At 60.5% G+C, this 90,982-nt stretch carries 91 protein-coding genes; 50 read left to right on the top strand and 41 right to left on the bottom strand.

Annotation, left to right across the window (positions count from 1 at the left end; all coding sequences use genetic code 11):
- Nucleotides 1–370: 370 nt before the first annotated feature.
- Both CXQ93_RS18245 and CXQ93_RS18240 read left to right on the top strand, forming a co-directional pair.
- Nucleotides 371–2,314 carry a penicillin-binding transpeptidase domain-containing protein gene (locus CXQ93_RS18245; RefSeq protein WP_104111835.1) on the top strand — a complete coding sequence of 648 codons (1,944 nt, stop codon included), beginning with the start codon at nucleotides 371–373 and terminating at the stop codon, nucleotides 2,312–2,314.
- A 51-nt stretch (nucleotides 2,315–2,365) separates the two neighbouring features.
- The gene (locus CXQ93_RS18240) at nucleotides 2,366–2,647 is read left to right on the top strand and encodes a DivIVA domain-containing protein (RefSeq protein ID WP_104111834.1); all 282 of its coding nucleotides are present in this window, start codon (nucleotides 2,366–2,368) and stop codon (nucleotides 2,645–2,647) included.
- Between the two features lie 63 nt (nucleotides 2,648–2,710).
- On the opposite strand, the gene CXQ93_RS18235 is transcribed toward CXQ93_RS18240, so the two are convergent.
- From CXQ93_RS18235 to CXQ93_RS18225, 3 genes are read right to left on the bottom strand one after another with little or no spacing between them, the layout of a single operon-like run.
- The gene (locus CXQ93_RS18235; protein ID WP_104111833.1) at nucleotides 2,711–4,348 is read right to left on the bottom strand and encodes an ABC transporter permease; all 1,638 of its coding nucleotides are present in this window, start codon (nucleotides 4,346–4,348) and stop codon (nucleotides 2,711–2,713) included.
- Nucleotides 4,345–5,307, bottom strand: a complete 963-nt coding sequence (locus tag CXQ93_RS18230; RefSeq protein WP_104111832.1) for an ABC transporter ATP-binding protein — start codon at nucleotides 5,305–5,307, stop codon at nucleotides 4,345–4,347. The genes CXQ93_RS18235 and CXQ93_RS18230 overlap by 4 nt, the downstream gene beginning before the upstream one ends.
- Before the next feature lie 11 nt (nucleotides 5,308–5,318).
- A complete protein-coding gene (locus CXQ93_RS18225; RefSeq protein ID WP_104111831.1) occupies nucleotides 5,319–5,993 on the bottom strand; it encodes a TetR/AcrR family transcriptional regulator in 675 nt (224 codons plus the stop codon).
- A gap of 70 nt (nucleotides 5,994–6,063) precedes the next feature.
- Between CXQ93_RS18225 and CXQ93_RS18220 the strand changes: the two genes are divergently transcribed.
- Together CXQ93_RS18220 and CXQ93_RS18215 are read left to right on the top strand one after the other, a co-directional pair.
- Complete coding sequence (locus CXQ93_RS18220; protein ID WP_104111830.1) at nucleotides 6,064–6,774, top strand: NUDIX hydrolase; 711 nt, start codon at nucleotides 6,064–6,066, stop codon at nucleotides 6,772–6,774.
- Between the two features lie 77 nt (nucleotides 6,775–6,851).
- Nucleotides 6,852–7,070: a PLDc N-terminal domain-containing protein gene (locus tag CXQ93_RS18215; RefSeq protein ID WP_104111829.1), complete on the top strand. Its 219-nt coding sequence runs from the start codon at nucleotides 6,852–6,854 to the stop codon at nucleotides 7,068–7,070.
- Here the strand turns inward: CXQ93_RS18215 and CXQ93_RS18210 are convergent.
- Nucleotides 7,067–8,062 carry a malate dehydrogenase gene (locus tag CXQ93_RS18210; protein WP_104111828.1) on the bottom strand — a complete coding sequence of 332 codons (996 nt, stop codon included), beginning with the start codon at nucleotides 8,060–8,062 and terminating at the stop codon, nucleotides 7,067–7,069. The genes CXQ93_RS18215 and CXQ93_RS18210 overlap by 4 nt on opposite strands.
- A 304-nt stretch (nucleotides 8,063–8,366) precedes the next feature.
- Between CXQ93_RS18210 and CXQ93_RS18205 the strand changes: the two genes are divergently transcribed.
- Nucleotides 8,367–8,639 (top strand): DUF308 domain-containing protein, encoded by a 273-nt coding sequence (locus CXQ93_RS18205; protein WP_181036211.1) that lies wholly within the window; start codon nucleotides 8,367–8,369, stop codon nucleotides 8,637–8,639.
- A gap of 161 nt (nucleotides 8,640–8,800) precedes the next feature.
- Here CXQ93_RS18205 and CXQ93_RS18200 read toward each other — a convergent pair whose 3' ends face one another.
- On the bottom strand, nucleotides 8,801–9,430 hold the full coding sequence (locus CXQ93_RS18200; protein ID WP_104111826.1) for a malonic semialdehyde reductase: 630 nt from the start codon (nucleotides 9,428–9,430) through the stop codon (nucleotides 8,801–8,803).
- Between the two features lie 140 nt (nucleotides 9,431–9,570).
- On the opposite strand from CXQ93_RS18200, the gene CXQ93_RS18195 reads away from it, so the two are divergent.
- A complete protein-coding gene (locus CXQ93_RS18195) occupies nucleotides 9,571–10,890 on the top strand; it encodes an ATP-binding protein (protein ID WP_104111825.1) in 1,320 nt (439 codons plus the stop codon).
- A gap of 12 nt (nucleotides 10,891–10,902) precedes the next feature.
- Here CXQ93_RS18195 and corA read toward each other — a convergent pair whose 3' ends face one another.
- The 3 genes from corA to CXQ93_RS18180 form a co-directional block, all read right to left on the bottom strand.
- Entirely contained in the window at nucleotides 10,903–11,898 is a 996-nt protein-coding gene (gene corA / locus CXQ93_RS18190; RefSeq protein WP_104111824.1) for a magnesium/cobalt transporter CorA, read from the bottom strand.
- Nucleotides 11,899–11,940: 42 nt separating this feature from the next.
- On the bottom strand, nucleotides 11,941–12,456 hold the full coding sequence (locus CXQ93_RS18185) for an Lrp/AsnC family transcriptional regulator (RefSeq protein WP_104111823.1): 516 nt from the start codon (nucleotides 12,454–12,456) through the stop codon (nucleotides 11,941–11,943).
- A 153-nt stretch (nucleotides 12,457–12,609) separates the two neighbouring features.
- Complete coding sequence (locus CXQ93_RS18180; RefSeq protein ID WP_104111822.1) at nucleotides 12,610–13,644, bottom strand: nitronate monooxygenase; 1,035 nt, start codon at nucleotides 13,642–13,644, stop codon at nucleotides 12,610–12,612.
- Between the two features lie 17 nt (nucleotides 13,645–13,661).
- Between CXQ93_RS18180 and CXQ93_RS18175 the strand changes: the two genes are divergently transcribed.
- Nucleotides 13,662–14,576, top strand: a complete 915-nt coding sequence (locus CXQ93_RS18175; protein WP_258069102.1) for an N-acetylglucosamine kinase — start codon at nucleotides 13,662–13,664, stop codon at nucleotides 14,574–14,576.
- 26 nt (nucleotides 14,577–14,602) lie between these two features.
- Here the strand turns inward: CXQ93_RS18175 and CXQ93_RS18170 are convergent, their stop codons facing one another.
- The gene (locus CXQ93_RS18170) at nucleotides 14,603–15,622 is read right to left on the bottom strand and encodes a LacI family DNA-binding transcriptional regulator (RefSeq protein ID WP_104111821.1); all 1,020 of its coding nucleotides are present in this window, start codon (nucleotides 15,620–15,622) and stop codon (nucleotides 14,603–14,605) included.
- Between the two features lie 202 nt (nucleotides 15,623–15,824).
- Here CXQ93_RS18170 and CXQ93_RS18165 point away from each other — a divergent pair, with 202 nt between their 5' ends.
- The 4 genes from CXQ93_RS18165 (at nucleotide 15,825) to CXQ93_RS18150 (ending at nucleotide 20,933) form a co-directional block, all read left to right on the top strand.
- Nucleotides 15,825–17,735, top strand: coding sequence for a beta-galactosidase family protein (locus CXQ93_RS18165; protein WP_258069101.1), 1,911 nt, complete (start codon nucleotides 15,825–15,827; stop codon nucleotides 17,733–17,735).
- A gap of 66 nt (nucleotides 17,736–17,801) precedes the next feature.
- Nucleotides 17,802–18,761 (top strand): ABC transporter substrate-binding protein, encoded by a 960-nt coding sequence (locus CXQ93_RS18160; protein WP_104111820.1) that lies wholly within the window; start codon nucleotides 17,802–17,804, stop codon nucleotides 18,759–18,761.
- Nucleotides 18,762–18,848: 87 nt separating this feature from the next.
- Nucleotides 18,849–20,066, top strand: coding sequence for a pyridoxal phosphate-dependent aminotransferase (locus CXQ93_RS18155; protein WP_104111819.1), 1,218 nt, complete (start codon nucleotides 18,849–18,851; stop codon nucleotides 20,064–20,066).
- Between the two features lie 12 nt (nucleotides 20,067–20,078).
- Nucleotides 20,079–20,933 (top strand): polyphosphate kinase 2 family protein, encoded by an 855-nt coding sequence (locus CXQ93_RS18150; protein ID WP_104111818.1) that lies wholly within the window; start codon nucleotides 20,079–20,081, stop codon nucleotides 20,931–20,933.
- Nucleotides 20,934–20,957: 24 nt separating this feature from the next.
- Here the strand turns inward: CXQ93_RS18150 and CXQ93_RS18145 are convergent, their stop codons facing one another.
- Entirely contained in the window at nucleotides 20,958–21,185 is a 228-nt protein-coding gene (locus tag CXQ93_RS18145) for an exodeoxyribonuclease VII small subunit (protein WP_104111817.1), read from the bottom strand.
- Entirely contained in the window at nucleotides 21,182–22,492 is a 1,311-nt protein-coding gene (xseA, locus tag CXQ93_RS18140) for an exodeoxyribonuclease VII large subunit (protein ID WP_104111816.1), read from the bottom strand. Before xseA ends, CXQ93_RS18145 begins: the two co-directional genes overlap by 4 nt.
- Nucleotides 22,493–22,666: 174 nt before the next feature.
- On the opposite strand from xseA, the gene CXQ93_RS18135 reads away from it, so the two are divergent.
- Nucleotides 22,667–23,500, top strand: coding sequence for a hypothetical protein (locus CXQ93_RS18135; RefSeq protein WP_104111815.1), 834 nt, complete (start codon nucleotides 22,667–22,669; stop codon nucleotides 23,498–23,500).
- A gap of 10 nt (nucleotides 23,501–23,510) precedes the next feature.
- Entirely contained in the window at nucleotides 23,511–24,590 is a 1,080-nt protein-coding gene (locus tag CXQ93_RS18130; protein WP_104111845.1) for a 4-hydroxy-3-methylbut-2-enyl diphosphate reductase, read from the top strand.
- A gap of 95 nt (nucleotides 24,591–24,685) precedes the next feature.
- On the opposite strand, the gene CXQ93_RS18125 is transcribed toward CXQ93_RS18130, so the two are convergent.
- Nucleotides 24,686–25,894 carry a DNA recombination protein RmuC gene (locus CXQ93_RS18125; RefSeq protein ID WP_104111814.1) on the bottom strand — a complete coding sequence of 403 codons (1,209 nt, stop codon included), beginning with the start codon at nucleotides 25,892–25,894 and terminating at the stop codon, nucleotides 24,686–24,688.
- 150 nt (nucleotides 25,895–26,044) lie between these two features.
- Here CXQ93_RS18125 and ychF point away from each other — a divergent pair, with 150 nt between their 5' ends.
- The 3 genes from ychF to CXQ93_RS18110 all read left to right on the top strand — a co-directional run bounded on the left by ychF (nucleotide 26,045) and on the right by CXQ93_RS18110 (nucleotide 28,383).
- Nucleotides 26,045–27,130 carry a redox-regulated ATPase YchF gene (ychF, locus tag CXQ93_RS18120; RefSeq protein ID WP_104111813.1) on the top strand — a complete coding sequence of 362 codons (1,086 nt, stop codon included), beginning with the start codon at nucleotides 26,045–26,047 and terminating at the stop codon, nucleotides 27,128–27,130.
- Nucleotides 27,131–27,273: 143 nt separating this feature from the next.
- Nucleotides 27,274–27,693, top strand: a complete 420-nt coding sequence (locus tag CXQ93_RS18115; protein ID WP_146073258.1) for a hypothetical protein — start codon at nucleotides 27,274–27,276, stop codon at nucleotides 27,691–27,693.
- A gap of 204 nt (nucleotides 27,694–27,897) precedes the next feature.
- Nucleotides 27,898–28,383, top strand: a complete 486-nt coding sequence (locus tag CXQ93_RS18110) for a peptide-methionine (S)-S-oxide reductase (protein ID WP_104111811.1) — start codon at nucleotides 27,898–27,900, stop codon at nucleotides 28,381–28,383.
- Between the two features lie 119 nt (nucleotides 28,384–28,502).
- Here the strand turns inward: CXQ93_RS18110 and CXQ93_RS18105 are convergent, their stop codons facing one another.
- From CXQ93_RS18105 to CXQ93_RS18095, 3 genes are read right to left on the bottom strand one after another with little or no spacing between them, the layout of a single operon-like run.
- Nucleotides 28,503–29,270 carry an SCO1664 family protein gene (locus CXQ93_RS18105; protein WP_104111810.1) on the bottom strand — a complete coding sequence of 256 codons (768 nt, stop codon included), beginning with the start codon at nucleotides 29,268–29,270 and terminating at the stop codon, nucleotides 28,503–28,505.
- Nucleotides 29,270–29,836, bottom strand: a complete 567-nt coding sequence (locus CXQ93_RS18100; protein ID WP_104111809.1) for a DUF3090 domain-containing protein — start codon at nucleotides 29,834–29,836, stop codon at nucleotides 29,270–29,272. Before CXQ93_RS18100 ends, CXQ93_RS18105 begins: the two co-directional genes overlap by 1 nt.
- A gap of 24 nt (nucleotides 29,837–29,860) precedes the next feature.
- Nucleotides 29,861–30,553 (bottom strand): histidine phosphatase family protein, encoded by a 693-nt coding sequence (locus tag CXQ93_RS18095; protein ID WP_104111808.1) that lies wholly within the window; start codon nucleotides 30,551–30,553, stop codon nucleotides 29,861–29,863.
- Between the two features lie 194 nt (nucleotides 30,554–30,747).
- Here CXQ93_RS18095 and CXQ93_RS18090 point away from each other — a divergent pair, with 194 nt between their 5' ends.
- The 3 genes from CXQ93_RS18090 (at nucleotide 30,748) to CXQ93_RS18080 (ending at nucleotide 33,091) form a co-directional block, all read left to right on the top strand.
- Nucleotides 30,748–31,659, top strand: coding sequence for an alpha/beta fold hydrolase (locus CXQ93_RS18090; RefSeq protein ID WP_219817386.1), 912 nt, complete (start codon nucleotides 30,748–30,750; stop codon nucleotides 31,657–31,659).
- A complete protein-coding gene (locus CXQ93_RS18085; RefSeq protein ID WP_104111806.1) occupies nucleotides 31,652–32,317 on the top strand; it encodes a class I SAM-dependent methyltransferase in 666 nt (221 codons plus the stop codon). Before CXQ93_RS18090 ends, CXQ93_RS18085 begins: the two co-directional genes overlap by 8 nt.
- A gap of 129 nt (nucleotides 32,318–32,446) precedes the next feature.
- Nucleotides 32,447–33,091, top strand: coding sequence for a dihydrofolate reductase family protein (locus tag CXQ93_RS18080; protein WP_104111805.1), 645 nt, complete (start codon nucleotides 32,447–32,449; stop codon nucleotides 33,089–33,091).
- 13 nt (nucleotides 33,092–33,104) lie between these two features.
- Here the strand turns inward: CXQ93_RS18080 and CXQ93_RS18075 are convergent, their stop codons facing one another.
- Nucleotides 33,105–33,980 carry an SDR family NAD(P)-dependent oxidoreductase gene (locus CXQ93_RS18075; protein WP_104111804.1) on the bottom strand — a complete coding sequence of 292 codons (876 nt, stop codon included), beginning with the start codon at nucleotides 33,978–33,980 and terminating at the stop codon, nucleotides 33,105–33,107.
- Between the two features lie 198 nt (nucleotides 33,981–34,178).
- Nucleotides 34,179–34,568, bottom strand: a complete 390-nt coding sequence (locus tag CXQ93_RS18070) for a ribonuclease inhibitor (RefSeq protein ID WP_104111803.1) — start codon at nucleotides 34,566–34,568, stop codon at nucleotides 34,179–34,181.
- Between the two features lie 115 nt (nucleotides 34,569–34,683).
- On the opposite strand from CXQ93_RS18070, the gene CXQ93_RS18065 reads away from it, so the two are divergent.
- On the top strand, nucleotides 34,684–35,760 hold the full coding sequence (locus CXQ93_RS18065; protein WP_258069100.1) for an alpha/beta hydrolase: 1,077 nt from the start codon (nucleotides 34,684–34,686) through the stop codon (nucleotides 35,758–35,760).
- A 22-nt stretch (nucleotides 35,761–35,782) separates the two neighbouring features.
- Here the strand turns inward: CXQ93_RS18065 and CXQ93_RS18060 are convergent, their stop codons facing one another.
- The 5 genes from CXQ93_RS18060 to CXQ93_RS18040 all read right to left on the bottom strand — a co-directional run bounded on the left by CXQ93_RS18060 (nucleotide 35,783) and on the right by CXQ93_RS18040 (nucleotide 41,016).
- A complete protein-coding gene (locus CXQ93_RS18060; protein ID WP_104111802.1) occupies nucleotides 35,783–36,820 on the bottom strand; it encodes an LLM class flavin-dependent oxidoreductase in 1,038 nt (345 codons plus the stop codon).
- Between the two features lie 140 nt (nucleotides 36,821–36,960).
- The gene (locus tag CXQ93_RS18055; protein ID WP_104111801.1) at nucleotides 36,961–37,545 is read right to left on the bottom strand and encodes a DapH/DapD/GlmU-related protein; all 585 of its coding nucleotides are present in this window, start codon (nucleotides 37,543–37,545) and stop codon (nucleotides 36,961–36,963) included.
- Nucleotides 37,546–37,669: 124 nt separating this feature from the next.
- Nucleotides 37,670–39,781, bottom strand: coding sequence for an FAD-dependent oxidoreductase (locus CXQ93_RS18050; protein WP_219817385.1), 2,112 nt, complete (start codon nucleotides 39,779–39,781; stop codon nucleotides 37,670–37,672).
- Between the two features lie 123 nt (nucleotides 39,782–39,904).
- A complete protein-coding gene (locus CXQ93_RS18045) occupies nucleotides 39,905–40,516 on the bottom strand; it encodes an NAD(P)-dependent oxidoreductase (protein WP_181036210.1) in 612 nt (203 codons plus the stop codon).
- 110 nt (nucleotides 40,517–40,626) lie between these two features.
- Complete coding sequence (locus CXQ93_RS18040; protein ID WP_104111798.1) at nucleotides 40,627–41,016, bottom strand: VOC family protein; 390 nt, start codon at nucleotides 41,014–41,016, stop codon at nucleotides 40,627–40,629.
- Nucleotides 41,017–41,069: 53 nt separating this feature from the next.
- On the opposite strand from CXQ93_RS18040, the gene CXQ93_RS18035 reads away from it, so the two are divergent.
- The 9 genes from CXQ93_RS18035 (at nucleotide 41,070) to CXQ93_RS17995 (ending at nucleotide 53,312) form a co-directional block, all read left to right on the top strand.
- A complete protein-coding gene (locus CXQ93_RS18035; RefSeq protein ID WP_258069099.1) occupies nucleotides 41,070–41,615 on the top strand; it encodes a DinB family protein in 546 nt (181 codons plus the stop codon).
- A gap of 195 nt (nucleotides 41,616–41,810) precedes the next feature.
- On the top strand, nucleotides 41,811–43,616 hold the full coding sequence (locus CXQ93_RS18030) for an ABC transporter substrate-binding protein (RefSeq protein WP_104111797.1): 1,806 nt from the start codon (nucleotides 41,811–41,813) through the stop codon (nucleotides 43,614–43,616).
- A gap of 368 nt (nucleotides 43,617–43,984) precedes the next feature.
- Nucleotides 43,985–45,901, top strand: coding sequence for a translational GTPase TypA (gene typA / locus CXQ93_RS18025; protein ID WP_104111796.1), 1,917 nt, complete (start codon nucleotides 43,985–43,987; stop codon nucleotides 45,899–45,901).
- A 240-nt stretch (nucleotides 45,902–46,141) separates the two neighbouring features.
- Nucleotides 46,142–47,776 carry an ABC transporter substrate-binding protein gene (locus CXQ93_RS18020; RefSeq protein ID WP_104111795.1) on the top strand — a complete coding sequence of 545 codons (1,635 nt, stop codon included), beginning with the start codon at nucleotides 46,142–46,144 and terminating at the stop codon, nucleotides 47,774–47,776.
- A gap of 221 nt (nucleotides 47,777–47,997) precedes the next feature.
- The gene (locus CXQ93_RS18015; RefSeq protein WP_104111794.1) at nucleotides 47,998–48,924 is read left to right on the top strand and encodes an ABC transporter permease; all 927 of its coding nucleotides are present in this window, start codon (nucleotides 47,998–48,000) and stop codon (nucleotides 48,922–48,924) included.
- Nucleotides 48,917–49,924, top strand: coding sequence for an ABC transporter permease (locus tag CXQ93_RS18010; RefSeq protein WP_104111793.1), 1,008 nt, complete (start codon nucleotides 48,917–48,919; stop codon nucleotides 49,922–49,924). The genes CXQ93_RS18015 and CXQ93_RS18010 overlap by 8 nt, the downstream gene beginning before the upstream one ends.
- 32 nt (nucleotides 49,925–49,956) lie before the next feature.
- Nucleotides 49,957–51,735: an ABC transporter ATP-binding protein gene (locus CXQ93_RS18005; protein WP_104111792.1), complete on the top strand. Its 1,779-nt coding sequence runs from the start codon at nucleotides 49,957–49,959 to the stop codon at nucleotides 51,733–51,735.
- Nucleotides 51,736–51,879: 144 nt separating this feature from the next.
- Nucleotides 51,880–52,824, top strand: coding sequence for a PIG-L family deacetylase (locus CXQ93_RS18000; protein WP_104111791.1), 945 nt, complete (start codon nucleotides 51,880–51,882; stop codon nucleotides 52,822–52,824).
- Nucleotides 52,821–53,312: a hypothetical protein gene (locus CXQ93_RS17995; RefSeq protein WP_104111790.1), complete on the top strand. Its 492-nt coding sequence runs from the start codon at nucleotides 52,821–52,823 to the stop codon at nucleotides 53,310–53,312. The genes CXQ93_RS18000 and CXQ93_RS17995 overlap by 4 nt, the downstream gene beginning before the upstream one ends.
- A gap of 146 nt (nucleotides 53,313–53,458) precedes the next feature.
- On the opposite strand, the gene CXQ93_RS17990 is transcribed toward CXQ93_RS17995, so the two are convergent.
- The gene (locus CXQ93_RS17990; RefSeq protein WP_104111789.1) at nucleotides 53,459–53,692 is read right to left on the bottom strand and encodes a ferrous iron transport protein A; all 234 of its coding nucleotides are present in this window, start codon (nucleotides 53,690–53,692) and stop codon (nucleotides 53,459–53,461) included.
- A 109-nt stretch (nucleotides 53,693–53,801) separates the two neighbouring features.
- On the opposite strand from CXQ93_RS17990, the gene fdxA reads away from it, so the two are divergent.
- The 6 genes from fdxA (at nucleotide 53,802) to CXQ93_RS17960 (ending at nucleotide 58,625) form a co-directional block, all read left to right on the top strand.
- Nucleotides 53,802–54,125 carry a ferredoxin gene (fdxA, locus tag CXQ93_RS17985; RefSeq protein WP_104111788.1) on the top strand — a complete coding sequence of 108 codons (324 nt, stop codon included), beginning with the start codon at nucleotides 53,802–53,804 and terminating at the stop codon, nucleotides 54,123–54,125.
- A gap of 10 nt (nucleotides 54,126–54,135) precedes the next feature.
- Nucleotides 54,136–55,290, top strand: coding sequence for a succinyldiaminopimelate transaminase (gene dapC / locus CXQ93_RS17980; RefSeq protein ID WP_104111787.1), 1,155 nt, complete (start codon nucleotides 54,136–54,138; stop codon nucleotides 55,288–55,290).
- Nucleotides 55,291–55,503: 213 nt separating this feature from the next.
- Nucleotides 55,504–56,787 carry a citrate synthase gene (locus CXQ93_RS17975; protein WP_104111786.1) on the top strand — a complete coding sequence of 428 codons (1,284 nt, stop codon included), beginning with the start codon at nucleotides 55,504–55,506 and terminating at the stop codon, nucleotides 56,785–56,787.
- Nucleotides 56,788–56,878: 91 nt separating this feature from the next.
- The gene (locus tag CXQ93_RS17970) at nucleotides 56,879–57,070 is read left to right on the top strand and encodes a hypothetical protein (RefSeq protein ID WP_146073256.1); all 192 of its coding nucleotides are present in this window, start codon (nucleotides 56,879–56,881) and stop codon (nucleotides 57,068–57,070) included.
- Between the two features lie 129 nt (nucleotides 57,071–57,199).
- On the top strand, nucleotides 57,200–57,823 hold the full coding sequence (locus tag CXQ93_RS17965; RefSeq protein WP_104111784.1) for a TetR/AcrR family transcriptional regulator: 624 nt from the start codon (nucleotides 57,200–57,202) through the stop codon (nucleotides 57,821–57,823).
- Nucleotides 57,824–58,013: 190 nt separating this feature from the next.
- Entirely contained in the window at nucleotides 58,014–58,625 is a 612-nt protein-coding gene (locus tag CXQ93_RS17960) for a hypothetical protein (RefSeq protein ID WP_104111842.1), read from the top strand.
- On the opposite strand, the gene CXQ93_RS17955 is transcribed toward CXQ93_RS17960, so the two are convergent.
- The 6 genes from CXQ93_RS17955 to CXQ93_RS17930 form a co-directional block, all read right to left on the bottom strand.
- On the bottom strand, nucleotides 58,622–59,509 hold the full coding sequence (locus CXQ93_RS17955) for a hypothetical protein (protein WP_104111783.1): 888 nt from the start codon (nucleotides 59,507–59,509) through the stop codon (nucleotides 58,622–58,624). The two genes, CXQ93_RS17960 and CXQ93_RS17955, sit on opposite strands and share 4 nt — an antisense overlap.
- A gap of 39 nt (nucleotides 59,510–59,548) precedes the next feature.
- Nucleotides 59,549–60,538 (bottom strand): 2,3,4,5-tetrahydropyridine-2,6-dicarboxylate N-succinyltransferase, encoded by a 990-nt coding sequence (dapD, locus tag CXQ93_RS17950; protein ID WP_104111782.1) that lies wholly within the window; start codon nucleotides 60,536–60,538, stop codon nucleotides 59,549–59,551.
- An 84-nt stretch (nucleotides 60,539–60,622) separates the two neighbouring features.
- Entirely contained in the window at nucleotides 60,623–62,206 is a 1,584-nt protein-coding gene (locus CXQ93_RS17945) for a molybdopterin-dependent oxidoreductase (RefSeq protein WP_104111781.1), read from the bottom strand.
- 110 nt (nucleotides 62,207–62,316) lie between these two features.
- On the bottom strand, nucleotides 62,317–63,099 hold the full coding sequence (locus tag CXQ93_RS17940; protein WP_104111780.1) for an anti-sigma factor domain-containing protein: 783 nt from the start codon (nucleotides 63,097–63,099) through the stop codon (nucleotides 62,317–62,319).
- On the bottom strand, nucleotides 63,099–63,680 hold the full coding sequence (gene sigK, locus CXQ93_RS17935; protein ID WP_104111841.1) for an ECF RNA polymerase sigma factor SigK: 582 nt from the start codon (nucleotides 63,678–63,680) through the stop codon (nucleotides 63,099–63,101). The genes CXQ93_RS17940 and sigK overlap by 1 nt, the downstream gene beginning before the upstream one ends.
- Before the next feature lie 79 nt (nucleotides 63,681–63,759).
- On the bottom strand, nucleotides 63,760–64,446 hold the full coding sequence (locus CXQ93_RS17930; protein WP_256939575.1) for a fasciclin domain-containing protein: 687 nt from the start codon (nucleotides 64,444–64,446) through the stop codon (nucleotides 63,760–63,762).
- 182 nt (nucleotides 64,447–64,628) lie between these two features.
- Between CXQ93_RS17930 and dapE the strand changes: the two genes are divergently transcribed.
- Entirely contained in the window at nucleotides 64,629–65,786 is a 1,158-nt protein-coding gene (gene dapE / locus CXQ93_RS17925; protein ID WP_104111779.1) for a succinyl-diaminopimelate desuccinylase, read from the top strand.
- A 298-nt stretch (nucleotides 65,787–66,084) separates the two neighbouring features.
- On the opposite strand, the gene CXQ93_RS17920 is transcribed toward dapE, so the two are convergent.
- From CXQ93_RS17920 to CXQ93_RS17905, 4 genes are all read right to left on the bottom strand, one after another.
- Nucleotides 66,085–66,927: an amino acid ABC transporter permease gene (locus CXQ93_RS17920; protein ID WP_104111778.1), complete on the bottom strand. Its 843-nt coding sequence runs from the start codon at nucleotides 66,925–66,927 to the stop codon at nucleotides 66,085–66,087.
- Nucleotides 66,924–67,574 (bottom strand): amino acid ABC transporter permease, encoded by a 651-nt coding sequence (locus CXQ93_RS17915; RefSeq protein WP_104111777.1) that lies wholly within the window; start codon nucleotides 67,572–67,574, stop codon nucleotides 66,924–66,926. Before CXQ93_RS17915 ends, CXQ93_RS17920 begins: the two co-directional genes overlap by 4 nt.
- An 85-nt stretch (nucleotides 67,575–67,659) precedes the next feature.
- Nucleotides 67,660–68,508 (bottom strand): glutamate ABC transporter substrate-binding protein, encoded by an 849-nt coding sequence (locus CXQ93_RS17910; RefSeq protein WP_104111839.1) that lies wholly within the window; start codon nucleotides 68,506–68,508, stop codon nucleotides 67,660–67,662.
- 142 nt (nucleotides 68,509–68,650) lie between these two features.
- Nucleotides 68,651–69,409: an amino acid ABC transporter ATP-binding protein gene (locus CXQ93_RS17905; RefSeq protein ID WP_104111776.1), complete on the bottom strand. Its 759-nt coding sequence runs from the start codon at nucleotides 69,407–69,409 to the stop codon at nucleotides 68,651–68,653.
- 121 nt (nucleotides 69,410–69,530) lie between these two features.
- On the opposite strand from CXQ93_RS17905, the gene CXQ93_RS17900 reads away from it, so the two are divergent.
- The 5 genes from CXQ93_RS17900 (at nucleotide 69,531) to CXQ93_RS17880 (ending at nucleotide 73,052) form a co-directional block, all read left to right on the top strand.
- On the top strand, nucleotides 69,531–70,304 hold the full coding sequence (locus CXQ93_RS17900) for a TIGR00730 family Rossman fold protein (protein WP_104111775.1): 774 nt from the start codon (nucleotides 69,531–69,533) through the stop codon (nucleotides 70,302–70,304).
- Between the two features lie 57 nt (nucleotides 70,305–70,361).
- Nucleotides 70,362–70,844, top strand: coding sequence for a DivIVA domain-containing protein (locus tag CXQ93_RS21300; RefSeq protein WP_308470640.1), 483 nt, complete (start codon nucleotides 70,362–70,364; stop codon nucleotides 70,842–70,844).
- Between the two features lie 16 nt (nucleotides 70,845–70,860).
- Nucleotides 70,861–71,496, top strand: a complete 636-nt coding sequence (locus tag CXQ93_RS17890; protein ID WP_104111774.1) for a DNA-3-methyladenine glycosylase I — start codon at nucleotides 70,861–70,863, stop codon at nucleotides 71,494–71,496.
- A gap of 13 nt (nucleotides 71,497–71,509) precedes the next feature.
- Entirely contained in the window at nucleotides 71,510–72,733 is a 1,224-nt protein-coding gene (locus CXQ93_RS17885) for a hypothetical protein (protein WP_258069098.1), read from the top strand.
- Between the two features lie 151 nt (nucleotides 72,734–72,884).
- Complete coding sequence (locus tag CXQ93_RS17880; RefSeq protein WP_082634113.1) at nucleotides 72,885–73,052, top strand: DUF3117 domain-containing protein; 168 nt, start codon at nucleotides 72,885–72,887, stop codon at nucleotides 73,050–73,052.
- Nucleotides 73,053–73,193: 141 nt separating this feature from the next.
- On the opposite strand, the gene CXQ93_RS17875 is transcribed toward CXQ93_RS17880, so the two are convergent.
- Nucleotides 73,194–73,826, bottom strand: a complete 633-nt coding sequence (locus CXQ93_RS17875; protein ID WP_104111773.1) for an O-methyltransferase — start codon at nucleotides 73,824–73,826, stop codon at nucleotides 73,194–73,196.
- Nucleotides 73,827–74,017: 191 nt separating this feature from the next.
- On the opposite strand from CXQ93_RS17875, the gene sigE reads away from it, so the two are divergent.
- Nucleotides 74,018–74,665 carry an RNA polymerase sigma factor SigE gene (gene sigE, locus CXQ93_RS17870; RefSeq protein WP_104111772.1) on the top strand — a complete coding sequence of 216 codons (648 nt, stop codon included), beginning with the start codon at nucleotides 74,018–74,020 and terminating at the stop codon, nucleotides 74,663–74,665.
- 113 nt (nucleotides 74,666–74,778) lie between these two features.
- Complete coding sequence (locus CXQ93_RS17865; protein WP_104111771.1) at nucleotides 74,779–75,210, top strand: Sec-independent protein translocase TatB; 432 nt, start codon at nucleotides 74,779–74,781, stop codon at nucleotides 75,208–75,210.
- 117 nt (nucleotides 75,211–75,327) lie between these two features.
- Here CXQ93_RS17865 and CXQ93_RS17860 read toward each other — a convergent pair whose 3' ends face one another.
- The 4 genes from CXQ93_RS17860 to CXQ93_RS17845 all read right to left on the bottom strand — a co-directional run bounded on the left by CXQ93_RS17860 (nucleotide 75,328) and on the right by CXQ93_RS17845 (nucleotide 79,555).
- A complete protein-coding gene (locus CXQ93_RS17860; RefSeq protein WP_104111770.1) occupies nucleotides 75,328–76,278 on the bottom strand; it encodes a hypothetical protein in 951 nt (316 codons plus the stop codon).
- A 215-nt stretch (nucleotides 76,279–76,493) separates the two neighbouring features.
- Nucleotides 76,494–77,621, bottom strand: coding sequence for an Mrp/NBP35 family ATP-binding protein (locus CXQ93_RS17855; protein ID WP_104111769.1), 1,128 nt, complete (start codon nucleotides 77,619–77,621; stop codon nucleotides 76,494–76,496).
- Nucleotides 77,622–77,634: 13 nt separating this feature from the next.
- Nucleotides 77,635–78,279 carry a DUF1003 domain-containing protein gene (locus CXQ93_RS17850; RefSeq protein WP_374953424.1) on the bottom strand — a complete coding sequence of 215 codons (645 nt, stop codon included), beginning with the start codon at nucleotides 78,277–78,279 and terminating at the stop codon, nucleotides 77,635–77,637.
- Entirely contained in the window at nucleotides 78,272–79,555 is a 1,284-nt protein-coding gene (locus CXQ93_RS17845) for a magnesium transporter MgtE N-terminal domain-containing protein (RefSeq protein ID WP_104111768.1), read from the bottom strand. Before CXQ93_RS17845 ends, CXQ93_RS17850 begins: the two co-directional genes overlap by 8 nt.
- 191 nt (nucleotides 79,556–79,746) lie before the next feature.
- On the opposite strand from CXQ93_RS17845, the gene CXQ93_RS17840 reads away from it, so the two are divergent.
- The 3 genes from CXQ93_RS17840 to CXQ93_RS17830 all read left to right on the top strand — a co-directional run bounded on the left by CXQ93_RS17840 (nucleotide 79,747) and on the right by CXQ93_RS17830 (nucleotide 81,557).
- A complete protein-coding gene (locus tag CXQ93_RS17840) occupies nucleotides 79,747–80,643 on the top strand; it encodes a general stress protein (protein WP_181036208.1) in 897 nt (298 codons plus the stop codon).
- Between the two features lie 141 nt (nucleotides 80,644–80,784).
- On the top strand, nucleotides 80,785–81,249 hold the full coding sequence (locus tag CXQ93_RS17835; protein WP_104111767.1) for a hypothetical protein: 465 nt from the start codon (nucleotides 80,785–80,787) through the stop codon (nucleotides 81,247–81,249).
- Nucleotides 81,246–81,557, top strand: coding sequence for a transcriptional regulator (locus tag CXQ93_RS17830; protein WP_104111766.1), 312 nt, complete (start codon nucleotides 81,246–81,248; stop codon nucleotides 81,555–81,557). Before CXQ93_RS17835 ends, CXQ93_RS17830 begins: the two co-directional genes overlap by 4 nt.
- A 90-nt stretch (nucleotides 81,558–81,647) precedes the next feature.
- Here the strand turns inward: CXQ93_RS17830 and CXQ93_RS17825 are convergent, their stop codons facing one another.
- The gene (locus CXQ93_RS17825) at nucleotides 81,648–83,222 is read right to left on the bottom strand and encodes an aminopeptidase P family protein (protein ID WP_104111765.1); all 1,575 of its coding nucleotides are present in this window, start codon (nucleotides 83,220–83,222) and stop codon (nucleotides 81,648–81,650) included.
- Nucleotides 83,223–83,305: 83 nt separating this feature from the next.
- Between CXQ93_RS17825 and CXQ93_RS17820 the strand changes: the two genes are divergently transcribed.
- The 3 genes from CXQ93_RS17820 to CXQ93_RS20895 all read left to right on the top strand — a co-directional run bounded on the left by CXQ93_RS17820 (nucleotide 83,306) and on the right by CXQ93_RS20895 (nucleotide 86,351).
- Entirely contained in the window at nucleotides 83,306–84,154 is an 849-nt protein-coding gene (locus CXQ93_RS17820; protein ID WP_104111764.1) for a PHP domain-containing protein, read from the top strand.
- A 364-nt stretch (nucleotides 84,155–84,518) separates the two neighbouring features.
- Nucleotides 84,519–86,210 (top strand): sodium:solute symporter family protein, encoded by a 1,692-nt coding sequence (locus CXQ93_RS17815; RefSeq protein ID WP_104111763.1) that lies wholly within the window; start codon nucleotides 84,519–84,521, stop codon nucleotides 86,208–86,210.
- A 9-nt stretch (nucleotides 86,211–86,219) separates the two neighbouring features.
- A complete protein-coding gene (locus CXQ93_RS20895) occupies nucleotides 86,220–86,351 on the top strand; it encodes a putative transporter small subunit (RefSeq protein WP_219817384.1) in 132 nt (43 codons plus the stop codon).
- 73 nt (nucleotides 86,352–86,424) lie between these two features.
- On the opposite strand, the gene CXQ93_RS17810 is transcribed toward CXQ93_RS20895, so the two are convergent.
- Together CXQ93_RS17810 and CXQ93_RS17805 are read right to left on the bottom strand one after the other, a co-directional pair.
- Entirely contained in the window at nucleotides 86,425–88,128 is a 1,704-nt protein-coding gene (locus tag CXQ93_RS17810) for a DEAD/DEAH box helicase (RefSeq protein WP_374953425.1), read from the bottom strand.
- A gap of 266 nt (nucleotides 88,129–88,394) precedes the next feature.
- Nucleotides 88,395–89,867 (bottom strand): RNB domain-containing ribonuclease, encoded by a 1,473-nt coding sequence (locus CXQ93_RS17805; RefSeq protein ID WP_104111761.1) that lies wholly within the window; start codon nucleotides 89,865–89,867, stop codon nucleotides 88,395–88,397.
- 65 nt (nucleotides 89,868–89,932) lie between these two features.
- On the opposite strand from CXQ93_RS17805, the gene CXQ93_RS17800 reads away from it, so the two are divergent.
- The gene (locus tag CXQ93_RS17800) at nucleotides 89,933–90,637 is read left to right on the top strand and encodes a ferritin-like fold-containing protein (RefSeq protein WP_104111760.1); all 705 of its coding nucleotides are present in this window, start codon (nucleotides 89,933–89,935) and stop codon (nucleotides 90,635–90,637) included.
- Nucleotides 90,638–90,982 lie beyond the last annotated feature (345 nt).

The following is a 90,982-nucleotide window of genomic DNA, read 5'->3' as shown; positions in this document are numbered from 1 at the left end:
GCCACCACTAAATACCGAACCCGCCCGGCCCGAATACCCCAAATGGCTCAAAAACCTCATCACCAAAACCACCAAAACCACCAAAAAACCAGCCAACTAAACCAGCCACACCAGCCGGACCACGCACCTAAAGCACCCTGACCGCGCAGCTAAACCAGCCAGACCAGCCTGACCAATCCGTAGCCGGATGGTCACCCACAACTTACTGTGAGGCCCGACTTACGGTGTGGCCGCGGACTTCCGTTCGCCGCATGCAGGCTATACCAGACGCCCTATCCATAAGGACTAGCTATTTGTTCGCCCCAGGTGGCGACTACGGCGGTCGCCGCAGGGAGCTGTAGGCTGAAACACAAACTACGTCAGGGAGCTCATGTTTCGTCGCATCACAGTTTTGCTGCTCGCACTCAGCCTCGTTGTCGGGGGGACTTCGTGTTCAGCACCTGATGATGGCACATCCACTGCCGATGCCCTCGCCAAGGCACTCACGTCTCACACCGTAGGTGATTTGAGTTTCGACAAACCATCCGCGGATGTGCAAAAAGAGCTCACCGAGATTTCCAAAGGCATCGACCCGGTCTGGCCGACGGCCGCTGTGAGCGGGGTGGTGATCACCGATGACACCGCCCGCGTTTCACTGAATTACACGTGGAAACTGCCGGATGTCGACAAGGCCTGGACCTATGCCACCGGCGCCGACATGAAGCGTGACGGTAAAAACTGGGTCATCACGTGGTCTTCCGAAATGCTCCAGCCCGAGCTCAAACCGGGCGAACGCCTCGCCATCAGCACCACCAACGGCAAGCGAGCGGGAATTCTATCCGCGGATGGCCAAGCCATCGTGAAAGACCGGATGGTGCAAATTGTCGGCATCAACAAGGACGGCCTGACCGATGCACAAGCCGCAGCCTCGGCGAAGGCTTTGGCTGCCGTGCTGGAAATTGACCCTGCGGCCTATGCTGCGAAGGTCAAAGCCTACGGAGCCGTCGCATTCGTTGACGCCATCACCTTGCGTGAGGAAGCCTTCAACGCGCTGGACAAAGACAAACTCAACGCAGTTGAAGGCATCCTCGTCACGCGCGACACCATGCCTTTGGCACCGTCGCGCACCTTTGCATCAGCCATTCTGGGGTCCGTCCATGAGGCAACAGCAGAGGACATCGAAAAGTCTAAGGGCAAGATTGTTGCCGGTCAGATCATTGGCTCCGGAGGCTTGCAAGCCGCCTTTGACGCTCAGCTAGCTGGTACTCCGGGGATTACCGTGAGCGCTGTTCCTGCCGCGACCGCAGATACGGCCACTGCCAGCGCTGAGGCAACGGGCGACGCAGGGACCTCGACCACCGATGCTGAGGCACCTCCCCGTCCCCTCTTCATCGTCGAGCCGGTGGATGGTAAAGATGTGAAAACAACTTTGGTCCCCGGGATCCAAACCGCTGCCGAATCTGCGCTGGATGACGTGAAGACCCCAAGCTCCATTGTGGTGATGCGTCCATCCACGGGAGCCATTCTGGCCTCCGCTAACGGCCCCGATAGTGCCGGTTACAACACAGCTTTCCTTGGACAGTACGCGCCAGGTTCAACCTTCAAAATGGCCACCTCGCTTGCCCTGCTACGAACAGGCATGGGGCCGACGTCGACGGTTAGCTGCACACCAGAATTCACGGCTGACGGTAAGAAGTTCCTCAACGCTCCCGGCTACGCGCCTGAGGCGACAGGTGAGGTTTCCTTGACTACCGCCGTCGCCCATTCCTGCAATACGGCCTTCGTTTCGCAATTTGAAAAGCTCTCGCAGGACAATCTGGCTGATGCTGCCGGCGCCTTGGGGATCGGGATGGAGAACGATCTGGGTCTGGACGCCTATATGGGCAATGTACCGCGTGATTCCAAGGGAACTGAGCATGCGGCATCACTGATTGGGCAGGGCAAGGTACAGGTTTCACCGCTGGCCATGGCTACCATGATGTCCTCCATGGTCAAGGGAACTGCTGTTACACCGGTGTTGGTGGACGGGCATGACGGTAAAGCTAAGCTAGCCGCCGGTGCAGCCCTGACCACCAAGGAAGCTGGCGATCTGCGTATCCTGATGCGGGCCGTTGTCACCGATGGTTATTTGTCCACCTTGGCAGATCTGCCTGGGTCCGAGGCGATCGGGAAAACGGGAACGGCGGAATTCGGCACCGAAACACCGCCGCGCACTCACTCTTGGGTCATTGCCGCTCAAGGTGACATTGCCGTGGCAGTGTTTGTGGAAGATGGGGATTTAGGTGCCATTACAGGTGGCCCGCTGGCCAAAGCGGCATTGTTGGCGGCAAAATAGCGGCCAGACCGAGTCAACAAACAACGCCATCTCTAAGCACTCAGGAGAAGTATGCACAGCAACGAACTGCCCAAGGTCAAGTTCTCCCTCACTCGTTTTCGCGAGGGCTACGATCTAGCTGACGTGGACGCATTCCTTGAGCGTCTGCGCGACACCCTGGTCCAGTGGGAATCCGGACGCCCAGGACTTATCTTGTCCGGCGAAGTGGTGGAGACGCGATTTGCTGTGACGAAGTTCCGCAATGGCTATGATCAGGATCAAGTAGACAATTTTCTGGACGAGGCCACCATCACATTAGCGGGCTATGAAAAGGGCCAAACGCCCGGATACTGACGCTTCTGCGCTGAGCGCGGGCCCCGCCGCACGGCAGCATTGGTGGGCGGGCCTGCGCTCAGGCTACGCCCCCGTGAGGTCGCGGTTGCGGAAACGCCAGATTCCCAGTGCCCCAAGAACCACGGCGAGCAGGCTCAACACCGCGAGCGGCAGCAGGGCGAAGCTCTCCGCGGGCATGCGGGGGACGGCACCGAACGGGGTCATCTTAATGGCGCCCTGGGACAGCGAGAACAAGGGCCCGAACATGGCCACTAGCACGGAGACGCCGTACACGGCCCAGCTCAGACTCACGCTCAGCCGGGGCAGGAAGCCGTGCAGGAACAGCAGCACACCCATCATCAGCAGCACGGCCGGCCAGTAGGCAAAGCTTGCCCCGGCTAGGGCGGAGCCGGTCGCGGCACCGTTGGAGGATATCCCGGTGAGCCAGCCGCCCATCAGCAGCATCACGGCGGAACCTGCCGCGGCTACGGCTATGTGCGCGGCGAGCCAGCGCGTGCGGGCGAGTGAGCCGGCTAGCTGGGACTCGAGCCGTCCCTCGGATTCCTCGGCGCGTGCCCCCGAAAGGCTCTGTAGCGCATACGCCCCGGCCAACATGGCGTTGAACAATACGAAAGTTCCCATGATGCCGTTGAGCATGTTCTGGGTGCCGCCCAGAAATGCCTGGGCATAAGGGTTTGACGGGTCCAGCACCGAGGTCATGGCCTTCGCCACACTGCCGAAGAAGAGCCCTGCGACGACCGCGCCTAGCAACCAAGAAACGAGAGTGGCACGTTGCAGGCGCAGGGCCAGCCCAATGGGCGAGGCCAGCAAAGCTGTGGCGTGCCCCGGGCCTCGGCGGTCAGGCAGCAGACCCAGCCCCAAGTCCCGGCGGGATTCAACGCGCAGTGCCAGTGCGCAGCAGGCGACAGCAAAGACCAGCAGGGCCAAGAACGGCCACCACGTATCCTGCGAGAACGGACGCATGTTTTGGCCCCAGCCAATCGGCGAGAACCAGCTCAAGGCGGTGACCTTGGTGTCCGGGGCATTCACGTCTGCAACGGCCCGGACAAGATAGAAGACTGCCAGCACTGCCACGCCGAGGGAGTTCGCGCCCCGGCTGGTGGAACTCAGCTGGCCGCACAGTGCCGAGATGCCTACGAAGGCCAACCCGACGCCGGCTATGGAACCGCCGAGCACCAATGAACCTGCGATTGGTAGATTCTCGGCCAGGGCCAGCAGAGTGATCAGCAGGCCCGTGACAATGCTGAGTCCGCCCACCACGGTGTAGTTGGCCAGGCTGAAGGCATGCCGCCCGAGTGCAGAGCCGCGCAGCAGTTCGGTGCGTCCGGCCTCCTCATCGGCGCGACCGTTGCGGGTCACCAAGAAGATGGCAGCAAAGCCCAGGGCGACGGCGAGGGTCATCCAAATTTTTATCACGAGGATACCGCCCAGGCTGCCGGCCGCGTAGGGCAGCCCTGTCATGGCGGCAATGGCCGGGGTGTTGGCCACGCTGGCATACGCATCCCTGGCCGCCTGTGTGGGAAAGGCTTCGTGCTGCGAGGAATAGACGACGGGGATCATGACCGCCAGCACCAGGGCCCAGATCAGCAGACGCAGCCAATTGCGGCGCAAGATGAACCGCACGGACAGGCCGAATCCGGCAAAGGTGCCTGATGAGGACCCCGCCGCAGCAGCGTGCAGATGCGGAGCCGCGATACTCATCGCGCACCTGCTGCCTGCGCTGCGGCCGTTCCGGTCTCGGTCACAGCCGTCGTCCCGCTTGCCGGCGCAACGCCGCCATAGTGGCGCAGGAACAGGTCCTCCAAAGATGGTGGGCTTGAGACAAGCTGGCGCGGGTTGAACGAGGATAGGGCCGAAAGCACTCCACCCAGTTCCGCCTCGCCCACAGTGAACGTGGCATGATTTCCATCGGCTACGAGTTCGTTCACGCCCGGAACGCCCAAAAGCACGGAGGCGTCACGGTCCAGCAGTACGCTCACAACGGTGCGGTGCAGATGCCGGAGCTCGTCGAGCCGCCCGGCCTCCACTGTCCTGCCTTCGCGAATGATGGTGACGGTGTCGCACAGCTTCTCGACCTCGGCAAAGATGTGGCTGGACAGCAGCACGCTGCGACCGTCCGCCTTCACTTCCCGGATGTACTCCGTGAACACCTGCTCCATGAGTGGATCTAGGCCTGACGTGGGCTCATCGAGAATCAGCAGCTCCGCGTTGGAGGCCAGCCCGGCAACGAGGGCAACCTTTTGCCTGTTCCCCTTGGAATAGCTGCGCGCCTTCTTGGTGGGGTCCAGCTCAAACCGCTCCAGCAGAGCGTTGCGCTTTGCATGGTCCACGCCGCCGCGCAGCTTGGAGAGGATGTCTATGGCTTGACCGCCGGTCAGGTTGGGCCACAGGCTGACATCGCCGGGGACGTAGGCAATGCGGCGGTGAAGTTCGACGGCGTCACGCCAAGGATCGCCGCCCAGCAGCCTTGCGGTGCCGCCGTCGGACCTTACAAGGCCCAACAGGATACGGATGGTGGTGGACTTCCCGGAGCCGTTCGGCCCGAGGAATCCTGCCACAGTGCCTTCATCCACCCGCAGGTTCAGCCCTGCCAGGGCGCTGGATTTCCCAAAACGCTTGTGTAGCCCTGCTATCTCGACTGCCGGAACGGTGGTGGACATGGTGCTTCCTTTTAACTCATTGCAGCTTCTCCCGCGAGACCCGCGGGCGGGTTGGTCTTGGCGGCCAGATAAGCAAGATACTCGTCAAGGTAGGTGCGGTCGGCAAACACGCCTTCCGTGTATACCTCCAATGTGGGGAGCATAGCCTGGGCCATGTACTGGTCCATGACGTTCGCGAAATCATCGAGTCGGACTTCCGGGCGCATGGCCAGGTTCACGAGCATGCTGCCAATGGACTGCTGCACCATGAACCGCGCCCGGGCCTCCTCGTTGCGGCTGGGCACAACAAGCCCGCGGGCCACGGCATCAGTGGTGAAGGCCAGGGCCTCAGCCACCATGTTGTCCACAAAGGTGCGCCCCGCCGGGCTGCCGTCCTGGACGCTGCGCAGGATGTACACCATGAGCACTCCACCGTCGCGAGATGCTGGCAACTGTGCAAAAAGGCGAGTTGGCGGGGTGTTCATGCTGTCAACCTTGAGTACGCGATAACGCTTCAGAACGGTGGCGTCGCACTCGGCGCGCAGTTCCTCCTTGGAACCAAAGTGGTGGCGGACCAGTCCGGCGCTGACCCCTGCCCGCGTGGCGATGGCACGAAGGGATTCACCGAACCCTCGTGCAGCGAAGCACTCGATGGCGGCATCGCGCAACCGAGCGCGGCCGGTCAAATCCTCATGAGTTGTACTCATGTACAGCAGACTACTCGCATGTATAGTCCGCGGCAATGGATATTGCAGATCATGGGGTTAGGCTGGCTCCATGGAGACAGTTGCGCAGCTTGCGCCGTTGGAAGATGCCTGCACCGTGGTCATTGTGCGCGATGGCGAAGCTGGTCTAGAGACGTTGATGCTGGAGCGCCCTGCCACCAGCAGATCCTTTGGCGGTGTGTGGGTATTTCCGGGTGGGAAAGTGGATCCCGAGGATCGCCTTGATGCTGCCGGTACCGCCGTGGATGATCTGGCCGCGGCGCGCGCGGCCGGACTGCGTGAACTGGCCGAGGAAACTGGGCAGGCGCTCGGTGTCGAAGAGCTGGTCTGGCTGTCGCAGTGGACGCCCAGGCAAGCAATCCCGCGCCGGTTCCGGACCTGGTTCATGCTGGCACCTGCCAGCCCGGAGCCGATAGTGCTCAACCCGGACGAACACGAACGCTTCACCTGGCTGGCCCCATCGCGGGTACTCGAGCTCCACGCCAAGGGTGACATGAAGCTGGTGCCGCCCACCTGGGTCACTTTGCATAACCTCGACGGGGCCGCCTCCGTGGAGCAGGCGATCTCCGACGCGAAAGCTCGTGCAGTCTTTGCCTACAACACACATTTACTGGTGCCCAGTGGAGGGAACCAGCCTGACGGGGTGCTTTGGGCAGGCGATGAAGCGTACCCGGACCAAGCCGGTGGCGGCACGGTTCCCGGCGCTCGGCATAGGCTGACCACTAAGTCGCTGCCCTGGGTTTTTGAACGTACTGAGCATTGAACGCGCTGGGATTGAACCTACTGGGACGTAAACAGCACGGGCCGGGATAAGAAATTACACAGGATAAGGATGCAGCAATGAAGAAGCACTGGAGTGAACTAAGTACGGGGCGGCGCTGCACCGTAGTGGTGGTGGGAATCGCTCAGCTGATACTGCAGGGAGTAGCCCTGCGGGACATCGCTAAGCGAACCCCAGCGCAGGTCAATGGTCCCAAGGCAGGGTGGGTAGCGGCGTCGTTCATTAACTTCTTTGGGCCTCTGGCCTACTTCGCCATGGGCCGGAAGAAGTCAGATTAGAGCAAGCCGAGCTCGGCCACGGCGTCACGTTCGGCCTGTAGCTCGGCCACGGATGCGTCAATGCGGGCGCGGGAGAACTTGCTGATCTCCAACCCCTGCACAATGCTGTATTCGCCGCCGGCAGTGGTCACTGGAAATGAACTGACAAGCCCCTCGGGCACGCCGTAGGAGCCGTCCGAGGGGATTGCCATGCTGGTCCAATCGCCCTCGGGGGTGCCGTGGACCCACAACCTCATATGTTCGACGGCGGCATTGGCAGCTGAAGCGGCCGAGGAACCTCCCCGCACGGAGATGATTTCGGCCCCGCGCTTGGCCACTCGAGGGATGAACTCCTCGGCAATCCACCGCTGCTCTACCAAGGAAATTGCCGGCACTCCGCCCACTGTGGCGTGGCTGATGTCCGGGTATTGGGTAGCCGAATGGTTGCCCCAGATGGCCAGGTGCTTGATGCGCGAAACCTGGGAGTTGGTATTGGCGGCTAGCTGTGCCACTGCTCTGTCGTGGTCCAGGCGGGTTAGTGCCGTGAAGCGCGAGGCCGGAATGTCCTGCGCGTGGGAAGCGGCAATCAAGGCGTTGGTGTTGGCAGGGTTGCCCACCACGACTACCTTGAGATCGGGTGCCGCACCGGCATTCAGTGCTCTACCTTGGACGGAGAAGATGCCGCCATTGGCGCTGAGAAGATCGGCCCGCTCCATCCCCGGCCCACGAGGGCGTGCGCCCACCAGCATGGCGATGTTGGTGCCGTTGAACGCTTGAGTTGGGTCGTCAAAGACCTCTAGCCCCGCGAGTAGCGGAAACGCGCAGTTCATGAGTTCCAGAGCCGTGCCCTCTGCAGCCTTGGTGGCTTGCGGGACCTCCAACAAGTTCAGCCTGACCGGCACATCCGGGCCCAACATGGCCCCCGATGCAATCCGGAAAAGCAACGCATAACCGATCTGGCCAGCGGCGCCAGTGACAGTGACTGTGACGGGAGCGGGAGCATGTGCGTTCATGGCGCCAGTCTAGCCCCGGTAGCGCCACTTTTTGGGCGGGTTGCCCACCGCATTGCAGCAGCGTGCACCGGCAGAGTTGGCTACCTCTGCCCGGGATGGACAGACACTACGGGAGGGGGGATGGACGCCGCAAGGCGATGGGGAACAAACAGCACAGGATCAGCCGCCGCAGGAACGCGCACCGCAAGGGCTGACGCAGCCGGATGCGTCGGCAGACTGGTTTGGTGATCGGGCCGGTGCCTTGCCAGCTTTGCCAGCCTTGCCAGCCTTGCTTGCCCGGGCGCCTTGGTAGCTGACACTCGTTGTGGGAGTCCTGTGCGTATGGCTGGGATTCACACTCGCCACTAGGCCGCTGGCTTCCTTGGGTGCATTGACCCTCTATGTGGGGGCAGGCTTCATTATCTCGGGTATCGCGGACCTCATTCTTGGTGTCGCCGCGTTAGCCTGGCCGGATGCGACCCTGCTGCTTGTGGCAATGCAGTTCGGTGCACGCACACTACTCTTTGGAATGGGCCGAATCCTAGACCTCTCTGGCTCCAGCTGTCACGCGAATCCAGCACACCGCTGCAGAAAGTAACTGCAGAACCAGCTAATGGCAACGGCAGGCCGCCCAACGGGAGCCTCAGCCCCAGGTGTGGGCGGGCAACAAAAAAGCGCGCCGTCCCACGTGAAAATTCCGGGGACGGCGCGCTGGGTGTGAACTTATCTCACAATAGCCAGTAGGGCTGGGACAACTTCTTACAAAGTTACGGTGGCCAGATCGAATTCGAGGCGCTGGAGGCGCTCGCGGTCGGCTACACCGTTGGGCTTGCCCAAGTTGACCACCATGAAGGAGTTGTACGGGGTACCAGCGTTGAACTCGGCATCCATGCCGGCTGCGTCGAAGCCAGTCATGGGGCCCGCGGCCAGTCCTGCTGAACGGGCAGCGAGGATGAAGTACCCGGCCTGCAGGTGGGCGTTGTTCGCAGCCATGGTCTTACGCAGGTCAGCGTTGCCTTCAAACATGGGGATCATCTTGGCCATGTGCGGAGCCGTGGTGGTCAGCAGATCGTGCCACTCGTTCGTGAAGCTCAGCAGTGCCACCACGGGTGCCGTGAGGGTTTTGGCCTTGTTGCCGTCGCTCATGTGCTCAACCAAGCGAGCGCGAGCCTCTTCTGAGCGGACCCAGGTGATGCGCAGCGGCTGGATGTTCATGGCGGTCGGGCCCATTTTGGTCAGGGCGTAAACGGCCTGCAGCGTTTCATCGCTGATTTCTTCATCCGACCAGCTGTTGGCGGTGCGGGCTTCCAGGAACAATGCCGCCGCGGCATCGCCGTCCAGAATGAGTTCCTTGTGGAGGTCGGTTTCGGTGGCAATGTCGATGCTCATGAGCCCAGCTTTCAATAAATAGGTTTCAGCGTTCGTCTTAATCAGCGTCAACAGATAATGATTTTGTTTCTCGTTTTGCTATGACATGACTCACAGTGTCAAGATGGCGGGACTGGCCAACGCAAAGGAGCGGCAGATTCATGAGCCCATGGACTATCCGGGATTTCCATTCACAAGATGTTGAGGGCATTCTGGCGCTCTGGCAGACATTGCGGGACAACGGAGTGCAGCCGGTGTACGACCTGTCCGAGGTGCTGGCCTCCTGCGAAAAGGACCATGCCGTTGTCGCCGTTCAGGGTGAGAACATAGTTGGCGCAGCTGTGGGCCGCGCCGCTCATGATCAGGGTTGGATCGTTTTCCTGGCTACCTTGCCCAGTTTCCGTGGGCGAGGCATTGGCACGCTGCTGCTTGCCGCCGTCGAGAACCGCATGGCCGCTCATGGACTGAACAAGCTATCGGCTCTGATGCCGGAGACCGAAACCCGGGTGGAGGCCTTCACCAACAGGGGTTTTGTGGTCAAGAAGAACCTGCGGTACTTTGAACGGCACATCCCCGTCCAACGTGCCGAACTCGGTGTCCTGGAGGAACTAGGGGGCCGGGTATTGCCGCGGGATCTCTGGGATCGCGTGGCGGGCATGACGGCCGAGAAGGAACTGCTTGAGCGCCGGCTGGTGCTGCCGTTGGCGGAGTCGGAACTGGCGGAAGAATTCGGGGTGGTGCCGCCGCGCGCCGTCGTGCTTTTTGGTCCTCCTGGGACAGGGAAAACCACCTTTGCCAAGGCTATTGCGTCGCGGTTGGAATGGCCCTTTGTGGAAGTGTTCCCGTCGCGGTTGGCGGGGGAGCCGGGCGGTTTGGCCGGGGCGCTGCGCCAGACCTTCCTGGACATCGCCGAGCTGGAGCATGCAGTGGTGTTTATCGACGAGGTTGAGGAGATAGCCTCGCAGCGATCGGGGGAGCCGCCGTCGCCCATGCAAGGGGTCACGAACGAACTGCTGAAGATCATTCCGGCGTTCCGTGATCAACCCGGCCGCCTGCTGGTGTGCGCCACGAACTTCATCCGGTCCCTGGATTCGGCGTTCCTGCGCCACGGGCGATTCGACTATGTGATCCCGATTGGGCTGCCCGACTCTCAGGCCCGCACCGCCATGTGGAACCGCTTCATCCCCGCCCATGTTGTGGCCAGCATTGACGTCGAGGCGCTCGTGGCGGCCAGCGTCGGATTCTCGCCAGCGGACATAGAATTCGCCGCCCGCAGCGCCTCCCAGCGTGCTCTGGAAAAGGCCATGTTCGACGGCGGTTCCGCCTCAGGTGGGCCGGGTACCTCCGAAGGTGAGAGCTCACAAGCTCGTGGCCCGGTGACGGCCGACTACCTCGAGACCATTGCCGAAACCAAGGCCACCGTCAGCGATGCAGTCGCCGCCGACTTCCTGGAGGACATCGCAGCCCTCGCCAGGACGTGAGCGCAGCTGTAGCTACAGCCAGGTCTTCTTTTTGAAGATGATGTACATGCCGAAGCCCACCAGGAACATCAGGATTAAGGCAAAGGGGTAGCCAAAAGCCCAGTGCAGTTCCGGCATGTTCTCAAAGTTCATGCCGTAAATGGAACCGACAAACGAGGGTGCGAACAAGATGGCGGCCCAGGAAGAGATCTTCTTCATCTGCTCGCTCTCCGCCGCGTTAGCCTCATTCTGACGGTTGGCTGTCAGCGTGCCATCCACAGTCAGAGCGTTTTGCAGCAGCTGCCGGAACGAGTCCGCCCGCGCCGTGACTGACTCAACATGGTCTTCAACATCGCGCAGATAGCGCTGAAGTTCAACATTCACGTGGTACTTGTCAAAACCGCCCTTGAGTCGAACTAGCATGTCGCGCAGCGGGTGGATGGCACGCTGGAACTGAATGACCTCGCGGGAGAGCTGGTAGATTCGCCGAGACACGGTGGGATCTCCGGCGAAGAGCTGGTCTTCAATCTCGTCGATGTCATTTTCCAGACCGTTGACCACGGGCTGGTAATCGTCCACTACCTGGTCCATGATCGCGTACAGAACAGCCTCCGGACCCATGGCCAGAAGCGCGGGATCGGCCTCAAGCCGGGTGCGAGTGGAGGCCAGGCCGGGGGTTTCCGCGTGGCGGATGGTGACCACAAAGTCCTTGCCGGTAAAGACATGTAGCTCGCCAAACTCCACTGATTCATTCTCATCGATGTATCTGGCGGGACGAAGTACTGTGAAGAGAACGTCGTCGTACCTCTCCAGCTTGGGGCGCTGGTGGGCCATGATGGTGTCTTCCACAGCAAGTTCATGCAGCGAAAACTCGGCGGCAAGAGAGGTCATTTCCGCCTCATCGGGGCGGAACATGCCAATCCAGGCCATGCCCCCGCAGGCGTCCATGACCTCGTAGGTCTGCTCGAGGCTGATGGGATCGGCGAAGCGCAAGCCGTTCACGTATACGGCGTTGTCAATGATGGTCACTTGCCCATTATGGGTCAGGCACGTGAGATTTGTGTGCCGCTACTAATCTAACGGGCCCGTGTGCCCCGGAATGTGCTTGAAGACCAAGGTTGTCTCGGTGTGTCCCACCGCGGGATCGGTGGTCAGATTGTCAAGAACCCAGTCGCGCAGGGCGTCGGTATCGCGGACGGCAATGTGCAGCAGGTAGTCCACGGATCCGGAGGTATGGAACGTGGAAAGCACCTCGGGCAGCAGCGGAACCCGTCCAGTGAAGGTGTCGATCTCGACCCTGTCATGAGCCCGTAGCCGCACCGCGATGAGAGCCTGCACGGCGCGGCCGATCGAGGCGAGGTTCAGTTTGGCTTCAAACCCCTCAATGGCGCCGCGTTCCATGAGGGCGCGGGTGCGCATCAGGGCAGTAGACGGAGCAATGCCCACAGCGTCGGCAAGATCGCGGTTGGTGATCCGGGCATCAGCCACCAGAGTGTCAATGATCTGGCGGTCGACGGCGTCCAGCGGCTCGGCGTGGAGGCCAGGCTGGGAGTTATCGCGCCGAACGTTCTTCGCTGGTGATGCCAAGGGATCCTCCAAGGTGGGCGTAGTGTGCCGAGACGAACGTGTATGTAACGTGCGTTAGTTCGCCATCCTAGCAAATTTCCGAACAATTGCCCGAACACCATCGAGGTGGCTGAATTGTGAGGTCCGCAGCCTGTCACTCGCGTGGTGGATACCCTAGAGTTCGTGCAGGAATTCCGCAATGACGGCCGCTGCCGGACCAGCTTGCGCACTCTTCCATCCTGTCCCGGCCCACAGGTTCACCGCCCGCGGATCATTCGCTGCTGCCGCGGCCGCCCGCAGCGGAGCTGTCAGGAAATGAACCTCGGGATAGGCGTCAGGGGCGGTTGCCGAGTGATCGCGGACAAAATCATTGACAAGAGCACGGGCCGGCTTACCGGTAAAGGCCCGGGTCATGGCCGTGTGCGTGTAAGCGGGGTCCGCCAGGGCATTCTTGTGAAGCGCCCGGGCGCCGCTCTCATCGGTACGGATCAGGGCAGTTCCGAGGGCCACCGCAATGACACCGGCAGCCAGGGCGGCCTTGGCCTCGTCCGGAGAACTGACGCCGCCGGCACCCACCAGGGGCAGGCTCACGGCTGAGCGGACCTCGGTCAGCAGCTGCGGCAGCGTTGCGTGTGCGCCGCTTGTGCCCCCACTGGGCAGGAACGCTGCAGTGTGTCCGCCAGCGTTGGCGTGTTGGACCATCAGCGCATCGACTCCCGTGGCCGCTGCCGCCGCGGCTTCTTGTGCCGACGTCACGGATGCCACCACCCGGGTACCAACCTTGTGCAGCTTGGCAACCACGTCGGCGGAGGCAAGGCCAAAGGTAAAACTGACCACGGGAACAGGGTCCGCCAGCAGCAAGGCAAGCTTTTCGTCCCAGAAATCCTGCACTCGTGGATCCTGTTGGGGCGGCGCCGCGAGGGGTACCTCGGCGCCATACCGAGAAGCCGTGTCAAGTAGCTCTGATCGGTAGGCGGCGAGCTCGGCCGCGGCGCTGGCAGCCAGAGGCGTTGACCGCGGAACGAACAGATTCACGCCAAAATCAACCCCTGTGGCACGCAATGGTGCAATGTGGTCGGCGAGTTGCTCAGCGGTCTTGTAGCCACCGGCGGCGAAGGCAAAGGCGCCGGCGCCCTGAGCCGCCAAGGCGAGTGCCGCCGTCGTCGTTCCGCCAGCCATGGGTGCGGCAATCAAGGGTGTGATGAACATGGCATTAGTCTAGAGGTGTGAACAAAAACACCTTGAACTCTCCCTCTGCTCCGTCGCGCTTTGTGGGCTTGGATATTGGCGGCTCGAAGACGCGCGGGATCGTCTGGACGGACGGCGCAGTCACCAGCGACGCCAGCGTGGGCAGCACCAATGTGCAGAACGTCAACCCCGAAACGGCCGTGCAGAACATGGCAGCACTCTTCGCGAAGCTCGATGTTGCCGGCGCCACGCATGTGCTGGCTGGCGCCGGCGGCGTGGATACGGACGACGACGCCTCCGCACTGATGAGCTTGATCGCACCTTTTGTGCCGGGTGCGCAGGTTCAGGTGGTGCATGACACGCGCTTATTGCTTGCCGCGGCGGGTGCAACCTCGGGAGTGGCAGTGATCGCCGGAACGGGCTCCGCAGCCTGGGGTATCAACGAATCAGGCGAGCAGGCTCGAGCCGGTGGCTGGGGCTATTTGCTCGGCGATGAGGGCAGCGGGTACTGGTTGGCGCGCGAAACCGTACGCTACAGCCTGCGGCGGATGGATGCCGGGGAGCCCATTGACGCCCTGACATCCGTATTGCTTGATTACTGCGGGCTGAGCGAACCGCAGTCCCTGATTGCCCATTTCCATCAAGGCACGTCACGGCGCTACTGGGCTGCGGCTTCACCGGTGATTTTCGCTGCTGCCGAAAAGGGCCACGAGCATGCGCTCATGCTCGTGGACCGCGCGGGGGCAGATTTGGCCCAGATGGCAGCAGAAGTTGCCGGCCAGCTCAAGATCGCCGGTCCCGTGGTACTGGGAAGTGGCATGGGCAGCAATGTCCCGGCGCTCCAGGACGCGTTCAGCTCCCATTTGGCTCAACGCGGGCTCCACGACGTGCAGATCCTGCGTCAGGACCCCATTTTTGGCATTCCGCTCCTGGTGGCACCGGCTCTGGTCTAAGCAATGCAGCTTGATCCAGAGCTGCTTTAGGGAGCTGGCGGGGGAGCGGTGCTCGCCCGCACCATGAGGCTCGGGGCTACTAGATCCGGAGGCGTACTGATGTCCGGATTGTTGATTTGGGCGACCAGACGCTGAACTGCACGGCGGCCGGTGTCCTCGAAAGACTGGCGGACGGTTGTCAATGGCGGGTTGGAATATGCTGCCAGATCAATGTCATCGATCCCCACCACGGAAACATCTTCGGGGACGCGTCGGCCCAGCTCGGTGAGGGCGCGAATGACACCGAAGGCCATCTCATCACTGGCCACGAAGATAGCAGTTACCTCGGGCATCCGGCCCAAGATCAAGCCATTGTGGTAACCGGATTCCGGGCTCCAGTCACCGTGTAGTTCCGGTGGAACCTCGCAGCCGGCCTCTTGCAAGGTGCGCCTCCAGCTGTTCAAACGGCTCGAAGCGTCAGACCATTCAAGGGGGCCTGCAAGATGCCACACGGTCTTGTGGCCAAGGTCCAGAAGGTGTTTGGTGGCCACAACGGCTGCCAAGTCCTGGTCCACACCCACCATGCGAGCACCCATGCCTGAAGAACCGTCAGTGTTGACAGTGGGTATACGTGCTGTGATCTTGGCAACCTGCTCCACGGCTTCCTGCAGCGGGGCAGCAATGATGATGCCGTCCACCCCCTGGAAGACCAGGCGACTCACGGCGTCGACCACGCTTTGTGTGCTCAGGCTGGAGGTCACGGAATTCACTGTGTAGCCAGCCTCGCGGGCGCCCAATTCAACACCCAGAGCCAACGATGAACGCGAGTAGTTATTGGTGGCTAACGTCAGGACGCCAATGGTCTTGGATCGTCCTGTCACCAGCGCCCTGGCCGTGTTGTTGCGTCGGTAGCCCAGCTCGTCAATGACGGCCTGCACCCGTCGGCGCGTGCTGTCCTGGACATTGGGGTGCTCGTTGAGTACTCGCGAGACCGTTTGCGCGGAGACACCCGCCGCAGCCGCGACGTCCCGCATTGCTGGACCGCGGTCATATTGCTGCGTGCTCATGTTCTTCCTTGGGGTGGGCGGGCCGTGGCCGGGTAAAACAGGGAGGCTAACTATTGGGCCAAGTCTAGTTGTTAGCATGTAACATGCCGCGAATTCGCCTGAAATTGGCGGTTCATGTTCCCTTTTCTAGCATTCGGCAGCTACGATTGTTATCCATAACAGATTTGCCGCTTTTTACCTCTACCGTGTGCCAGGAGTTTAGTTGTCAACGTTCGTGACCTCGTCAGGTACTGCCCGCACTAGTAGTGCATCCGGTTCAGCAGACTCGGCCGCTCCTGCCCCGGCCTATGCACAGGCACTGAGCTACTCGGATCGTTTGCTCTTCAAGAACGGACATCCGCACCGCATCATTGCCGGCGCCATTCACTACTTAAGGGTTCACCCACAGCAGTGGCAGGACCGGATCGACCGTCTAGTGGCCTTAGGCGTCAACACACTTGACACGTACGTGGCCTGGAACTTCCATCAGCCGTATGCCGATGTGGCCCCCGACTTCACCGGCTGGAAGGACCTGGCCAAGTTCATCACTCTGGCGGGGGACGCTGGGTTGGATGTCATTGTGCGCCCTGGGCCCTACATTTGCGCCGAATGGGACAACGGAGGCTTCCCCTCCTGGGCCATTTCCGATCCCGAGATGGTGCTGCGATCTTCTGATCCGTTATTCACCAACGCGGTGGAACGCTGGTTTGACCAGTTGCTGCCCGTCATTGCGCCGTTGCAGGCCTGCCATGGCGGCCCCGTGATTGCCGTCCAAATTGAAAATGAGTATGGCAGCTACGGCGACGACCAGAAATACTTGCGCTGGAACCGTAAAGCCCTGCTGGATCGCGGTATTACCGAGATGCTCTTCACGGCCGACGGCGGCACCGACTACTTCCTCGATGGCGGCGCCTTGCCTGATACCTGGGCTGCGGCAACGCTCGGCTCCAGAGGCGAGGAAGCAGATGCCATCTGGGAACGCCGTCGCCCGGGTGAACCGTTCTTCACCGTGGAGTTCTGGAACGGTTGGTTTGACCACTGGGGCGAAGACCACCACACCCGCGCCGGTGTCGAAGCGGCTTCCGAGGCCAAGAAGATCCTTGATGTTGACGGATCCATTTGCCTCTATATGGCCCACGGTGGCACCAACTTTGGTCTGAGCTCCGGGGCCAACCACGACGGCGCCATTCAACCCACCATCACCAGTTACGACTCCGATGCTCCCATTGCCGAAGACGGCCGCCTGACCGAAAAATTCCATGCCATGCGGGAAGCATTCTTTGCAGCATCGGGACGCGAACTCACCCCCATCCCCGAGCATTTGGAACGGCCAGCACTTGTCATCCCGGCCTGTTCCTTTGAGCTGAGCCGTGGCGTGGCCCTGCTGGACTTTATCCGCGCCATTAAGCCGGTGTCCAGCGTCAAGCCGCTGTCCTTTGAAAAGCTTGGACTTGACCGTGGCTTGGTCCATTACAGCGCCTCGGCTGTTCTACCCGCAGGTGAAGCCACCATCAAGATCCGTGGGCTGCATGACCGCGCCTATCTTTGGGTGGACGGGAGCTACGCGGGTGTGCTGACTGACGCCAACGGCGGGACCGGGGTGAGCGTGACTACTGGTGGGGGTCTGGCCGCGCTGGAAATTCTCGTGGAGAACCAGGGGCGCATCAATTACGGTCCCTTCTTTGGTCAAGGCAAGGGCATTTTGGATGGCGTCTTGATCAACCAGCGCTACGTCTTCCACTGGGATCAGCGCCCCGTCAACTTGGAAAGGCCACTGGCGGAGCTGCTCAACGTGGCTGCCGATTCCGTGGCATCTACCGGGTCAGCTGCAACTGAGTCAGACCCGGCTGGCGCAGGGTACTTCCACGGTGAACTGCACATTGGTGAACCCGCCGATACTTACCTTGCCCTGCCCGGCTTTGGTAAAGGCGTGGTCTGGGTCAACGGGTTCTTGCTGGGCCGGTTCTGGGAAGTGGGACCGCAGGTGACACTGTATATTCCTGCTCCGTTGCTGACGGTCGGCGTAAACAAGATCACGGTGCTTGAGTTGGAACATGGCGGGACGCACGGTGAACTTCTCGAAGAAGCCCATTTGGGTCTTGTCGGGGTAACGTATGTTGAGGATTTGGGGTAGCTGCAGTTAGCTAGCCAAGCAGTCAAGAATTCAGTCAAGATAGCAGTCAACGTCAGGGAGTAACAGGTGCGCAAGAGGCTAGCTGCCGCACTCAGTGCGTGCCTGGTGCTGGGTACGCTCACCGCCTGCACTCCCGAACCGATCGTGAGCATTCCCAGCAGCTCACTGTCTGAAGAGGCGCCGGTGCTGACGATTTCCGCACCGGTGTCTCCCTTCGGTGCCAGCGCCCAAGAAGGCATCCTGGTGTCACAGGTGTATGCGGCCGCAATCAAGGCAGCCGGTATCCAAGCCGTGGTGGAAGCTGCCCAGGCAACTGCCAAGGATCAAATCTCCAGTTTGAAAACCGGCAGCAGTGACATTGCTCCCGCCTACTCACGGGAATTATTGGAGTCTTTGGAGCCGAGCGTTGAGGCGGAGTCTGCGGCCGACGTCGTCAATGCCTTGAAGAAAGCTCTGCCCGAAGGCATCAGCATGCTCGACGCCGCGAAAGCCCAGGACAGCGACAACCTGGTGGTGACGGCGGCAACGGCGGAAAAGTACCAGCTCAAATCCATTGAGGATCTCGCCAAGGTGTGCAAAACGTTGGTGCTGGGCGGCCCAGCCGGTTTCCAGCTCAGCAGCAGAGGGCTGGCAGGGTTGGGCAGTGACTACAACTGTGTGCCGAAGAAGTATGTGGCCCTGGAACCGCTGTTTGACGGCAGCAAAGAGGATGTCTTGTGGGCGCTCTTGCGTGATGAGATTCAAGTTGCCGACATCCACAGTTCAGCTCCGTCGATCGTCGACAATGCGCTGGTGCCATTGACAGACACCAAGCAGCTATTCCCGGCTCAGAATGTGGTCCCGCTGGTGGACAGCAAAACGGTGCCACCGGAGGTCCAAAAAATTATCAACAAGGTCAGCGCAGCCCTGACCACCGAGGAATTAGCCAATCTGAGTAGGCTGGCCCAGGACCGGCACTTCGGTGACGTCTCAGAGGTAGCAACGGCCTGGCTCAGCCAGGTAGGGCTGGTCAAAGCCGGTTCCTAGCCCCACCAAGCCACTTGATTGGCATTGGCACGGACACCGTGCCGGTTCAAACCCAAAATCGGGGCCGGGGTGTGCCATATTTGTTAAATGGCAGAATTCACCCAGTCCACCAAGCTTCATAACGTCCTCTATGACATCCGCGGGCCCCTGTTGCGAAAAGCGCAGCAGATGGAGGCCGAGGGGCATCGGATTCTGAAGTTGAACATCGGCAATCCAGCCCCGTTTGGCTTTGAAGCGCCTGACGCGATTTTGGTGGACATGATCCGCCATCTCCCGCACGCCCAGGGTTACTCGGATTCCCGGGGAATTTTCTCCGCCCGCACAGCAGTGGTGCAGTACTACCAGACGCGCGGTATCCAGAACATCCATGTCGATGATGTTTACTTAGGAAACGGGGTCAGCGAACTGATCACGCTGTCCCTTATGGCGCTGCTGAACAATGGCGACGAAGTGCTGATCCCGGCACCGGACTACCCCTTGTGGACGGCCTCTGTGAGCCTTGCTGGCGGCCGGCCTGTGCACTATCTGTGCGATGAAGACAATGAGTGGTGGCCGGATCTGGAGGATCTGGAGGCAAAGATTACGCCCAAGACCAAGGGTCTTGTCATCATCAACCCCAACAACCCCACAGGTGCTGTGTACCCGGAGCACATCCTGACGGGCATGATTAATCTGGCCCGCAAACACAATTTGGTGGTGTTCTCGGACGAAATTTACGAGAAGATCCTGTACGAGGACGCTGTTCATATCAACACCGCCAGCCTCACTGGCGAGGACGTGTTGTGCATGACCTTCAGCGGGCTGTCCAAGGCCTACCGCATTTGTGGCTTCAGGTCCGGATGGCTGGCCATTTCAGGTCCCAAGGCTGCTGCCGCGGACTACCTGGAAGGCATCAACCTGCTGGCCAATATGCGCCTATGCGCTAACGTGCCTGGACAGCATGCCATCCAGACCGCGTTGGGCGGACACCAGAGCATTAAGGATTTGATCCTGCCCGGCGGGCGGCTGCTGGAGCAGCGAGATCTGGCCTACCGCATGCTCAATGACATTCCGGGGGTCTCGGTCAACCAGGCCAAGGGCGCACTGTATTTGTTCCCCAAGCTTGACCCGGAGATGTACCCCATCAAGAATGATGAGAAGTTCGCCCTGGAGCTGTTGGATTCACAGAAGATTCTGGTGTCCCATGGCCGGGCATTCAACTGGCATCAGCCAGACCATTTCCGCCTCGTCACCTTGCCCAATGTCGTCGACCTTGAAGAGGCCATTGGACGAATTGGCGAGTTCCTGAGCACGTACAAACCCTAGGAAAGGCCCATCGTGTCCCTGCCGCTTGGTTTTACAGATCAACCTTCCGAGCTCCTGCGTGTGGAGCCGGGCTTTTCCTTAGCGAAACAGCCCACCAACGTGTCCCCGGGCTACACCGGAAAGAAGTCCGACGGCGTCGCAACGTTGACCGAGCGGGCGCCGGTGCTGGCCCAACTGCAGGAACAGTTGTTTGCTGAAAGCCGCTTCGGCGGGAAGAAATCGGCTTTGCTCATTTTGCAGGCCATGGACACGGCCGGCAAGGGTGGCATTGTTGGCCGTGTGGTGGGTGCTGTAGACCCCCAAGGGGTCAAGCTCACCACGTTCAAGGCGCCAACGGATGAAGAAAAGGCCCACGATTTCCTGTGGAGGGTGCGACCAGCCGCGCCCGGCCCGGGAATGTTGGGCGTTTTTGACCGGTCCCACTATGAGGACGTGCTGATTCACCGGGTCCACGGCTGGGCTGATGAGGCTGAGTTGGAACGGCGCTACAGTGCCATCAATGATTTTGAAGCAGAACTGGCGGCATCAGGGACCACCGTTGTGAAGATCATGCTGAATATTAGCCCGGAGGAGCAGTTGGAACGGCTCTCTGCACGGCTGCACGATCCCACGAAGTACTGGAAGTACAGCCCCACAGATTTGGACGAGCGCGCCCATTGGCCTGCCTACATGGACGCCTATCAGAAGGTGTTTGAGAAGACGAGCACTAAAACTGCACCTTGGTACGTGGTCCCGGCTGACAAAAAGTGGTATGCCCGCATGTCCGTCCAAGAGATTCTCATCAAGGCGCTGGGCGGACTGAACCTGCAGTGGCCGGCCGGTGATTTCGATTTGGACAAAGAACGCGCCAGGCTGGACGAGGCTTAGCCAGGCGGTTCAGGACCTGCTCGCCTATTCGGTGTCGGCGCGGGCCGCGTCGAGACGTGCCTTGGCACCCTCGAGCCATTCTTCACAGCGCTTTGCCAGAGCTTCGCCGCGCTCCCACAACGCGAGGGAGTCTTCAAGGCTGGAACTGCCCGCTTCGAGCTGATTGACCACGCCCATCAGCTGCTCGCGGGCCTGCTCGTAGCTAAGTGCTGCGATGTCTGAGTTCGGGGTGGTTGCTGTTGCGGGGCTCATGCGGGATCCTTTGTTGCTGTGGGGGTGGGTGCTGTGGCGTCGGTATTTTCTGAGATGACTGGGGTGTTGGAGTCCGTGGCTGCGGCTGTGAAGTCGCCGCCAGCTACCCGGATCCTCAATGGGGTGCCCGTAGGCACTTGCTCAGGCGAGCGGACAATTGACCGGTCACCAAGTTGGACCACGGCGTACCCTCGGTCAAGTGTTTTCTGAGGTGAGAGGGCCCGGACCTGAGCTCGAAGATGTACCAGTTGATCAGCATGCCTGCCAACTTGGGTGCGCACCGCTGTCAGAGCGCGGGTGCTCAAGGCGGCGACGTCGTCGTGCCTGGCAGTGAGCATAGACTGCGGGTTCGCCAAAACCGGGCGGGTCCGTAGGTAGGCCAGCCGTTCCCCTTCTCGCTCCAGCATCTCCTTGATGCGGCGGTTGAGCTGGGTCCGGGCCTGATCCACCCGGCGTAACTCCTCACCAACGTCGGGCACAATGCGCTTGGCGGCATCGGTGGGCGTGGAGGCTCGGAGGTCGGCAACCTCGTCAAGGAGGGGGCGGTCGGCTTCGTGGCCAATGGCACTGACCACGGGAGTGTGCGCCGCGGCTACGGCGCGAACCAGTGACTCATGGCTAAACGGCAGAAGATCTTCCAATGAACCGCCGCCTCGGGCGATGACAATGACATCGATGCGGGAATCAGCATCGAGCTCCTCCAAAGCGCCGATGACACCGCTGACGGCGTTGACGCCCTGGACGGGCACCTCACGCACCTCAAACTCCACTGCGGGCCAACGCAGCGCGGCATTGCGCAGCACATCCTTCATGGCGTCTGAATTGCGCCCGGTGATCAAGCCGATTCGGTGGGGAAGCAGGGGGAGCGGTTTCTTGCGACGAGGGTCGAAGAGTCCCTCGGCGGCCAGCGCTTGGCGCAGCTTCTCGATTCTGGCCAGCAGATCGCCCAGACCAACGGGCCGGATGTCCTGCCCTTGCATGGACAGGCGGCCGGTCTTGAGCCAAAAATCAGGCTTGAGCTGAGCTACTACGCGAGAACCGCGCTCTAGAGGTGCCTCTAGCCTGCTCAAAACCGAACCCCATACGGTGACGCTCAGCGACACTTCGGCGTCTATGTCGCGCAACGTCAGGTAGCTGACATTTGCGCGCTTGTTCAGCTCGATGACCTGGGCCTCAACCCACGCAGGCGGGGCCTTTTCAATGTGGGTCTTGAGCTTCTGGCTGAGCATTTGAAGTGGCCACGGGTTGTCGGCGGTGGTCTCCGCTGCAGTGGCTGCAAGGACCTTCCGCTCCGGGGTATCCGTCATGAAAGTATCGCCGTCCTTCTGTTCCGGGTTGCCGGTTTGCCTAGTGTGGTGCTGGGTTTGCTGCCTGAGAACAACTCTATCTTCACGCACTGACACCCAAGCGCGGCTGTCCACAGGCTTGAACTACTATGGGGAACCACTGTCGGCTTTTTATTGTGATTTTAGGGATATCTCATGCGCACTGCGGGTTCGGCACTTCTTGTCATTCTGGGACTGCTGCTTGCCGCAGTTGCCGGTCCCGCTCTTTGGCTAGAACGCAATGTTGTGGATGGCGCTGGCTTTGCGCAACTGGCCGGCCCGCTGGGCACCAACAGCGAGTTCCAAGAAGGTCTCTCCGCCCTGGCCGCCGATCAAGCCACCGCGTCCCTGAACCTGCCGCCCCAGCTGAATGAGCTGGCCGGGGCCCTCATCACCTCTGCGGCCCGGTCCATTTACACTAATCCCGGCTATGAAGCGGCTTGGACCCAGACCCTGCAACGCAGCCACAAATTGACCTTTGACGCCGCAGGAAATCAGGAGATACAAGGAGACCTGAAACTCGACATTGCCCCACTGGTTGAATTGGTGGCAGCCAAAGTCACCCAGGACTTGGGTGTTCCGCTGCCCACTCCCAAAGAAGTGGTGGTCAGTTTGGAACAGCCGCAGGTTGCCAAGGTGCTGCCTTTGGCGAGCGCGCTGGGCGGAGCATCGGGCTGGATGGCGTTCATCGCCGTCGACCTTTTAGCTTTGGGTGTCATTGTGGCCAAACGGCGTGCACTCACGCTGATCTTGGGCGGCGCAGGGCTTGCCGCAGTGGCGCTGCTGTGGCAGCTTGGTTCGGGCTTTGTCGAAAGCGCCCTAGCCGGACTGGTCGTGGGGACGGAAGTAGCTCAGCAATTCGGCATCCAGCTGGGGGCTCTGGCTCGGGCCAGCTGGCAAGGTGGAATTACCGCAACGTTTCTCATTGCTGGTGTGATGGCTGCCGCCGGTGTTGTAGCTCTCATCGTGAAGGGCCGGCGCACCACGTAAGATGGTGGCTATGAGCACCACTGCCGTTTCCTTGTCCATGCCCGCCGTTCCGCGTCGTCGCAGGTCGCCCCAAGAGGTGGCTGCGGCCGCACCGGTGACCGGGGAAAAGCGGGTTCTGCTGGCGGCCCCGCGCGGCTATTGCGCCGGCGTAGACCGGGCCGTCATCGCCGTTGAAAAGGCGCTGGAACACTACGGTGCACCCGTTTACGTGCGCAAGCAGATTGTGCACAACGTCCATGTGGTCTCCTCGCTGGAAGCCCAGGGTGTCATCTTCGTCGAGGAAAATGAAGAGGTTCCCGAAGGCGAATTGGTGGTCTTTTCCGCTCATGGAGTCTCCCCGGCCGTGGTTCAATCGGCTGCCGACCGCGACCTGCGCACCATTGATGCCACCTGCCCGCTGGTGACCAAGGTCCACAAGGAGGCTGTGCGTTTTTCTAGGGAAGACAAGCACATCCTGCTGATCGGCCACGAGGGTCACGAGGAAGTGGAAGGCACGTACGGCGAGGCGCCCGAAAGCACCACCATTGTGAACAACCCTGAAGAAGCGCGCACGGTCCAGGTTGCGGATCCCGAGAACCTGATTTGGTTGTCCCAGACCACGCTCTCCGTCGATGAAGCCATGGAGATTGTGGAGATTCTGCGCGAGCGGTTCCCCAAACTGCAGGACCCGCCCAGCGACGACATTTGCTACGCCACCACCAACCGCCAGGGCGCCATCAAGGAGATCGCCCCGCAGGCAGATCTGGTCATCGTGGTGGGATCGTCCAACTCGTCCAACTCGGTGCGGCTCATGGAGGTGGCGCTTGAATACGGTGCCAAGGCCTCGCACCGCGTTGACTTTGCCAATGAAGTTGACGAGGCCTGGTTTGAGGGTGCTGCCACGGTCGGCGTGACCAGCGGAGCCTCCGTGCCGGACATCCTGGTCCAGGACGTGCTGCGCCTGCTGGCCGACTACGGCTACCGGTCGGTGGAAGAAGTGGTCACCGCTAAGGAAGACATCCTGTTCTCCCTTCCCAAGGAACTGCGGGCCACCATGAAGGCCGCAGGCGATCCTGACTACAAGGGCGTGCGCAGCTCCAACTTGCTGTGACGGCGCGCCGAGAATCTCGGTAAGACTAAAGCGGAGTGGCCCGAACCAGACGGTTCGGGCCACTCCGCTTTAGTTGGTGGACTCAGCTGGCCAGCTCAGCTGGCCATATCGATGTCAGCTGAACGGATATCTGTGGTGTGGAACTCTGGGGCAGTGAGCATTCGGGGAGTGCTCTCCACCTGGGCGGGGGATTCCAGCGTTTTGGGATCCAGCGCATTTAGCTTGCGGGCTGTGGGCAGGACTCGTGCTTCCAGAGTGCCCACGAGCTTGTTGTACCGGTCAACGCTGGTTTTCAACGAGACGCCCACAGCGGAAACGGCCTCGCCCATGGTGCCCAGACGCGTGTAGAGCTGGGCTGACAGTTCAAAGAGCTCCTTGGCGCTTTCCGTCAGGACGTCTTGGCGCCAACTGAAGGCCACGGCTTTCAGGATGGCCATGAGAGAGATGGGAGAAGCCAAAACAACGTTCTTGCTCATGGCGTAGTCAAGGAGTTCCGGATCTGCCTTCAGCGCTGCAGAGAGAATTGATTCAACTGGCACAAAGCAAATCACCAGCTCGGGTGAGTTCAACGCAGAGGTCCAGTACTGCTTACTGGCCAGAGCGTCGATGTGAGCCTTGACTGCCTTCGCATGGCGAGCCAAGTGTTGGGCAGATGCGGCGCTGTCTGTTGTGCCGGCGTCGTGCGCGTTAAGGAATGCAGTCAGCGGAACCTTGGCATCCAGCACCAGCTCCTTGCCGCCGGGCAAGCGCACCACCATGTCGGGGCGGTGCACGCCGTCGTCGGTTGAGGTGTGGACCTGCTCCGAGAAATCGACGTGGGCCAGCATACCGGCGGACTCCACCACGCGGCGCAGCTGGACCTCGCCCCACTTGCCGCGGGCGCTGTTGGAGCGCAGCGCAGCCTCCAGTGAGGACGTGGTGGCCAACAACTTGGCGTCTGCATCCCGGGCATCGCGCAGTTGCTCGGCGAGCTGGCCGTACTGCTCTACGCGGTCACGCTCCAGCAAGGACACCTGGCGCTGGACGGCGTTGAGCTTCTCGGACACCGGACCCAAAGCCTGCAGGACGTGGGAGTCCGATCCCTGCTGCGCGGCCAGAGCATGGTTCTGCGAGGCGAGCAGTCGGCGCTCGGCGTCGGCCGCCGCGAAATTAGCCGTAAGTGCGGAGGCCCGGTCATGGGCGGCATCCGCCTCCTCATTCGCAGCACGCAACCTCGCCAGCAGCACCCACGCCACCGCGGCTGCGCCCACTACTGCTCCAACAACCAACATTAAAACTGCTACAAGCCAGCCGATTCCATTCATAAAACCAGCTTCGCACGGGGTACTGACATTCTGGGATTCGCCGGTAATGGGCAAAGAAGCTTAAACCTGTGGCAACCGGTAGAACGCTTCCCGGCCACCCTGATTTCGCCGCAAGCGGCAAAATCGGGACCCTGCCGGTAAGCTTGTCCCGTGGCTCTTACTATTGGCATCGTCGGACTGCCCAACGTCGGCAAATCAACCCTTTTCAACGCACTGACTCGCAACAACGTGCTCGCAGCGAACTATCCGTTCGCTACGATCGAGCCCAATGTTGGCATTGTCAGCCTGCCCGATCCCCGCTTGGCAAAGCTCGCAGAGGTCTTCGGATCCGCACGCCTGCTCCCGGCAGTAGTGACCTTCGTGGACATTGCCGGCATCGTCAAGGGCGCCTCGGAAGGAGAAGGTCTGGGCAATAAGTTCCTGGCCACCATCCGTGAAGCCGAGGCCATCGCCCAGGTCATCCGAGTCTTCGATGACCCCGATGTTATCCATGTGGACGGCAAGGTGGATCCTCGCTCTGACATGGAAACCATCAACACCGAGCTGATTCTGGCCGACATGCAGACGGTCGAAAAGGCCATCCCGCGCATTGAGAAGGCTGTTAAGCTCAAGCAGCGCTCGGCCGCTGAACTGAACGCCATCAAGGCTGCTCAGGTTGTCCTTGAGCGCGGCGATACCATTTTCTCTTCCATCAAGAGCGACAAGCTCGAGATGGAACACCTGAAGGAACTCTCCCTCCTCACCGCTAAGCCGTTCATCTACGTGTTCAACGTCGATGACGCAGTTCTGGGCAACCCGGAGCGTCAGGCTGAGTTGCGCGCCCTCGTGGCTCCGGCCGATGCGATCTTCCTGGACGCCAAGCTGGAATCCGATCTCGTCGAGCTCGATGAAGAAGAAGCCCGCGAAATGCTGGAGATGAGCGGCCAGGAAGAGTCCGGTCTGGACCAGCTGGCTCGCGTCGGTTTCCACACCCTCGGCCTGCAGACCTACCTCACGGCTGGCCCCAAGGAAACGCGCGCTTGGACCATCCACCAGGGCGATACCGCTCCGATGGCTGCCGGCGTCATCCACACCGACTTCCAGCGCGGCTTCATCAAGGCCGAAGTTGTTCACTTCGATGACCTGATTGAGGCTGGATCCATGCACGAGGCCAAGGCCAAGGGCAAGGTTCGCATTGAAGGCAAGGAATACGTCATGCACGACGGCGACGTGGTGGAGTTCCGCTTCAACGTCTAGTCACTCGTGTTTCAGATACGGCCCCGCTTGCTTCGGCAATCGGGGCCGTATCTGCGCGACTGGGATCGCGACTGTCCTGGTCCATCGGATTGTTAAAGGTTTTGACTGGCTCAATCAACGGATTCTAGGACAGGAAGATAATCTTGATCTCTAGCTTCGAAGAATCCATGTCGCGTGAAGAGCAGTCGGCTTGGATGCAGTCGCTACGGCCGCATATCGCCCACATTGAGCTGGTGTTCAACAATGGGGACAGCGGCCATCCGCTGCTACGTCAGCTCGAACATCTAGAATCGACGAGAACGGTCGGGGTCAGGCCCGGCGCCGGCTATTCCCGGCCTCGTTCCGATGCGGTGAAGCGCCGATTCTCCTATGATCGAGATATCCTCCGAGCCATTGACCGTCTTGGGTGTTTCTTCCCTGATTCTGCGAGCTCGGAACAATGGACAGGGCTGGGCGATGTTGATGTGGTGTTCCTCGACAAATGGGGAAAGATGCTCGGAGCGACCCTGACACACGAGGGAATGATCATTACGCCGGAGGATGAGGATCGTCTGCCTCGTTAATCATGAGGTTGGTCCGTGCCGGAATTCTTCGACAGTGCTCGGATGAGATTTCCTGAAGTTGATTTTCGGTTAGGAACGATCGAATAGCTCCCATTTGAAACGGGCAGCATTTCGGGTGTCTTGGCGTGGTGCTCCGTTATTCACGCTGGGAGTTTAGATTCAACGTCTGACGGATCGTCGCGCAGGCACCAGTAAGATCGGGACATGGATACTGAGAGCGAGATCGAGGAGCTATATCTCGCGGGCGGCTGCCTCTGGGGCGTGCAGGCCTTCATCGCGACGCTGCCAGGTGTGACGTTCACAGAGGCTGGCAGGGCCAACGGCACTAGCCAGCGCATCGACATCGAATACGACGGGTATGCGGAATGCGTACGCACACGATTCGATCCGACGGCTGTTAATGTCGAGCAGTTGATGGCTTACCTCTTTGAGATCATAGAGCCTTACAGCGTGAACCAACAGGGACCGGACATCGGCCAGAAGTATCGAACTGGCGTGTACTCCAACAAACTGAGCCACCTTGAAGATGCTCGGGCCTTCATCGCGGCCAGAGATGACGCTGACCGCATTGCCGTCGAGATACTGCCGCTCGCTAACTATGTGCGAAGCGCCGAAGAGCATCAGGATCGGCTCGCGCGTTGCCCTGAAGACTCCTGCCACATACCCGCGGAACTGCTGACTAAGTACTAGGCTGAGGTCGATCTAGATGGTCGCCGGTGGTGATCATCTAAAAGTTGGCCTGCGCCGGAACTCGGTGGAGTCCCGATTGAGTTTGTAACTCTTGACCCCTGAAATCTTCTGCGATGGCCTTAGAACAGCGGCCAGGGCACCGCCGACATCTCACCGCTCGGAGCCGGAAACCGCCCTGCTAAGCGCAAGCGGTCGCAGCGACCAGAGAGCGCTGCGATTTCTTCAGCGCTGAGCAATTCCGCTAGGTCTCGGACCAGCCCACCCTTCAGCCCCTCGCTGACACGATCAATGCCGTCCAGTTCCTCGGAAGTTAGATCCTCTCCCAACCAGCCCCACAGCACCGTGCGCAGCTTGTGGTCACGGTGAAAGGTGAGCCCGTGGTCCACACCGTGCCGGTGACCGTCAGACATGGCAAGGATGTGGTCGCCTTTGCGGTCGGCGTTGTTGACGACGACGTCGAACACCGCCATGCGTCGCAGCGCTGGCGTATCTTCGTGAACGAGGGCGACGATCCGTCCGTTCTCATCTTGTCCCTGTAGAACCTGCTTCCAACCTGTCTCTGGCACCTGCTCCGCCGCTACCAGGTTGACGGCGTCTTGGGTGGGATCCTGCTCCTGCCAGAGCTGCACCATTCCTTCTCCCAAAGGGCCATCGCGCAGCCAAGTGTGGGGCACCACTCCCCAGCCGAAGGCCTCCGAGACCATATAGGCGGCCACCTCCCGCTGGGCCAACGTACCCTCAGGAAAATCCCACAGCGGACTTTCGCCCGCTATCGGTTTATAGACGACCACCACGTCCCCGATGCTGCCAAGAAATGTAGCGTTCGAAGCCGTCGTGATGCGGCCGGTGAGAGTCAGCTCGGCGGCCATAAGTTCTGACGTTGGCATCAGACCTCGGGCAGGGTGCAGATGTGTCCGTCGGCGTCCATGGGAAACCCGCAGAGCGGGCACATTGGACGCCCGGCAGCCACGATCTCGCGGGTGCGCTTGGCGAATGCGCGGGCGGTGCCGACAGGCATTCGCACCAGCAGCATCTCGGACTCGATAGCGCCGTCCTCATCAAACGATTCGTCATCAGCATCAGCATCAGGATCAAATTCGTCATCGGTGAGTGGGTGGGCCTCTATGACGATCTGGGCAGTTGATGGGTCCCAGCCAAGGCTCATGGCCCCAGCGCGAAACTGCTCCTGGACAGCCTCGAGCGGGTCATTGTCGACAAGTTCCACGGGAGTGCCCGTGGGAACGCTGAAGGGGTTGCCCTTGACAGTGATGAGCTGATCGAGAATTTCGTCGATGTTCTCCGCGAGCAGAGCCGACTGCTGCTTCTCCAAGGCAATACTCACGATCTGCGTCCCCGCGCGCACCTGTAAGTAGAATGTACGCGCCCCAGGAAGGCCAATGGCGCCAACGACGACCCGATCGGGCCAGGAAAACTCGTGAACACGTGTATGCATGTCAGTATTCTAGGCGCAAGAGGTTCATGGCGTCTTTTGCCCTGCGCCGCCACCCACTGGCGCATCGCCAGAGTGAATGCCGTTCGACAACCACGACAGATCGCCCCCATCGGTGTTGGTGGCGTAGACGTTCGGCCGATTAGCGCCGTAACGCACGATCGATATGGAGGCGGGGCCCACGTTGATGCGCTGGAACATGTCAAGGTGCATGCCGAGAGCGTCAGCGAGGATTGATTTGATGATGTCACCGTGACTTACTGCCGCCCACACGGCCTCTGGCCCGTGCTCGGCTTCGAAGGCTGCATCGTGACGTCGAATCGCTGCCACTGAGCGGGCCTGCATCGCTGCCATGGACTCACCCCCTGGAAAGACGACGGCGGACGGTTGCGACTGGACAACCGGCCACAAATCCTCAGTCGCAAGATCACTGAGCGTGCGGCCCTGCCATTGGCCGTAATCGCATTCGGTGAGGTCGAGATCAATGGGCGAGTACGGCGCACCGGTCTGGCGATCGAGGATGAATTGGGCGGTCTGCTGACAGCGCTCAAGCGGGCTCGACACCACCCCGACGAGGGGCACGGGGGCGAGCCGGTCTCCGGTCAGGGCCGCCTGGTCCTGCCCGATCTGGTCCAGACTGACGCCAGCGGATCGGCCGGCCAGCAGTCCGGAAGCATTGGCTGTGGAGCGGCCGTGCCGCACGAGGATAACTGTTGCCATCCACCCAGCCTAACCATCCGTCGTCGACGATCCCAGCCCAAAAGCCGAGTGTCACCAAGCTGATGGACGAGGACCGACATTCGGCTCAGCTGTTGCCCTTTGATCTCGGGATCTGGGCCGGGCTCCAGCTTGTTCAAGGTGCTCGCCCGGCTGGCGGACGGGGCCTGCAATCATCCTCGACGCGCACATTGACCGTGCGGGGTCGAGGGAAGGATGCTTTAGACATGAAACTCCTCGAGTTCGATAGCGTCTCCTTGGCGGTCGACGAGTTCGGCGACAAGAGTTCCCCGCCGGTCTTACTCATCGCCGGAGCCACCCAATCGATGGACTGGTGGACTCCGGACTTCTGCCAGCTCCTCGCTGCGGAGGGTCTGTACGTTATTCGCTACGACCAGCGGGATACCGGGGTGTCGACGACGAGCCCGCCGGGCAAACCGGATTACATGGGCATTGATCTGACCAACGATCTTGTTCGGATCCTTGATGCACTCGGCATCGCCGCGGCACATCTCGTGGGTCTGTCGATGGGTGGTGGTATCGCGCAGTACCTCGGTGTCACCGAGCCGCTACGTGTTCTAACGCTGACACTCATCGAGTCGTCACCAATCGGAGGTGACTCGGGAGAGCTACCGATCCCTGACTTGAGCCTGGGCGCGGCAGAGAACGAGCTCCCGGTGGTGAGCAACTGGAACGATGCCTCGAGTGTCATTGATTACCGAGTCGAAGCCGAGCGCCCCTATCAAGGGTCGTTCGGCTTCGATGAAGACCGTATCCGTGCAATCGCCACTATCGAGTTTGGCCGCACGAAGAGCATTGAATCCTCGATGCTCAATCACTTTCTCGTTGCAGGCGACAGCGAGGCGGATCCGTCGATGGTGACCATGCCGACACTTGTCATTCACAGTGACTCGGACCCGCTATTCGCGCTGCCCCACGGTGCGGCACTCGCCCACATGATCCCACGCGCCACGCTGCTGCGTGTCCATGGCATGGGGCACGAGGCGCCGCCGCCGAGGGTGTGGGATATCGTCATCCCTGCGCTTGTCGACCACATGCGCGGAAATCGCGAGATCGCCACATCCGGAGACGCAGGCTCCGATGAGTGACAATAACCCGGCAGGTGATGCGCAAACATGGCTGACGGATACCCGAAATTCATACGACCTCGATGCCGCGGGTTACGCAGAAAAGGTCCAAGGGCTGCTCGAAGCTCATCCGCATCTGCGGGCACATTTGGACGTGTTCGTGGAACTCGTCCAGCGCGACGGAGGCGGGCGGGTGGCCGATGTAGGGTGCGGCCCCGGATATGTCACGCGATACCTTCAGGATTCAGGTACCGAAGCCTTCGGGATCGACCTCTCACCTATGATGGTCGCCCTCGCCCAGCGGGCCTACCCAGATCTGCACTTCGAGGTGGGGACGATGACAAACCTCGATCTGGCCGCTCACTCAGTCGCCGGCATCGTCGCTTTCTGGTCCACGATCCACATTCCTGACCACGCCATGGCCGGTGTGATCAAAGAGTTTCATAGGGTCCTGCGACCCGGGGGCCACATCCTCGTCGGTTTTCACGTCGGGGACAGTACTGAGCACGCCTCCAGCGGATATACGGGCCAAGCGATCAGCGTCGATACTCACCTTCGGCACGCCAGCGAGATCTCTGATTGGTTGCGGGATGCCAACTTCCAGATCGAATCTGAGTCCGTCTTCCGGCCCGACGACATTGTTCCGGGTGGGATAGTTCTGGCCCGGAGACGTGGGTGAGCATTTTGCTGCCCAGCCATGGTGCAGCAGTCTCATTCCCGCCGCCTGACCTCCACAATGATTGCAGTGGGGAATCACGCTGGGTTAGGGTTCAAGCGTTTCCAGAAATCAATCTCTTAGGGAGTTGCCATGGCTCGGACGCGAGTACACAACCTGTTCGTTTCCTCAGATGGATACGCCGCTGGCGATTACGTGACGCTCGAAAAGCCGATCGGTGATGCCGCGGCGCTCTTCGGTAAGTTCGACGGACGCGTCATTCACGGCATCCATGGCATAGACGACCCGGTGAGCGTGGATCGGGCCATGTTCAGCATGTGGGGCCAGGGCATCGGGGCAGAGATTATGGGCCGCCGTAAGTTTGGCCCGCAGTCGGGGGACTGGCCCGACGACGGTTGGGAAGGTTGGTGGGGAGACGCACCGCCCTTCCTGACCCCCGTGTTCATCCTGACTCACTATCCTCGTGAGTCACTCGAGTTCGCCAACGGCACGAGCTTCCACTTTGTAGATACGTCCCCGGTAAAAGCGCTCCGCCTCGCGCAGGAAGCGGCCGGTGGGTTGGACGTTCGGATTGGCGGCGGGCCGTCAACAGTGAGCGAATTCCTGCAGGCTGATCTCATCGACTTCCTGCATGTGGTGATCGTTCCGGTGGTGCTCGGCACCGGTGTCCGGATCTGGGATCACTTGGCTGGTATGGAAGACCGGTTCAGTGTTGAATCCATCAGCACCTCCAGCGGATTGACGCATCAGCTGTGGAATAGGAAGGGCCGTGACTGACGATGTCTCGTCGTCATCTTGTAGTTCCCCTTCCTGACGGCCAGCTGAAATCGCTGTCCTTGCCGTAGGAATCCCGGCGGGCCTCGTACGCCAGAGCTGCATGCCCGGGAGCGTCGTCACCGATCAGCACCCGCAATGGTCGGTCAGGGCCAGTGAGGTGAGCGAGCAGCCGTTCTGCCGCCAGGGCCGGATCGGCATCCGTTACAGATGCATCAGGATCGACGGCGGGCCAGGGCATCTCCGCGGTGCCAAACAAGGCTGTACGGAGCTCGTCGTATTCCGATTTCGGGGCTGCGAACTGCATACTCGGACCGGCCCAATCGGTCGCGAATCCGCCGAGCTGGGCGATAGTCACGTGGATCCCGAACTGGGCGACCTCGGTAGAAAGCGCTTCGCTGAAGCCTTCGAGGCCCCACTTACCGGCGTTGTACAGTCCGAATGTTGGCATCGAGCCGATGGCGCCGACAGTGGAAATCTGCACGATGTCGCCACCACCGCGTTCTCGCAGGTGTGGAATCGCCGCCTGGGATACCCATATCGCGCCGAACAGATTCAAGTCGAGATGATCGCGGGCCTGCTGCTCGTTGACTTCTTCGATGGCTCCGACAAACCCGGCGCCCGCGTTGTTGACCACAACGTCGAAGCCACCGAAGATCTTCGCTGCGTGATCCACAGCGACGGTGACCGCGGCTGCGTCACGGACGTCGAGAAGGACTTCTCGTGCCGAGTGTGGGTAGTCGGCCAGTAGATTCGACATGGCTCCGGCATGGCGGACAGTTCCGACGACGCGGTCACCTTGTTCCAGAGCGGCCCGCGCGAATTCCCGGCCGAGACCGCGGCCAACGCCGGTGATGAACCAGGTCCGAGAAGTGCGTGATGAATCGGTCATGGCATGATTCCCTCCGACTAGATGCTCAGTCTCGTCAGGCTAGCAAGCGATCAGAGGGAGTTTCAAGAGGGAGCGGCTCTTCTCGCGCGGACCAATCTCATCGCCCTGGACCACGTGCCCTGACTCGTGCCCCGCATGCAGTTCACCCGGTGTTCGTGGCACACCGTTGGCGGAAAATCGACGGCGCAGGCTATCGGATCATCGGATTTGGAGATCGATGAGCGGGTGATCTGCAAAGACCTCAAGAATGAGCTCGAAGTAGCTCTTTCCGGCTCCGTTCTGCAGATCGTCAAGATCCGCCTGGATACGTTGCTGATTGAAGGAATTCGGTTGTGACAACTTATTCTGCAGCCACCGCTGTGTCGCATCGGACCCGAGCGCTTCACGGCTGTGGGCGTGGTCAGTCCAGACGAATGTAGCAGGCTGACCAGCACGGACCTCGCCGTCTACTCGGTAGAGGACGTCGTTGCGCCCATCTAAACTCTGACCAAGAAACCAATCTTCGTCGGCCATCAACTCGCGGTTGAACTGCTCGTAGAGATCGGCGATACCTTGCACCTCGGCACCGTCGATTCGATACTGTTTCATTGCTCGGAGTCCCTCCCTGATCTGTTCATGACACTAGACCACGATATGGAATGGGGGCTCAAGTTTTCGGCCCTGATAGAAACACTGCAGACTTTCATCGCGCGGTTCGCGCACCGTGAGCTCGAGCAAAGGCTCGGTGGACTATTTGCCGCGGATCCTGCGGGTGGCCGGGCACGCCACGGTCGTTGACAGCAACCGCATTGCAGAGCGCTGTATTCTGAGCGAAATGCACTTCCGAGCGTCCGAGAGGATTCCCTTGCCGATACGTATTCCCGAATCTCTGATTCCGGTGTTCCTGAAAGTGACCCGCGCCAACCGGACGTTTGTGAGCGAGGCTGGCGCACACCAGCGTATTCGCGAGCGCGCTTTGCGCCCGGAACCCTACGGTCCGCCGACGCGTCTGGAAGGTGCGCGTGTTGACCGCCGGTTACCGAATCCACTCGGATGGCCCGTGTATGACGTGGAGCCAGCGAACCGGGCCCAGAATGGCGAGGGGCAGGAACCCGTAGTCGTGTATATCCACGGCGGAGGCTGGGTCAATGAGATCCGGCTCCAGCACTGGCAACTCAGCGCACGCGTGGCGCGGGAATCACGGCAACGCGTCGTGGTTCCTATCTATCCACTCGTGCCCTTCGGGACGGCCCGCGAGGTGAGAGACGGCGTCGTCGAACTTGTCAGGGAAGAGCTTGACGCCGGCAACGAGGTGAGGCTGGCAGGAGACTCGGCCGGTGGCCAGATTGTGCTCTCGGTGGCCCTGGAGCTTCGTGATCGAGGGGTTGTGCTTCCTGCCGTCACGCTGCTTTCTCCGGCCTTGGACCTCACTTGGAAGAACCCGAGGATCGACGCCGTGCAGCCTAGCGACCCGTGGCTGGGGCGCCCCGGAGGGCGTGTGCTGGCGGAGGCTTGGCGGGGCGCCGACCCCATCGAGGACCCCGTGGTCAGCCCGCTGTTCGGTGACATGTCCGGGCTCGGGCCGCTGACAATCCTCACCGGAACACGCGACGTCCTGAACCCCGACGCACAGATCCTGCGGGACAAAGCGGGCGCCGCAGGTGTTCAGGTATCGTGGCACGAGGCCAATGGGCAACTACACGTTTACGCACTTCTGCCCACTGAGACAGGCGAACAGGGAGCGAGAATCATTGTGGAAAGCCTGCAGCCTTCGAAGGGGATGCACGGCGCCTCCGCATGAGAGATCACCGGAAGGGCGACGCCTAGGGCTCCGGGGTCCAACCTAGGGCTGGGCCCAATGTGGTTGCAATGTCGGTGAGGATCTGGACGTAGTCCTCCTGGTCGAAGCTGAAGGGCAACGCAAACGCCACTTCGTCGACCTCCTGGAACCCGGCGTGGGCGTGCAGTTGCTCGGCAATTTGTTCGCTGGTGCCAATGAGGTCCGGGGCAAAAAGCATTCCTCTTGGTCCTTGCGGCGCAAGGGTTCGGGGTGTCCGTTCATCGACGTATCTCTGATATTTCTCGCGCTGCTGGGCCGTAGCCGAATCGGTGGGAATCACCACCAGTCCTTGCGACACCCGGGCGGATCCTCGCGCGCCGGATGCCGCGGCGGCTTCTCGGAACGCCCGGATCTGGGCTTGCTGGATGTGGGCAAAGGAGGGTTCCTGGCCCGCTTCGGCGAACACCACGCTACTGGTCAGCAGATTAAACCCGTTGGCCCCGGCCCAGTCCGCCGACTTGAGGCTGGCTGCCCCATACCAAAGCCGATCGCGCAGACCCGCCGAGTGTGGCTCGACCCTGTTGGAGAACTCTTCGACGACGCCATGCTTGCCGGAAAATTCCCGGACCGGTTCCCCGTCAATCAAGCGGGCAAGCCGCTCTACGCGGGAGTAGCTGAAGTCCTCCTGCTCGGCGGTGTCCGGGTACAACTCGTGTTTCACGGTGTCGTAGTTCATGGGCTCACCCACACTCAGGCCCGGGTTGATACGTCCTCCGGAGAGTAGATCCACCGTGGCCAGGTCCTCTGCCAAACGCAACGGGTTTTCCCAGCCCACGGGGGTGACGGCCGTGCCAAGGTGGATGCGCGAGGTGCGCTGGCTGGCGGCTGCCATGATCGCAATGGGGGAGGAGATTCCGAACTGGAGGTGGCGGTGGCGCAGCCAGGCACTGTCGAATCCAAGGCGTTCGCCCATTTCGATGACCTGCAACGTGGATTCGTGCCCGGCAGCCGGATCCGCTGGATCGAACAGGCCAATGGTGAGGAATCCCAGCTTGCGCAAGGGACGTGAAGAGTCTGGCATGAGCTTCCTTTGGTGAGAGGGTGCGAGCACTACTCACACTAGGCCGGGGTAGCTGGCGCTGCCACTGCGAACGGCGAGAGGTTACTCTCTGCGTCCTCGCCGCCGCGCCGCCAAAGGTTCCTGGACGTGCCCTGGTGGGGTTAGCCCTTCGGCACAGTGCCCACTTGTTTGGCCGGAACACCTACGACGACGGCTCCCGCAGGCACGTCCTTGGTGACCACTGCGCCCGCACCGACCACAGCCCCATCGCCAATGCTCACCCCTGGCAGCACTGTCACATTGGCCCCGAACCAGACTCCTTCGCCGATCACCACGCGGGCCGGGTGCATATCTGCTCGTCGGCTCGGGAGCATGTCATGGTTCAACGTCGTGATGACAGCGTTGTGGCCGATCAGTGAACCGGCACCAATGTCGATTCCGCCCTGGTCCTGGAATCTGCAGCCGCTATTGAGGAACACGTTTTCACCGAAGCGAATGTTCTTGCCGAAGTCTGCGGAGAAGGGCGGGAAGAGTGTGAATGACTGGGGGACTTGGCTGCCTGTTACCTCACTCATCAAGGAGCGCACCTCATCGGGGGAGTGGTACTGCCCATTGAGCTCGGCGGTAATACGCAGTGCCTCCTGACTCGCTGCATGCATCGCCGCATGATGTGGGGAACCACCCGGAATACTCTCCCCGGCATTGAGGGCGGTCAATAGTTTTTCAAGTCCGTCAATAGTGGCCATAGCTCACCATAACGTGGACGGCTCTATGCCCGGCGGGACACAAGGTTGCCGGGTCAGTCATGACAACTGCGCCGCCTGCATCAAGGCGATCCAGGCGGCGCACAGGTTTCAGCTGGGCACCCCTTTAGAGCGTGGTGCTGAAGTTCCACGAGGAGTGAATGGCGCCGTGAATGTAGTTCACTGCGCCGGCGTCGCCAATCACGTCATGGCTGATGCCAGCGTCCTTGAGCTTTTCCGCTAGGGGAGCAGCCGCCGTGGTGCCGTCCGCGTAGACCACCATGGACGCCGGGGCGGAGAAGCTCTCCTCACCCTCGCTCCACTCGACCGTCTTAGGTGTGATGCGGTTGATCTTGACGTTGCGGTGAATCTTTACACCGTGGTCCAGCGAGTCCTTCACGGCCGTCCAACGACGCGGCATGGCCAAGGGCAGTCCTAGCTGCTGCTTCTCGTGCAGGAGTGTGACGTTGCGTCCGCGCTCGGCGAGGAATTCAGCAAGCTCCAGACCAACGAGCGAGCCGCCAATGACCACCACGTTCTTGCCCATGGGCAGCCAATACTTGGTGAACTGACGGACGAACTCCGGGCTCTTGGTCAGCCCGGAGAGGCGTCCCATTTTTCCAAGGTTGCTCAGGACGAAGCCTGCCTCCTGTGCGGTCGCCGTGCCGAGCATCATGGCGCGAAGCATATCGCCTGTCTGCACGTTCGGCAGATCGCCGCCGGGGAAATCCGGCTTCGGGCGGACGGCGCCGGTGGCCACAATGACGTGGTCGGCATTCAGGGCCCGGATCGTCTCGACGGTGGCTGGCGTATTCAACTTGACCGCTATACGCAGGCGCTTGATCTCTGCCTTGAACCAGCGCAGCAGGCGCTCGTTGTCAGGGGTGGTCATGGTGGAGAACCACATGGTGCCGCCCAGACGGTCGGACTTGTCGAGCACGGTGACGCGGTGGCCACGTTCGGTCAGAACTCGGGCGCTCTCCAAACCGGCGGGACCGGCACCAACCACCACAATGTGCTTGGAGGCGGAGGCTGGCTTCAGGGGGAGCAGGGCCTCGTTACCCAGAGCCGGGTTGACGGCGCAGAACGGGGTGTCATCGAAGAAGTTCTCGGCAACGCACAGATAGCAGTTGATGCAGGGACGTACCTGATCGGCCTTGCCCTCACGGAGCTTGTTCGGCAATTCAGGGTCCGCCAGAAGCTGGCGGCCCATGGCAGCGAAGTCGATCTTGCCTTCGGCGATGGCCTTCTCGGAGATGTCCGGGAGCATACGTCCCACGGCAATCACCGGGATGCCCACGTGCTTTTTGACCTCGGCGGCGTTCTCCAAGTAGGCGCCAACCTTGCTAGGCAGCGGGCCGTCGGTGAAGTTATCAAAGGGGTTGCGTCCCCATCCGGTCACATGGATGGCGTCGGCGCCAGCCTGCTCGAACAGTTTCGAGGCCTCAATGGATTCCGCGAGGCTGAGACCGCCTTCCTGGCCGTACTCCTCGCCAGAGACTCGGACCAGAATGGCCAGCTTGTCGCCGACTCGCTTCTTGACGGCCGCGATGACCTCGCAGGCCAGTCGTGCGCGGTTGGCCAGCGGTCCGCCGTATTCGTCGGTGCGCTTGTTGTCCCGCTGGTTCAGGAAGACCCCGAGGATGTAGCCGTGAGCTACGTGGATCTCGATGGCGTCGCAGTCAGCCTTGGCAATACGTTCGGCGGCGTCGGCCCAGTCAGAGATGAGCCCGGAAATGTCGTCGCTGGTCATCTCCTTGTAGCTTGCCTGCTTCCCGGCGGTCGCTGCGCCCATGCGACGCAGCTCATCCGGGGTGCTATCGGCCAACGCTGACATGTTGTAGCTGTAGTCAGGCTTGTTGGGTGCCAGTACGGGCCGGTCGTTGGCGGTGTCCACTCGGGCAACCTTGCCGTGATGTGTGGACTGGATGCACAGCTTGGAGCCTGCTGCGTGGATCGCGTCCGCGAGGGCCTTCAACCCCGGGATGAACCTGTCCTCGGAGAGCCCGGGCTCCTTCATGGAGGCTGCGCCAAACGGGAAGGCGATGGCGCACGCGCCCGTGATGATCAGGCCGGCTCCGCCAGCGGCACGCGCCACGTAGTGATCAATCTCGGTCTGCTCAATTTCGCCGTGTTCGGACACGTTCATGTCCATTGCCGGCAGGATAATACGGTTCGGTGTACTCATGGGACCAATGCGTCCGGGAGCCATCAGATGGGGAAATGTCTTGGTGTTCATCATCCCATTATAGTGTCCTGCCGACACTATAATTTGACGGTGCAGGAGCGGCAACGCTGTGCAGGGTAGTCGACGTCGATCCGGCCCCGATCAAACGAAGAACAAGCGAAGGCCGAAATTAGATCAAGCGCTGACGCCCAGAGCCTTGCCAATGGTGGAATTGTCTTCAAGGATTTCCAGCAGACATCCGGCAAGATCGACGCGCGGAATTGAACCGCCCAGCCTTTCTTGGCTGGTGACTTCCAAGGCTTTCCATGCTCCAGTGCCTGGCTTGTTGGTCAAGCCGGTGGGGCGGACAAATGTCCAATCAAGTCCAGCGCTAGTGACTGCTGATTCTTGCGCGTTGTGATCGGCCAGCGGCTTTGCGAGCAGGACCTTCATGACCGGACGGAGAAAAGCGGGCAACTGCTTGGCGGAATCGCCGGCACCCAGCGAGGATTGCACCACGATTCTGCGGGTGGCTGTTTTCGCCATGGCTGCAACAACTACTTGCGTGACCGCCGCCCGGTGATGGCGGACGCCTCTTGCGCCGCCAACCGTGACAACAACGGCGTCGGCTCCGGCAATGGCTTCTGTCACTACTGACGGATCGCACGCGTTGCCCATCACCACATGGGTGCCAGCAGGCGTGACGCCACTGCGTGAAACAGTGGTCACCTCATGGCCGGCTTGATGTGCCAGCGCTGCCAAGTGAGCTCCGGTGCCTTGTGAGCCGCCAATGATAGTGATCTTCACGGATTTCCTTTGCGTCATCGTAATCGAGCGCGACAAACGGCTCAGTGCATCTTACCGTGGAGTCAAAGAGTGGAAATGTGGCTGAGTGGGGCCGGCGAAAAGCGAAAGAACTACTGCGCCGCACGCTCTGCTTCCGTCAGGGTGCGCAGCACACAAAACTCGTTGCCCTCGGGATCGCCCATGACCACCCATGTGTGCGAGGTGCCCTGCCCGATGTCCACGCGGGTAGCGCCCAGCGCTTCCAACCGAGCGATCTCGGCGGGCTGATCATCGGGGCGCAGATCCAGGTGCAGCCTATTCTTTACCGATTTCCCTTCGGGGACTTTCAAGAACAAAAGGTCCGGCAAGATTCCAGCTTCCGGACTGCCGGCGGGTGGCTGAAGCGCCACTTCCTCGCCGTCGTCATGGACAATATTCCAGCCCAACGCCTCCGCCCAGAATTGGGCAGTTTCGGAAGGTGAAGCGGAATCAATGGAAAAGTTTTCTATGCGTGAGGCCATGGCGCTATTCTGCCGTGCCGCGTGGGCCCTGACTAGTGTGGAACAGTAATCCCATGGACCTACTCAATGAGTCGAATGAGCGCACCCCTGTCATGCCGGATGTCCGCACCGGCCCGCCGTTCATGGCGGGTGAGCGGGAATCGCTCGAGGCGTGGCTGGAGTTTTACCGCCTCACCTTGCCCATCAAGGTTGGCGGTCTCACCGCGGAGCAACTGTGCCGAGCTGCCGTTCCGCCCTCGGGCATGAGCATCGCCGGGATTGTGCGCCATCTGTGCGACGTTGAGCGCTACTGGTTCTCAAATGTTGTGGCGGGGACTGATCAGCCGGCTCGTTACAAGGAGGAGGACCCCGATGCTGACTTCAACGGGGCCACCGAAGCCACTGCCCTCGCCGACGTTGCCGCCTACAGCCAGGAAACGATCCTCGCCCGAGAGTTGGCAGCGAACGTTACCGATCTCGACGCCGCGCTTCCGGCGCTGCGGCACGGGCAGCAACTGAATTTGCGCTGGGTTTACACGCACATGATTGAGGAATACGCCCGGCACCTCGGTCATGTGGACCTGCTGCGTGAGTGTGTTGACGGCGCCACTGGGTACTAGAGCCGTGTCTTTTAATGGTCGACGCCGGAGATCGCCTTTTGCGCGCGGCCTACGGTGTCGAGCGTAGAGACCCGGCGCACCCTCGGCTCACGCCCACATGGCTGCGGTACCCTAACAAACAGGATTATTCCCGGGACCGGCTCCACGCCATTGGAGTCCCGGAGGCCATATTGAAGCGAAGAACCTGGAGGTGGAATGCGGCCCGGACGCATTTCCAAAGTATTGGCTGCCGCAGCAGCCTTAGCCGTTGTCCTGAGTGCCTGCACGGGGACGCCACCTGCTCCGAATCCCACCAGTGCATCACCGACAGCCACGGTGGGCGGCAACGTCACCGTGCTCGAAGCTGCCCCATTTACCTCATTCAACGCTGCCAGCGTCACCGGTAAAACTGCCACCAACACCAGAATTGATGCGGCAACACACTCGGGCTTCAACACGGTGGACAGCGATCTGAAGATTGTTAAAAATGAGCAGTTCGGCAAGTATGAAAAGGTCAAAGACAATCCGCTGACCATCAAATACACCATCAATGACGGTGTGCAATGGTCCGACGGCGAACCGGTCACCGCCGATGATTTGATGCTTCAGTGGGCTGCCTTGTCCGGCTGGTACAACGATGCCGTTCTGGATAAGAACTTCGCCGTGACCTCGGGCACCGCCTATTTTCACTCGGCAGGGGACCACTCCGGGCTGGCGCAGACCGAGCGTCCCGTCATCAGTGACGATGGGAAATCGCTGACTCTCGTTTACACCAAGCCGTTCTCTGATTGGGAGACGGTGCTGGGCTCAACCGTGTCCATTCCCGCGCACATTGTGGCGGTCCGGGCAGGGTTGGCCGATGCGCCGGCGCTGTCCCGCGTCCTGGAAAGTGTGCCCAAGGGTGATCCTGCCAAGCAAACACGGCCCGATCCGACGCTGCGCAAGGTGGCCGACTTTTGGAACACGGGCTTTGACTCCCGCAGCATGCCGGACCCCACGTTGGCGCTGTCCAACGGCCCCTACCTGGTCAAGGGCATCACAGCGGATAAGGAATTGGTGCTCACCCGCAACGTTGATTATGTGTGGGGGGCCGTGCCTAAGTTAGACACCTTGACTGTCAAGTACCAAGCCGACCCTGACAAGCAGATCGCCGCTCTTGAAGCAGGTACTGCTGATGTCATCTCACCAGCCATGAGCGCCGAGCGGGTCAGTGCACTCAATGCGCTGCAACCCGCAGGAGTCCAAGTGCAGCTCGGTAGCGGACTGGGCTTCGATCAAGTGGTGCTGAACTTCAAGGGTGCCTTGGCCGCGCCGGATCTGCGGCAGGCATTCCTGCATACGGTGCCGCGCCAGCCAATCATCGATGAAGTAGCCAAACCACTGGATGCCAACGCGGAGGTGCTCAATTCATTTGTGTTCGCTCCCGTACAAGTGCCGTACAAGGAGTCTTCGGCGAGCAATGGGAGCAAGGACTTCGCCCCGGGAGCCGTGGATCCTGATGGAATCACGCAAGCAAAGGAACTGCTCAAGGGCGCCAAACCAACCGTCCGTGTCCTTTATAACAAGGACGACGCCGAGCGGGTCGCCCAATACCAACTGATCGCCGCCTCCGCCGCTGAGGCCGGGTTTTCCGTAACCGACGCCGGAAGAAATGCCAAGGAGTGGGTCGCAGCCTTGAAGTCAGGCGCCTTCGATGTTGCGCTGTACGGATGGAGCCGCAACCCTGCCGGATCCGCCCAGGTGCCCCAGATCTTCCGGACCGGTGCGGCATCAAACTTCAACAACTTCTCCAATACCGTGGTGGATCAGCTCACCGATCAGTTGGCGCTTGAGCCGGATGAGGCCAAGCAGAATGCCCTGAAGATGCAGATCGACAAGCTGGTCATAGAGGCTGGCTACGGGTTGCCGTTGTTCCAACGGGCAACCGTGAGCGCGTCCGGGGAACATGTGTCAGGGGTGGCTCACTCGCCATTGGAGATCGGGCCGTGGCAAAGCATCGCTCAGTGGGCCTCCGTCAAGTAAGGGCCAGTCAAGTAAAGACTCAGCCGTGCATGACCAAGCACCTGCTGCGCGAGATGATCCCGATTCCGCTGGGGTCTCTCCATGCGGGCCCACCGCGCCCAAAGAACTCACAGCGTTAGGTGACGTTAGTCACGGAAGGTGCTGGTCGACGTCGTACTTCTGCCGGGAAAGCGGGCCGGATTGCGGGGAAAGCCCCGTTGGGAGTGTCAGAAAACATGGCACAAATGGGATAAAGTGGGTAGGCCGCATTTGGCACTTCGTCTAGAATGGTGTTATCTGCCGAATATCGCGGCCAACCATCTAATGTGACTTTCTGCTTTAGCCCTTCCGGGCCTGCAGCCGGGCCCAACTGAAACGAGTCTTCACGCATGAGCGATCTTTCCCTCAATACTGCTTCGCGCAATGACCTGCGCAACGTCGCCATTGTCGCGCACGTTGACCATGGAAAGACCACCTTGGTCGATGCCATGCTGCAGCAGACGCACGCATTCGCCGCCCACGGTGACGTTGCTGAGCGCGTCATGGACTCCGGTGACCTGGAGCGCGAAAAGGGCATTACCATTTTGGCCAAGAACACGACCGTTGCTTACAACGGCCCCTCGGCCAATGGTCTGGCCATGACCATCAACGTCATCGACACCCCCGGCCACGCCGACTTCGGTGGCGAAGTTGAGCGAGGTCTGTCCATGGTTGACGGCGTTGTTCTGCTCGTTGACGCCTCTGAAGGCCCGCTGCCGCAGACCCGCTTCGTGCTGCGTAAGGCACTGGCTGCAAAGCTCCCCGTAATCCTGTTGGTCAACAAGACTGACCGCCCCGATGCTCGCATCGATGAAGTTGTTGCCGAGTCCATGGACCTGCTCCTGGGCCTGGCCTCTGACATGGCTGACGAAGTCCCGGACCTGGACCTCGACGCCGTTTTGAACGTTCCGGTTGTTTACGCATCCGGCCGCTTGGGCCGCGCCTCCACCGTGCAGCCCGAGAACGGTACCGCTCCGGACAGCGAAGACCTTGAGCCGCTGTTCAAGGTCATCATGGACCACATCCCGGCCCCCACCTACAACCCAGAAGGTGTCCTGCAGGCGCACGTCACCAACCTGGATGCTTCACCGTTCCTGGGCCGTTTGGCTCTGCTGCGTATCTTCAACGGCACCCTGACCAAGGGCCAGACCGTTGCCTGGTGCCGCCAGGATGGCACGGTTAAGTCTGTCAAGATCACCGAACTGCTCGCCACCAAGGCACTGACCCGTGTTCCGGCTGAGTCTGCTGGTCCGGGTGAAATCGTTGCTGTTGCCGGTATCGAAGACATCACCATTGGTGAAACCCTGACCGACATTGACAACCCGCAGCCGTTGCCGCTGATCACGGTTGACCCGCCGGCCATCTCCATGACCATCGGTATCAACACCTCCCCGATCGCCGGCCGCGTCAAGGGCCACAAGGTCACTGCCCGCCAGGTCAAGGATCGCCTCGACAAGGAACTCGTTGGTAACGTTTCCTTGAACGTTCTTCCCACCGAGCGTCCTGACGCTTGGGAAGTTCAGGGCCGTGGCGAATTGGCTCTGTCCATCCTCGTTGAGCAGATGCGTCGCGAAGGCTTCGAGCTGACAGTTGGTAAGCCTCAGGTTGTTACCAAGATGATTGACGGCAAGGTTCACGAGCCGATGGAACACATGACCATCGACGTACCCGAAGAATACTTGGGTGGCGTAACCCAGCTCCTGGCAGCTCGCAAGGGCCGCATGACCAACATGGCCAACCACGGTACCGGCTGGTGCCGCATGGAATTCGTCGTTCCCGCCCGTGGACTGATCGGTTTCCGTACCCGCTTCATGACCGACACCCGCGGTGCCGGTATCGCAGCTTCCATCTCCGAAGGCTACGAGCCGTGGGCCGGCCCGATCGAGTACCGCACCAATGGTTCCATCGTGGCTGACCGCTCTGGCGTCGTCACCCCGTTTGCGATGATCAAGCTCCAGGAACGCATGAACTTCTTCGTGCAGCCCACCTCCGAGGTCTACGAGGGCATGATCGTCGGCGAGAACTCACGCTCCGATGACATGGACGTGAACATCACGAAGGAAAAGCAGCTCACCAACATGCGTGCAGCTTCCTCGGACACCTTCGAGAACATGACGCCGCCGCGCAACCTCACCTTGGAAGAGTCCCTCGAATTCGCTCGCGAAGACGAGTGTGTTGAGGTTACCCCTGAGGCAGTTCGTATCCGTAAGTTGATCCTCAACGCCGGAGACCGCGCCAAGCAGTACCGCTCACGCGCCAAGAACTAGTAGTTCCTACAAAAACGCCCCAGCATCTGCTGGGGCGTTTTTTGTGTCTTGCTGACAGCTTGTTTTGTGTTCTAGGTCTCAGTTTTATTACGATGCTTCCAGAATGTGGTCGAGTTTACTTGCCGGTAATATATTGCGGCTAGGCTCTTTGAGTATGAGTTGAGCCACTGCCTCCGGCCAGACAAGGAACCGGGATGGCGGGCTCTTTGCTCGAATCCATATCACAAAATAGGAGGCGGAATGCGTTTGTCGCGTACTTCCCAAGCACTTGGCCTGGCAGTAGTGGTTGCCATGTCCCTGACCGCATGTGGCGGTGGCGCTGGTGAGAACACCAATGCAACCGGTGATGCCACCAAGGTCATCACAGCCAATAACACCGAGCCGCAGAATGGCCTGCTGCCCGCAAACACCAATGAAGTTGGTGGCGGTAAGGTCATGGACCTACTCTTCTCCGGTCTGGTGAGCTACGACGCCAAGGGCGCCACGGTCAACGAGATTGCGGATTCCATTGAAACCAAGGATTCCCAGAACTACACCATCAAGATCAAGAGCGGGAAGGTGTTCAGCGACGGCACTGCCATCACTGCGCAGACCTTCGTTGACGCTTGGAACTTTGGTGCTGCCGCGAAGAATGCACAGCTGAACAGCTACTTCTTCGAGTCCATCAAGGGCTATGACAAGGTATCGGCTGAAGGCTCAACTGAAGACAAAATGGAAGGCCTGAAGGTAGTTGATGACAGCACCTTCACCGTTGAGCTTGCCCAGCCCGAATCTGACTTCCCGCTGCGTCTTGGCTACACGGCGTTCTACCCGCTGCCGGCATCTGCTTACAAGGATCCCAAGGCATTCGGCCAGAACCCCATTGGCAATGGCCCGTACAAGCTGGCTGAGGGTGGCTGGAAGCATGACGTTTCCATTGAGCTGATCCCCAACGACAAGTACGAAGGCCCGCAGAAAGCCAAGAACGGCGGCGTGACCTTCACGATCTTCAACAACCCGGATTCTGCCTACACCGAGGTGCAAGCAGATAACCTGGACATTTTGGATCAAGTACCACCCAGTGGCTTGCAGAACTTCAAGACTGACTTCGAAGGCCGCAACGTCAACCAGCCTTACGCCGGTAACGCCACTATGGTCCTCCCGTCCTACATGCCCGAATTCAAGGGCGAGGCTGGCTCCATGCGTCGCCAGGCCATCTCCATGGCCATTGATCGTCAGCAGATCATTGACAAGATCTTCTATGGCAACAAGAAGGCTGCCACGGAGTTCACCTCACCCGTCATTGACGGCTATGAAGCTGCTCTTCCCGGTTCTGAGGCTCTGAAGTTCGACGCCGCTAAGGCTAAGGCTCTTTGGGAGAAGGCTGACGCCATTGACCCGTGGCCCGCAGGCAAGGTCCTGACCATCACGTCCAACATCGATGGTGCCGGCAACAAGGAATACATCACGGCCATGGCCAACCAGATTGCCACCAACCTGGGCATCAAGGCTGAGCTGAACCCGATTGCCAGCTTCAAGGAAATGCGTGCCCTGGTCAACGAGAAGAAGCTCACCGGTGCATCACGCGCCGGCTGGCAGGCTGACTACCCTTCGCTGTACAACTTCCTCGGCCCGCTGTATGGCACCGGTGCAGGCTCCAACGATGGTGACTACTCCAACCCTGCTTTCGATGCAAAGTTGAAGGAAGGCCTTGCAGCTACCAGTGTTGAAGAAGGAAATAAGATCTTCAACCAGGCTCAGGAAATCTTGCTCAAGGACATGCCGGTAGTACCCCTGTGGTACCAGGCAGTCCAGGGCGTGTGGAGCAACAATGTCAACACGGTCGAGTTCGGCTGGAATGGCGTTCCGCTGTACTACGCAGTAACCGCCAAGTAGGAACATAAGTTCCGGCACGAAGTAGGGGGATCCGGCCTTAAACCGGGTTCCCCTATTTTGGTGTTTTAACCACAGTTTTCTTAGGCACACATACAATGCGTTTGGGCGATGTCAAAGTTTCAGACCTACAGGCCGGTTCTTTGTTCCCGCACAGACAGCTAGTGAACAGGTAATTACATGAATGAGATGTACCTTCGGCGGCAGGGCGTGGTGACTCCGTAATGGTCATGTTTACGCTCCGTCGTTTCTTACAGTTGATTCCCGTGTTCTTCGGGGCAACTCTTCTGGTCTACTTCCTGGTGTTTGCTACACCGGGTGACCCTATCGCCGCACTTTCCGGCGGCAAGCCCATGGCTCCTGCCGTTGAGGCAGCTCTTAGGGCCCAGTACAACTTGGACCAGCCCTTCTGGATCCAATACGGCTTGTACTTGAAAAACCTCGTCACGATGAACCTGGGTCAGACCTTCTCCGGCCAGGAAGTCGCGGCCGTTATTGCCCGGGCCTACCCCGTCACTGCGCGCCTGGCCATTATGGCTTTGGTCTTTGAGGCCTTCTTTGGTGTGCTGTTCGGTGTCATCGCTGGCCTGCGCAAGGGCAAGCTGTTCGACAGCACTGTCCTAGTTGCTTCCCTGCTCGTAATCGCTGTTCCGACCTTCGTGCTCGGCTTCGTATTGCAGCTTGTTGTTGGTGTTCAGCTGGGCTGGGCGAAGCCCACCGTCAGCGGTTCTGCGCCTTGGAATGAATTGATTCTGCCGGCCGTGGTGTTGGGACTTGTTTCCCTGGCCTATGTCATCCGGTTGACACGGGCTTCCATCAGCGAGAACATGAATGCCGACTATGTCCGGACGGCTACAGCCAAAGGCTTGAGTCGTCGCCGAGTGGTGGTTGTGCATATTCTGCGTAACTCACTGATTCCCGTGGTGACCTTCCTTGGTGCCGACCTAGGCTCGCTTATGGGCGGTGCCATTGTCACCGAAGGTATTTTCAACGTGCCCGGTATCGGCAACCTGTTGTATAAGGCCATTCTGAAGGGCGAGAGTGCCACGGTCGTAGCCGTGGTTGGCATCCTTGTCATCGTGTTTGTGGTGGCCAACCTTGTTGTTGATCTTTTGTACGCCGTGCTTGATCCGAGGATTCGCTATGTCTGAGAAGCTGACACCTGAAAATGAACCGAGGATTCCGGTAACCCCGCGCCTCGGCAAAAAATCGACTCGCGTGATTGAGCACTTTGTTGCACCGCTCGAGGAAACCCCTCTGGCCGCTGTTGACTCCGTGTCTGAGGGTGGAGCCCCGCTGAGCCTGTGGGCAGAGGCGTGGCGCAATCTGCGCAAGCAGCCACTGTTCATCATTTCAGCACTTCTGATCCTGCTCGTCATTGTTGTGGCAATTGCCCCGCAGTGGTTTTCCAGCGTGGACCCCACCAGCTGTCCGTTGGCAGACTCCGCAGAAGGACCCCGCGCGGGGCATCCCTTGGGCTTTAATCTACAGGGCTGTGACGTGTATGCGCGCATGATTCATGGCACCCGGGCCTCATTGATGGTGGGCATTTTCACCACCATTGGTGTGCTCATCATCGGTGGCACCATGGGCGCCCTAGCTGGCTACTACGGTGGCTGGCTGGATGCCATCTTGGCCCGCCTGGGCGATATTTTCTTCGCTTTGCCGCTGATCCTCGGCGCCATCGTCATGATGCAGCTGCCGGCCTTCCGGGACAACCGCAGTATTTGGACTGTGGTCTTAGTCTTGGTCATCTTCGGTTGGCCACAGATTGCCCGCATCACCCGTGGTGCTGTGATTGAAAACCGCAATGCTGACTATGTGACGGCCTCCAAGGCGTTGGGACTTTCCCGTTTCAGCGCGCTGGTCAAGCACGTGATCCCCAACTCACTGGCACCGATTATTGTGGTCGCCAGTATTTCACTAGGTACCTTTATTGTGGCCGAGGCAACCCTGTCGTTCTTGGGCCTGGGTCTGCCACCGTCCATCATGTCCTGGGGAAATGATATTTCTTCTGCTCAGCCGCAGGTTCGCAATAACCCTTCAGTGCTGCTGTGGCCGGCTGTTGCTCTGTCAATCGCCGTTCTTAGCTTCATCATGCTCGGTGACGCCTTGCGTGATGCGCTGGATCCCAAAGCTAGGAAGCGGTAACGGCTATGTCATTGAATGAAAGAAACACCTCTATGAATGCAGCCGCTTCACGGGATGCGGATGCACCGCTGCTGGAAATCAAAAACCTGGCCATCACATTCGACACACAAGGTGGCCCGGTCAACGCGGTGCGCAACGCGCACCTCACCGTGATGCCTGGTGAAACAGTGGCCATTGTGGGTGAGTCCGGATCGGGCAAGTCCACCACGGCACTTGCAGCCATTGGTCTGTTGCCCTCGAATGGTCGGGTCAGCGGCGGGCAGATCATTTTCGATGGCGAGGATATTACTCACGCCAGCGAGAAGCGCATCATCGAGTTGCGCGGAAACTCCATTGGCATGGTTCCCCAGGACCCCATGTCCAACCTGAACCCTGTGTGGAAGATTGGCTTCCAGGTGAAGGAGACGTTGAAGGCGAACGGTTTGGCTGGTTCCAACGCCAACGAACGCGTCGCCGAGGTGCTCTCCGAGGCTGGTCTGCCTGATGCTGCAGTGCGAGCCAAGCAATTCCCGCACGAATTCTCTGGTGGTATGCGTCAGCGTGCGTTGATCGCCATTGGTTTGGCATGCCGCCCGCGCCTGCTGATCGCGGATGAGCCCACGTCGGCTCTTGATGTCACGGTGCAGGGTCAGATCCTTGACCACCTGGACCGCATGACCACCGAGCTGAACACGGCCGTGCTGTTGATCACCCACGACCTCGGATTGGCCGCCGAGCGGGCTGAAAAGCTCGTGGTGATGTACAAGGGGCAGGTGGTTGAATCGGGTCCCGCACTGGAGATCCTGCGCAACCCGCAGCACCCGTACACACAGCGTTTGGTGAACTCGGCGCCGTCGCTCGCTTCCAAGCGTTTGCAGTCCGGCAAAGCCAAGGAGGCTTTGGCTGCTGCCGCCGCTGCCGGGACCGTCGAGGTCACGGATCAAGCAGACGTGCTCAAAGTTGAAAAGGTCGAACAGGCCGCACACGCGGAGAAGGCTGCTCACACGGGCGGCATCAAGAGCCACACCCCTGCAGGCCGTGGCGACACGATCCTGGAAATCAAGAACCTGACCAAGGTGTTTAAGCTTCGCGGCGCACTGGGCAAGTCCACTGATTTCAAGGCCGTGGATGATGTCTCCATCAACGTGAAGCGCGGCACCACCATGGCGATTGTGGGGGAGTCGGGTTCCGGCAAGTCCACCGTGGCACAGATGGCGCTGAGCTTGTTGGCGCCCACTGAGGGCAGCATTAGCTTCGACGGAGTGGATGTGACCTCGCTAAAGGGCAAGGCGCTGTTCAATTTCCGCCGTCGCGTGCAGCCCATCTTCCAGGATCCTTACGGTTCTCTGGATCCGATGTTCAACATTTACCGCACCATCGAAGAGCCGCTCAAGATCCACAAGATCGGCGATGCCAAGTCGCGTGAAAAGAAGGTCCGCGAACTGTTGGATCAGGTTTCCATGCCTGCCTCCACCATGCAGCGCTTCCCGAACGAGCTCTCCGGCGGTCAGCGTCAGCGTATCGCCATCGCGCGTGCCCTGGCACTGAACCCGGATGTGATCATCTGTGATGAGGCCGTCTCGGCGTTGGATGTTTTGGTGCAGGCACAGGTGTTGAACCTGCTCAACGAACTGCAGGAAGAATTGGGCTTGACATACCTGTTCATCACCCACGATCTGGCCGTTGTTCGCCAGATCGCCGATGACGTCTCCGTCATGCAGAAGGGCCGTCTCGTGGAGCAAGCCACCACGGATGAGGTCTTCAACAACCCGCAGCAGCGTTACACGCAGGATCTGCTCAGCGCCATTCCTGGAGCCTCGCTCCTGGTGTAGTTTCTAGCATTTCCTTGCTTCACGGCCGGCACAGATGGACTTTTAGTTCATCTGTGCCGGCCTTTTTTAACGGGTTTTCTCACTCTTGGCAGGGATAGCTGTGGGCTCTAGGGGGTGCTGGCCGCGAACAGGTAGATTGGACACATGGAATCAACTACTTTGTTGCCCGGCACCGGACCCAAGGCCACCATGCTCTTTGTGCATGCCCACCCAGATGACGAAACCATTGTCACCGGCGCCACCATGGCTGCTTCGGCGGCCGCTGGTGCCCGAGTTGTCCTTGTGACCTGCACACGCGGGGAACTTGGCGAGGTCATCCCGCCCGAGTTGGCGCATCTGGAAGTCAAAACTGGGGACGCGGCGATCCCGCTGGCCACAGACGCCATGGCTGCGGGCCCGGACGACGGCGGACCCTTCGCTGAGGGGGAATCGGCACCGGGAGCCGGGCTGGCAATGGAACGTGAACGCGAGTTGGCGGCGGCTTTGGCCGCACTGGGGGTGCGCGAGCACATCTGGTTGGGTCAAGGAGCTACCGCGACGGACAGCGGAGAAGTGACCTTCCGTGATTCGGGAATGCAGTGGGGACCTGACGGCCGCGCAATGGCGGCGGATACGGTGCTTCCGGGATCATTCTCCAGGGCGCCCCTGGCTGAGACCGCCGAATTATTGGCGCATGCTATCCGAGAGCTGCGCCCGGACATGGTGATCACCTACGCGGCAGACGGCGGCTACGGACATCCTGATCATGTGCGCACTCATGAGCTCACCCTGGCCGCGCTCCGGCTGGCAGCAACCGCAGGGCCAGCCAACGCCGGGCCTGCACACGCCGCGGTTGTGGTGACCGGCTGGAAGGTTCCCACTGTCTACACGATTGTCAGTGACAGGCCTGAGCGGGCACTGGATGCTGACACCCCGCGGCTGCAGGTTGTGGGGGATCTGGCAGCTAAGACGGCCGCCATGGCAGCCCACCGGACCCAGATCACCGTGGAGGGTGAACGCTATGCACTCTCCGACGACGTCTGGAAAGACATTTCCGCTGTCGAGGAATTTGTGGCCGTTCCTGCTGCCGATATTTATCTAACGCAGTGATGGGCGCGCACCCGCCCGAGCCGCAACCAGATCAGAAACCAGAACAGCAACTGCAGCGCCAGCCAGAGAACAAAACACAGCGCCAAACGGAGAGCAAGCCTCGTTTCAGCCTTCCCCCACCACGGCGCTGGGCCATCATGGCCGCGGCTGCCGGGGCAGGGATCGGCAGCGGATTGCTGGGCACATCGCTGCACGGCCACGCCTGGTTCCTCAACGATGGGCAAACAATTCTGCCCTTCGGCGCTGCCCTAGCACTGCTGTTGCTGGCGTCCGTGGGCCTGTTTGTGGGCTTGTGGAGTAAAAGCTCTTGGATTGTGGTGCTGTGCGGTGCCGCCGCATACCTCACCGCTGGGGTGCTGTCCCTGCAGTTGGGATCTGTGGGAATCATTACCGGTAACCTGCAGGGCAACGTGTGGCTTTACGGAATTGCCATTGCCACCCCACTCACGGCCTGGCTAGTCAATATCATCTTGAAATCACGCACATAGCGACAAGTAGCGCCCTGCCACACTTTGCTCCTGCGTCTGGTTAACCCGTGATGGTGCGCCACTCGTGGAACTGCGCACTGTTACGGGCTAACCGCACACAACTCCAGTGGCGTATCGAGAAAACGTAGCCACAGCCACAGCCACAGCTACAGCGGCATGCGCCGCGCCCGGGGCGCCGGTGGCGGGGGAACAGCCTTGGCGAGCTGGACGTCGTCGTACATTATGGTGACGGTGCCAGAGCGGGTGGTGATGGTGCAGCCGAAGGAATCGCGGGCGGTGAGATCGCCCAACGCATCGCTTAATCCGCCGTCGATCCTGTAGCGGACCACCATGCGGGTGCCCAGTGGAAGCTGCGTGAGCCGCGTCAGTGCAGTGTTCATCACTTCATACTAGGTCGCGCTAAGGTGCGTGGCCGCCGCCGGTGGGGGATAATGGGAGGGCCGGTGGCGAATTGTGCCGGATTTTAGACTTTGAGGAAGGTTGGGGTTCGTGACGTACGTAATTGCGCAGCCGTGCGTGGATGTCAAGGACAAGGCATGTGTTGAGGAGTGCCCTGTTGACTGTATCTACGAGGGTGAACGCTCGCTCTACATCCACCCCGACGAGTGCGTTGACTGTGGTGCCTGTGAACCTGTGTGCCCCGTAGAGGCCATCTACTACGAAGATGACACCCCGGATGAGTGGGCCGAGTACTACAAGGCCAACGTGGAGTTCTTTGACGTGCTGGGGTCCCCGGGCGGTGCCGCCAAGATTGGCAACACCCACACGGACCACCCGTTCATCGCGGCACTTTCGCCGCAGAACCAGGACTGATCGCGCCATTATGACCCAGGCACAGGCACCGCACACTTTCGGCTTGCAGCTTCCTGAATACCCGTGGGATGCGCTGGCGCCTTATCAGCGTATTGCCGCCGCGCATCCGGATGGGTTGGTGAATCTTTCCATCGGCACGCCCGTGGATCCCACCCCTGCGTTGATTCAGGAAGCGCTGAAAGCTGCGGCCGATGCCCCCGGCTATCCCACCACCCATGGCACCTTGGCCTTGCGCCAGGCCGTTGTGGACTGGTTTGCTCGGCGCCGCAACGTGCCTGGTCTGGATCCGAAGGATGTGCTGCCCACCGTTGGCTCGAAGGAATTGGTGGCGTGGCTGCCGCTGCTGCTGGGTCTTGGTGCAGGTGACGTCATTGTCCGGCCCACCGTGGCCTACCCCACCTATGACATGGGTGCCGTGTTTGCCGGTGCCACCTCCGTTGCTGCTGACTCCTTGGACGAGCTCGACGCCGAGACCCTCGCCAAGGTGCGCCTGATCTGGGTCAACTCGCCGGGCAACCCCACAGGGATTGTGCGCGGCGTTGATGAGCTGGCTGCCTTGGTGGCGGCGGCCCGGGAGATTGGTGCCGTGGTCGCATCTGATGAATGCTACGGCGAGCTGGGCTGGGGTGCCTGGGACCCGGAAAACGGTGGCGAAGCAGTTCCGAGCGTGTTGGATCCGCGGGTCAACGGTGGCTCGAATGAAAATCTGCTCGCCATTTACTCCTTGAGCAAGCAGTCCAACGTGGCTGGCTACCGGGCGGCGTTTGCTGCAGGGGACAGTGCCATCGTGGCGAACTTGGTCAACAGCCGGAAGCACGCGGGCATGATCGTGCCGTATCCGGTGCAAGAGGCCATGCGTGTGGCCTTGGGGGACGATGCACATGTCAGCGCTCAGAAGGCGCTCTACCGTGCCCGTCGCGAGCAACTGGTGGGTGCCTTGGAAGCCTTTGGGCTCACCATCCATCACTCAGAAGCCGGTTTGTACCTGTGGTGCACCGCAGGAGAGGACACCTGGACCACTATTGGCCGGCTTGCCGAACTGGGCATCTTAGCCGGGCCCGGGACGTTTTACGGGGATGCCGGCCACGGTTTTATCAGGGTTGCGCTGACCGGAACTGATGAGCGTATTGCTGCTGCAGTGAGTCGACTCGGCGCAAAAACCTAGCTTTTTCGCTAATATTGTGCCGATTTGGCCCTCAGGATTAGTCTCGAAGGCCCTTAAAGCGGTAGTTTCGTAGGGTAGCCGTCTTGGCCACCGGACGCTTTAAGTGCTGAGTTTTATGGGGCAATCCCTCAATGTGCGCGGTGACTCGCGGACGCAAAGCTTGCATTGAACTAACCAAAGCCTTTTTCAAGGCCACCTCATGAAGGGGACCCCATGTCTGATTCCACGAGCGCATCGCTGCGCTATGACGGCGGAGAACTTGAACTTCCGCTCATCGAAGCCGTAGAAGGCAATGCCGGCTACGACGTTTCCAAGTTGCTCAAGACCACCGGTGCGGTCTCCTATGACCCCGGCTTTGTTAACACGGCAGCTACATCGTCGGCCATCACCTACCTCGACGGCGACGAAGGCATCCTGCGCTACCGCGGATACCCCATCGAAGAACTGGCAGAGCACTCCAGCTTCCTGGAAGTTTCCTTCCTGTTGATTTACGGGAACCTGCCCACGGCAGCCGAGCTGGACAAGTTTGACCAGCGCATCCGTCGCCACACCATGCTGCACGAAGACCTCAAGGGCTTCTTCGGCGGTTTCCCGCGCGATGCACACCCCATGCCGGTGCTGTCCTCCGCTATTTCGGCGCTGTCCACGTTCTACCAGGACTCACTTGACCCGTTTGACGACGAGCAAGTTGAAATGGCCACCATCCGCCTCATGGCCAAGCTGCCAGTTTTGGCTGCCTACGCCCACAAGAAGTCCATCGGTCAGCCCATGCTGTACCCGGACAACTCCATGGGCTTGGTGGAGAACTTCCTGCGTCTGAGCTTTGGCCTGCCGGCCGAGCCCTACGAAATGGATCCCATTGTTGTCAAGGCTCTTGACCTGCTGCTGATCCTGCACGCTGACCACGAGCAGAACTGCTCCACGTCCACGGTGCGCATGGTTGGTTCGGCCAACGCCAACATGTTTGCCTCAGTTTCCGCTGGCATCAACGCCCTCTTCGGCCCGCTTCACGGTGGCGCCAACGAGGCCGTGCTGAACATGCTCCGCGACATCCAGGCCAGCGGCGAGCCCGTTGAGAAGTTCGTCGAGCGCGTGAAGAACAAGGAAGCCGGTGTGAAGCTCATGGGCTTCGGACACCGTGTCTACAAGAACTACGATCCGCGCGCCAAGATCGTCAAGAACATGGCTCACGAGATCCTGGCCAAGCTCGGCGGCAATGACGAACTCCTCGCCATCGCCATGCGTCTGGAAGAGGTTGCGCTGACGGATGAGTACTTCATCTCCCGCAAGCTGTACCCGAACGTGGACTTCTACACCGGCCTGATCTACAAGGCCATGGGCTTCCCCGAGAAGATGTTCACGGTGCTGTTCGCCATCGGTCGCCTCCCGGGCTGGATTGCCCAGTGGCGCGAAATGATGAAGGATCCGGAAACCAAGATTGGCCGTCCGCGCCAGCTCTACATCGGTGAGCCGGAGCGCATGTACCCCTCGCGGTAACATTGCCTTAAGCACGACTGCGGCGGGAGACTTTTCCTTGGGAGAGTCACCCGCCGCCTTTTTTCTGTCAATCAGGACGAAAGTAAAAAACATGAAAATGTCCACCTTGTTGCTGCATACCTTCTCCATGGCCTTCCCGATTGTCGTCGTGGTGCTGGGGATCATGGTGCTGATTGGCAAGAGCGTGTTCCTGCCGTTCTTCATCGTCTCGCTCGTCATCATGCTGGTTCTGCTGGTGCTGTTGTACCGCGACAAGAAGAAGGACGCCGCGGCCAAGAAGTAGCCGCCCCTCCCGACGCTCCCTCAGCGTTTGGGGTATTTCGGCCAACGCTCCATCACCTTTTGGGGTTTTGGGGTGTTTCCGAGCGCTCTGCAATGGGCATTCGTGAGACATCTGTGCTAAAAAAGATGTGTGCCGAAAATTGTAAATGCGGATGACCGCCGTGAACTTGTTGCCGATGCCGTATTCCGAGTTGTGCGCGAGAGCGGTCTGGCACAAGCGTCGCTACGTAATGTGGCTGCCGAGGCGGGGCTGGCGCTGGGCTCCGTGCGGCACTACTTCGACAATCAAGCGGAGCTCATGGAATTCGCCTTCCGGGTCAGCTCGGAGCGGATTCACCTGCGGGCACTGGAAAAGTTGGAAGTACTCGAAGACGAAGCGTTACCTGCCGATGGTGAAGCCTTATTGGAGAAGTGCGCAGTGGTTCTGGAAGAACTGCTTCCACTTGACGCGGCACGTAGCGCCGACGCAGTGGTGCATATGGAGTTCATGCTCGATGCCCGCACCAACACAACGCTCGTTGACGCTGCACAGGACGATTACCGTGCCACCGGGGCCGTGGTGGGCCGGGTGGTCATGCAGCTGATGGAAAGCTCGCTGGCCGTTCCCGGGTTGGTTCCCGTGGATGAGGCGGAACGTCTCATTGGCTTACTGGACGGGTTGAGCCTGCGCATGGTCTTGCAGCCCGCCTGGGCGGCCCCTGAGCAGGGGCAGGCCACACTGCGCCGCCATCTGGCCTCCCTGCTCGCCGCCTGATTTCCATACCCATTGGCCCAAACGCTGAGGGAGCGTTGGCCGAAAACCCCCAAACGCTGATGGAGCGTTGGCCGAAAACCCCCAAACGCTGAGGGAGCGTCTGGAGGGGACGGTGCCTTGTTGCTTGCTTGAGAGTAATCTGGGAGGTGGGATTGCTGCATCATCCATGCGGCGGCTGGAGGGAGATACCATGCATCACACCGGTGGCCCAGGGTGGCGGATCACGTTGGATACCTGCACACCCATGCTCATGGCGTTGTATTTTCGCGATGTTGCAGGATTAGCGGGTGCCGGGACTCCTGCCCTTTCTCACGTGGCCCCGGCCGTACGGGCTGCCGATCATTCCATGCTCATTTCCGGTGTGGGCGGCGTAGCGGCACTGCGGGACCAGTGGGAGTTTTGGTGGAGCCGGTTACTGCAGGCAAACCCCAGCAATGAGCCAAATATTAGCCCCCCGGATTTCCCTGAATTAGCTGGCCTACCGGCACTGCAACGGGTGGCGCAGGCCCACTTTGGAGCAGCCGTCAGTTGGTCCCGTGAGCAGGAACAAGTGTATTCAAGCATGGCCGCGCAACGCGAGACCCTGGGTGGGCACAAGATTCTGGCCGATCTGGTTCAGAACCGGGAAATGGAGCTGGGCCGCAGTTCCAGGGACTTCACGCTGACTATTGTGGAGGTCCCGTTGGCTGAGCCACGGGCCTGGTTCATAGAACCCAACAGGTTAATCATGAGTTCGCACCTGCTCGATGATCAGGAAAACTTCCGCAGCTATGTCCAGCCCGTGGTGGATTTGCTGGTCTAACCGGCGGGCACAGTCACAGAGGAAGGTAAAAGGATCGAGACAGCTCCGGCGCTCACGTCCTCGCTTGCTTGCCAACCAACATTGTGGCCGTCAGTAATGGCGTCCCTGTCCCAGCTGTACCCGGCGTAGTTGATTTGGCTAATCCCCAATTGGTTCGCGTAGGCCAACGCCCAGTGGGCCAGCCGCCAACCATTGGCCTCATCCACCTCGAGCAGCACCGTGTCACCAGCGGCGCTGCTGGAGGTACTTGCAACTACTTGGCCTACGGCGCCCTGCGCGGCAGTGATGAGCTGCTCAGGGGGACTCACAGCGGTGACGGGAGCAAGTGTGCAATTCAGTGCGTGTGGAGACTGTCCTGTCAATGCGGAGGCAAACGCACGAGAAAGCGGCTCATGTTGTGCATAAGCATGAGGGAACCCTGAGCGCTGAACAATTTGAGCGGCGTCGTTAATGGGCAGATTCACGTAGTTCGGTACTTGCGCGAGAACATCATAAAACGCGTTGGTGGAATATACCGGATCCATAATTTGTGCCACCGTGCCCCACTCCTGCGAGGGACGCTGCTGGAATAGCCCTACAGAATCCAGATCACCGTAATCGATGTTGCGCAATCGAGATTCCTGCATAGCCGTGGCTAGAGCAATACTTGCCGCGCGGGCTGGCATGCCGCGTTGTGTGGCGATGGTGGATATGAGCGCAGCATTCTCGGTTTGATCCAGTGCCAGCGAATAGTCCCCACCCCCTACCGTGGCGGTGCAACCCAAAGCAAGACCTGGCGCCAGGGCGTCCTTGAAGGTGTTGGAAAGCCACACGCCACCGGCGATGAGTGCGCCCGCAGCCAAGACAAGGACCGTGAGCCAGCCGAGGGCGGCACGGCTTTTCATGGCCGGCCACCCTCGTGAGACTGCACTGCGAGCGTGACTTTAGTTGGCATGCAAGCTTTCATTCAGGGCAACTGTTGTGCCGTGACGCGGCAGAACCTCCACGCCGCCTGACGTTGAATTACGGCGGAACAAGAGGTTCGGGACGCCGGAGAGCTCGCTGGCCTTCACAATCACAGTGGTCTCCTCGCCGTCGTCGTTCTTGGGCCCCAAAACCCGCACGCGCGTACCGGCCGTAACATACAGACCAGCTTCTACAACGGAGTCGTGGCCAATGCTGATGCCCACGCCAGAGTTTGCGCCGAGCAAAACGCGCTCGCCCAGTGCCACTCGCTCACGGCCGCCACCGGATAGGGTGCCCATGATGGAGGCGCCGCCGCCAACGTCGGTGCCATCGCCTACGACTACTCCAGCGGAGATGCGGCCTTCCACCATGGAAGTACCCAAGGTTCCTGCATTGAAGTTTACGAATCCTTCATGCATGACGGTGGTGCCTTCGGCGAGGTGAGCGCCCAGACGGACACGGTCGGCGTCGCCAATGCGGACTCCTGCCGGAACCACGTAGTCCACCATGCGCGGGAACTTATCCACGGAGAAGACCGTGACGTTTCCGCGGCGGCGCAATTTGGCGCGTGTCATTTCAAATCCTTCAACGGCGGCCGGACCGAAGTTGGTCCAGACCACGTTGCTCAGCTTGCCGAAGATGCCATCCAAGTTGATGCTGTTGGGCGTGACCAGCCGGTGCGAGAGCAGGTGCAGGCGGAGGTAAGCGTCGGCAGCGTCGGCGGGTTCGGCGTCGAGGTTGATCTGGGCGAACACCACGCTTTGGGTGACGCCGCGATCGGTGTCGGTGCCATTTTCAGCCAAGGCCGTGAGATCTCCGCTGGCCTCAGGGGTCCGGCCCAAGATATCTGTTCCGGTGCCGAGTGCAGGCGCCGGGAACCAGACATCGAGCACAGCGCCGGAATCGGCGATCGTGGCAAGGCCAAAGCCATGGGCGGAACGGTCTGTCAGCAGCTCAGTTTCAGTCATGGACCAAGTCTATCGACGGCGGTAGGTGTCCCCAACATTTGACACACTCCGTGGACACTGGCTGCGGACACCGCTAGACACGGCTCAGGTTACGTTGAACGTAATGGAGTGCCAACCGGTGGAACCATCTGGCTCTGGGGGAGCCTGATCCTGGATTTGGATGGTGCCGTCCGCATCGTAGGCACGCACCCGCACCTTGTGAGTTCCAGCAGGAGCGTTGTCCCAGATGTACGACCACTGACGCCAGGTGTCCACCGAGGCTTCCGCAGCCAGCGTGGCTTCCTGCCAGGCGCCGTCGTCAATTTGGACCTCAACCTTGGAAATTCCCTTGGTCTGAGCCCAAGCACTGCCGCCAATGGGGACTGAACCGGCAGGAACCCGGCCTAGTGCCCGCGGAACCTCCACCCGAGACGCGGTCTTGATGGGTCCGTGGGAGTTCCAACCTCGGGAGGTCCAGTACCCTGCACTCTGGGCAAAGGTTGTCACTTCCAGGTCAACCACCCACTTGGTGGCCGAGACGAATCCGTATAGGCCCGGAACCACCATGCGCACAGGGAAACCGTGCTCGAGGGGCAGGGGCTCGCCGTTCATGCCCACGGCCAATATGGCATCGCGGTCATCCTGCAACACTGGCAGTGGAGTGGATGCGCTAAAGCCGTCAATGCTGGTGGAAAGAACCATGTCGGCGCCTGCCGTGGGCTTGGCCCGGGCCAACACCTCACGCAGGGGATAACCCAGCCACTTGGCATTGCCGGCCAGATTTCCGCCCACCACATTGGATACACATGTCAGCGTCACATAGGACTCGATGAGATCTTGTGCCAGCAGCTCATCAAAGCCAATGGTGAATTCCTCCTCGACCATGCCGTGCACGCGCAGCTGCCAGTTTGCCGGATCAATGTCCGGCACGGCGAGAGCAGTATCGATGCGGTAGAAATCATCATTGGGTGTCACAAAGGGGGTGACACCTTCCACGGGCGCCTGCACACCGGTGGGCAGTGCGGCTGCCGTGGTTTTGGGTGCGGGAAGCTTCAGCGTTGCGCGGACGGCAAGGGCCGTGTTGCGAGCACCGTTGATGACAGTGCCACCAAAGCCAACCACGACGGCGGCCCCGGCCACTAGCGCCGACCTCACCAGGAAGGTGCGCCGGCTGGGAGTCTGCTCGGCTGCGGTAGGCGGGTTCGCCGTCGTACTGGTACTGGAGGTGGTGCGCGCGCTCTGGCTTAGGAAGCGCAGAGCCAAGAGACCGCCAACGGTACCCATCAGCAAGGGGAAGACGTCAGCAATTCCGGCGCTGGCCCGGGTGAGGATGCACACGGCCATGACGACCGCGAAGGCCACCACCATGGTGGCCCCGGCGGCGAATTTCTTGCGGGCCACGATCCCGGCGACGGCGGACAATGCTGCGGCCACGATACCCATGGAGAGGAGCAAAACGAACTTGTCGTTAGTGCCGAAGGTGGCGATGGCGAAGTTCTTCATCCATGCCGGGGTGAAGTCGATGAAGGTCGATCCCACCGCTGTCAGTGGCGAGGACGCGGCGCCAAAGAATGCCGACAGGAATTCGGCGATGGCAAAGAGAACTCCTGCCGATATGACACCGGCCAGGGCGCCGAAGAGAGTTCCGCGCCAATCTCGTGAGGTATTTTCCGTGCTCCGCTTGCCCATAACAGGCTCCTTAGAACGTTTGCGTGGCTACCGCTGTCTCAGCTGGTAGAAGTACTTGCAGGTACTTCGGAGCGAAAAGGCCTCCGGATTGCTCCGGAGGCCCATGGAATCTAGATTTCCTGTACCAAGATTGGTGTTGTGGTCGGCTTCTCTGAGCCGCCCAGCGGCTCAACGGTGATGCCTATATGCGTAGCGCCGCCCATTTCACCGTTAAGTATCTGCATGGCGGGCTCTCGGTTGCTGTCCATCATTCCGGCGGAGACCGCACCTGCTGCAGAAATGAACCACAGCTCATAAATCTTGCCTTGGGGCGCTGGGGGCATTCCGTTGACCATGATGGCGGCTTTATTTGCTTTGCTAGAAGATGCGACAGTCACTGTAGCGCCGTCGGAAATTTCTGACGTTGCAATTTTGGCGTCGGGAGAGTTCATGATGGTCAGCATGGCCTCTTGTTGCGCCTGGGATGCTGCCAATTGTTGCCGTGCCTCTTGGTCCGAGGAATTCTGACCAATAGCCCAGCCGCCCACGCCTACTCCAGCGAAGATTGCCAGTGCTGCTGCCGCGCTCAGCGCTGGCACCCAGCGGCTTCGCTCGGTAGTGTTTCCGCGATTACGTGCGGAGGAACTTCGAGCCGAGGAAATGTCGCGGACTACTGCACTGGATGGAAGTTGGCGAGTGTTGCGGATGGCAGCCATGACATTCTGCTTCAGGGCCGGCGGAGGGGTCTCTTCGTCAAGTCCGAAGGCCAACATTGCGGCCGTCTCGCTGAGACTACGCACCTCTTCCAAGGTTTCGGCATCGTTGAGTGCATGTCGTTCGAAGGCACTGCGCTCTCCGTTGGTGAGCGAGTTCAATGCGTAGGAGCCGGTCAGTAAATGCAGTTGCTTTTCCATCACGCCACCCCTAACTTATCTCTTAGCCTGATCATGCCATCACGAATTCTTGTTTTTACAGTACCTACAGGGATTTTGAGCAACTCAGCCACTTCCTGGTGGGTGTATCCACCGTAGTAGGCCAAGCTGATTGCTTCCCGTTGTGGCTCTGTGAGTGTATCGAGGGCCTTACGGACTCGAGCTGCTTCCATCTGCTTTTCCACAGTGTCAGCGACGTCGTCGTAACTCTCCTGATACTCCTTGATTCCCTGGCGAAGATCCCTATCGGAACTTGCCTGGCTTGCGCGAACTCTGTCGACAGCTCTGCGGTGGGCGATAACGAGAATCCAAGACATTGCTTTGCCTCTGTCCGCATCAAAGCGAGAGGCCTGTGCCCAGACGTCAACAAAAATTTCTTGCGTGACCTCTTCACTCTGGGCTTGATCGCGGACAACGCGTCTTACCAGACCATATACTCGCGGAGCTACGGCATCGTACAGTTCTTCGAAGGCCGCCTCGTCGCCAAGGGCGACGAGGCGGATCAAATCCTCATGGGTCGGGGGAACCAACGGTTCAACGGACCGCATCCAAGGTAAACGCATAGTGTCTACTTTGTCATGATCTGTACCCACGAGCACATTTCCTTCGTAAGGTGTTGCAATTTGTTCTGTGAAACAGGTGCTACTTCTTTGCCGGGGGCATCAACACGGTGTCGATCAGGTACACAGTTGCATTGGCGGTCTTGACGCCACCGCAGATGACCTTGGCGCCGTTGACCATCAAGTTGTCGCCGCTGCCAGTGACCTCAAGCTCGCTGCCTTCAGCGGTTGCGTGCTTGCCATCGATCTTGCTCGGGGCGAGCTGGCCGGGGACGACGTGGTAGGTCAGGATTGAGGTCAACGTGGCGGAGTCAGTCTTGAGACCGTCGATGGTGGCAGCAGGGATCTTGGCGAAGGCGTCGTCGACGGGAGCGAAGACGGTGAATTCACCCGAGTTCAGTGTGTCAACCAGGTTGACGTCCTTGTTCAACTGGCCTGAAACCGCTGCGGTGAGGGTCTTCAGCAGCGGGTTGTTTGATGCCGCGGTGGTCACCGGGTCAGCGGCCATGCCGGCCACCGAGCCTGCACCACTGGGAACTGCTGCAGCGTAGTCGGCACAGCCGGAGCCAACCAAGTCAGCGGCCGGGTCCATGGCGGCTGCGGAGCTCGGAGCCATGGGGGCTTCGGAGGAAGCCATCGGAGCATCCGAGGTGGGGCTGGAAGCGGTGTCGCCTGAGCTGCAGGAGGTCAAACCCAAGGCCGCAACGGCCATGAGGCCAAGACCGAGAGTGAGGCTCTTACGGGTTCCAAACTTCAAGGTGGTGTTCATGATGATTCTCCGTAGTGTGAAAGCGGAAGGATTCCGTTGTGCTTCTCCCGAACCGCTTCTCATATGATCTGCTGAGCTGCGGTGGTGGGCTGTCAGATAGTACTTCGGAGCCCAAGACAAAGTGGATTGGAATGATGTTAAGAAAGTTTTTTCGCCCCTCCCTGCGCCGGTAAAGTGGTCAAATGACCACTTCCAGTAGTTCCTCAGCTCAAGCCGATTCTCAGCTAACGCCGGCCCCTAATGGCGCACAAGGTGGGTCGGGCGCCGTCGTGCTTGATCTACAGCAGGACGTGGCGAAACTGACGGCGGCACTGATGGACATTGAAAGTGTGTCCGCCAATGAGCTGGCCATTGCTGATGCTGTGGAGGCAGCCCTGCGGGCGCTGCCGCACCTGGCGGTGACGCGCAATGGGGACTCGATCGTGGCCCGCACGGAGCTGGGGCGTGCTGAACGGATTATTCTGGCCGGGCATCTTGACACCGTGCCGCTGCCCACTGTGCCCGGTTCGCGCGGCACCGTCCCCAGTAGCTGGGACGGCGAGGTGCTGTACGGCCGCGGTGCCACGGATATGAAGGGCGGAGTTGCGGTGCAGCTGGCTCTGGCTGCCACGTTGACCGAGCCCACCAAGGACATCACCTTCATCTTTTACGATCACGAGGAAGTCGCCGCGGTCAAGAGCGGTCTGGGACGTCTGGTGCGGGAAAACCGGGAGCTACTGGACGCCGATTTCGGCATCCTGCTGGAACCCACCAACGGCACGGTGGAGGGTGGCTGCAACGGCACCATCCGTTTCGAGGCCACCACGCGTGGCAAGGCAGCGCATTCGGCCCGGGCCTGGATGGGGGAGAACGCCATTCACGCGGCGGCTCCGATTCTTGCCCGGCTCGCAGCCTATGAGCCGGCCACGGTGTCCGTCGAAGGGCTGGACTACCGCGAATCCCTCAACGCTGTGAAAGTTCACGGCGGCACGGCCGGCAATGTGATTCCGGATCAGTGCGTGGTGGAAATCAACTATCGCTTTGCCCCGGACAAGACCCCGGACCAGGCCGAGGCGCACGTACGCGAGTTGTTGGAAGGCTTCGATTTGGTGCGGACGGACTTCTCCGCAGGCGCTCGTCCGGGGCTCAACGCGCCGGCTGCTGCCTCCTTTGTGGCTGCCGTGGGCCGCGAGCCGCTGCCCAAGTACGGCTGGACAGACGTTGCCCGCCTGAGCGAAATGGGCATCCCCGCCGTCAACTTTGGCCCCGGCGATGCTCTCCTGGCGCACAGCGATAACGAGCACGTCCACGCCGACGCAATCCGCGAGTGTCTGGCAGCGTTGACCCGCTGGCTGGGGTGACGTGACGTGGCTGTGATCTGCGCCAGCCACGTTCCTCGAGTGTCCACTTAATGTACGCTCCAGACCGATCTGGCGGCTCAAACGTACGTTAAGTGGACACTCGAGGGCTGGGCTGGGCTGGGCTGGGCTGGGCTGGGATAAAAGGTGAGCTCATCGGCTAACGGGACAGAGCCACTCCAGAAAAAACGGGCGGGTGGTCACCTTGATTCAGGTGACCACCCGCCCGTTTGTTGTCTAGGGCTGGCAGATCATGCTCCAACGATGGCCGAAATGCCCCGTTAGGTCAGCGTTGCTGAGCTTAGCCAGCTATGCCGGCCTTGGCCTTGACGACCTTCACACGCGAGGACATCTTGAACTCGGTGTACCTGGCCACGCCGGACAGAATCAGGCACAGGCCCACGTAGATGACCGCCGCGACCATGAGCCCCGGCACCACGGGTGAACCGTATTGCCCCTGGGAACCAAGGAAGGTCGCGTAGTACAGGATCTCGTTGTACGTAATCAGTGAGCCAAGTGCGGTGTCCTTCATGATGACTACCAGCTGAGCAATGATCACAGGCAGCATGGCACGGACAGCCTGTGGCAGCAGGATGGTCCGCAGGACTTGCCCGTTGGACAACCCGATGGCCAGACCGGCCTCGCGCTGGCCCTTGGGTAGCGACGCGATACCGGCACGGAACACCTCGGCCAAAACCGAGCCGTTGTAGAGGATCAAACCGACCACGACGGCGATGAAAGGGGTGATGCCCTTGACGCCAACCGAGGGAAGGCCGTAGTACATGATCATCATGAGGATCAGCAGTGGTACTGCCCGGAACAATTCCGTGAACCAGTAGCAGGGCAGGCTCAACCACTTGGCTTCTGCGAGCCGGCCGAAAGCCAGAATGATGCCGAGCACCAAGCTGCCGACGGCGGCCACAGCGAAGGCCTTCAGTGTCGTGCCGATGACCGTCAGGAACATTTCCTGGACCCGCGGGAAGGTAAAAATCTCCCACTTTTGGGCCGTGAACTGTCCGGATTCGTAGAACCGGAACAGGATAAACCCAATGATTCCGACCACCACAATGACTGTGACGGTGTTCAAGTAGACATTGCGTGTGCGGGCCTTGGGGCCGGGAACGTCAAAGAGTACCGCGCTCATCGCGCCACCTTCCACTTCTTCTCGAGGTAGCGTTGCAACGGTGAAAGGATGCCTAGCACCAGGAGCACAAAGATCAGGGCAACCCAGAGCAGACCGGGCAGCAATGGTTCGCCGAGGTCGCTGAGGGTGGCGCGAATGGAGCCGGCTTCCAAGACAGAGAAACCAGCTGCAACCGTCGTGTTCTTCAGCAGTGCAATGAACACGCTGAACAGTGGTGGGACCACCGAGCGGAAAGCTTGGGGCAACACAATAAGCGTCAAGGTCTGCATGAACGGCAGCCCGATGGCACGTGCGGCTTCTGACTGGCCCACGGAAACCGTGTTGATGCCGGAGCGGATGGCCTCGGAGACATACGTTGCGGTGTACAGCGAGAGGCCGACGATGGCAGCGTTCATGAAGCTGATCTCAGGCAATCCCAATTTCGGGTAGCCCAAGGCAAAGAAGGCAAGGATCAGGGTCAGCGGGGTGTTGCGGACGGAGTTGACGTAAAACGTTCCTGCCGCGCGCATGGCCGGAGCAGGGGAGACCCGCATGCCGGCAACGATGGTTCCAAGGATCAGGGAAAAGAAAGCGGAAAAAATAAACAAGATTCCGGTGTTCTTGAACCCGTCAATGAAAAGTTGACTGTTGTCTAGAAGTACATTCACAGGGCAGCGTCTCTTTCAGTGAATTCGAGAGGACGAAGAGGTGGCGTTGCAGGGGCTGGGCCGCTGCAACGCCACCCGGGGACGTTTAGTACTGGTCAACCTTGGGCTGCTCAACCTTGGTGCCCGACTTGCCCAGTGTGGCGTCGAAGATCTTGGTCCATGTGGCGTTGCCATCGGTCAGCGTGGTGTTCAGGAAGGTGCGCAGAGCGGTGTCGCCCAGCGGGAGACCGACGCCGTAGTTCTCCACAGTGAACGGCTCGCCGACCACTTTCAGCTTGTCCGGGTTCTGGGATGCGTAGCCCAACAGGATGGCTTGGTCGGTGGTTACCGCATCAACGGTTCCACTCGTGAGTGCCTCAACACACTTGGTGTAGATGTCGAAGCTGATGGCATCTGCCTTCGGGAAGTTGTCCTTGATGTTTTGGAAGGGCGTTGAACCGGTGGCGGAGCAGACCTTCTTGCCGTCCAGGTCCTTTTCACTCGTGATGGTGGTGTTGTCCTTGGCCACCAGCAGGCCCTGGCCCGTGATGAAGTACGGTCCGGCAAAGTCCACAAGCTTCTTGCGCTTGTCGTTGATGGAGTAGGTGCCGACGTAGAGGTCAACGTCGCCGTTGGCCAGAGCGGCCTCGCGGTTGGCTGAAGGGATGGCCTTGAAATCAATCTTGTCCGCGGCGACGCCCAAGGAGGCTGCCATCCAGCGGGCAATTTCAATATCAAAGCCGCTGCGCTCACCCGTGGCTGCGTCGAGGAAGCCCAGGCCGGGCTGGTCTTCCTTGACACCGATGCGGATTTTGCCGGCGGACTTGATCTTGTCAAAGGTGGGGCTGCCGGTCAGGGCTACGTCTTTGGCGACCTCAAAGCTCAGCCCGGCCGCGTCGCCGCCACCTCCGTCAGATCCGCCACCGGCAGTGTCACCGCCGCCACAACCTGTCATGGCGAGGGCTGCTGCTGTAAGGACGGCTGTGAAGCCGAGGGTTTTTTTGCTGAAGAACTTTTTCAAGGGGGTTCCTTTCATAATCGGCCGTTTACGGCCGGTTTAATGAGTAGCTGGTGCAGCTGGAAATCTGAAGGTGTGGCTATCCGTTGGTGAGGATTTTGGACAGGAAGTCCTTGGCCCGGGGGGTCTGTGGGTTCGTGAAGAACTCTTCCGGCGTAGCTTCTTCTACAATCTGGCCGTCGGCCATGAAGATGACACGGTCGGCAGCCTTGCGAGCAAAGCCCATCTCGTGGGTGACCACCACCATGGTCATACCTTCCTTGGCGAGCTCGACCATGACGTCCAAGACCTCATTGATCATTTCGGGGTCCAAGGCGCTGGTGGGCTCATCGAAGAGCATGACCTTTGGCTTCATTGCCAAAGCTCGCGCAATAGCGACGCGCTGCTGCTGTCCGCCAGAAAGCTGGGCGGGCAACTTTGCTGCCTGATGTCCCACGCCAACACGTTCCAACAAACTCAAGGCGAGCTTGTCGGCGTCGGGCTTGGACATGCCCTTGACCTTGATGGGGCCCAGCGTGACGTTTTCCAGGATGGTTTTGTGGGCAAACAAGTTGAAGGACTGGAAAACCATGCCAACGTCGGCGCGCAGATTTGCAAGCTGCTTGCCTTCCTTGGGGAGTTCCTTGCCATCAATGGTGATGGAACCGGTGTCGATGGTTTCCAAGCGGTTGATGGTGCGGCACAGTGTTGATTTGCCGGACCCGGAAGGACCAATGACAACCAAGACTTCGCCCTTGGCAACCTCTAAGTTAATTTCCTGAAGCACATGGAGAGCGCCGTAATGCTTGTTGACGGCCTTGAGTTCCACGAGCGCAGGAGCATGTGCGGGATTTGTCATGCATTTAACCTATCCACTTTCGGGGCACTCGGGCAGGAATTGACGCACATCGGTCCCGATCGTAACGCTAACGAGATATTGTGAGCCAAGCCACGGCACCTTTTCGCGTAGCCTAGGTGGCATGAGTGCACCCACAGGATCCAGCCGACCCGACCACCCCGAAGTCCGACGGTTCGGAAATTGGCGCCAAAATGGCTCCGGCATGGACACTGCCGACGCAAGGCTGTTGGAAACACCGCCCGGCACTGCTTTCACGCACACCGACCCGTGGCGTGTCATGCGCATCCAGAGCGAGTTCGTCCAAGGTTTTGATGCCCTGGCTGAGATTGGCCCGGCCATCAGCGTCTTTGGCTCGGCCAGGACCAAAGCGGAATCGCACCATTACGTGACGGGCATGGAGGTAGGCCGGCGTCTGGTGGAAGCCGGCGTGGCTGTTATTACCGGTGGCGGACCAGGGTCCATGGAGGCCGCGAACCGTGGCGCCGCGGAGGCTGGCGGCTTGTCCATCGGATTGGGGATCGAGCTCCCGTTCGAGCAGGGCATGAACGAGTGGGTGGGTCTGGGCGTTGACTTCCGCTACTTCTTTGCCCGCAAGACCATGTTCGTGAAGTACGCGCAGGGCTTTGTGGTGCTGCCTGGCGGCCTCGGCACACTCGATGAACTCTTCGAAGCCATGGTCTTGGTGCAGACCAGCAAGGTCAGCCAATTCCCGATTGTGCTCGTGGATAGGACCTTTTGGGCCCCGCTCATGGACTGGATCCGAGATGTCATGGTGGAGCAAGGACTGGTCTCAGCCGGGGACCTGGACATCATTCAGTTGGTGGACACCGCGGAAGAGGCCGTGAAGCTGGTCATGGAGGGCAAAGCGGGCTCCCGAGTCGCTGCCCGCAGCTAGGGGCTGGCTCTAGGACATGAAACCTCTTTCCAGCCGCGCATCTGGCACCATGGTCTTGTGACTTACTTCCTGATCTTTCTTGCCGTGATGGTGGCTGCGCTTGCCGCGCTGTATCTGGTGGGTTTGAACAAGCCCCAGACTGGTGCCGACGTCTATAACGACCTTCTGGCTGGCCCGGTGGCCAATCTGCCCCCTGTGTTGTTGCCGGGCGTGCCCGCGCCCGCAGACGTGAACAAATTGCGTTTCTCCTTGGGGTTACGTGGGTACCGCATGGATCAGGTGGATGAGGTTCTGGACCGTCTGCGCGACGCCCTGGCCGCGAAGGACCTGCGTATCGCCGAGCTGGAATCCGCCGCTGGCTTGCCCGCTGTCGGCAAGGCCTCTGCGGATGAGACTGCCGACAAAACTGCCGTGGACCGGGTTTTTGCTGAACCAGAAGCGGACGACGCCGGTGACGCACCTGGCGCTGTTCCGGCGACAACTGCTGATGCCGAGCTGGGAAACGGGCCCACCGCGGCACATCCCTCAGGCGTCGCCTGAGATGGAGTCACCCGAGATGGACTCTTCTGAGCTGGGCGCCCCTGAGTTGGACTCCCCACAGCTGAAACTGATGGTTGGCAGTGATGGCAAGGCCCGCTGCGCGTGGGGCGGCATGGACGGCGATGAGCAGTACCAGCGCTATCACGACACCGAATGGGGCCGGCCCATATCCGGGGACCCAGCCACCATGGAGCGCGAACTCTTCGAACGGCTGAGCCTGGAAGCCTTCCAGTCAGGCCTGAGCTGGCTCACCATCTTGCGCAAGCGCGAAGCCTTCCGCGCCGCGTTCAAGAACTTTGACCCGGTTGCTGTGGCGAATTTTGGCGAGGTCGATTTCGAGCGGCTCATGAACAATGCCGGCATTGTGCGCAACCGGCTCAAGATCAGGGCCACCATGGGCAACGCGAAGGCTCTACTGGCTCTGCCCGAGGGCACCACATTGGCGTCCCTACTGGCCAATCATGCACCGCAGACCCGCCGGATGCCAGATGAACCCGTTGCGGCTCAAACGCCAGAATCTGCGCGCTTGGCCAAGGCCCTGAAGAAGCTAGGCTTTTCCTTTGTGGGCCCCACGACGGCTTACGCCATGATGCAGGCCGTTGGCGTGGTCAATGATCACCAGCCAGGCTGCTGGCTTGCCGCCGATGCATAGTGGTGCGTCCAGTGTGAGCCGCAAGCCAACCGTCAATGACGAACTCTTTGCGCTGCTGCGACGCGGCCTGGCACCGCTGCTGCGGGCGCCGTGGTGGCTGCAGGTCACCCTGATCTATGGTGCTGCCAGGTTGCTGTCCTACGCCATCTTCCTCGGAGCTGCCTGGCACGCCGAAGAATCGCCGTGGGGTGGGCGCCAGCCGGACTACCTAACGTTCATCAATCGCTGGGATGCCGGCTGGTATGAACGGATTTTCGACGGCGGATACCCCACCACCATTCCGCGCAACGCGGACGGCACGGCACAGCCGAATCAATGGGCTTTCTACCCCATATTTCCCTTGTTGGCCCGCGGTCTGAGTGCTGTCACGGGGCTGGAGTGGGCTGCCGCGGGGGCCATTATTGCCACGGTCGCCGGGCTGGCCGCCGCACTCATGATCTACGTCCTGTTCAGGAACTTCTCCGCTCCCGGCACGGCACTGTGGGGCGTTGCCTTTTTCGCCACCTTCCCAATTTCTGCTGTCCTGCAGGTGCCGTACGCAGAATCCGTAGGCATGTTCTTTCTCGCCGCAGCTCTTCACCTGCTCATCAAGCGCAACTATGCCGCGGCCGTCCCCCTGGTGATGCTGCTGTGTCTCTCGCGACCGGCAGGAGCGCCGTTTGCCGCCGTCGTTGGTTTACATCTGTTGCTGCGCTGGTGGAAACGCAAGGAAGAGCCGTTCCCGGTGCGGGAGCTGGTTCTGGGTGCCGTGCTGCTGGTGGCCAGTGGCGTCATGGCGTTTGGCTGGATGCTCATCGCCTGGTGGGTGACGGGGGAGCGCACGGCCTACACGGATACCGAGACAGCTTGGCGGGGATCGGATCTGGTGTTGTTCAAGCCCTGGTTCGACGCTGGCGTGGACCTGATTGGGCCGCTGTGGGGGCCGTTGCTACCCCTGCTGCTGGTGGTGCTGGCCCTGTTGTATATGAATTCACAGTCGGTGCGCCGGATTGGAAGCGACCTTCAACTGTGGTGCGGCATGTACCTGCTGTACCTGCTCGCTGTGCTGCATCCGCAATCGAGCACGTTCCGGATGCTGCTGCCGCTGTTCCCGTTGGCACTCGCTGCGGCGTTCATTTCCGCCTCGCGGGCCTACCGATTTACAGTGCTGGTGATGTTCAGCGTCCTACAGATTGTTTGGGTTGTGTGGCTTTGGCAGTTCGCGGCGATCAGCACCGGACAGGCCTGGCCGCCTTAAGGAACTCCGCCGCATTTGTCAATGGGTGCGTGTGGCGATTAGCACCCGAGCGCTCGGATACGGAATAATAGCTTGTGAGCGATACAACATCAGCGCATGGCAGGGGAATCCCTGCCGATGCAGGTTTGTACTACGAAAAGGGGAATTCCAAATGGCGGCCATGAAACCTCGTACCGGAGACGGTCCAATGGAAGTGACTAAAGAAGGTCGGAGCTTAATTCTGCGCCTGCCATTGGAAGGCGGTGGACGTCTCGTAGTGGAGATGAACGCAGACGAGGCAGTTAGCCTCAAGGAATGCTTGGCGGGCGTGACCGAATAGGTCCACCGTAGTACCACTAAGAATTATGAGGCGGGGCGGCGAAAGCTGCCCCGCCTTTTCTTGTTAATCCGCGCCGCTTTGACGTTTTCGCCATATTTTGAACCCTGGCGAAAACGTCAAACGGTAGCGAAAATCAGGACCTTAGCGCTTGACGGCCAGCAGCAGGCCATCGCCAGTGGGCAGCATGGCGGAGATCAAAGAGTCGTGCTCGCGGACCAGCTTGCCCACCTGGCGCAGAACCACCGTGCTGGTTTCGCGGATGGCCGGGTCAGAGACGCGGTCCTTATCCAGGGCATCGTTGATGATGAGCAGCCCGCCGGACTTCAGGAGCCTGATGGCCTGCTGGACATACTCTGGGAAGCTGGGCTTGTCCGCGTCAATGAAGACCAGATCATAAGCAGCATCGGTCAGACGGGGCAGGACATCTTGGCCACGGCCGGAAATGGTGCGGGTGCGGTTGGCAGGAGAACCCGATTCCGTGAACGCTTCACGCGCCGCCTTGAGATGATCCACGTCGGGATCGATGGTGGTCAGCACAGCTTTGGGTCCCAAACCGCGCAGCAGTGACACGCCGGAAACGCCAGCGCCTGTGCCAATTTCCACGGCCGTCTGGGCCTTGGATGTTGCCGCCAAGACTGTCAATGCAGCTGCTACGCCGGGGCTCACTGGGAACAGGCCCAGCTCATGCGAGCGTTCGCGGGCACGTCGCAGGACAACATCTTCCACGGGGAGGCCCTCTGCGTAGGACCAGCTGGTGGATTTATCGGCACTCATGGGTGGTGTTTCCTAAACTGTTGCGTTGACTGGTGTATAGCCTACTGCCTGTACCCACAGGGTCATCAATGTCATCATTCAGCAAAATGTCAGCTTTGTTTGGAAGACTGTTCTGACTAAGAAGGAAACCTTCCTTTGCGCCGTTCCCCACGAACGGGGAGGCGTAACAGCCATTGAAGCGAGGTGCAGCGATGAGTTCAGCCACCACCCCGGCAGCCCGTCCTGCAGAAGCAGCCACAGACCAGCTTGCCGCCACCGCCAACTGGGTAACGCCGTCGTGGGATGAAGTGGTCAATAATCACTCTGCCAAGGTTTTCCGGCTCGCCTACCGTCTGACAGGCAACAAGTTCGACGCCGAAGACCTCACCCAAGAGGTCTTTGTCCGCGTGTTCAAGTCCCTAGCCAACTTCAAGCCGGGCACTCTCGATGGCTGGCTGCACCGCATCACCACTAATTTGTTTCTTGATCAGGCCCGCAGGAAGCAGCGCATCCGTTTCGACGCCCTCTCTGAGGATGCCACCGCACGCCTGGCTGGCACTGATCCGGGACCTGAGCGCACCTTTGAATTCAACAACCTCGACCTGGACATCGCCGCAGCGTTGGAGGCCTTGCCGCCGGACTTCCGTGCCGCCGTCGTCCTGTGTGACATGGAGGGCCTCTCTTATGACGAGGTGGCCCACGCGTTGAACATTAAACTGGGAACAGTGCGCTCGCGCATCCATCGAGGCCGGGCCATGTTGCGTGAATCGCTCGCCGATAGAGCGCCGCGGCGCCCCAACGATCTCCGCCCAGCGCGTAAGCCACTTCTTTCGCTGCCAAGGATTGCTGGCGCACGCTAGAATCGTCAGCGATGGCGAAGTGCTATCGCTAAGGCACACAAGAAGTACGTAAACTTTCAAGCGTTAACGCTAGGAATCGTTGCTTTGAGTACTGAGAGGGTAATCTTCCTAACGTGTTTGGTATCAATACCCCTGAGCTCCTCCTAATACTTGTGTTGGCAGTATTGGTGATAGGACCTACCCGGCTCCCCGGATACGTGGAAAAGCTGAAGAACCTCATCCGTGAGGTACGCAAGATGGCCTCCGGCGCGCGCGAAACCATTAAGGAAGAAGCCGGGGTCGATATCGACGATATTGACTGGAAGAAGCTCGATCCCCGCCAGTACGATCCCCGCCGCATCATCCGCGAAGCGCTGATTGACGACGAAGAACTCGACAGTCTCAAGTCCCTCAAGATGGCGCCCGGAGCGGCCATTGCCAGCATGATGGGCAAGGACTCCAAGGACGGAGCCACTGCCGATTCGTTGGACGCTGTTCCGGCTGCACCTGCCATCGAACGTCTCGAAGAGGGCCAACAGGCCCCGTTCGACGCCGAAGCCACCTGACGCTGCATCACCGTTTGGGGTGTTTCCCCCGACGCTGCAGCAGCGTTTGGAGTTTTTGGCGCGACGCTGCACCACCTTTTGGGGAGCGTTCTGAATTAAGGTTCACCGTGTTGCAGATTAGCCGCCGGAGGCAAAGCCTGATGTAATGGCGGGGTCTTTCAGGGGCTGCTTCAGGGCGTCCCTGATGCGCAGGACTGCCTCCTTGAAACCGTCAGCGTAGTCTTCCTGAGTGAATACGAGGACTGTCCAACCGGCATCTTGGAAGGCTTTGTTCCGGCGCCGGTCCCTGTGACGCTGCAGCTCTTCCAAGTGGTGTGCGCCGTCGTATTGCAGGGCGATGCGCCGTCCACGATAGCCGGCATCGGCGGAAGGGGCGCCTTGGCGGTCCCAGAGGCTGATCTGCAGTTCCGGTTCGGGCAGTCCGGCGTCGAGCATGGCCAGCCGCAGGAGGGTTTCGGGGCTGGAATCAGAACCCACACGCATGAGCCCAAGGGCCTCGCGGGCCCGGACGATGCCCTGCAAGTTGGAATGGCGTCCCACCAACTTCCACAGCCCGTTTAGGGTGGCGAAGGCTGTGCTGCGGTCTTCAAATTCCGGCCGGGGCATGCGGACTAGCTGGTCACCCATGCAGACCAGGTCCGGCAGGGGCAGGATGCGGGCCATGTCCAGCCACGTGCGGGCGCGCGTGCTGATCCACAGGTCCCCAACCTGCTCCACTTCATCCGGACATGCCAGGACGTTGTGCCCCGTGATGCCGGTTCGCCGCACCTCCGGCAGCATCCTGGGTTTGCTCAGGTGCAGCTCGGCCGAGTCCGATAACCATGGGGGCAGAACCAACCCATGGATCCGTGCAGCTGAGACGTGGGAAATCCACGCGCCGGGGCTCTGTGCGCTGAGGGCCCTGGCAGCTTCCGTGAAATCAAAATCCCAGTCCGTGGGCCTGTGTATCCCCTGGCTGACCTGGACAAAGCCCTTGCCACGGAGCTGTTCAGAGGTCAAGCCCAGCTGCTTTGCTTCCGCAGCAGAGAAGGGTGCGTGGACGTTGGGGTGATCGTCGTTGGGCTCCATGTGTCCATTGTGGCCCGGAATTGAAATCCCTGGGTTGAGTTATCCACAGGGTACGGGGTAGGTGCCCCAAGCGGTGGTGCGGCGTCGGGCGAAACACCCCAATCGGTGGTGCGGCGTCGGGCGAAACACCCCAATCGGTGGTGCGGCGTCGGGCGAAACGCCCCAAGCGGTGGTGCGGCGTCGGGCGAAACACCCCAATCGGTGGTGCGGCGTCTCTAGCGGGGGGTGACGCCTAGCTTCAGGCCGGATAAGCCTCGCGGGCGCACGGCCAGCTTCCCAGCAATGCTCAGCAGGGTCTGCGCCGCCGGAGACTGCGGGTCTGAGAGCACAATGGGCATGCCTGCGTCCCCGCCCTCGCGCAAGGCCACATCCAGCGGGATCTGGCCCAGCAGCTCTACGGGTGAGTTCACTGTCTGGCTCAGTCGCTTGGCGAGAATGTCCCCGCCACCGGAACCGAACAATTCCATGGTGCTGCCGTCTGGAAGCGTCAAAAATGACATATTCTCAATGACGCCTGCAACCTTCTGCCCGGTCTGCACAGCAATGGCGCCGGCGCGTTCGGCCACATCGGCTGCGGCTGCCTGCGGCGTGGTCACGACCAGAATCTCTGCCTTGGGCAGGAGCTGCGCAACTGAAATAGCCACATCGCCCGTGCCCGGCGGAAGGTCAAGAAGCAGAATATCCAAATCACCGAAGTACACATCGCCCAGGAACTGTTCAAGGGCTCGGTGCAACATGGGGCCGCGCCAGGCGACGGGCTGGTTACCGGCCACGAACATGCCAATGGAAATGACTTTTACGTTGTGCGCGACGGGAGGCAGGATCATCTCGTCCACCCGTGTAGGTGACTGCGTGATGCCCATCAGTCCTGGCACAGAAAAGCCGTAGATATCGGCATCTACAATCCCCACGCGCAGACCCTTTGCCGCCAGTGCGCAGGCTAGGTTCACGGTGACCGTGGATTTCCCCACCCCGCCTTTGCCGCTGGCCACGGCATAGACGCGTGTCAGCGAGTCTTCGGCATTGAAGGGGATTCCACGCTCAGCGGCGCTTCCTTTGAGCTTTTCCTTGAGCTCTGCCCGCTGTTCGGCACTCATGACGATGAGTTCGACATCGACGTCGGTGACGCCGTCGAGCTTGGAAAGGGCCGCGGTGACGTCCCTGGTAATGGTTTCGCGCATCGGGCAGCCTGCAATGGTGAGCCGGATGACGGACTGGACCCGTCCGCCGTCGACCGCTTCAACCGAGGCCACCATCCCCAAATCGGTAATGGGGCGCCGCAGCTCAGGATCTATGACAGTAGCCAGCGCGGCGAGGAGGGCGGAATGCGACGGGGCGGTCATGGAATGCAGGGCCTTAAGAGTCAGTGGAGCGCTTCGAGGAAGCGCCCTTGGAAGATTTTTTAGCGGAGACGGTTTTCATGGCACTGGTGGCGGGTCGGCGTTTTAAGGTGCTCGGTTCCTTGGGGCCTCCGGCACTGTCTGAGTGATCGCCGTCGGAAAGTTCCTCGTCCTGAATCGCGATGAGTTCTTCGAGCAGACTTCGCAATTCCGAACGCACAAAATCGCGGGTGGCCACTTCACGCAACGAAATGCGCAGGGCCGCTACCTCGCGGGTTAGGTACTCGGTATCGGCCAGGTTGCGTTCATTGCGGGAACGGTCCTGCTCAATCTGGACCCTGTCCCTGTCATCCTGACGGTTTTGGGCCAGAAGGATCAGCGGAGCAGCGTAGGACGCCTGGGTAGAGAAAAACAGGTTCAACAAGATGAACGGGTAGGGATCCCACTTGAGCCCAAACAGACCAATGACGTTGATAGCGATCCAGACGATCACAAACACTGTCATGTAGAGGAGGAAGTTAGCGGTACCCATGTAACGGGCGAACCGTTCGGCGAAGCGGCCAAACAGATCAGGATCGCCGGCCAAATTGGGCAGGAGCCGCGACCTCAGCTCCATGGGGGTGTCGAGACCGCCGTCCTTAGCGTGGTGCCGCTCAGCCAATGCGTCCTCCTATTTTCTTGATGGGAGCGCCATCTTCATGGGTGCGCCAATCCTCGGGCAAAAGATGGTCCAGCAGGTCATCAACTGTCACAGCTCCCACCAGACGCCCTTCCTTGTTGACCACAGGAAGTGAGTTCAGGTTATAGGAGGCCATGATGTGACTGACAACTGAAATGTCATCGTGGTCCGAGACCGGCACCATGTTCTTATCCACTATGGTGCCGAGCTGTTCGGGTGGGGCGCTGCGCAGCAATTGTTGAATGTGCACCACGCCAAGGAAGCGGCCCGTGGGCGTCTCCAAGGGAGGGCGGCAGATAAAAATGGAGGAGGCCAATGCGGGGGAAAGGTCCTCGCTGCGCACATGAGCCAGAGCTTCGGCAACCGTCGCTTCCGGGGGCAGGATGACAGGAACCGGGGTCATTAAGGCGCCGGCAGTTCCCTCGTCATACTGGAGCAGCCGCCGGACGTCCTTGGCTTCATCAGGCTCCATGAGCAGCAACAGCTCTTCTGCCTTGGCTTGGGGGAGATCGGCCAAGAGGTCGGCGGCGTCGTCGGGGTCCATCTCTTCGAGCACATCGGCCGCACGCTCATTATCCAAAGCAGACAACAGGGTGACCTGGTCATCCTCTGGGAGCTCGGACATGACGTCGGCGAGGCGCTCATCTTGCAGTTCGCTCGCCACCTCGACGCGGCGCTTGTCGCTCATCTCTTGGAGGGCGTCGGCAAAGTCAGCGGGCTTGAGGTCCTCATGGGTGGCCACAAAGTAGGTGGCGCTTTGCGGTGCATCCGCGTCGTCGGCGCGGGCCTCGGACCAGTCGATGAGTACGGTGTGTCCACGGCGCAGCCCGCGCAGGCGGGACGTGGATGAACCGCGGCGCACGAACAGCTTTGTCACGAGCCAATCACCATTGCGTTGCTTGTCCATGGCGATGTCTTCAATGACAGCAAAGCCGCTGCCATCAACCAGGGTGACCTTGCGGTCAAAAATGCCACCCAGGACCAGCTGCTCGGCGCCTCGCTGTTCAAAGCGGCGCAAATTCACTAGCCCGGTACAGATGATCTGCGACTGGTCCATCGACGTCAGCCGGGTCATGGGCACAAAGACACGCTTCTTGCCCGGAACTTCCACCACGATGCCTACGGCGTGCGGGGCTGTCTGGGAGCCACGGCCCAGTACCACCACATCGCGAAGCTTGCCGAGCCTGTCGCCGAGGGGGTCAAAAACGTCCAGGCCCAGGAGACGGGCGACAAAGATGCGCGTAGGTTGAGTGTTCACATACCTAGGCTACTTGCCTTGCCCAGCATTGACCGAACGTATTGCACTGGTGGTGCGGGTGTCCTATGGCAGTTATTGGGGCGGCTGTAGGTGTGTGCGCAGGTGAGTTGAGCGGCAGCTTCGGGGCACTGTTCGTTTCACTACCAGCGATACTCCAGCCAACGTGCAGGAAGATGGGACAGAATGGGGGTATGGCAAACCTCTTTGGACGCTCCCGACCCTTGGATGAGGCCCGCATTGTTCCCGCTGGGGAAACAATCGGCTCTTATACTTCCTACCTGGATGCGCAGAAGGCCGTTGATTACCTGGCGGATGAGAAATTCCCTGTCCGGCACGTCTCCATTGTGGGCAACGACCTGAAGATGGTGGAGCGTGTCACCGGCAAGCTCAGTTACCCCCGGGTTGCGCTGACTGGTGCCATGACGGGTGCCTGGTTCGGCCTGTTCATTGGCGTGATGCTGAGCTTCTTTGACTCCGCCACTAATGCCGGCGCACCGTACATCAACGTGATCACCGCAGTCTTAATGGGCGCCGCCCTATGGATGCTGTTCGCGATCATTGGCTATGCCGCGCAGCGTGGCAAGCGTGACTTTACTTCCACCAACCAAGTGTTGGCTTCCAGCTACGACGTCATTGTCACCCCCGACGTTGCCATGGATGCACGCCGCATCTTGGCGCAGCTGCCCATGAATTCGAACGCCGCACGCCCCCAGAACAATCAGCTTCAGGGTTCGCAGGGATACCGTCCGCCAGTTCAGCCGCCCGTCTCCGGGCCGGCGCCGACTCGCCCCGAAGGCTGGCACGATCCTTACGCCCCGGCCGATCCTGCTGCCCCGGCGGGTTCCGCAGGCAATGCGCCCGCTGGCAATGAGCCGCAGAACGCCGGTCAGTCCAGCGCCGACCATTCCGCTACCGACCGCCCCGGTCAGGCGCCCTTGGATGGCCCGCGTCGCGGCCAGTTCCCTGACCTGCCGGACGGTCGGCCGCAATACGGCATTCGGGTGGATTCCCCGGCGCCTACCGCACCGGACAGTCCAGCCCATGAAGAGCAGGGCAACCCGACTCAGGGAGACAACCCGGAACGCTAAATCTTCCGCAGGCAAGGAACAATGCCGCCGCTCCCGTACATGCCGCAAGTAGACCGGCGGCAATGTAGGGAGCGGCGGCATTTTTGCGCATAGCACCCCTCACGTTGACTTTCCATAATAGAAAGTGATTAGCTTTCCGTTATGGAAAGCAATTCAGTGCGAGATGCACATGAGGCCCAAGCTGCATTGAATGCGATTGAAGGAGCTCGGGCGAGTGCGGCCGAGCGGCTCACCAGTCCGTGGTGGTACCACCCGATCCTGGGCCTGCTGGCGGCCGGCTTTGTGGTGAGTTACACACTTGGCGGGGTTTGGGTGATGCTCATTGTCTCCGTTGTGTACTTTGGAGGGCTAGGCATCCTCATGGGCAGCTACAAGAAGAGGACGGGAATGTGGATCAACGGCCTCAAGGCAGGTAAAGCCAGCTGGTGGACGCTTCCCCTGGCCGTGATCATGATCGCCGGCATGGGCGGTGCCTATTATTTGCATGCAGACCGGGGGCTCGATTGGCCAGCGTGGGTTGCTGGGATCATCGTTTTTGTTGCCGTGAATATTTTTGGCCGGCGTTTTGACGTGGCGCTGCGCAGTCAGCTGCGGCAAAGGGCATGAGTGCAGGGCTCAACGAGATCATTCATGCCAGCAACCGGCTGCAGATCTGCGCCTTTCTGAGCGGTGTTACGCAGGCAGAGTTTGGCTCCATCAGGGACATGCTGGGCGTGGCCGACTCCGTGACGAGCAAGCAGCTAAAAGTTCTTGAAGCAGCCGGATACGTGGTGCTGAGTAAGCCAACGGGCAAGGGCCGGGTCAAGACCTGGGTCGCGTTGACGCCGGAAGGAACCCGGGCCTACGAAGAGCACGTGGCGGCGCTGAAAGCGTTGATCGCTGGAGCCGGTGCGGGGGCCGTCGCCGGAGCCTGAACTGGAAACAACGACGACGGGAGGTCACCAATACACAAAAGGTGGCCTCCCGTCGTCGTGCTTCATAGCCGCAAGCCGGCCGCGGACGGATTAGCTGGTCAGGCTGGCCATCCAGGCTTCAACGGCGTCGGGCTCGCGGGGGAGGGCGGCGCTCAAGTTGACGGGGCCGTTGGCGGTGATGAGGATATCGTCCTCGATGCGCACGCCGTTGCCGCGGAACTCGGCCGGAATGGCCAGATCCTCGTCCTTGAAGTACAGGCCGGGCTCGATCGTGAAGACCATGCCTTCGGTGATGACGCCATCGAGGTACAGTTCGGCGCGGGCCTGGGCGCAATCGTGCACGTCCATGCCCAAGTGGTGGCTGGTCCCGTGCGGCATCCACCGGCGGTGCTGCTGGCCGTCAATGGACAGGGCAACCTCGGGCGTGACGGGCAGTAGGCCCCATGCTGCGAGGCGGTCTGCCAGAACTTCCATGGCTGCCGTGTGGACATCGCGGAACTTGCGTCCCGGAAGGGCCACGGCGAAAGCGGCGTCGGCTGCATCCAGAACGGCCTGGTAGATCTTGCGCTGCACCTCGGAGTACGTGCCGTTGATGGGCAGCGTGCGGGTGATGTCGGCGGTGTAGAGGGAATCGGCCTCGACGCCCGCGTCCACGAGTAGCAGCTGGCCCTCATTGACGGTTCCGGTGTTGCGGTTCCAGTGCAGCACGGTGGCGTTGTTGCCGGCGGCGGCGATGGTGTCGTAGCCCAGCTCGTTGCCTTCCTCGCGGGCCCGGGCAAAGAAGGCGCCTTCCACAACGCGTTCGCCGCGCTGGTGGGCAACTGCGCGCGGCAAAGCGCGGACGATGTCCTCGAAGCCGTTGATGGTTGCGCCGACAGCAATCTTCATCTGCTCGATTTCCCAAGCGTCCTTGATCAGGCGCAGCTCGGAGAGGGCCTCGGCCAGCTTGGCGTCCAATTCATCCAGAGCGCCAAAGTCCAAAGTGTCGGGGTTCGCTGCCGTGTTGTACCGGGCGGTGTCCACGAGAGCGTCAATGTTCTCATCAACCTTGCGCACCAGACGGATGGATGTCCCGCCAACGGAGGTTTCGCCAACATTCTTGGTGATGGCAACTTCAAGCTCGGTGACATCTGCGGTGGGCAGACCCAGCTGGGCCGCGAACTCGGGCAGGGTGGGGCGGCGGCCAATCCAGAACTCGCCGCTGCGGGAATCGGCGTAGAACGCCTTCGTGTCCCGGCCAGCCATGGGACGGAAGAACAGGGTGGCGAGGTGATTGCCGCCGTCGTCCCCTTTTCCGTCGGCAACCGGGTCCAGCACCAACACGGCGTCGGGCTCGTGGTCCACGCCCAATCCCGTCAGGTGTGCGAAGGCGGAGTGCGGACGGAAACGATAGTCGCAGTCATTGGAGCGAACCTTCAGCGGGCCGGCAGGAATGACCAGGCGCTCGCCCGGGAACTGCACAGAAATGGCACGACGGCGGCGCGCGGCGTGGTCTGCCACCTCGTCACGGGCCGGCAGCTGCGCTGATGAGGGCGCCCAGTTGGAGGCCATAAAGGTGCGGAAAGCATCCGAGTCGGGGCGGTGCGAACGGTTGTTCACGCGCTCCTCAAGGGGCTGCTCGCTCGAAGGGTCGGGGTGCACGGAGGATTGCTCAGTCTGGTTCACCCCTTAAGTCTCCCACCGCTTGCGCAAAGGGACAAAGGCACGTGCGGCGAGTCACCGTGCGGGAAGGGACGTAGTCTAGGAGCGTGAGGATCGATTTGCACGCACACTCAAATGTTTCTGACGGCACCCAGACCCCGGAGGTGCTGGTGGCTGCCGCTGCCGCTGCACGCCTTGATGTCATGGCCTTGACCGATCATGATTCCACCGATGGCTGGCCTGCCGCGCTCGCTGCCGCTCGCCAGCACGGCGTGGGGCTGGTGCCGGGGATGGAAATTTCCTGCAAGACGGCGCAGGGCATTAGCGTTCACCTGCTCTGCTATCTCCATGACCCCAGCAATGCGGCTCTGCTCGATGAGATCACCAAGGCCAAGGTAGCGCGCCTAACTAGGGCCGAGCACATGGTGGAGCGGCTGGCCGAGGATTACCCGCTGAACTGGGACGACGTCAGCGCCCATGTGGCACCCGGAGCCACCGTGGGCCGCCCCCACATTGCCGACGCCTTGGTTGCCGCCGGAATTGTTGCCGACCGCAACGAGGCATTCGCCAGCATCCTGACCTCCCATTCGCGCTACTTTGTCAGCCACTACGCGGTGGAGCCGGCGCTGGCCGTTGAATTGGTTCGCGCCGCCGGGGGAGTGCCCGTCTTTGCCCACCCCGTGGCATCGAGCCGGGGTCGGGTGGTGGCGCCCGAAACCTTCCATGACATGATCGACGCCGGACTCCTGGGTTTGGAGGTTGACCACCGGGACAATCCTCCCGAAGGACGCGCGTGGTTGCGGCAGCTTGCCCGGGAGCGGGGACTGATCACCACCGGCTCCTCCGACTATCACGGAGCCGGAAAACCGAACCTGCTGGGCGAAAACCTCACCTCGCCGGAGAACTTGGAACGGCTATTGGCGTACGGGACGGGAACCGCACCTCTCCTGCCGTAGCACCTATGGTTGCGTCATTGTTATCCCTTGCTGCACCTAAGCACCATGTTCGCTCACTAGGGCACTGCTACAGTGGACAGAGTTGATTGGTTCGATTGGGCAACTAAACCCTGCCCGTGAACCTGTTGTAGTCCCGTTGCCGGCTGAACGTCAGCCGTTGAATTTCCGGTAGTGAACTTTCGCTTTGGATGCGATTCACTTTGGGCCGCCTGCGCAGAATTATCTGCTTGCCTTGGCGGCTGGTCCCGGGCGGGAAAGTGCGCCCGCGAAGTCCTTCACCGGATTACTTTGAGCACCTTGTTGGGGCGGCGCACGCTGATTTTGGCGGAATGCCGGTGAATTCCGTCCTAGCGAGAGGACAAGTATGGTGCCGAATGGCGCAGGACTCCACCAGTTGGGGAGTTGGACAGTAATTGGCCTTTTAGTGCTGTTTTACGGTGGCACGCTGTTGATGACCTTTTTTATTGGTCGTAAGAATGAAAACGCCGACGGATACATGACCGCCGGTAACAAAGTTGGCTTCGGTATTTCAGCAGGCAGTATGACGGCGACGTGGATCTGGGCGTCGTCGATGTACGCTTCAGCCACCTCGGGCTACACCTACGGCATTTCCGGGCCCATCCACTACGGTTTGTGGGGCGCGTTGATGATCTTGTTCATCTACCCGTTCGGCAAACGAATCAGGGCTGTTGCCCCCAAGGCTCATACGCTGGCTGAAGTCATGCACGCCCGCCACGGCAAGTCCAGCCAGCTGATGCTGGCAGGCTCCAACATTGTTGGCTCCCTCATCAGCATCACCTCCAACTTCATTGCTGGTGGCGCGCTCATTTCCTTGTTGTCCCCGTTCAGCTTCACCCAGGGCATCTTGTTCATGGGTGGCGGTATTTTGCTGTACTCGCTGTGGTCTGGCTTCAGGGCATCGGTGCTGACAGACGCCGTGCAGGTGTTCGCACTCCTCGGTGCCGTGGTCATCATCATTCCTGTGGTGTTCTTTGCCGCGGGCGGCCCCGATATGTTTGTCACGGGTGCTAGCAAGCTCACCCCGCAGCAGTCCAACTTCTTCTCTTCTGAAGCTTTCCTGAACCAGGGTGCCCCGTACATTGCAGCAGTTCTGGCCTATGCCATTGGTAATCAGACCATTGCCCAGCGCCTGTTTGCTGTGCGTGAAGATCTGATCAAGAAGACGTTCGTCACGGCAACGGTGGGCTACGGCGCAACCATCATTGGCGTTGGCATGCTCGGCGTCATGGCCTTGTATGCCGGGATCGCCCCGCTGGATGGGGACTCGAACAACCTGATCCCGCAGATGGCTGCAACGTATTTGGGCCCGGTACTGCTGGGCGTATTCTTGATCATGATTGTCAGTGCCCTGTCCTCCACCGCGGACTCGGACCTCTCCGCCATGTCATCGATCGTGATGGCCGACGTCTATGGCCAGAACATTGCCAAGAAGGGTGAAGCGAACCCCAAGACCATGCTGTTCATTGGTCGCATCACCATGATTGTTGCCACTGGAGCCGGACTGTACTTTGCCAGTGGGAAACTGAACATCCTTGACCTCTTGGTCTTTGTTGGAGCACTCTGGGGCGCCTTGGTGTTCCCTGTTATTGCCAGCTTCTACTGGGAGAAGGTTACGAACAAGGCCTTCACGGTTTCCGTCTTGGTAGCACTTGCCTGCTTCCTGCCCGTCCGCTTTGGCTGGATCGCCCTAGACGGAGCCGCCGGCATCGTCGTCGACGTGCTCTCCGTCATCGGAATCGGTGTGGTCCTTGGCCTGATGGCGTTTGGCTTCTTCGGGCTGAAGATCGCCAAGATCGTGGCAGCCGTTGCCATCCTGGCCGCCGCACCCTTCGCCATCGGATTCCTGCATGATTACGCCGTGCTCTCAGGCTCGCTGGTGGCCTACGCTGTCAGCACCTTGGTGTGCTACTTCATGTGCTTCCGGAACAAGGCAAACTTTGATTTTGCCAGCATCAAGGAGCGCATTGGCGACTTCGACAACCGGGAGGAAGCCAACCCTGAGGGTTCCGGCTCACTTCTTGAAGAGAAAGCGTAGGAACCGGACATGAGCGTATTTTTTCTGACCCTGTATGTTCTCGTGTGGCCCGTGATCGTTTTTGGTGTGATCTATGTGCTCGGAAAAGCACTCTGGCAAGAGATCCGCGAAGCCAAACGCGAAGGCCGCCCGCTGATTTAGCCTCATAAACAAAAACCGGCCTCCCTGCAGACCTTGATAGGTCTGTAGGGAGGCCGGTTTTATTTACGACTGTTTAGGAATCAGCAGCCTTATCCATGACCTCGCCGTTACGGCGGCGGGTGCGGGTTCGGCGTGCACGGGGTGCGCCAGTCTCGGCAGGAGCGGAGGCTGCGGCAGCGGGAGTGGACTCGGCCGTCGCGGCAGCTGCAGAAGATGTTCGACGGCGGTTGCGGCCGGCGTCGTTCTTCTCGCCTGCGGGGGCATCATCGCGGCGGCGCTCACCATGGCGGGCACCTGAGCGGTTCCCTCCACGGTTACCGCCACGCTCGCCTTCGCGGGCCGCACCCTCGCGGGATCCGCCTTCGCGGGGTCCGCGGCCCGAATCCTGCTTGGGTGAGTTGCGCTTGCCAGTCTCGCCCAGGTCTTCCAAAACCTCCGCGTTGATGCCGGCATGCGTGCGCTTATCGCGCGGCAGGCGGCCCTTGGTGCCAACCGGGATGTCCAGATCAGAGTAGAGGTGCGGGGAGGAGGAGTACGTCTCGATGGGCTCGGGAACGCTCAGGCCTAGGGCCTTGTTGACAAGTGCCCAGCGCGGCATGTCGTCCCAGTCCACGAACGTGACGGCCGTGCCCTTATTGCCGGCGCGGCCCGTACGGCCCACACGGTGCAGGTAAATCTTCTCGTCTTCAACGCACTGGTAATTGACCACGTGCGTCACGTCATCAACGTCGATGCCGCGGGCGGCAACGTCTGTGGCGACCAGGACATCAACCTTGTTGTTGCGGAAGGCACGCAGTGCTTGCTCGCGGGCACCCTGACCCAGATCGCCGTGGATGGCGGCTGCGGCGAAACCGCGGTCAACCAATTCCTCAGCAACCTTGGCAGCGGTGCGCTTGGTCTTAGTGAAGATGATGGAGCGGCCGCGACCGTTGGCCTGCAGGATGCGGGCCAGAACCTCAATCTTGTCCAGGTTGTGGGCCCGGTAGATCAACTGGCGGATATCGCGCTTGGTCAGACCTTCGTCGTCGGGATCGGCGGCACGGATGTGCGTGGGCTGCGTCATGTAGCGGCGCGCCATGGCAACCACCGGGCCGGGCATGGTGGCCGAGAAGAGCATGGTCTGGCGCACCGCCGGGGTGCCTGCAATCAACGTCTCAACATCGGGCAGGAAGCCCAGATCCAGCATTTCGTCGGCCTCGTCGAGGATGACCATGCGGACGTGCTTGACGTTAAGGTGGCGTTGCTTGAGCAAGTCGATCAGCCGGCCGGGGGTGCCCACAATCAGCTCAACACCCTTTTGCAACGCCTCGACCTGGGGCTCGTAAGCACGCCCACCATAGATGGTGGCGATGCGGATTCCACGGTGCTTGGAGGCAGTGGTGAGGTCGCCGGCGACCTGGACTGCGAGCTCACGGGTGGGCACGATGATCATGGCCTGGGGTGCGCCCGGGGCAGCGAGCTTGGCAAAGCCCTCATCCTTCGGGGCAACGATGCGGTTCAACGCGGGGATGCCGAAGCCCAGGGTCTTGCCGGTTCCGGTCTTAGCCTGGCCAATGATGTCATGACCTGTCAGTGCGATGGGCAGCGTCATGGCCTGAATGGGGAAGGGGTGGTTGATCCCGGCTTCAGTCAGCGAGGAAACAATCTCATGGTGCACGCCAAAGCTGGCGAACGTTTCCTTCTCTTCCTGACGCGGCGGTTCGTTGCTGCTCAGTGTGCCGTCAATCTCAACGTTTTCGTTGCTGTCTTCTGCCTGCAGAAGGGAATCAGTTTCAATGCTCAAATGCTTACCATTCAATTCGTCTATACAAGGTGCTGCTAACCGGGCTCAACGCTGGCACAAGAGGCCTTACGGAACAGGCGAATAGCGGCACTATCTTAGGGAAGCCGATCGCGGGCTTGCAATTTCGTGCCATTCCGACGCCACAAACGGCAGGTGCGGGAAGAGCTGATAAGACGCGCGTAGGGGCGGGCTTGTTGAATCAAAAACTAATAATCAACGACCGGGCATCCATGTCTACATGTTTAGTCTAGCGGCACCGCCTAATTTTGCGGCGACGCCACAAATTTAATGCTCCGCTTGGCAATATCCACGGAGGCCAGCGTCACCCGCACCACCGTGCCGGGTTCCAGATCGCCGTCGCAGTACGCGGTGACGGCAGGCTCCTGGATCTGGATGGAACTGCGGGCTGCGGCGACCTTGGAACCGTGTCCGTTCTTTTTTGGCCCGGCAAGGACCACAGCGTCAAATTCGCTTCCGACGCGATGACTTAACAGTGCCGCTTCCACAGTGTCGATGGCAGCCCGGTCAACCTTATTGGCTAGTTGATTCGAGGCAGCCATGATCTCTGGCAGCTCATCGAGCGCTGCAATTGCCCAGTCCGGCACCTCGTCCTTGGCGCACAATGAAGCACAGATGGCCAGAACAAATCTGTCCACCAGACGCCGCAAGGGTGCGGTGGTGTGGGCGTAGGGTGCGGCAACTGCTGCCTGCAACACGTGCTCGGGCACCTCGCCATTGAAGGGCGTGTAACCGGCGCCGCGGAACAGCGTCGTGGCAGCATGCATCAAGGCTAGGTGCTTGGGATCGGCCGTGTTCAAGGTACGCAAGTAAGCGCCATAGGCCAGATCCTCGCCCCACGGTTCGCCGAGCGCCACGCTCTGCAACCGGTATGCGGCAATGGCCTCTTCGTCGGGAGCGGGCATGGTGCGTAGGATCCCCACCTTGCCCTCAATCATGACCTGGGCCGCGGCCATCCCTGTGAGGAGGGAAATCTGTGCGTTCCAGTCTTCAATGGGCAGATTGGGACGGAACTTCAGCACGTACTTGCCGTCGACAAACTCAACTTCCTGTGCGGGCACGTTCAGGCTGGCACCACCTCTGGCCCGTTCCAGCGCGATGCGCTTTGTCCCAATCTCAGCCAACAGCGCCAAGATGCCGGCGACGGCGGCCGGTGCGGTCCCGGCGTCGTGCATCTCTCGTGCCTCTTCATAGCCGAGCTTGGCAATGCTTTGCACGGTGGCGCGCCGGACGGTGGCGGAGCTCTGGGAGCCATCCGCGTCAAGGTGGATCTCCCAGACATAGGCCGAGCGCGGATCATTGGCGAAAAGACTCGCCGCACCCTCGCTCAAAGGCAGCGGATGCAAGGGAATGCGCTGGCCGGGGGTGTAAACGGTCTGGCCCCGGCGGCGCGTCTCGGCATCCAGCGGCCCACCAGCGGGGACAAAGGAGGGTACATCGGCAATGGCGTAATGGACCACATACCCGTCCCCGCTACGCTCCAGGTACATGGCCTGATCCAGATCCTGGGAGCTGGGCGGGTCAATGGTGATGAAGGGCAGCGCTGTCAGATCCGGAGCCGGCAATTGATGGCCGGCGATGACAGCATCCACTTCTGCCAGCACGTCCGCACCGAAACCGTCGGGCAACTTGAATTCATCACTCAAAGCCGCGAGGGCCTGGGCTAGGGACTGTTGGGCGGCGCTACTTCTGACGCCAATATGTGAGTACGGCACAGCTTCAGCGTAAACGATTCGCGTGCCGGAACAAGGGCGGCGCGGCACGGACTACGCTGGTGCTTATGAGTATTTCAGCATCCGAGCCCGACGACTCCGTTTCTGCAGGCGAATTGAGCGCCCGATACGACAACTTCGTGGTGGATCTGCTGGGCAGTATTGCGTACGGCGAGCTCTCCGCCTTTGAACGGCTGGCCACTGATGCCAGTCATTCACCGTCCTTGTCAGACAGGGCCGTGCTAGGCAAAATGGCCGTCTCCGAGTTTGGTCACTATGAGGCCATGTGTGCCCGGCTGCAGGAGATGGGCATGGACCCGGAACTGGCCATGTCCCCGTACAAGCGCATGGTTGATGCCTTCCACGAGCGCACCCGACCCGCCGATTGGCACGAATCGTTGATGAAGGCGTACGTGGTGGAAGCCATTACGGAAGAGTTCTACGCCGCCATCGCCGAGCATCTGGATGAGCCCACCCGCGCCGTCATCGCCGCCGTTCGCACCAGCGATGAGCAGAACGATCTGCTGACCAAGCTCTTAAAGAACATGCTGGCGCAGGACCCGCGGCTCTCATCCCGCTTGGCGTTGTGGGGCCGTCGCCTCGTGGGGGAGGCCCTGACCCAAGTGCAGCGCATCGGCGCCAAGCACAGCTTCCTGGTGGGATTGCGCCCCGACGGTACCCAGGAGGCTGCCGCAGCTGAGGTTTCGAAAATACTCAGCACCCTGACCCGCAACCATTCCAAGCGCATGAGCCAGCTGGGACTGACAGCCTAAGGTTTCTTCCTGCGTAGACCCGGCATGGGGCCGGGCATCGTGTTACGGACGCTGCGAATTGGGATGTGGTGAACGGAGCCCCTCGGGCCGTTAGCGCCTGCCAGCCTCCCCGCCGCTCGCTTCTCCCCGCCCGCTCCCATTGCTCGCTTCGCTCGCACTGGGTCCCTCGCGGGCGTGGCCCGTTATCTTTTTGATAGTCCCTAGAAAGAGGATCATAGGGATTGTCGGCCGACCAATCTCGGCATGGTGTCTTGCCCCTGTCTATCCAATGATCCGAATCTTCTATATCTGTCAAGCCGCGATTGTGGTCGTGTTGTCCGGGGCGTGGAGCGCGTTCAGCAGGCG

The organism is Arthrobacter sp. N199823, assembly GCF_002929705.1.
In the GTDB taxonomy this organism is placed as follows: Bacteria; Actinomycetota; Actinomycetes; order Actinomycetales; family Micrococcaceae; genus Specibacter.
Note: the sequence above shows the minus strand (reverse complement) of the source record. Positions and strands in the feature narration are given on the sequence as shown.

Bases quoted from the DNA above. Each gene is read 5' to 3' on its own strand.
- CXQ93_RS18000 (WP_104111791.1), top strand. From the start codon at position 51,880: ATGGAATCAACTACTTTGTTGCCCGGCACCGGACCCAAGGCCACCATG.
- CXQ93_RS18125 (WP_104111814.1), bottom strand. From the start codon at position 25,894: ATGAATGGAATCGGCTGGCTTGTAGCAGTTTTAATGTTGGTTGTTGGA.
- CXQ93_RS18155 (WP_104111819.1), top strand. From the start codon at position 18,849: ATGGCAGAATTCACCCAGTCCACCAAGCTTCATAACGTCCTCTATGAC.
- CXQ93_RS17975 (WP_104111786.1), top strand. From the start codon at position 55,504: ATGTCTGATTCCACGAGCGCATCGCTGCGCTATGACGGCGGAGAACTT.
- CXQ93_RS18240 (WP_104111834.1), top strand. From the start codon at position 2,366: ATGCACAGCAACGAACTGCCCAAGGTCAAGTTCTCCCTCACTCGTTTT.
- CXQ93_RS17840 (WP_181036208.1), top strand. From the start codon at position 79,747: ATGGCAAACCTCTTTGGACGCTCCCGACCCTTGGATGAGGCCCGCATT.
- CXQ93_RS18215 (WP_104111829.1), top strand. From the start codon at position 6,852: ATGAAGAAGCACTGGAGTGAACTAAGTACGGGGCGGCGCTGCACCGTA.
- CXQ93_RS18005 (WP_104111792.1), top strand. From the start codon at position 49,957: ATGAATGCAGCCGCTTCACGGGATGCGGATGCACCGCTGCTGGAAATC.
- CXQ93_RS18180 (WP_104111822.1), bottom strand. From the start codon at position 13,644: ATGTTCATCACACCCTTGATTGCCGCACCCATGGCTGGCGGAACGACG.
- CXQ93_RS18105 (WP_104111810.1), bottom strand. From the start codon at position 29,270: ATGCCAACGTCAGAACTTATGGCCGCCGAGCTGACTCTCACCGGCCGC.
- CXQ93_RS17835 (WP_104111767.1), top strand. From the start codon at position 80,785: ATGGAAAGCAATTCAGTGCGAGATGCACATGAGGCCCAAGCTGCATTG.
- CXQ93_RS18145 (WP_104111817.1), bottom strand. From the start codon at position 21,185: ATGAGCCCCGCAACAGCAACCACCCCGAACTCAGACATCGCAGCACTT.
- CXQ93_RS17855 (WP_104111769.1), bottom strand. From the start codon at position 77,621: ATGACCGCCCCGTCGCATTCCGCCCTCCTCGCCGCGCTGGCTACTGTC.
- xseA (WP_104111816.1), bottom strand. From the start codon at position 22,492: ATGACGGATACCCCGGAGCGGAAGGTCCTTGCAGCCACTGCAGCGGAG.
- CXQ93_RS17990 (WP_104111789.1), bottom strand. From the start codon at position 53,692: ATGAACACTGCACTGACGCGGCTCACGCAGCTTCCACTGGGCACCCGC.
- CXQ93_RS17880 (WP_082634113.1), top strand. From the start codon at position 72,885: ATGGCGGCCATGAAACCTCGTACCGGAGACGGTCCAATGGAAGTGACT.
- CXQ93_RS18085 (WP_104111806.1), top strand. From the start codon at position 31,652: ATGAGTGACAATAACCCGGCAGGTGATGCGCAAACATGGCTGACGGAT.
- CXQ93_RS18225 (WP_104111831.1), bottom strand. From the start codon at position 5,993: ATGAGTACAACTCATGAGGATTTGACCGGCCGCGCTCGGTTGCGCGAT.
- CXQ93_RS18110 (WP_104111811.1), top strand. From the start codon at position 27,898: ATGGATACTGAGAGCGAGATCGAGGAGCTATATCTCGCGGGCGGCTGC.
- CXQ93_RS17905 (WP_104111776.1), bottom strand. From the start codon at position 69,409: ATGACAAATCCCGCACATGCTCCTGCGCTCGTGGAACTCAAGGCCGTC.
- CXQ93_RS17955 (WP_104111783.1), bottom strand. From the start codon at position 59,509: ATGAAAAGCCGTGCCGCCCTCGGCTGGCTCACGGTCCTTGTCTTGGCT.
- CXQ93_RS17875 (WP_104111773.1), bottom strand. From the start codon at position 73,826: ATGAGTGCCGATAAATCCACCAGCTGGTCCTACGCAGAGGGCCTCCCC.
- CXQ93_RS18195 (WP_104111825.1), top strand. From the start codon at position 9,571: ATGAGCCCATGGACTATCCGGGATTTCCATTCACAAGATGTTGAGGGC.
- CXQ93_RS18030 (WP_104111797.1), top strand. From the start codon at position 41,811: ATGCGGCCCGGACGCATTTCCAAAGTATTGGCTGCCGCAGCAGCCTTA.
- CXQ93_RS18060 (WP_104111802.1), bottom strand. From the start codon at position 36,820: ATGCCAGACTCTTCACGTCCCTTGCGCAAGCTGGGATTCCTCACCATT.
- CXQ93_RS17910 (WP_104111839.1), bottom strand. From the start codon at position 68,508: ATGACAGGTTGTGGCGGCGGTGACACTGCCGGTGGCGGATCTGACGGA.
- CXQ93_RS17920 (WP_104111778.1), bottom strand. From the start codon at position 66,927: ATGAGCGCGGTACTCTTTGACGTTCCCGGCCCCAAGGCCCGCACACGC.
- typA (WP_104111796.1), top strand. From the start codon at position 43,985: ATGAGCGATCTTTCCCTCAATACTGCTTCGCGCAATGACCTGCGCAAC.
- CXQ93_RS18040 (WP_104111798.1), bottom strand. From the start codon at position 41,016: ATGGCCTCACGCATAGAAAACTTTTCCATTGATTCCGCTTCACCTTCC.
- CXQ93_RS18230 (WP_104111832.1), bottom strand. From the start codon at position 5,307: ATGTCCACCACCGTTCCGGCAGTCGAGATAGCAGGGCTACACAAGCGT.
- CXQ93_RS18220 (WP_104111830.1), top strand. From the start codon at position 6,064: ATGGAGACAGTTGCGCAGCTTGCGCCGTTGGAAGATGCCTGCACCGTG.
- CXQ93_RS17930 (WP_256939575.1), bottom strand. From the start codon at position 64,446: ATGAACACCACCTTGAAGTTTGGAACCCGTAAGAGCCTCACTCTCGGT.
- CXQ93_RS17860 (WP_104111770.1), bottom strand. From the start codon at position 76,278: ATGGAGCCCAACGACGATCACCCCAACGTCCACGCACCCTTCTCTGCT.
- sigE (WP_104111772.1), top strand. From the start codon at position 74,018: ATGAGTTCAGCCACCACCCCGGCAGCCCGTCCTGCAGAAGCAGCCACA.
- dapD (WP_104111782.1), bottom strand. From the start codon at position 60,538: ATGACTGAAACTGAGCTGCTGACAGACCGTTCCGCCCATGGCTTTGGC.
- CXQ93_RS17800 (WP_104111760.1), top strand. From the start codon at position 89,933: ATGAGTATTTCAGCATCCGAGCCCGACGACTCCGTTTCTGCAGGCGAA.
- CXQ93_RS18130 (WP_104111845.1), top strand. From the start codon at position 23,511: ATGAGCACCACTGCCGTTTCCTTGTCCATGCCCGCCGTTCCGCGTCGT.
- CXQ93_RS17830 (WP_104111766.1), top strand. From the start codon at position 81,246: ATGAGTGCAGGGCTCAACGAGATCATTCATGCCAGCAACCGGCTGCAG.
- CXQ93_RS18020 (WP_104111795.1), top strand. From the start codon at position 46,142: ATGCGTTTGTCGCGTACTTCCCAAGCACTTGGCCTGGCAGTAGTGGTT.
- CXQ93_RS20895 (WP_219817384.1), top strand. From the start codon at position 86,220: ATGAGCGTATTTTTTCTGACCCTGTATGTTCTCGTGTGGCCCGTGATC.
- CXQ93_RS17940 (WP_104111780.1), bottom strand. From the start codon at position 63,099: ATGGAAAAGCAACTGCATTTACTGACCGGCTCCTACGCATTGAACTCG.
- dapC (WP_104111787.1), top strand. From the start codon at position 54,136: ATGACCCAGGCACAGGCACCGCACACTTTCGGCTTGCAGCTTCCTGAA.
- CXQ93_RS18245 (WP_104111835.1), top strand. From the start codon at position 371: ATGTTTCGTCGCATCACAGTTTTGCTGCTCGCACTCAGCCTCGTTGTC.
- CXQ93_RS18210 (WP_104111828.1), bottom strand. From the start codon at position 8,062: ATGAACGCACATGCTCCCGCTCCCGTCACAGTCACTGTCACTGGCGCC.
- CXQ93_RS18100 (WP_104111809.1), bottom strand. From the start codon at position 29,836: ATGCATACACGTGTTCACGAGTTTTCCTGGCCCGATCGGGTCGTCGTT.
- CXQ93_RS18200 (WP_104111826.1), bottom strand. From the start codon at position 9,430: ATGAGCATCGACATTGCCACCGAAACCGACCTCCACAAGGAACTCATT.
- CXQ93_RS17970 (WP_146073256.1), top strand. From the start codon at position 56,879: ATGAAAATGTCCACCTTGTTGCTGCATACCTTCTCCATGGCCTTCCCG.
- CXQ93_RS18050 (WP_219817385.1), bottom strand. From the start codon at position 39,781: ATGAACACCAAGACATTTCCCCATCTGATGGCTCCCGGACGCATTGGT.
- CXQ93_RS18075 (WP_104111804.1), bottom strand. From the start codon at position 33,980: ATGACCGATTCATCACGCACTTCTCGGACCTGGTTCATCACCGGCGTT.
- CXQ93_RS17890 (WP_104111774.1), top strand. From the start codon at position 70,861: ATGGACTCTTCTGAGCTGGGCGCCCCTGAGTTGGACTCCCCACAGCTG.
- CXQ93_RS17960 (WP_104111842.1), top strand. From the start codon at position 58,014: ATGCATCACACCGGTGGCCCAGGGTGGCGGATCACGTTGGATACCTGC.
- CXQ93_RS18095 (WP_104111808.1), bottom strand. From the start codon at position 30,553: ATGGCAACAGTTATCCTCGTGCGGCACGGCCGCTCCACAGCCAATGCT.
- CXQ93_RS17900 (WP_104111775.1), top strand. From the start codon at position 69,531: ATGAGTGCACCCACAGGATCCAGCCGACCCGACCACCCCGAAGTCCGA.
- CXQ93_RS18055 (WP_104111801.1), bottom strand. From the start codon at position 37,545: ATGGCCACTATTGACGGACTTGAAAAACTATTGACCGCCCTCAATGCC.
- CXQ93_RS18035 (WP_258069099.1), top strand. From the start codon at position 41,070: ATGGACCTACTCAATGAGTCGAATGAGCGCACCCCTGTCATGCCGGAT.
- CXQ93_RS18015 (WP_104111794.1), top strand. From the start codon at position 47,998: ATGGTCATGTTTACGCTCCGTCGTTTCTTACAGTTGATTCCCGTGTTC.
- CXQ93_RS18080 (WP_104111805.1), top strand. From the start codon at position 32,447: ATGGCTCGGACGCGAGTACACAACCTGTTCGTTTCCTCAGATGGATAC.
- CXQ93_RS17945 (WP_104111781.1), bottom strand. From the start codon at position 62,206: ATGGGCAAGCGGAGCACGGAAAATACCTCACGAGATTGGCGCGGAACT.
- sigK (WP_104111841.1), bottom strand. From the start codon at position 63,680: ATGCGTTTACCTTGGATGCGGTCCGTTGAACCGTTGGTTCCCCCGACC.
- CXQ93_RS18010 (WP_104111793.1), top strand. From the start codon at position 48,917: ATGTCTGAGAAGCTGACACCTGAAAATGAACCGAGGATTCCGGTAACC.
- CXQ93_RS18170 (WP_104111821.1), bottom strand. From the start codon at position 15,622: ATGAGCACGCAGCAATATGACCGCGGTCCAGCAATGCGGGACGTCGCG.
- CXQ93_RS18070 (WP_104111803.1), bottom strand. From the start codon at position 34,568: ATGAAACAGTATCGAATCGACGGTGCCGAGGTGCAAGGTATCGCCGAT.
- dapE (WP_104111779.1), top strand. From the start codon at position 64,629: ATGACCACTTCCAGTAGTTCCTCAGCTCAAGCCGATTCTCAGCTAACG.
- CXQ93_RS18135 (WP_104111815.1), top strand. From the start codon at position 22,667: ATGCGCACTGCGGGTTCGGCACTTCTTGTCATTCTGGGACTGCTGCTT.
- CXQ93_RS17815 (WP_104111763.1), top strand. From the start codon at position 84,519: ATGGTGCCGAATGGCGCAGGACTCCACCAGTTGGGGAGTTGGACAGTA.
- CXQ93_RS18235 (WP_104111833.1), bottom strand. From the start codon at position 4,348: ATGAGTATCGCGGCTCCGCATCTGCACGCTGCTGCGGCGGGGTCCTCA.